Below are 115,343 nucleotides of genomic sequence, written 5' to 3'. Positions count from 1 at the left end.
ATGCAAGCAATAAACTAAATTGGCCATTTTATTAGACCACTTCAATGGATCGCTACCATATTGTTGTGTTAAATAGGGATAGATCTCATTTTCTTTTCCATCTAGAGCAATTCCAATGGCCGTTAGACTCCAAGGATCCTCCCCATCAAAACCATCAATGACTTTTTGTATTATACCCTCGATCTCTGCAAAGGAATAATCTCGCATGGTCAAAGCCACTTCCCTTCGCACAGCTGGACTCTTATCTCCAGCCAACCGACCCGCATAACGCAATACATTATCATTATTGGACCGCAAAGCCCTAAAAACAACCAAACGAATATCATCCGATTCTGAATTCAACAATCCCTCTACCTTTTTTATGCCCTTTTCACCCAATTGAACCATTAACCATATGGCTCGACCTACATGGTATGGATTATCACTATGATCAATAATTGATTCTACTTCCGGAATAACCTCTTCGCCCTGTTGAAGTAAAGCTAAAAATCCTTTATTTCGAACATTAATAGCCGGATTCAACAATGCTTGTATCTGACCCTTCGTCGTTTTAAAATTTAATTTTGGTGCTTTCAATATCTTATCCTTGGGACTTATCCTATAGATCCGTCCATATCCCAAACTATCGTGCATAGCGTGACCTCCTACAATAGGATCGTACCAATCCGCCACATACACCGCACCGTCAGTCCCGACAACTACATCACTGGGGCGAAACCATTTGGTAGAATCTATATCCATATTGTTCCATCGATATTCTTCTGTGGATTGATGGACTGAAGTGACAAACTCTATTTTATCCGACATCGAAAATCCACCGCCATCAGCCTTAGGTCGATATCCAAAAACCAAATTTCTACCGGCATCCGCACTTAAAAACATTCCCCGATAAGCTTCACCCAAATCATCGGATTCAATTAGAGCAACTCCAGTAGGAGCACCTGCTCCACTGTTGTCTCCAGCTGGCATAACACCGGGATCATCTTGATGCCAATGCGCTGAAAATATACTCTGATTGGGCCGTTGATCGGCTCGCCAATTGCGACTGCCATCTTCGCTAAAATAACCGGCATTTCCGCCTTCCATCAACCAAGAAGTACGACAGGCTGTGACTTGATCATCATTGTCATTTTGCCACATATTGCCGTAAGAATCAACAGTCAACTCATAGGCATTTCGAAAATTATGCGCCATGACCTTCAAATCTTTTCCGTCGGGAGATATCCTTAAAGCCAGTCCACCTGTCCAAATTCGGCCATCGTCACTGACCAAGCCAGGAGTATTGCTATTGTTGTACGGTGTTCCTCCATTGTAAATACTCCCTGAACGCAGGGTCCAACCAGCTTTATCTTTTACCATATGAGGTCCGGCATTCCCCGTATTAAAATACCATTGACCATCGGGGCCGACCACTACCGAATGCAGTGAATGGTCGTGATCATAACCTCCAAAACCAGTTAAAAACACTTCCTTTTCATCAGCCACATCATCACCATCATGGTCAGTATACACAATCATGGACGGTGCCGAAGACACGATTACTCGATGGCCAATAACTGCTATTCCAACAGGAGCTTGTAGATCTTTGTCTTGAACAAAAACCTTAGATTGATCGGCCTGACCATCTCCATCGCTATCTTCCAATATCACAATGCGATCGCCTGCATCGTGATGAAAAGGATTTTGTCCATCGTGTTTAAATGATCGATAATTCACGGCCTCAGATACATAAATCCTACCCTTTTCGTCTACATCCATTGCCGTAGGATTGTAAAACATAGGCGATTCAGCCCATAGATTTACCCTTAAATCCTCAGGTAGAAATAAATCTTCACTACCTATTGTCGAAGGCTCAATTGATTGACAACTATACAACACGAATATTATACCCAGTCCGCACCACGAAATCTGCAACTTCATAAACCAAATGTTTTTCGTAAAAAGGCATTGTTCTGGCGGTAACTGGGCAACATCTCAGTCCCTTTGGGTACAGCTCCTTCTATCTGAACCCAACCAGAATATCGAATATCCGCCATGGCCTCTGCGACCTTAACAAAGTCAACCCTACCCTGACCGAGCAAGGCTCCATTTTCCTTCATATGAATTTCACATATCTGAGCACCCAACCATCTGATTTCTTCATAAATATCATAGCCCATTTTTTCTGAATTTGCCACATCGTAATAGACCTTAAGGTTAGATGATCCTACGGCATCTATTATCTTCATATGTTCCGATGCACTCAACCACGATTCGATACCTAATGTAATACCTAGTTTCTCTGCTTCAGGCATTACGTTTTTTAAGCGCTGAATAACTTCTCGTTGACCTATATCATCGTTTTTGAGATCTCCTTTGCCAAAAAATGCCAATAAAATCACTTTACACTTCATATCCTTGGCCACCTGAATACTGTCTTCTACCCACTTAATGGTCTGCTGATCACTTTTATAGGGATATTTATTTAACTCCCCGATAGCCAGACTGGCGATCTTTACACCATATCGTTTAGCAGCCTGCTTATAAGCTTTTTGAATTTCGACCCGACGAAGATGCATATTGTTTTCTACCTTGCCCAGACTTACCTGAACCCCATCCAATCCAATCTCTTGCCCAACCGCCAATGATTTTACTTCGCTATGTTGACCGATAGACCAGTCACAAGCCCCAATTTTTATTTTATACGGATACTTTAAAACATTAGACCATATCTGACGCATGGGAAGACCAGCCATCCCACTTAATCCATACAGCACAGATCTACGTCCAATCAAGTGGTTCATAATAACATTGTTTATATTTCCTTTGAATATAAATTAATTATTGTAGAATATCTGTTAATATCGAAATATTTAATGGATTTTTACACGAAATAAATGTAATATTGTCGGTTATGTTTCGATATATTTATATCTATGTCCTCAAGATTAATTAGAAGATCGAGCCGGAGCCAGTAGCTCTCTACAAGGTCCGCCGCTGATGGGAATGACTGAAAGGCTAGGGTGGAGAAAAATAAATGAAATGTTCCCTATATTTTCAAATCCTTCTAACCCATCCTTAATCACCTATAAAATACTGGAAAAACTTAAATATGACTTCATTTGACTCGGCATTGGGTGAATGATCCGGTCGATTGGTCATAGCCACACGATCATCATAACCCAACAGCCGATTGACCGCAAGACTATGATTAAGAGGAATCCACTGCTGGACAGGATCTTCTGAACCACCAGAAACCAAGAACGGCCGAGGTGCCATCAAGGCATGTAGTTCTTGTAAATTGTAATTTTCTTTGCGCAATTGCGGATACAATCCATATGCTGGATTTTCTGCAGTTATTAAACCTCGCTTTCGCCAGGGCTTAGGATGATATCCCAAATACCAAGGTTCCCAATAATTGATACTCTCCCTATCGTCTTGAAAAACAATACCGGGATCAGACCATGCCGCACAAGCAAATTTATCAAATAAACAGGATGCGAACATCGACCACTTTCCTCCATAAGAATGCCCAACAATACCGATACGGTCTTTATCCACCTCTGGACGATTGGCCAAAACATAATATGCATTAGCTGCAGCATAAGCCAACATAGACAAAGGTTGAACCTTCGCATTTTCTATATCTGGATAATAGATTGAATATGTCTTCGCCTCCGTAGTTTCTTTGGTGCCCAATGAAAGTGTTACAAAACCACGTTTAGCCAATTGGTAGGCAAAATCTCTGTGAGGATTAACTCCCAGACCTATACTAGTCTCCGCTTCATAATACACCGTTATAACAGCGGGTTTAACTCCCCCACCTTTTGGAATTAAGAGATAACCCTGAGTTTTCTCTGTCGGTGTCCAATAAAATTCCACTCTGTGTTGCACAAAATTTTCAAGTTCTTCCGAATCTATGACCTTCATCTTTTGCTTCTTCATGAGGTCAGGCCATTCCCCCATCATAGACATCCATTGCGAACGAATTTCCTTTCGACGCTTTCTCCATTGTCCCTTGTTTTTTACTTCTTTTCCATCATAAAAAACTAAGGGCGACCTAAAATCCCCATATACGTCTTTGTACTTAGATGGAGGGGCAAAAAAAGTGTCAATCTCCGTCCAAATGGCATCATGTGTAAATGATGGTTTTTGTCCAAAAGCCATTGATGCTAAACCTATACAGAAAAAGAAAAATATTAAAAGGGCATTGATCGTCCATTTCATGTCCAGAAAATTAGAATTTTATTTAGATAAAAATAGAAAAAACCCTCAATCTATCCTACGGTATATTGCTATCTAATCTTATTGCGTTGTATATCCTCCGTCGATCACTAGGTTCTGCCCTGTTATCCCACAGGCTATGTCACTGGCCAAATACACCGCCATGGAGGCTACCTCAGATAAATCAATTAACCGTTTCTGCGGAACTAAGGGAAAAATCACTTCCTCCAATATTTTATCGGGACTACAACCTCTAGTCTTGGCCAAATCTTCAAATTGCCCCCGGACCAATTCGGTATCCACATAACCTGGACAAATGGCATTGGCTGTAATTCCCCACTCAGCTCCTTCCAAAGCCGTCACTTTGGTCAAACCTATGATACCGTGTTTGGCACTATTGTAAGCCGATTTTCCAGCAAACCCAATGATTCCATTGATAGATGATATATTGATGATACGTCCAAATCCATGCTGCTTCATAATGGGAAATACCAACTTGGTCAACACAAAAGGTGCAATCAACATCAATTCCATCATCTTCCTAAAAGTAGCCGTGGGAAAATCTTCCAACACAGACACATATTGCATACCAGCATTGTTTACCAATACATCTATTCGACCATGTTGATCGACTACGGATCGGATAACCGATTCCACCATAGATTCATCAGTAACATCACAAACCGCCGACTGAACCGACAAACCTCTATCACTCAATATATTATATGAATTTTCAACAGCCTTTTGATTAATATCTGACAATACAACGTGGTAGCCAGATAATGCAAAACTTTCAGCAATCCCGAGACCAATGCCCCTCGCTGCTCCAGTGACAAAAACTACTTTTTTAGACATGGCATTTATATATTAAATCCTTATTTAATTTATTCCAATCCAGTGGCATAATAAAAGGCAATAGTGACGAAAACAGCCAAAGTTTTGATCACCGTCAAGGCAAAAATATCCTTATATGAAGACTTATGACTCAGGCCAGTAACGGCCAACAAGGTGATGACAGCACCGTTATGAGGCAAGGTATCCATTCCGCCACTGGCCATAGATGCAATCCGGTGCAATACTTCAGGAGAAATGCCCGCCTCATGAGCCATGTCCAAATACTGCTCACTCATAGTGGCCAAGGCAATGCTCAACCCTCCAGAAGCCGAACCAGTAATCCCCGCCAAAGTAGTAGTAGTTACCGCTTCATTGATCAAGGGGTCTTTAAACATATGCGACAATTGCTGACTCAATATTTTAAATCCCGGTAATGCAGCAATCACTCCTCCAAAACCGTATTCAGAAGCCGTATTCAAAGTGGCCAATAAAGCGCCACTAATAGAAATATTGACACTAGAAAACAACTTCAATTTAATGCGTTCAAATGATGTTATGAGTACAATACAGATACCCAATATTAATCCACCAGATACAGCCCAGAGGCCAGCCACTTTTTCGATTTCCAAATTGGGAATGCCTTCTACGCCTATAGCCGAGAAATCAAAAAATTTGTCATAAAATAAAGGAATATAATTCCCCAATAATTTATTCGACAATGCCACCATAATTAAGGGCAATAAGGCGAGATAAATATGGGGCAAATGACTTTCTGATTCCAAGGCAATTTCATTTTTATGGCCAGTACCATAGCCCTCACCTTTCTCAAAAGCCTGACTGGCACGACGGTTCAAGTACATCATGCCCAAGACGAAAACCAATAACCCCCCAAACAATCCAAGAATGGGAGCCGCCCAAACATCGGTATTATAAAACGTGGTTGGGATGATATTCTGAATTTGAGGTGTTCCGGGAAATGAATCCATAGTGAATGTAAAAGCCCCTAAGGCAATAGCTCCTGGAATTAATCGCTTAGGAATATTCACCGTTCGAAATAAATCGGCTGCAAAAGGATACAATGCAAATACCACCACAAAAAGCGAGACTCCACCGTAGGTAAGTAAAGCCCCTACCAATACGATGGATAATATCGCCCTGTCTTTACCCAAAAGCGCAACTATACCCCGAGTTATGGATTTTGCAAAACCGGCTACTTCTATCAATTTCCCAAATATAGCTCCCAAAATAAATACCGGTAAATACAAGCGTACAAATCCAGCCAGTTTATCCATAAAAATCCCTGTAAAAAAGGTCGGCACCCATGTAGGGTTGTACAAGGCCACAGCGAGCATAGCCGCCAATGGTGCAAACAATATAACACTGCCGCCGCGATAGGCCATAAAAATAAGTAAAAACAGGGGTAGAACAATAATTAATATATCCATTGGAGATTCGGTCTATTGTGGTTATACGATCACTGATTGAATTGTTTTTCCTTCTTATTGACCAGATAATTCACCTTGCAAATAGGCGGTTACTGTTTTGCGAAGTTGTTTGTCTGCAGCACTTGTGTATGGTGAAACACTAACTTCGTAACCTCCCTTATGGTATTCTTCTTTCGTCAACAAATAGCCCAACCAACCATTGGTGTATCCATAATAAAAAGTGAATTCAAAAGGAGATTGAGACCGAATTGCATTAGACGATTCACAAAACAACTCTAGCGGAGCCGCCCAAATGGCGATCCTAGGATTTATTTTTAGAAAATAGACAGGCAATAAAACCTCTGGTTTTCCCGATTGTGGAGTTGAAGTGTAATCGGACAAGGCCTCTGTCCAACCCAATGTCTCTTTACGAGGAGTCCTAAGAATTTCCTTGCCAAATTGAAATTTAATATCGGTTTCAAAACCATTGATTCTATTTACGGCATCTAAAATTTTATCTCCGAGCAACACCTTAAATTCATTTAAATGTCCGGCGGAAGGACTGGGATACACGCTGTATATTGGAGCGATATTACCTGCAGCGCCATTAATAAACAATAAAGGAGCACCAGTTTTTTCCTCCACATATGTAGCTACTATACCGGGGGCATCACCGCTAATATCCAAATTATGCCCACTCATCACTGTACCGTGGATAGCATAATTGGCAATTGTTGCCATTAGGTTGCCAGAATGAGCATCGGTCAATTTTAAAACACCTATCCTGCGATCAACTGGGCCATCGGGATTCATACCCAATCTGACTACGCCCTTCTCATCAACAGCTCGACGGTTGATATTGGCATTGGAATGTCCCCAACCCACACCCAATCGAGCAGGTTTTAAACCCAATTTAGCTTCTACCACACCATCTAGAAGTTGTCGAGTGACAAAATTGGTATAAGCTGTATCAAATGAATGAGTATAGCGATCTCCTAAAAATAGCTCAGGTAGACCTGGTGGTCCCACCTCTGGAGCGGAATGTGTATGAGTAACCGACCAGTAAAATTGATCCGGGCTTATATCCATTTCATTAGCCACCAATGCCTTCACCCGATCATATTCTGCAGGAGAAACCAAACAAATGTCACTAGACACCAAAACAAAGGTGGTCTCACCATCGTCGAGGACTAGGATTTTATGATAAATTGAATCGTGCACCCCAGTAGACTTACGAGCACCATAACCCAATAGATGTTGAGAATTTTTCGGAGTAATGTTCTTTTTCACCACATGACCACTTAAAGACTGTCCCATTAAATGAGGTGGATTAAAAACGAATACTGCCATGATGGTTGCAAGTAAAACAATCAATGATTTTATTTGTACTTTCATAATAAAATGAAAATATTGCATTTTAATGATAATGCAAATCAAAAAAGACTTTAGTTTTAAATATTTAGAAATATTCGTCTACAATACCACATACATCCCCTTTTCACCCATTGCGTCTTTACCTATAAAAGTATTGGAAGGGACCATACTAAAACCCCATATTCAATTCTACTATCATCCTTTTTCTGGACCTGAACTTGCGTAGATCAATGACATATCTTCTCTTATTTTTCGACCTAAAAACATTCTTGCAAATTGACGTTCTTCCTCAAAACCATGGGCTAAAGCCCATTGAACAGCTTGTTGATTGGAAGCAGGTAGGTCTAAGATGAGGGCTTCTTCAGACAAAGTAGCCAATACTTTATTTAATAAATCTAAAGCATGAACATTATCTAAAGCAATACAAGGTCCCAATTGCCAAGCACTGTTGCCTGGTCGAGCAAGGACAAAACCATTGAGTTTAATTGGATTACCCACTTTATCAGCATAATTTCCAAAGACTTGCACACTGCTGTCCTCTATCCACTGGCGAATCAGAGATTGCCTGTCTGTATCCGTAGCTATTCTATCTAAGGTCATGATAGCTGGAATATTTAAAGCCGTGAGTTCAGTTAAGGAGGATGGAGATGCAACTGCATGTTCTCCGATAGACATTTGACGGCGATATCGCACAAGTCTATACTCTTCCACAAAACCGAATTTTTGATAAAGAGCGATCCCCATTCCAGTAGCATCGAGACGAATAGTGGAAACACCAATGAGATTTAATTGATCGAGAACATATTGAAACATTAATTTACCAATACCTTGTCCTCTACTATCTTTGTCCACCAAAACCATTGATATCCATGCCACAGATTGGAAAACAGTGGCTACGATGGTCGCTACGACCTTATGGTTAATTTCTACCACAAAACAAGTATTGGGATCCATGTCCATCATTCTCACCCAATCCGAACCTCGTTGATTCCAGCCTGCTTGAAAGACCAATCGCTGACCAGCAGCAACATCGTCGGCCGTCATTTTTCTTATGAAAATACCCCTATCTAGAGAAATATACTTTTCCAATTTATTGCTATCTATCCACCTATTGTTGATTGAATAATTCCACAGCCGCTGCCGACATAGCCGCAACTCCAGTTTTTATAGAAGGCTCTGGTAGAGGAGCAAAAAAGGGTGAATGCAAGGAAGGCAATTGCCCCATATCCATTTTTGCTGGATCTACCGTACCCAACCAAAACAAGCAAATGGGTACATGATGATCCTGCATTCCAAAGCGACTAAAATCTTCCCCCACAGTGTATTGAGGCATTTCTTCCACATTGCTTTCTCCGAAAGTATTTTGAAATACCGGCAACAATTTAGACACCAATTTTTCGTCGTTAATGGTAGCTGGAGTAATAGGTTCTCGAATCTCAATACGCGGTAATAAATCTTCCGTTAACCCAGCAGCCAATCCCAACTGTCGACACAAGATGTGGATACGGTCAATGATGAGATTGCGAACCTCAGGAGAATATGCTCTAACCGTCAATTCCATCTTGACTTCATCGGGGATGACATTGTGCACGCTTCCTCCGTGAATGGAACCTACTGTGACTACAGCCGGCTCAATGGGATTGACAGATCGACTGACGATGGTCTGAAATGCTTGAATCAATTGGCTACTCAATACAATAGGATCAACTGTAGTATGAGGTGCAGCACCATGGCCTCCTTTCCCCAATACGGTAACATCAATCATATCTACACTGGCCATCATAGGACCACTTCGATACCCCACTTTGCCCGCTTCTAAATAGGAGTTACAATGTAAAGCAAGGGCATAGTCTGGCTTGGGAAGTTTGTCATACAAACCATTTTTGAAAAACAAATCAGCTCCTAGACCAGATTCTTCAGCAGATTGAGCGACCATAATTAGGGTTCCCTTCCAGTCATCCTTATGTTGTGTCAAATAATTGGCCACGCCCTGGAATACCGTCATATGAATGTCGTGGCCGCATGCATGCATTACAGACACTTCTTGACCAGCAGCATTGATACCTTTGGCCTTACTGGCATAGGGCAGATTGGTTTGCTCCTCGATAGGCAGAGCATCCATATCGGCTCGTATGAGTACCACAGGTCCCGGCCCGTTTTTATAGACAGCGGCTAGATTATAGGCACCAAACCCATCATTGACTTCAAATCCTTTTTCCTTTAACAATTGCCCCATTAATTTAGAGGTTTTCATCTCCTGCATGGACAGTTCGGGATGCTGGTGTAAATCCTTATAGAGGGCCTCCCACTGTGGATACATCTGATTGATATAGTCGGTATTAACATTATAATTCTGACCAAATACGGACAGATTAAATGTCATTAATAGAAAAAAGGATAAATATTTTATCATAAGTTTGAATAGTTATCATTTAATTTAATTCCCACTTCGAAATCTATGCACTTCATCATGCATGGTAAAGAGGGTAGGGTTTTGGTGATCCATAATAACGATGGGACTGGAATAATCGCCCTCAATTATAGGGTTTTCTTCGTACTTAGTCCAGTGAATAAGATCGTCAGAGCGAGCAATATTAGAGGTCCAAATGATTGGAGTGCTAGACTTCCCTGTTAGCCAATCGTGATTTGAGGTAGCGTGGTAATAGAGGTAATAACTTCCCTTATAATGAATTACTTGATTGGCTGCCACTGCGGCTACATCGTAGGTCTCTGGTCCCAATGAGATAACTGGATCATCCTGTACATTGGTCCAATGAATAAGGTCTTTTGAAGTAGCCAACCAAATTCCCATATCTGTTTTCTCATAAAACAAATACCATTGATCCTTTTCGATCCATATAGTTGGTGTGCCATAGGGTGGAATTACTTTTTGTCCATCACTTTGTTCGATAATTAAATCTCCCTTTTCTTCCCAATTGATACCATCACTTGACGTCATTAAGTGCGCCAAATCATTTTCTCCTTCTGCGAACATATAAAAGGTATCCCCTTGGTGTTGGACAAAAACATCTTCTGTCCATTTTTCCTCAAATATTGGATTATCGGGATGTCGCTCCCATTTAATCCCATCGGTTGAGGTGGCATAGCCGAGTTTCATTTGTGGATCTATATCTTTATTGTAACCGGTATACCACATTTTATAGATGCCATCTTCCAATAGGATAAAACCTCTTTCTCGTATTTCTTTGTCCCATTCTTCGACTTGTCCAGTTCCGGTGAATACAGCTTCGGCTTCTAGTGGAGTCACATTCACCAATTCACTGGGGAATAATATCACCGGCACCTCTGTTTCTTTTTCCTTTTGCTGACAGCCCAATAAAAGAAATATAAATAGCCAGGGTATATTTTTCATATTATTCGGATTATATATTATATAAATTTTAAATATAGAATATATTAATCACGAAACAAAATAAAATAACAAATAGCCAGAAACGACTATACTATGAACTCTCTTAATGAGACTTAAAATGAACTTTACTTAAAAATAAAAAACGTCCTGTCTTTAAACCTTTGCCAAGCCAAAAACAGGACTAATTAAACTTATTGCCTGAAATAAAATTGAAGTAAAAAAATTGATCCTAAAATGTATAAGGATTGAAATAAAAACTGCTTTCTTGTTATTCTGTTATATTAATTCAATTATTCTCCAACATAGATATCATTTTCCTCGAAGTGAATACCTCGATCTCTAAAAACCAAAGTATCTTTTACTTCATGGATAAAATCACCCTCCTCATAGCTGTAGTCCAAATACATGGATTGCCAGGTAAGTAAGGACCACTGTTCTGAACTAGACGCTTTGTCAAAGTATTGGCCTGTACCGGAGATTTGAATTTGTGAATTTTTACCTGAACTCACCGTTACTGATCCCGATTTTCCAGTATCGTTATCAAATGTCAACTTCATTGAATAGTCGTCACTTGTAATAAATCCAGCTCCGTCTGTCTCCACCGCTGTCTTGGATACCGATTTCATTCTAATCAGGGCATCTTTCTCAACATGAAGATTTCTAAACACTTCTGTATCGACCACTTCACCCGTCACTTTGTCTTTTTTCACTACTTTTCCTCTATGTAAATAAGTACCTTCAAAAGCATTCACATATTTAATGCCAAACAAAACCCAATCCTTAGGTGCTTGTTTTACCTTCCAATCTGTAGACACTCTTCGATCTGGATGATCCAATGAACTATTCCCTTGAAGTATGGTATCTGCGGTGGTATTGGTGATTCTCAAAGGAATAACATATTGCCCAGTCAAAGCTAAAGTGTCATTAAAAAATGCCTCATTAAGACTAACTCGAATCAGGCCTTGAAAAGAACCATTGGGAATAGTGACCGAATTTTGAGGCTCAAGACTATAATAGGAAGATGGCAAAGCCTGTATTTCTTCGTCCGTATTGGTTCGATATACATTCTGTGCCAACTCTTCATCCACAACATAGTCTACCGTCCAATCATTATTGTTCTTATACAAACCACCGATGCTGACACCGATATCGAATTTACCTTCCTTGTCTAGTGAATTATCTACCCGGTCTTCCCCTAAGGATAAGGTTCGAAGAGGTGTTTGCAGCGGAAAATATACCGATTGATAATCATAATCTGGAAATTCAATAGGTTGATTTTCACAGCCCACCAGGGCTAATAATAAAAGTAAGAATATTTGATTTTTCATAATTTACCTCTTGTTTTTTAAATTACCATCCTTGATTTTGGACTAAATTACTAGCCTTGACAATTTCTTGATAAGGAATGGGGCCATAGATCATATAAGGTTGAAATCTTCTTTCCTCCACATCTCTATATTCATATATTTTATTACCATCAAGATCACTACTGATAAACACCCCTTTAACACTACCATCGATGGCATCATTATCCATCCATCTTCGGATATCCCAAAATCTAAATCCTTCAAAACAAAGGCTAATTCTTCGCTCATTGTGAATCAAATCACGAAAACCATCTTGATCGAGACCTGAAAGAAAACCATCATCGGATATGCCAGCCCGTTGTCTTAGTTCAGCAATTTTATCTTTGGCAGTAAAGCCTAGATTTAATGGGTCAGCATCAGGGCCCCATGCCTCATTGGCCGCCTCTGCATAATTCAACAACACTTCAGTCATTCTCACCAAGGTATATGAATGAGGCGCATTCGTAGGTCTGGTTGGATTCAAGTTTATGCTTTCATTCATGAATTTTTTAAGATAATACCCTGTTCTCGTCGAAAAATCAGTAGCATTAATTCCATCTAGATCTGAAGTCTGGTCTGTCACCACTTTATCTCCACTAAAAGTCGAACCATTGTACACGATATAATCATAAAATCTTTGGTCTCGATTAGTATATGGATTCGCAACATCATATCCACTTTCAGGATGATTAATCGGATAACCGTTGGCCATTGGAAAAGCATCTACTAAATTTTGACTGGGATTGGTCCGTCCATAACCAAATTGTGAAGGAGGAAAGTTATTTTGTTCCCATGTTCTAATCTGACGCAAAGATTGATTCCATAGAATTTCCTTATTACCCGTTTCCTTAAAGAAAGTATGGTTGTCATCATAAAGTTCGCCCAAATCCTTCAACAAAGTACCGGCTATTCTCGCTGCTTCTTCCCAAGTCACATTGCTACCTTCAGCAAAGGCTGGACTAGCTGCCAATAAAGCAGTCCTTGCCTTGATGGCTCTGGCAGCATTTCCATTCAATCGATTTTCAAAACGCGCTCCTGAAGTCTCATTAAAATAAGCATTCTCTTCAGGATAATCAGGACCTACAGGTTTATTTTCCCAATTTGCAGGCAAAGACTCAATAGCCATATCACAGTCATCAAAAATACTCGCCACACATTCTGCAATTGTATTTCTCGGCAAATTCCAATCATCAGAAGGATGTAAAGAAGAATTAATAATTGGGAAACCAAGCATTCTTCCATCGGCCGCTTTACCTCCATGATGCTGCAACAATTTCAACTTATACCAAGCACGCAGTCCGTATGCTTCTCCACGCAATCTCTTCTCTATTAATCCTGCTCTTATTGCATTGGTCGCTTCATCCAATCTTTGATCGAGAGCCCATTGTACCGAAGGACTTATTTCTAAAAATTTATTGATCCTATTGATAATGGCTACATTGGAAGTTTCCCACTCTGATACAGGATTAAAAGTGGATCCCCATTCGCCGATTGCCATTCGCCGATTGCCCGAATTGAGATTATTGGTGACTGCATCATCAGTAGCCACATCGGTCTCGAAATAATAATCATTGGGCAATTCTTGATAAGCGCTCAACAATAGCCCCTCCGCATAGGACATGTTTGAAATTAAATCTTCTTCCGATATAAAGTTTTCGTTATTGGGATCCAAATAGTTCTCACAAGAAGTGAAAAGCATAAGAAATACCATTAACTGTAGCAAAAATTGTATATTTTTCTTCATCATCTTAAAAGTTTATATTTAGGCCCGCAGTATATGATCGCATTTGTGGTCTTGATCCAATATTCAGTTGTGTCTTTTCTTTAAGTTCAGATATTGTAGCAATATTGCTACCCCGCAAATAAACCTGGCAGGTTTCTAGTGAAATAAAGTCTTTCAAAGTATAAGACAATTGGAGGGTATTCAATGAAAACCAATCATTCTTGTAAGTCCAAAAAGTTGAATTTCGATAATTATTGGCTGATGTTTGACTAGTCAACCTTGGATAGGTGGCGGAAGCAGCGGTTTCAGGAGTCCAGCGGCCCAATACTTCATCTGAATATTTTCGATCTCCATATACCCAATAATAACTATTGGTGAACGAACGATCTTGACCATACTGACCAGTACCCAATGCAAATAATTCTAACGATTTATACTTTAAATGAAAGTGCAATCCAAGTTGTAATCTTGCTCTAGAATTCCCAATAATCTTGCGATCGGCATCGGTAATCTGACCGTCATTGTTCAAATCTTCATATCGTATATCTCCCGGTTGTACTTTGCCAAAGGTTTGTACTGGTGCATTGTCAATTTCTGTTTGACTTTGAAACAAACCAGTCGCAACGTAACCAAAAATACCATCACTTTGTTTCCCGGCAATCTGTCTGTAAGACTCATTCTCAGGATAAGTCAATTCATTTACTTCCAATGCCTTAGGAATTGAATAAGAAACATTACTACCAAGACTCACATCAACCTTTCCGACCTTTCGATAATAGGTAAGATCAAACTCTAAACCTTGTGTTTGATAGCTTCCAAAATTTTCCAATGGAGGTGATTCAAAATAACTAGGCAAAATATTACTTCTACTTTGCAGGATGTCAAAATATTTATAGTAGAAATAAGAGATGTCTATACCAATTGAATTATTAAACATTTGAGTTTCAACACCCAAATTGAAGTTCATTTTTTTCTCATAATCCGCAAAAGGATTGCCAATATTAAGTATTCTTCCGTTGTTGTAATAGCTACCATGGCCATAATAATAATAACCATTATCGCTGTACCGATTGATACCATTATAGTAATCATTTACATTTTCCATGGTATTAACTACTGCCCAGTTCGCCCTTGCCTTAACGAAATCAAATACATCACTGTCTTTTAAGAACTTTTCTTCCGACATGATCCACGCCAAACCGATTCCTGGAGACATCGCCCATCGATTGGATTCCAACAACTTCCCAGAACCTTGATAAACTCCAGTCAACTCAGCCACATATTTATCTTTATATATATAATTAGCCCGCACACCAAAATGCAAATGTTTATTGACCTGAAATACATCTTCAGAATTATACTGATCACTGTACATCAAGGTAGTGACCATTAATTTATGATCCTTTCCATAGTTTCTATTGTAATCTAAAGTTCCATAGATCCCAGCTCGACGATAGAATCCAACATCTTTCATGGTAGGTGATTCTACTTTCACATCCGTTCCATACTTCGACCATGATAGAATTGAACCATCTTCACTATATATTGGTTGGTAAACAGCATAGGCATTATCGATTCCATTAACAAAAAGATTATACATATCGAAAGAGAAAAATACCGAAGCACTCAATCCTTTGAGTATACTGCCTAGATCGAATTTTAATTTCGTACTCAATTCAATCTGTCTATCGATACTACTTTGTCGACCATTTCGAGACAATTCCCCATATACATTGTAAGGGTATTCTCTTGATCCACCCAATAGATATTGTCCATCAATTAATTTAGCTGAACTCAAGAGAGACTCGTCTTCTAGTAAGTTACTCGGAATAAGTATGGGTGCTCTATTGGGACGAATTTCACTTCCCATAGACCAAAAATCCAAACTACTTCGACTATATCTAGGAGAGGATGAGATATTAAATATGGCCGAACTATTGAACATCAGTTGAATATGATCGGTAATATTGTAATTAATATTCCCCCTCATATTAAGACGATTGGACTGTTCATTAGCCCCTTCCCCCACTTTGATCAAACCAGACTCCTTACTCCAACCAACATTGAGATAATACTGGCCTGCCTGATTACCTCCACTGACTTCCCCCACTATATTGTGATGAAAGGTCAAATCGTTTAGATAGTCTGAATTAAATAGATCTTCATCCGGATATCGAGTAGGATCTATTCCTTGACGAGTTTTTTGAATTTCATCAGCCGTATATCGTATGTCCAATCCATCATTGATCAAAGCCTCATTGTACAATTCCATATAGTCTGCCGCCCCAAGGTATTTAGGCAGAGAGATTGGACTACTTATACCTTTTTCTGCTCTAAATCGAATAGATTTTTTAAACTTATCACCCTTTTTGGTATTGATTAAAACCAATCCATTGCCAGCTTCCGAGCCATACAACATACTAGATGCCAAATCTTTCACCACAGATACACTCTCAATTTGTTCTGGATTGTAATTCGCAGCAGACCGAGGTATCCCATCGACAATTACGGTTGGGGCACCAAATTGTCTAATATTGGATGATCCAAAAAGACCAGCAAATCTACCAGAAATTATACTCCTATAACTCCGCTGTCCATCATAAAGCAAAATATCGCTTACATGTGCTGTGTTTACTGCACCTGCTATTTGCCTTTTATTCATTTTGCCAAAAGGCATATCGATGACATCCTCTGAATTACCACGATATAAACTCGGACTCAATTGAACCGTATCTACAATATCTATAGAATCGGGAAATATCCATTGACTCTCATAGCCTTCAGCCTTTAATTTAAAGGCTGAATTATCGACCATACTGATATCAATGGCTCCATCTTCATTAGACCACAAAGTACTTCCTATATTTTCATTCAACACTGAGACATTGCTTATACCATGACCTTCATCATCAATTAATACGATGGTCTTTTGAGATTGTCCCATGGACACAGAGGAAATAAACAATCCATAAATGGTGAATAATACTATTATCTTTATTTGTAATTTATTCATAATTAATTTTTTTGAATCGCATTAAAAACCATTAATCCCAACCTGGATTTTGGTACATTCCTTCATACAGTAAGGTCAAATCTCGTGGAAGCGGTAGCCAATAATGTGTAGGATCATCAAACGTATTTACTCGAAATTCCGTTCTCACAAAAGATGATGGCGTCCATTCTTTGTCAAACTTCAGGTCTACTACGGTCTTATTTTCAGGTAAATGACCTATGTGCCAACGTCGAAGATCAAACCAATAATGACCTTCAAAACACAATTCTACATTGCGTTCATTCCGCAACAACTCCATAAAATTTTCATATTCTGATGGATTAGCTGTAACTGTAGGCATTCCCGCTCTCGTTCTAATAAGATTGACTGCATCCACTGCCGTCAAGTCCGCTCCAGGAGCACTCCCATCCGGACCATAGGCTGCGGTCACCGCTTCGGCATAATCCAAATACACCTCAGCCATTCTCATTCTAGGGGTTGCAAAAATGAAACTATTCCAATCTTTATCGATGTGGTTAATTCCCTTATCCCAATATTTTTTCACCAAATATGGTAGAGCTATAGTTCCTGTAACACTCTTATCGCTAGCCTCCCCATATACTTGATCGTAAAGATTTAACTTAGTCTGTGGATTAAAACCATGCTGGTCTCTGTCTACAAGGATATTCGCTCTAAATCGAGGATCTCTATCGTTCCATCTCCTTTCGTTATCCCGATCGTATTCTTCTTTATAACGAGTCCCATCAGCCATTTCAAATTTGTCAATAAATAACTGATTAACAGATTCTGTATTACCACCTCCTCCTAATCTTGGTGGCCCCCCATATATGTTACGAATAAACCCTACCCAAAGGTTTCCTCCTCTATCTCGGTTATCCGTTCGTTGTAATATTGTCTCCTTGGTCCACGGTTGCTTACGATTGTCATTTTTAAAAAAATTATCTGTATAATTTTCCCAAGGTACTAAGGCATGGGTATTGGTCACTTCATTTAATTTTAAAAACTCCCACCCTGTTTTAGCAGCTATTTCTGCATAAGTCTTATTATAACTATAATCATTCCCTGAAAATTTATTCATCAATGGACTTGCAGCATATAATGCATGTTTTTGCTTAAAAGCTAAAGCGGCAAACTTAGTTATTCGCCCGACATTCGATCCTGGACTCTCACTACCAATGTCAGTTTCATCCCAATCCGTAGGTAATAATTCGATGGCCTTGTCGTAATCTTCTAAAATCCGATCTGTACATTCATGATAGGTAATCCTAGGTAAATTAAGTTCATCGTCCGCTGCAAATACGGTGTCGACAAAGGGCATGCCTCCAAAAGCAGCTATAATTTCTCCGTGAAAAAAAGCTCTAAAAAAGTACAATTGCCCTTCAATTAAATCTCTTTCCTCATCGGTTGCATCTTGGAGCAAGTGCATGTTTTTCAGTCCAATATTGCATCGTCTAATTCCACGCCAACCGCCAGACCAAACACCAGAAGTGGTAGGATCACCAAAACTTATGGATGATCTATTATTGCGAAACAAAGAAACGGCACTTGCATTTACAATATTATCATATCGACCGTTGGAGGCATTCGTGGATGGAGAATAGCTAAGATACCCCCATGTATCAGGGCCTAAGTTCATACTAGATGAAGAATAAACCTTATGATAATCTAATATCTCTGCATAATTGGGATCCACAAAACCTTGAAAAGATTCATAGGTTGAGAAGATATCAGCTTCGTCAATTTCAGCTTCTGGTGTCTTATCGAGATATTCTTCGCAAGAAAAGAAAGCTATGACCATGACAAAATATATCAAGTAATTATATTGTATATTCATTTTATTATTTTTAAAAATCAAAACTAATTCCTAAATTAATCTGTCTACTTGTAGGGTATTGTCGTCTAATATTAACTTCTGTAGTGATTTGCGGAGCATCTAAATCTTCCCTCATATCAGAAATTAAGATTAGATTATTACCTCCCAAGGCGATCCGAATATTGGATAACCCAGCTTGTTTCAATATTTCAGATTTAAGGTTGTATGCCAATTCTACACGTTGCAATCTCAAATAAGCTCTCGACTGTTCAATATAGCCAGAGGTCCCACTACTATTGAATCGTAGGCCTGCTAAAGTTGCATTCTCCAAGTTGTTGAATTCTGGAGACCAAGCATCTTGTCTATTGTAAGGATATACATTGGACAAAAGATTAACAAAATTACCTCTATATGAATTTATCCCACCAGCTATATTATAGACACCATACCACTGCGTATAAAAAGACCAGTTCTTTAAATCCATTCCAAAAGAAGGAGAATAGGTGAATTGAGGTCGTGTAGGATAGCCATAAGGTACTTCGTCATTTGTATCAATGATCCCATCTGCATTGTAATCAATAAGTGCAAAATCGCCTGGAAGTGAATTAATAAGGCCTACTGTTTTCCAAGGAGTATTGTATATCTCATTCCATGTTTGCATTGGATTTTCATACTGATTAAGAGTCACCCTAGGTTGACCAATCTGATATCCTGCTTGTTTTTGATAATCTGGTTTAAGAAGAGGATCTCCTCGCTTGATGATTTTATCTTTAGCAAATGTCCAAAGGTGGTTAAACCACACATTGACGTTCTTGTTCCAACGTTTTTCGATGTGGAAATTAATCTCCCAACCCCAACTATCAACTTCACCAATATTTTGCGAAACCGCATCTTTACCAAAGTAGTCCGGCTGAGGAATCTCACTGCCCGTCATAAAGATATCGGTCCGATTTTCTTTAAATAACTCTACATCTACGGTTAACATATCATCAAAAAAACCAGTCTCGATTCCAATATTTTGTTTATATGCCGTCTCCCAATGGATATTTGGATTACCCGTTACCCCTTCATATCGGAATGGATAAGACTCTTGTATATATGGTGCTCCAAATTCCCACTGATCTTCGCGACCACTTCCATTTTTGGCAATCCAACTACTGACATATAACCAACGCTCGATACCGGCATCACTCCCAATTTTTCCATTTGAGTAACGCAGTTTTAGCTTGCTCACGACTGGAGTTAAAGGCTCGAAAAACTTCTCATTGGAAATCGTCCATCCCGCTCCGAATGACGGGAAGAAGCCGAATCTATATTTGGTGCCAAATTTTTCTGACCCATTATAAGCAACATTGACCTCTAGATTATATCTTCTATCGAATCCGTAGGTTGCTCTACCCACCCAATCTTCTCGGTAACTGGTAAACTCGGAACCATAGTTTTGTTCCTGTCTACTCACTAGGCCCAGTCCAGAAACTGAATGTTTCCCAAAATCTCGTTGATAATTAAGTGAAAACTCATAATATAATTTTCTAAAAGTTTGATTTGAAGTGGGGCGTTCTGTGCCGTATTTATTTTGCGGCAATACCCAATCTAATCCATGATTTCCTCCAGAAATTGGGAACTCCCATAAAGTATATTCATTTTCAAGCGCTTGCAATTCTGCTTCCGACATACTTGGTTGGATAGCATCAACAATTTCTCGCTGAATATATTTAGTTACATTACCATAACCTTGCACATTGGGACCATTGGTATCAAATCGGTTGTCAAAAGAAACTTTTGCGTTAGCAGATAAGCCTTCAGTTAATATATCCAATTTTTGATTTAAAATAAAATCCGTAGTTAGATTGGTTCGCTTGTTTTGTGTAAATCCAAAGGTATTAAACTCATAAAGACCATTAATAAATGGACTATAACCATCATTATTCGCCCAAGTACCATCAGAATATTGTGGTGGGAAAAGATCGGGTGGCATAGAGTACATGGCTAGCCATGCTGAGTGCTTACTCCCTCCCGAAGGTTTATTTTGAACAGCAAAGTACCCGGCCAAATTTGCGGAAAATTTAGTTGTAGAAGTAATATCAAAATCTAAATTACTTCGAAAGTTAAAGCGATCAAAAGCAAAACTCGGTTCATACCCTTGATTAAAATCACCAAGGTTTAGTAAGTCGCCTTCGTGTAAATATCCCAAAGATCCAAAATACTTAACACTCTTTGAACCACCACTAATGGTAACGTTCACGTTTTGATCAGAAGAAAAATCTTTAGTAAATTCTTCTACCCAATCAAAATCTGGAAGATACTCCGGGTAGGTTTGATCGCGATAATGCTCTAACCATGTTCCTGGCACCACATAGTTCCAAAGTGATTCCTTTAGAGGTACCTCATTCATAATGGCATAGTTTTTCATGGTATTTGCATAATAAGAATTCTCTCTATGCATAAATCGGGAGAGGTATTTAGCGTTGACATTGGCATCAAAACTCATCTTTGGAGCTCCTTCCTTACCTCTAATTGTCGTCACCAAAATAACTCCATTCGCTCCCTTTACCCCATAGACCGCAGTAGCTGAAGCATCTTTGAGTATCGACACACTTTCTATTTCATTGGGATTGAGTTGTTGAAAATTTCTTTCTACACCATCGACTAGGACCAAGGGGCCAGCATTGTTCCATGTATTCTGTCCACGAATATATAAATAAGCATTGTCGTCATCCGTGCCTTCAAAATCCACACCACCAGGACGACCAGTAGTTCGAACTACCGACAAACCAGGTAACTTTCCAGTAAGAGCCAATCCTAAGTCAGCACCTTGAAGAGACTGTTTAATCTCATCGCCGCTTACATCTGAAATAGCACCGACTACACTTGATTTCTTCTGAATACCATATCCCACCACCACTACTTCATCTAAAGTCTGAGAATCTTCTTGCATAACAACATTAATTTTGATTTGCCCTGACACTCTCATCTCTATGGTTTGATATCCGATGTAAGAAAACACCAACACATCATTTTCATCTACATCTTTTAAAGAGAATTCACCATTGAAATCAGTAGCCGTTCCCATTCCATTCTTACCCTTTACCAAGACATTGACACCGATAAGTGGTTGTCCTGTTGCATCAGTCACCACTCCTCTGATATCCTTAACGAGTCTTTTATCGGCCACATTTAGAGGAAAAAACGTTAACAAAGGCTTCACTGATTTCACCCTCCGATTCTCTACGATCTTATTTTGCTGTGTAATAATACCTTCAAGATGTTGAATCATTTTTTTCAATGATTCCATGCCTTCTTGATCATTTTTATATAAAATGACATATCGATCTTCCAATATGGTATGTTTGAGATTGGTTTGATCTAATGCCGAATAGAGCACTGCCTGTATATTCTCCTTATCGATGTCCGCCACCTCTATTTCTACCGATTCGATAATTCGACGGTCATAGGTAAACAATACATCGAATTGTCGCTCCCATTCCTGAATCATTTCCAGCAAAGGCCGCTTTTCTACATCACTACTCCAACCTATGCGAATTATATCCGATCCGGTAGCAGAAAGCTCCGAATGAAAGAGCATAGAACAACATAGCAATTGCAGTATGACAAGGGTAAATTTCCTGTACATATACATTATTTTAATTTGAAATAAAAAGTTTAACTTAAATCCTATTCGTTCTTTCGGACAACAATGGCATCTTCTTGTTCTATCAATTCAATCGACAAAGCCAATTCTAATGCCATGGTCATAACCTCCCAATTGGCATATGGCAAACCCACATTCATCGGTATATCGACTAGGGAAGAATCTTCAACAACAAATTCTTTACCATAGATCCTACTTAAATCCTTTAATATTAGTCCAAGAGACTGATTACTATATCGAAGCTCTCCCTTAGTCCAACTCGCGGCATATCCTCTTTCCACGCCTTCCTCCTTCGTTAGCAACTGATTTTCCTTCTTATAGATCACAAAATCACCTTTCTCCATAATTATATCCTCTTTCTCTGAGGTAGACTTCAAATTCAATTTAATCTTACCTTCATATAAATAAACTTCAGGACCAATGGAACCTTCCCTTACATTGAATGATGTACCCAACACTTCAATTTTAGTATTAGGGGAATTAACACGAAGAGGAAAATCTTCCATTCGTGCGATATCAAAATAAGCCTCCCCCGTCATTTCAATATTTCTCTCACCCTGTTTTTCCCAGTCTTTATTCCATTTAATAGTGGAATTGGCATTGAGCAACACTGTACTTCCATCAGACAAATGAACTTCCTTGGTCTGGGCATTATTGGTATGGTACTCTTCCCAAGAATCATCTTCCAAAGTAGATTGTATTCCGTAAAAACCCAATAACAACAAAATCCCAGCAGCAACCATCCACCAGTTTCGATGCTTCCTTAGCCTCCTATTTTTTAATTGCAGATGTGTTTCTTCTCCATCATTTTTCCAGGTCGCAGTCAATGAACCATCTATGAATTTATTTATCTCATTCAAGCTCATAGTATCTAACATTTCATCCAATTCTTCTTTGGACAAATCGTTGCTCATATATCGTTGATATAATTTTGTTATCCGATTTCTATTGTTTTGTTCTTTATTCATTCTAATGTTAAATAATTCTTCCGTTTAGGTTAACGACCAAAACTGATTGTTGTGCTTATATATTTGGCAAACGAAGTAAGGAACACAATGTCCCAATGAAAATTAATTTTTTTTAAAAATATTATATTATAACTTTGGATTACTTTACGTTTACTTAATACTATTATATAACATGGAGATTACATTCCTATGGAAAATATTGAATCCTTATTAAAAACTTACGAGAATAAACTATATGGTTATTTTCTAAAACATGTTAAAATACAGAGTGTTTGCAAGGATTTCACCCAGGATATCCTTATTAAAATATGGATAAAAAGAGAGAGTTTGGCCAAGGTTGAGAATATTGACAACTATATATTTACAATGGCCAGGAATCATATATTAGATCACTTGCGCAAGGCAAAAATAGATCACAATTATCGCCAACAACTCCATACTGAAATGTTTATCCAGCGACCTCAAGCCCTTAACAACATTATTGCAGCAGATCAAGAAAAATATATATCCAGAATCCTCAATGAATTGCCGCCAAGACAAAAGGAAATATTTGAGTTGAGTCGACTAAAGGGTCTTTCCCATGATGAAATTTCAGAAAAATTAAATATTTCCAATAAAACAGTTCGAAATCACCTATTCGAAGCCATGAAATATTTACGTCAAAAAGTAAATATGGATGCTATCCCATTCATAATATTCTTATTACATTGCCAACTATAGCTAGATCTTAAACACTATGCTACAGAACTATGTATTATTTAAGAATCCAACACAACAATACCACGATAGAATTTCACAATAATTGGTTGGGGGAAGAAGTAATTATTGTCAACGGCCATCAAGTTTCAAAAAAGTTTTCCATCCTCGGCTGCCAACATTATTTTTCCATTAGAGAAATGGATGAAGAGGCTCATTATATACTGACCACAAAAATATCCAACTCTATGTCAGTAGCCATTGATCTAGAACGCAATGGTCAAACTATACATGAAGATTTACCAGTCAAAATAGGTAGTAAACCCAAGTCAACCGTCAATAAATATAAGTTGGCCGGTTTGCAAAAACTTCAGCAATACGACATCGAAGAGGCCATTGATTTATTTAAAAAAGCCATTGATTTTCAACCAACGGATTCGGAAATTTATTTTCATTTGGCCTGTAGTTATTCCAATATTGAATCCACAAGAGAAGGATTTGAAGCGTTACAAAAAGCCGTAGAATTGGGATTCCCTCACCTAGAATCCATCCTCAGTCATGAAAAACTAGCATTTTTAAGGCTGCAAGAAGGGTTTGATTCATTTTTGGAAAGTGGGTATCGGGAGATTCCCAGTCATATATAATACGAATTAGATTAATACACAAAAAAAGCGTTGACCTCTTTTCTGAGATCAACGCTTCTACTACCCAATGCAATGAGTAAAATATCTAGACAATTAAGCTTATATTTTAGGTTCCCATCCTTTCTCATAGGTTCGAGACCATAATTTTTTAGCCTTTCTATTGTTTTTAATATGACCATTGGATGGATCACATACCAACATTGAATCCGTTCTATAAGCAATATTGGCCAAGTGACACAACAATACACTTTTTGCGCCCTCTTCGATTGGTGCTGCCAATTCAGCTTTTCCTCTAATCCCGTCAAAGAAGTTCATCACGTGCATAGTGGACATATCACCACCACCACCTAAGGCAGTACCTGCTTCATTGGATTTAGATTTGCTATCTCTGACCAATTTTCCTTTTCTATCGTACAATTTAAATCCACCTCTATCTACATATACCGTACCTTCGGTACCGTAAATTACTGTACCTCGACCACCACCATAAGTGTTATAGCCATCTCTACTTTTACCGTCCCACTGGATGGTTTTATTTCCTTGGAATTTAAATGTTGCATCCATAGTGTCGTACATTTCCCATCCATCGTCTAACCAATGATTCTTGGCAGCATCGACAATGACTTTGTTAGGAAAGTCCACTTGCAATGCCCATCGCGCCACATCTAATTCGTGAGTCGCATTATTCCCTGTCTCAGCAGTTCCATACTCCCAACCGTACCAATGCCAGTTGTAATCCCAAGTATTGTCGGTATACTCACGTCTCGGAGCTGGACCTTGGAACAATTCCCAATCCAAACCTTTGGGAACAGCTGCCTTGGTTTGATTAACTACTTTATCTCGTCCACTTGAGTAAAAGGCTTTAGCTCTGAAAGCTGTACCGATAACCCCATCATGGATATCTTTGATAATTTCAATACTCTCCAATGAAGATCGTTGCTGATTCCCCATTTGGATAATTTTGTTATATTTTTTCTGATACTCTACCAGTAATTCACCTTCTCTAGGATTGTGGCTACATGGTTTTTCAACATATACGTGTTTTCCATTCTCCACGGCCAACCAAGTACCTGGTGCATGCCAGTGGTCGGGGGTAGCATTGATAATAGCATCTACTTCGGGATCTTCAATCACTTTAAAAATACTGTTTTCCAAAGTGGGTTTGTAATCAATGTATTTTGAAAATTTTGCCGCAGCCTTTTCTCGCTGTGATTCCATTACATCGCATAAATACTTAAGACGAACATTGGATTTTTTATGCGCAATTGGTGCATAATAAGCTCCCAACCTTCTACCCAAACCTATAATACCAATATTTAATCGATCGTTTGCACCCAAGATTCTTTCGTAGCTCTTAGCAGAAACTCCGGGTACGGTTAACATAGATGCACCTGCAGTTGCCAATGCCGACTTTTTAATAAATGTTCTTCTTGAATTACTTTTACTTCCCATATTATATAACCTTTTTTAACAAAAATTTCTATTTCTCATCTTGGTATATAAAGGTCTTCTATTGCTACCGTAAAGGTTTGCATAAAATACCCATTCCATATTTTCGAATGACCAAAATAACTTCTTTTTTTCTTTAATCAAAAAATATTCCAATTTTACATTTATCACAACAAAGGTTATAAGAAATAAAAAAGTCCAAAATCAAAGCTTATCCCAAATAGAAAAACTAAGAATTTTGGACTTTATAATATTTAGACCAAACAATGATTTAAAAAACCATTAATCGTCTACGAATTATACCGTTTCAGGAACAACATATGGAGCCCGATACTTTCTTGTGAGCATCATATTGGCCTCATTGTTGTCAATAAATTTCTCAAACTCGCCATTGAAACGCAAAGATTCCCCTACTCTAAGAGAAATATTGGCAATTAAAGGCAATGCAGATGACATATGACCTACTGCGATATCGCAATTAAGATCAAATCTATTGCCCGATCGAACACCATCTATAAAGTTGGCAAAGTGACCGCCACTACTCGGTGCAGTTCTAAAGCTTGAATCTCCACCCACAGCAGCACTACCTTCAGCCATATCGGATCCTGCGAAAGGCTTTTCTTCTCTTTCTCTATATGCTTTCCAAGTACTACCATTGACTTCTAACCAACCTTCAGTACCGAAGAAAATGTTACCTATTTTGACTCCAGTATTGGCTTCACCACCTGTATATCTACCTCTGGTTTCGAATTCCAATATTTTGCCATCTTCATATTCGAATACCGACATTTGTGTATTAGGGGTTTCCTGTGAACACTCTTTCGGAGATACTCCGAATATTCCTCCCATAGATTGAACTTTTACAGGGTGAACTTTCTTACCCAATCCCCATCTCGCTACATCAAATTGGTGAGGTCCTTGATTACCAGTATCTCCATTTCCTGTATTCCAATGCCAGTGCCAGTTGTAATGACCTCGCTTTTCGTTATACGGACGGTATGTTGCTGGTCCTAGCCACATGTCGTAGTCCAATGATGCTGGTGGCGCACTATCTTCTGCAATTCCGAAGGAATCTCTGGGTTTGAAACATGTTCCTCTTGCCATAAATACTTCCCCAATTCCACCGTTGTGCAAGAATTCCATAGCCTGCATGACGTTACTGATGGATCTATTTTGGAAACCTACTTGAACTACTCTGTCGTATTTTCTAGCAGCCTCAATCATTTTTCTCCCTTCCCATACGTTGTGTGAACTCGGTTTTTCAACGTATACGTGCTTCCCTGCTTGACATGCCCAGATAGCTGATAATGCATGCCAGTGGTTGGGAGTAGCTATTCCTACTGCATCAATATCACCGTCGTCAAACACTTTTCTCATGTCTTTTTCAGTACCCGGTTTTTTACCGTTCTGATTGGCTGCAGCCTGCTTAATTCTATCCGCAAAGGTGTCTGAATCGACATCACAAAGAGTTTTTATCTCTACTCCACCTCCATACATACTGGAGAAGTTTTCAATTAAAGAACCTCCTCTACCTCGGATTCCAATAATTCCCATTACCACTCTTTCGTTGGCTCCTACTATATTGCGATAGGATTTCGCAGAAAAAGCGGGTACTCCCACCGCTAATCCGGCAGCTCCAGCAGCTGTTTTTTTAATAAAATTCCTTCTATTGCTCATTTATTTATTGATTAATTGTGAAAAATTGACATTTAATTATTTGCTATTCAATCGATTAACAGTATTCCAATCCAGAACCGCAAACGTTTTAAATTAAATAAGTAAAAATGTCGCATAGCCCGGGGAAGACTTTACCGAAGTTGTATAAAACGGAATATAAACTAAAAATACACAATTACATAAAATAAAACATAGATTAATGCTAAATTAAAACTGTCGGAGAATGGAATTTCAATATTCGACAACGATACAAAACCCAGAAAGCCAAATATTAACACAGAATACATTTAATTTGCAAAATATTTTCTATTTATCTAGATCAAATAACTAAAATTGAAGTATACTTTTTGGTTTACTAGTACATACCTCATCATGTGCAAGCGTTTTAAAAATAGATTTAAATAATTTGACTTGAGGACAGAAAAGCCTTTAAATTTTCTTAGTATAAATGACTAGAGTATTCATAGACCAATTAAAACATTCTTTGATTTCAGAGTAAATCTAAATGGATGGTTGCTAATGAAAGAAGGGTAAGACTAAGCCTACCCCTCTAATAAATTCCTTTTGTCCCACAGCAATTTTTAACAGCTGACAAATATTAATTTAGCTCCAACCTAAACCTCAAACTCCCCCTCTTACTTCTCTCCCCTAAGCTTCTTAAATATATATTCCATTTGCTTACCAGCAGCTTCTCTTCCACCCAAACCAAATGATAGGGCAATAGCCACGGCAATAGCACCCAAAGTCAGGCCAAAGGCCAAATTCACTATCTTGTCGGCAATGCCCATTTGATTTAAGGCAATTCCCAAAAATAAAACCAATATTGCGTACTTAGCAATATTCGCAATGACTTGACTTTCCTTTCCCTTAGACACCGATTTATAAGCCAAATTGCTGAAATAATTCCCCAATATCAAGATCACAATACCGAATAAGACACGACCAGATAGATGTAATAGATCGGACAAGATTTCATTTAATTCATAAAATCCCAATTTTTCTATACCGGTAATTAAACCAAAAAATACAATAAAGAAAAAAGCCAAGTTGGCCAGCAATTTCGATAGAGAATAATCACCAATTAGATCACCAATCTGTAACTTTTTAGCTATAACATCAACACCCAAACTCGTAAATAACTCATTGAGTAAACTCGCAATAAATTTTCCCCCAATAATAAATACGGCAATGATCACTGCTGCCGCCACAATACTGGGAATACTGGAAACAAAAATGCTCAGCATCGAAGTAGCTGGATCAGAGATAGCTTTGATATTAAGAACATCGATGGCCGCAATTAAAACAGGGATAAAAATCAATATAAAAACTACTTTTTTCAAAATATTGTTGAGATCTAAACTCATAGATTCTGATGTAATTCCCAGTCGATCAGAAATTGATTCAAAAGCCGACCCCCCAATTCCGACTAGTTCAGAAGCTATGGTAGCTATTATATAACCCACATATCCAATAACCAAGGCAGCAATTACATTGGGTACAAAACCAAAGAACTCACTGGCCATCTCCTTTAATGGATCCAATACCTGCCTAACCCCTAACATCTCCAAGACCACCAACAATACCACAACCATGATACTGTAATACACCAATTTGGCTAAGAATTTTTCTGGACTTACGGTCGACTTAGCCCGTTTAAATAGCCGATTGTCTAAATTTGTCCTTTTAAGCAAGCTTTGCGTCAGTCGACGCAATCCTGAAGCCACCAACCAACCAATGAACAAAACCAGTATAGCTCCTACAACTCCTGGCAAATAATTACTGATTGATTGAAGAAATGAAGAATAGTAATCGTTAAAATATTCCATCTTTATAGATTTATAGTTTTAAAAATACAAATTTGGTGTTAATCAATAAAAAAGCCTCTTATTGTTCTATTTGACGATAACACTTTCATTATGTCACATTTATAATTTACATGACTTCTGAATTTTAACCGATAATGACCATTATCTCTCCTTTCACAATGGACAGAATTAATCAATAAAAATTTTAATTGTGGAAAATGTAAGTATTACAAATAGCCAACCTCAAATCATGTAATACTTAGATTGGCAATTATATACTCCATATAAACCATTCAGAGGCTAACGGATAATAAATCACATTAGAAATACCATTGTCTTGTCTTATATTTCAATCAATATCCCTAATTTCATTCGCTAAAATAGTAGTCATTAAAACTTACCAACTCCATATCAATCATAATGTGTTTCATCACAACTCATTGGATTCAACCACATCCTACATCATCAAGCATTGGGCCTGCATTACAGGAGGGAATGGTGATCAACGATCAAAGTTATTGGATATAATATACAGAGACCTTCATGGAGCTAAGTTAGTTGACATCGAAAGCTATAACCGACAACTGGTGATTCAAAAAACCTTGTCAAAGAGCAAATATCTCAGTAATAGTCAATCCAATAATGGGTTTTTCCAACAGCGATTTCAAAGCGCATATTCGGATTCCGACGATGTAGTGGGCAAACATTTAAGCGAAATAAATACCTCATCCGGCTATCGCCATTTTAAACCTCTTATTCAAACCCTAGCATTGGATCAATTGTGGAATAAACCGCTATTTCATTTATCTTCTGGTGAATGGCAGCGTTTTGTGATTGGCTTACAGACCATAACTTTTCCCGATATTATTTTAGTGGACAACGGCTTTAAAGGATTGGATAGAAGTTGGCAAATTAAAATTATTGAACTATTCGAGTCCGACGCTATAGATACTCCTTTTCTAATGTTCACGTCAGACTCAGTAGAAGCTATAGATTCTGAAAATCACATTATCAACATTGCCCCTCTAACAAAAAGCAATCTCAGAAAGAATGAAGATTCTATAATTTCCGATGACTTATTCAAATTCCTAATAAATAATAATAACGGGAATAACGGAACTGAGCAAATTAGAATGGAGGGAATCAACATTCAATATGGCAATACAAAAATTCTCAAAGACCTAGATTGGAAAATAAATGCAGGTGAAAGATGGCAGATAAAAGGTAAAAACGGAGCCGGTAAAAGCACATTACTCAGCCTAATATATGGAGACGTGCCCCAAGCTTATAGAGAAGCTATTTATTTATTTGGTCATAAAAAGGGAAGTGGCCAATCGGTATGGGAGGTAAAATCTAAAATATCCTACTTCAGTTCTGATGAATTTCTGTATTACCGGCATAATGGCAATGGAAAGCAGGTCATCTTAAAACAATTAAAGACGCCATATATTACTACCGTTCTACCATCTGATCAAACCATTTACCAAGTATGTGAATATTTTAATATCCTAGATGCCTTGGATAAGCCTTTTAAAGCATTATCAAAGATAGAGAGAAAGCAATTACTTCTTATAGGAGCCTATCTGAAAAACGCAGAGATATTGATACTCGATGAACCCTACCATGATTTTGAAATGGAGAGGATCCAATTAAACAACAAATTTTTAGATGGCTTATTAAATCGAAGTCATAGAAGCCTACTCTTCGTCACCCATTTGGAAAGTCATTTACCCTCTGGTATCAATCGTGAATTCACTTTAGGCTAAATCCAGTATTCTAGACAGGTTTTGTAGATTTAGAAATAATTTTTTCAAGCTCTTCCAGTGATTTACCCTTGGTTTCTGGCATGACTCTAATTACAAAAATCAGCTGCAATACCATAGCCACCGTGAAAAAGGTGAATGCATAGGCACCTCCATTGTTCAATTCAGCGACTACGGGGAATACCCAAGTCAATAAAGCAGCCCAAAACCAATGCGTAAGACTTCCCAAAGCCTGACCTTGGGCACGAACCGAATTAGGAAAAATTTCAGATAAGAAAACCCAAATAACAGCACCTTGAGAAAAAGCAAAAAATGCAATAAAACCCATTAAATAAACAAGGGTAGCGTACCCTTCAAAATCCTGAAAATAAAAGGTCTTAGCTGTCATTCCAAGAAAAAAGATCATCCCTATTGACCCAATTTTCATTAAATATTTTCTCCCAAATCGATCAATGATACTCATGGCCAATAAAGTAAATACCATATTGGTCAGTCCAATGATAACTACTTGGAGTAGGGCCGTTTCCTTACCCATCCCTGTCATGGCAAATATTCTCGGGGCGTAATACATAATGGCATTAATACCAGAAAATTGATTAAATGTGGCTAAAAGGAAGGCCAAAAGGATGGGGAAATTAAATTTCCCTGAAAACAATCGCTCTTTTAAACCAGCTCTATCCTTGGCTAAAGAAGTTTCAATATCGGTCAATAAATGACCGGCATCATCTTCCATCAAACTCTCCAATACTACTTTAGCCTCTGCACTTCGATTCTTCTTGACCAACCAACGTGGACTTTTTGGTATGGTAAATAGCAATGCAAAAAATATTATGGCAGGAAGGGCTTCCACACCAAGCATCCATCGCCATGGTTGATTTTCGATTAGACCATTGATTAAATAATTGGACAAAAACGCCACTAAAATTCCGAATACTACATTGAATTGGAACATAGCCACCAACCTTCCTCTATACCGCGCTGGTGAAATCTCAGATATATACATAGGGCCAATGACAGAGGAAACCCCTACAGCCAATCCTCCTATAAATCTATAAAATAGAAAAAAATACCAAGAACCAGCCATCGCACTTCCAATGGCAGACACAAAGTAAAACAATGCCAGAATGATTAGAGATTTCCTCCTTCCAAAATAATCCCCTAACCGCCCGGAAACAACAGCACCTACGATGGTGCCAATGAGGGCAATGGAATTGGTAAAACCATGCCAAAAACCATCTAAGTCAAAGACTATCTTAATGTCTTGTTCGGCACCAGAAATAACTGCCGTGTCAAAACCAAATAACAATCCACCTAAGGCAGCTACCAATGACGAATAAAACAATTTTTTGGGCATAAGGCTTAATTATGATAAAATGTAAACAAAAAACCATCTCTTAACCAAACTCTCCTAAACAACTCAGTCTTTTACAATCTTCTAATCCAGATATTTCTATAACTAACGGGATTACTGTGATCTTGCAACAAAATAGGACCCGGTCCATGGGCTTCATATTTCGGTTGACCGATAAAGGCGGTACGGCCTTTTATTTCAGTATGATTTTGAACCAACACTCCGTTGTGCAATACGGTTACATAGGCTGGCGATTTCAACTCTCCATTTTCGTTAAACTTAGGTGCAGTATAAATCACATCGTAGCTATTCCAATTACCTGTAGGCTGAGTTGCATTGACCAAAGGAATGGCTTGTTTATATATACTAGCTGCCTGACCATTGGAATAAGTTCTATTATTGTATGAATCGAGTACTTGTAATTCGTACTTTCCCTGTAAAAAGATTCCGCTATTTCCTCTACCTTGACCTTCACCTTGAATAACTAATGGAGACCGCCATTCAATATGTAACTGAAAATCTTCAAAGACTTCCTTGGTTTGAATTTGTCCTGACTTAGGCACCACGGTAAAAATATCCCCACTTACATCCCAACCAGGGGCCTGACCATCACCATTGGTCCACTGATCCAAATTATTCTCAGAAAATAAAACAATGGCATCACTTGGCGCACTGGCATAACTATATCCAGGGCTGATGACTTTGGGTTCTGGCTCCCAAACCTCAGTATCTTCGGGCTTGTCTTGAGCAGATAAAATATTCGATAAAGTCATCAACAAAAGACTGGCTAATAAATAGGATTTTTTCATCTAAGTAAAAATTTTCAACAATATACAAGAATAAATAAAAAATAAAAGAATAGGTCTAAAAAAAAAGTGGAGGTTGGATATTACATCCAACCCCCAAAGCTAAACCCCAAAAGAAACAAAAAGATAAAAAATAGCTACTTAATGGTTCTAGCTAATATATCATTACTTACCGTCCAGTACTTCCTTGATCTTACCTTCGATTTCATCTGCAACCTCAGGATTATCAAGCATAAACTGCTTGGCGGCTTCTCTACCTTGAGCAATCTTAGTATCGCCGTAACTATACCATGAACCAGATTTGGTTACGATATTGTGTTCAACTCCTAAGTCTACGATCTCTCCTTCTTTGGAGATCCCTTGCCCGTAGAGAATATCAAACATGGCTACCCTAAAAGGTGGAGCCAATTTATTTTTAACAACTTTCACCTTAACGGTGTTACCGACTATTTCGGTATCCTTATTCTTAATCGGCGAACCACTTCTGCGAATATCCAATCGCATGGAAGCATAAAATTTCAGTGCATTTCCACCAGTGGTTGTCTCGGGATTACCAAACAATACGCCAATCTTTTCTCTCAACTGATTGATAAATATGCAGCAACAACCGGTTCTACCTATTGTCCCCGTCAATTTTCTAAGGGCTTGTGACATCAAACGAGCTTGGAGGCCCATTTTTGAATCACCCATTTCTCCTTCTATTTCTGCTCTAGGTGTCAATGCAGCTACTGAGTCAATCACTACAATATCAATAGCTCCTGATCGAATCAGGTTTTCAACTATTTCAAGAGCTTGCTCCCCGTTATCCGGTTGAGAGATTAACAAGTTCTCTGTATCTACTCCCAATGCCTGGGCATAATTGCGATCGAAAGCATGCTCTGCATCGATAAAAGCGGCAATCCCACCTTGTTTTTGACATTCGGCAATAGCGTGAATGGCCAATGTGGTTTTACCCGATGACTCCGGCCCATATATCTCTACTACTCTCCCGCGTGGAAATCCATTGACTCCCAACGCTATATCCAGACCCAACGATCCAGTAGAAATAGTTTGGGCTTCTACTACAGGCGCATCTCCCATTCTCATAATCGCCCCTTTACCATAGGTCTTATCTAGACGGTCCATGGTCATTTTGAGCGCCTTTAATTTCGCCTCTTTATTATCTGACATTTAGTTAGTTTTCCTTTGATGTTATTACCAAATATACAATAATAATTTATAGAATTTCAAATAAAAAAATCAATTTTCTGAATTAATTTTTTTTTATAAAATAGTCTTCACCCTAGTACTTGCACTATAATCTAAAATTCTAGCACGACTTCGAGCTGAAGGACGACGTTTTTCTATAGTTATTAATTGGTTGGCTTCCATCAATTCAACGTAGGAATCGTTCACTTCGGAATCGCGTTGAATCTCACCCATAATCTGAGCATTCTCCTCAGATTTGGTCTCATTGTAGATAAAGGAAATAAGTTTAAGTGTAAAATCTAGTTTCATAGGCCGATTTTCTAAAAGGTTTTTAATTATAAAAAAATTCTCTTCTAAAACTAATTTTAATTTACCAATATTGTTAAATCCTAAAATTTAACATATCCCAAAATATCATAATCCATACCCCTTCAAAACCCATGACTCATTACAATGTTTCATGTTATATCTCACAGTATATGGTCTGCTGGAATCCAAAGACATTTCTCAAAATTTTGAACTTTGTTATTTTTAATAACAATATTTTCCGCCTCTAATTTTTCTGCCATATAATTGGGAGAAGCAAAATGTAGCCGACCACTCAATACCCCAGCGGCATTGACCACTCGGTAAGCAGGTATATCTCCATCCCAATCTTTGAGTTGACTCAGTGCATAGCCCACCATCCTAGGAGAACCTAAGGCCAAAAAATCGGCAATATGACCATATGTCGACACCTTGCCCTTGGGTATCAATTGAACCACTTCATATACCTGTTCGTAATAAAATTTTGTTTTTATTGTCATACCTTTGTTTTCAACTATAAATACAATCCAATTAGTATGCAGGAAGATGCAATAAATTATTTAATCTACGGTGTAAAGAACCTTACTGATGCGCGATATTTCACAGCTATGGGTGTTGAATATCTGCACTTTGAACTAAATCCCAAATCAAATTTCGCAATTTCTGAAAAGGATTTTCATGAAATCATCGCTTGGGTTGAAGGTCCGAAAATTCTTTGCTCCTTTGATCATTTGTTCGACGAAGACCAAATTAAATCGCTTATTCAATCCCCACATATTCAAGGAATGGTAAGTCAGTTTCCAGATCTTTTAGATTTTTGTGCTTCTGTAACTCCCCTTGAAACATTTTTGCAAATTCAGGACACAAACAATATTTCACCGGTGGCCGATAAATATAAGACCATAGCCCCTAACAGTCATCCAGAACTCGACCATCCCTACATCCTCTGTGATACGGTAAATATTGCCATAAATCGACTTAAAGACAATGTTAAACATATCGGGTTAATTGCTGGTGACGAATCTGAAGTTGGCATTAAAGACTTTGAAGAATTCGATGATTTATTTTACCAAAATTTTGCGGAGTAAGGTATAATTCAATATCGCTCACAGTGTTAAACGTCATTACAAATTCAAAATATTAAGCTTTTTGCGCTTCAATAGCCTTAGCCATTTCGTGAAAAACCTCAATCGGAACTTGTTCAGCCCGCAAGTCTCCAATTTTAAGTTCTTCCATTAAGACCTTATAGTCAGGATTGAAGAAATTATTTCGCAATTTTTTGCGTCGATGAGCGAATGCTGCCCGAACAATTTTTTCCAAGGTGCGATAAGAGAAAGAAGGCAATTCCGCTTTACGATTAAATCTTACTACGGCAGACATAACATTGGGTGGTGGAGAAAAATCACCCGGTTTCACTTTAAAGATTATCGTGCAATCATAAAAACTCTGAGTCAAAATAGCCAATGAACCATAATCTTTGGTATTCATTTTTCCATTGATACGCTGAGCCATCTCATACTGAAACATTCCCAAGCCATGAGGGACTAAGTCATTCTGCGAGATCATTTTCACCACAATTTTAGATGAAATATTATAGGGGAAATTACCAATTAGAATAAAGGGCTGACCTTCGAAGACCTCTCGAAAATTCAGTTCCAATACATCATCGGCAATTAACTGGTCAATTCCCAATATGTCGTTGTCGTGTAAATATTCAACCATATCCCTATCCAATTCTACGGCTTTAAATTCTTTGCCGAGATTTTTGGCTGACATAGTCAAAACACCTTTACCAGGCCCCACTTCCAAAATATGATTGGTATCCACCCAACCATCGATCACAGCAATCATTTTATCGATTACATGTGTATTTTTCAAAAAGTGCTGTCCAAAAGATTTTTTTGCCCTCATCTATATATGTATTTCATCAATCGCTTTTATTAACTTTACCCACCATAAGATAATTTTATTAAAAATCAAGGTGTTTATATAAAATTCACTTGATTGTAAAATATTATCTTTATTCATTTGATAAATGTAAGACATATATATGTATAAGCCTAAAATCGGCCTCACTCTTGGAGATGTTAATGGTATAGGACCAGAAGTAATAATTAAAATGCTCGCAGATGAAAGGATACTCAATCAATGTATCCCCATCATATATGGTTCATCAAAAATCATATCATATCACAAAAATATTGTCAAACCAGACAGCTTTGAATACAACACCATTAGTTCTGCTGAACATTCGAAAGACCACGGCATCCAACTGATCAACTGTTGGAATGAAAATATAAATATAACCCTTGGCGAAGTCAATGAATCTGGGGGGAAATATGCCATTCTTGCTCTCGAACAAGCACTGACCGACTTAAAGAACAGTCAGATTGATGGAGTAGTTACCGCGCCAATTAATAAAAACTCCATGGCCAAAGCCAATTTTGGATTCCCCGGTCACACAGAATACATTACTAAGTTTTTTGACACCAAAGAATCCTTAATGTGCATGATCAAAGAGGATGTCAGAGTAGGATTGGTAACCAATCACATACCGGTGTCTGAAGTGGCTGGCCAGATATCAAAGGCGCTAATAAAGACGAAAATAAAGATTTTTGAGAATAGTTTAAAGAGTGATTTTGGCATTGAAAAACCGTTAATTGCCGTTCTTGGACTCAATCCTCATGCCAGTGATGGCGGGGTCATAGGTAGTGAAGATGATAATATAGTGCGTCCCGCAGTCTTGGAATTTAAGAAAAATGGAAGTTTTGTATTTGGGCCCTATGCCGCTGATGGTTTTTTTGGCAGTGGAGAATACAAAAAATTCGATGGTATATTGGCCATGTACCACGATCAAGGACTAATTCCTTTTAAATTACTGAGTTTTGGGGAAGGTATTAACTATACTGCAGGCCTGCCCATTGTACGGACTTCTCCAGACCACGGTACTGGTTTTGATATAGTGGGCAAAAATATAGCCAACCCCCAATCTATTCGCCAAGCCCTCTATAGTGCAGTGGATATTGTACGACAACGCAAAGACTATGCTGAATCTCATCAAAATCCGCTTCAAAAACAAAACGCTCACTTAGAAGGAGACGATAATTTTAATCCGGAAGAATTCGATCAATAAAAAAGTAGAACATTGAGTAAGAAAACGAAAGTTATATTATTGATTTTTGGGGTACTACTGTTAGATCAGGTGGTAAAATTTATCATCAAAACCAACATGTACTACCATCAGCAAATCCCAATATTGGGACAAGATTGGGCATTTATTCATTTTGTTGAAAACAATGGCATGGCATTTGGCCTAAGTCTTGGTGAAGAATATGGCAAATTGGCCCTCACTACATTTCGGATTATTACCGTCATAGTATTGGGGTTTTTCATCCGACAATTGATCGATAGAAAAGAACGGTTCGGACTTATTATCTCCCTATCCCTCATTTTTGCTGGAGCTATGGGAAATATTATTGACAGTATATTTTATGGAGTTATCTTCAACGAAAGTGGTTACATTCCTGCCGAAATCGCAACATTTATGCCAGCGGAAGGTGGATACTCCAAACTATTTCACGGCAAAGTAGTCGATATGTTTTACTTTCCCATGATTGAATGGAATTGGCCTGAATGGATGCCATTAATTGGCGGCAATGATTTTCAATTTTTCCGCCCTGTATTCAATATAGCCGATTCTAGTATTTGTATCGGCATGTTTATCCTGTTGATATTTTACCGAGATTTCTTTTCAGGGAATATCAAAGGTGATAAAAAAGAGGAAAAAGTATCTGTAGAAGCTCAAGCTGAATAAATATCAATTAAAGTTTCTAGATATAAATTTGGCTTACCTGCTCTACACAAACTTATACTGTGTTGTGATCCTACATTTTGCTTTGATATTTCTATATCTGCAGACCGAGGTCATAAAGTGAAATAAGCCGTTAGTGATTAACATAAGAAAGATTCATTAATCTCCTTCCTTATTGAATTAAATACAATATTAAAGATTCATGATATAATTAAATTCTTCATTTCATCTAAGCTATACATAACCCAATTTCAGTAAAAATTTAAAAATCTTTCATTTCAGTAATTTCCTCTGGAAATTCATTGGCAGAATGAGCTGCCTGTTGAGCTATCTTTACATTTAAGGGAATCATATCTTTAGGGTGGTAAGCATTACCGATCACACTTTCATTCATCAATTTTTCAAACCAAACGCAGGAAGCAATATATCTCCCCATATCATTTAGGTGATATCCATCCCTTGTAAAGTTATCCTTTAAATAAGAAGTTCTAGCATTTTGGATGGCTGTGCCAACGGGTATAATATCATAAACAGGAATAAGACCTGTGGCTTGACCATAGGCATCAACAATAGCACGGAACATCGTTTTTTGATCATAATTATACGCTGATACTTTCCCTTCCATAGATTTCTGAGCATAAGCCCAAATCCTATGCAGCAAGTACCGCGTATTTATATTTGGATTAATTTCTTTTACATTGTTGTACAACACCTTTAGTGGCTCTTCAAATGTTTCAAACATTCCTGAAAGGTTACTTACTTGCTGAAAACTAATATAATCCCAGGATTCATCTTTGATGGCAGTTGAAAGGGAAGTACCAGGTTTTATCGTTTTATTACCATTGGTATCAATTTTTCTGTAACTATAAGCTGTACTATCACTAACTACATTTTTGGCATGCCAAGACATTTCAGCTCCTCCGATATACATATTTCCTATAATTATTTTTTTCCCTGCGGCCTTAGCCAATCCATATAAATGAAATTCTAAAGCATCTTCCGAAAAACTGTTCCCAATTGCCAAAATTTTTAGAACTTCATCATCTTCTATCGAGACATGAATACTATCTATCAGAGAACTATCGATAGAAGCAAAGGTCAATATAGCCTTGCCGGGCTCTAATCCGAGAATCGTAGCTTCGTAAGTCGTTGAATCAACATCAATGCTCAAAGCCGAACTAGGATTTACCGACCAACTATAAGCCTTAGTTGAAATATCTACATTTTCAAAATCAGGTTTCACCCTAACTTTTGTATAAGTATAAGCCATTAATGTAGATGAAAGACTGACCTTGGTTTCCGAAATTTCGCTTAACAAAACCTCTCTATTGGCCTTATCAATGCCCTGGCCAGAAACAACATTAACTGTGACTTTTCCTTCGTCCTCGGTCGACAATAAACTTTTATCCACCAATTCAATTTCTAATACCGAGGTATCAGAAGAAGTCGATGCATGATTCTTAAGTGAATGAATCGCCTTATAAAAATGTGTTGTTAAAACAATTTGAGAATTTACAGCAATCGTTGTCTGGGGTAAACCTATGTTAATATTCCTTTCAACATCTGCACTTTGTGCCTTATCAAAACCAAACATTAAAAAAACTAACAAAAACAGAGTGAGTTTATCTAGTTTAAGTTGCACTTTATTTACTTTTTTCATTGAAAAGAATTTTATTTCAAATATTTACGAAAAGCATTAATCTTGATTTCAAACCAAATGAAAATACACAGGCAATTAAAAAGACTTCCGTACATTTTGGTTAGAAAAAGCCATGAACCGACCAAAAATAAGGGTTTTACCACTATTAATAAGGTTTGTAGACCATAAAACAGTGTTGGATAAAAGAGTATTTATAATATATAAACAGCTGATCGACCTATAGAACTGATACATAAGGCTTTTAGCAATAAAAAATGATTACTGATCTGAAGAGGTTTTGACCAATAACTGGGCAAACACACCCATTGAAGAGCGCAATACTTGTCATTAAATAGGATTTTTTCAAAAAATTGAATGAGATCTGGATAGGGTTGTCTGAAAAGATGTTCGTTTAATAATATATATTTTCTGCCATTGTCATATTGAGTTTGACCTTTTAAAATCATCAGTAAAGATTACATTTTTAGATTCCCACATTGGAATTTAATTTTTCCCATTTGATTTATAAGAATGATAATCATTCATCACAACCAAAATTTATTTTTCCTTTGCTCTAAATTTGAAATTTGACTTAATTCCACATACTACTAAAAGAATAAGTAAAACAAGCTGTAGCCCTATTAATATGTATAGCGTATTATTCCATTCATTATTGGCATTTTCCAATAATTTTGGACTTGATGCTGTGAGGACAGTACTTGCAAATATACGTTGAATAGTATCTGAAAATGGTCCAAGAAATGTGAGAATCAATATCATGGCCATATCTGAAATTAAAAAAATCACATTTGCAAACCTACTCTTAAAATTCAAATGAAACATTCTAATCAAATAAACCATAAAAAAAACTACAGTAGTCAGCAATATTATCAGGTGAATGGTTGCAACTACAAAATGGGATTCGTGCACCATTTTATCGACAGTAGCGCCAGATCGAAACCCTTCTCTTCCAAAAACAATGAGGTTTAATACCAGACCAAAGATAGCTGTCCCCAAAAACCAAAGTCCTTCCTTCTTTTTCATAATGAATCTCATTTCGATTTTTCAGAAAAAAACACATAAAGGCTTCAACAACAGTCTTTCTGGGAAAGCGTAGAAAAATTTACTACTTCTTTAAGATAGTGAAATTACTTGATTATCTTACTTATTTTAACGTCTAAATGTAGAAGAAACTATACTCTTGCTTTAATATTATTTTCTACCAATAAATCTAATTACTGAACCTTTTCCATTATGATATAGTCCCTCATTTAATTCAACCTCCTCTTCATCCAGTTTTATAATTTCATAGTCTTTAAAATCCGATTTTAATTCTTGGACAGAAAAAAGAGACTCAAGATCACTGGGGCCACCCACTTTATCATTTTTCTTCCGGTATTCAATGTGTTTTTTACCAAATGCTTCGAAAATAACCACTCCTCCTTTTTTCAAATATTTATCTAACAACTTATGGTAGCTAGATTTAATCTCAGGTGGAAAATGAGCATAAATAAGGGCAATAACATCAAATTGCTTTAATTGAAAATCCAATTCGGGCAATAATCCGACCCTATAATCGATCGTTACATCATTGGCATTGGCAAGCTCAATAGCCTTCTTTTTCCCTTCCTCACTAATATCGAAAGCATAAACTTCCCAACCGAGTTTTGCCGCATAAACTGCATTCCGACCTTCTCCTTCTGCAGCGAAAAGTATGGTTCCCACCTCTAATTGATCGATTTGTTGTTTAAGAAAACTATTGGGTTCTATTCCATAGGCATATTCCTTTTCACCATACCTTTTATTCCAGCGCTGTATCCAAGAATCTGTCATCGTTTTAGGGTTAAATTAGTTTAAAAATCACCTCCATATCATTACAATGTCTTCCCTTAGAACAACCACACCACCCCTAATTGTTCACCAAATAAATTACAATGATAAGCGGTAATCTTAAAAAAATACGTCATAACGTATTAGCCATAATAGCTTCCAAGATCAAATGATATGTAATCAAAGATAATCTACCCTAGATTTCGATAAAAATAAATATTCACCTGCTACAACATAAATAAAGGCAAGAAAACTCATTTTCTCGCCTCTCAATATTCCAATTAAAAATCAAACAGTGGAATAACAGTTCTCAATATCCATGAATTAAAATTATTTCAAAGGCTAGAACAAAGCCAAAAAATAAGCTAGCTCTCTCAAAAACTTTAGTTTTTATCGGTAAGACTTTGCACAGCCTTCATCAATATGGGAGGAGTCAACTCTTTAATCAGTGGCATAAGTTTGATTTTTCTCCTTTTTTTAAATGCGATTTCATCCTCTTCATTTCCACCTCTAGCTTTAAATAATGTACTGTGTTTTTCCAGACCTTTATTGACCTCATGGTCTGGTCTACCATTTGAATAATAGTATAATGCTAGTGATTTCCTACTTCTATCTTCAGGACAGTTCAGGGCATCAGGGTGACCGTGATAAGAAAAGTCAGTTGTGCTAAATATTGCTAAGGTATTAAATGTTGGTAAGATTTTCTTTTCGCATCTTGTCATGGACTTATTCCATAATTCAAAATACCCACCATACTCATCCTTCCAGTCTTTGTTCAGATACACTAAAACGTTAACCCTTCTGTCAAGATTAAGTTTCTGGTGTTTATTAAAGTCGGCATGAACTTTTAGTAAACCTCCCTTCTTTATTTCATGCTGTCCTCCCCCGATAAAATAAGGATCGCCAATAAGTGGTTCCTTAATTCCGGTTAAAATCTGAAGAAATTCTAAGAATGGTTCTGAATTCAAAAAGTGCATGAATCTTTTTGTTTCATCTCCAAAAAAACGTTCTCCTTTACCCGCCAATTTTATCTCTTTGGCATTTGCATATTTTTCAGATTCCTTTATCGAAGAAAGATCGGGGAACTCCTCTAAAATTGCATCTAAATACTTAGCGTTGAAGAAATTATCAAAAGAAATGCTAGGAAAAGGGGCAGCCTTTTTATACATTTCTGCATTTTGTTTAGCTACTTTAAGTAAATTTTGATTTTTTTCATTTAAATAGTGTATACCCATGATATTAATTATAAATAATTAGAAAATATCGTGGTCAATCTGGTTATACACAAGTAATAATAATCAAAATTATATAATACACAAACACTTATTAATAATATATTACCTATTTATCTTCAAGTAAACTCATATAATATATTACAACCTATCATTACAAAGACAAAAAACTCAAGTAACAAAAAGAAAATATCTATTCACTAATAATTTATTTTCCTTCTCAATGCCATCAAGCCCATTATCGGACCTATAGCCAAAACAGCATAAATGCCATTTGAATTCGTCCAGCCCAGCATTCCACTAACCAGTTGAATACTAATAATACTAATCGTAAAACCTAGACAATTGACAATGGTTAGGGCAGTTCCCTTAATTTCAGGTGTCGCATTTTGTGCTACCAATGTGGATAAAAGAGGGGAATCCGCGACTACGACTATTCCCCAAAAAACAAGGAATCCAATAAATAAATATTCATATTGAGTAGAAAGTATCCATGGCGAAATAAGACAACAGCCACAGGACAAAAATAAAGCTAGAAAGGCGGTTCGTTGGTTGCCAATTTTTTGAGCCAGATAACCGCTGAGAATACAAGCCAGACCCCCTATGGCGATAATAATGAAGGACAAAATGGGGACGTTCAACAAGGATTGAGGGTGTTCCGACATATATTTTCTAATTATAATGGGTACAAAGGCCCAAAAAACATACAACTCCCACATATGCCCAAAATACCCATATGCAAAAGACCTAAATTTTCGATTCTTAAACACCATAAAAAAAGCCAACACATCAGTAGTTTGGCTAGATTTTCTAAAAGGACCATTGGGCACTAAAATGACCATTAATAATCCGCCTATTACTGCCATTACAGAAGTAGCCACGACCACATATCTCCATGGATAAGCTTGGGTTATTTCTTTCAGTAAATGAGGAAATGCCGTTCCTACCACCAACGCACCTACCAAAAAACCCAATGCTTTTCCCAAGCCCTTTTCATAATAATCGGCCGCTATTTTCATACCTACTGGGTAGATTCCTGCGAGGAAAAAACCGGTAAAAAAACGAAGGATTAACAAACTGAGTAGTGTATTTCCTTCAACTATAATACCTAGATTGAAACAGGCTCCCAATAGGGCGCTAAACAAAAAAACTCGTGAAGGATAATATCGATCGGCAATAGATAATATAGCAAAAACCAAGGTCCCAACAATGAATCCCAACTGCACTGCCGAAGTTAAATGCCCTAAGGCATTTGATTGGAGACTGAACTCAATCGCAAGGTCATTGATCACACCATTACCAGCGAACCACAATGAAGTACAAAAGAACTGCGAAATGACAATTATAGGAAGTATATATCTGGGCAAATTCTATAAAGGTTTTTTTATAATAAAATGTTTTCAAAATCAAATATTCAAAAAATAATACTAAATAAACTCATCAATGATGATTATGATTGTAATGCCGATACATGAAGTTGCTCTTGGGCAAATCGATGGACTAAATATGACCGATCGAAGTGCAAAGCACCGAAGGTCGTAAATCGACCTTCGGAGAGGGAACCGGAGCCACTGTGCTCCGGATGGATGACTGAACGAAATACGAAGTATCCAATCGACTAAATGTCGATTGGGTGAAGGAACCGAAACCTCCGTGTTTCGGGTGGATGACTGAACGAAATACGAAGTATCCAATCGACTAAATGTCGATTGGGTGAAGGAACCGAAACCTCCGTGTTTCGGGTGGGTAAGCCACTGCGCTGCGACGAGAATGCATTTAAATTGACAAGTTTAAAATTTCATTTTACAATAAGATATAATAGCATTAAAGGAACTGACGCCAGTGGCTTCGGGAGGGTTCGCCACTGGCGTCGGCGTGATTGCAACGTAATTCGTCCTCCAATAATCTATGGTTTTGAACTGAATCACTGATGTATTCACATGGATTTGTCATGATTTTTGCAATTAGATATTGTGAAAACCATAGTAATATTATCTGTAGATTAAAAATAATTAATTTCAACTTGGCAAAAATCCCGCCAAATCAACATTGTTTATACTGTATGGAATCTCGTCATGCCGCAGTGGGCATGACTTCACTCGCCAGAGCCCGATTTACGGGCTTTCCCTGCCCACCCACGACACAGTGGTCATGGCTCCTTCATCAGTTGAACATTTAGTTCATCTGGTTGCTCTTTGAGCAACTTTATTCAGTCGTGCACTTTGCTCGTTCACCCACGGCTAGGATATATCATCCCTTCAGGATGACTGAACGAAATGCGAAGCATCAAAGGTCGTAAATTGACCTTTGGCGAAGATAACCGAACAAAATGCGCAGCATCATTGATCCTTAATGGATCAATGGTGAGGGAACCAAAACCTCCGTGTTTCGGGTGGATGACTGAACGAAATACGAAGTATCCAATCGACTAAATGTCGATTGGGTGAAGGAACCGAAACCTCCGTGTTTCGGGTGGGTAAGCCACTGCGCTGCGACGAGAATGCATTTAAATTGACAGGTTTAAAATTTCATTTTACAATAAAATATAATAGCATTAAAGGAACTGACGCCAGTGGCTTCGGGTGGGTAGGCCTCCCGGTCGATGCGTGATTGCAATGTAAATCGTCAGGATTATAGCCACTGGCTAGGCTTGGGATTAATATAATCTAGGATAGGAGACGCAAAATCTTGCGCCTCTACAAAAAGGCGTGACTACCCCGTGTTTCGTTAGATATTTTACCGCCGTGCCAAGCAGTGATTGCTCCGGAATATGACTGAATATAACCAACAATTACAAATGCATTTGATACGTATAGATCTCTAACCTCGATCACCGTTGATAAGTCTCTACGGTACTGCTACCGTCGGGATTTTCAAATTCATAGATATATTTTCCTTCATCATCCCAGGAATAATGAATGTGATAGTCTTCATTATTCAAACGATAGGTTAAAGAATAAGAAGATCCACTATGTGAAACAAAATCAGTGATGACTGCACCTTGGAGAGGGGTTTTGGCAGGTCTCAATTCTCTGGTCATTGCTTGAGGTATGACTTGATTCTCTGGTGCCGTCGAACGAGGATCTAATGCCACCTCTCCCCGCATTCCAGCTATAAAATAGGGATACTCTTGTATAGTATGATACTGATAGGAACTATCGGCATTAAACCGTCCAAGATATTGATCTAATTCCTCTGTTGTCTGACCATATACTGGAAATCCATCCACTGCATAAGCTATCGGATTACCTTCGCCAACTATGGATTGTAAGTGAGTAGGGGGTAAGTGATAATGATAATCATCTGCCCTTCCACAATGCCCTCCCCATTGGTCTAATTCTCCAATAGCATTGGCATCTTCTCCTCTATTGTTTAAGGGATTAAATATGGGAATCCCATTTACGGCAATGGCAATAGCACCTTTCAACAAATTAGTTTGGGTAGACAGAGGATTTTCAGCCAAAACGGGCTGAATAGGAATAGCCCAACTATTATTACCCGTATAATTTTGATCTATAGGAACTTGCTGTTGCCAATTCTCAATACCAACCATCATATTATGATTGGGCAAACCATTGGAAGATATATAAAACCAATCATCATCTGATTCTGTATGAAGTCCTTCAAATTTTTCAAACAAAGAGGCTAGAAAATTAACATCATTCGCTGGCAAGCTTTTTAAAAAAGAATTGGTATCCTTCATGACTTCTTCACTATTACAAGCTAATATGAGAACCATTCCAAGAAATCCATAGGCCAAGTGAAATTTTCTTTTCTTATATATATAAGTCATAAAAGCTAAGACAATCAGGATTCCACCTAAAAAATTAAACAGGATGACAGGATTGATTTGGACAAATACTGGAGTTTTCGTCGAAGAATTAATAGCTGACAATTGCAAGCTCCTAGCTTTAATCCACTCTACATCCTCTTGGGAAAATGAAGACACCTCATATGCTTTTAACTCGTGATTGGAATTCGACAAATACACCTTGTTGTTTTCATATTTTATAAAATCTCCCACCATGGCTTCATCATTTATTATCCACACCTTAGATGAATGACTGTGACCGCCTACATGAGCATGAAGTTGAATTTCAATAAAAAAAGAAATAGCAATTAGAATGAACATTCTGATTTTCATAACTTTAATTTAATTTTTTGAATGATTTTTTCTAATCTACCCTATATCTTACAATGACCTCATTGTCTAGAATAACATTACTAGACCATATAAATTCAGCATCATCTTGGCTATCGTCAAATACATCAGTAAAATTGGTGTAAGAGGGCTTATTATTTACACCGATAGTGGAGTTAGTATAGGTGGTAGCCATGGGCCAAGCAGAATCATCAAAATCTTCATTCATCCAATTCGCAGGAATATCCCAATGCAAACCATAAAACTTAGAACCATCGCTTACATCTGCAGTGCTGCAATTCGCAGTAATTCTGAGATTTCCCTCTTCCGAAGGACAAGACAAATCCTGAATTGGGGAGGTGTAGAAGGTTTGTGCTTTCCATTCACTGCCTGTTGTGGCCACCGTATTTCCACTATTATCTTTAAACACCGCCACCAATCCTCCATCCCCAGGATGGTAACTACTTCCCCCACTTACCTCTGAACCTAAGCCCAAATTTTCTTCCCAATCCACTAAAAGGAAGGCAATCGAAAAAGGTTTGGTCACCTTAAATTGTACAATGTGAGAATTAAAATCGGTAAAAGGGATGGCATCTTTACCCACCTTAACTCCGTTGACATAAAGCTCAAAATAGTTGTCTGCAAAAATATAACCCGTAACAACCTCGCCATCTGCATCGATTTCTACAATGTTATTTTCATCAAATGCCGACAGTGCTGATGAAGCTGATGTATATCGATCTCCATAGGGATTGTATAAATCTGGAGCAAAAGGAAAAGAATTATCTGTATAATTTACGTCAGCTGGAACCCTCCATTCCTTATTATCCGTGGATGTGATAACACCCAATTCGGCAATCCGCTGACCATTCTCAAATAAATTACTCGTGGTTTTACTTCCCAATCCTTGGGTAACTGATGCCGTGCCAGTATAGGGACTAGCATTGGCTATTGAATCATCCCCATCACTACCATTGGACACATATCCAGTTGGTTGATCACAGGCTGTTATACTTACATCCGGATTTCCCAAACCATCACCATCGACATCTTCGTAATAGGTGATTTCTTCACATTCCGAATTTTCATCTCTTTCACAGGATGAAAATGAAGCAGATAACACAATACACAATAAGGAAAATGACATTGAAACAAATAGGAACTTTATCATAGCATACTGTTTATTCTCTCAAGAGAAATAAATTAATACTATTTAGATTCCATTTAGTTTACAATCCTTCGCTTCAAATAGATTTATTTTAAATTTTACGAAATACCGACATCTTATGGAAATCGATTAACAATAACCTCCATTTGACGACAATCATCAATTCACTAGGAAAACCGAATTAGGATTCAGAAACTGCCCTCATTATTTAAAAACTATATTGAATTGAAGCTTTCATAAAGAAAGGCGTTCCCGGCGTAATATGTATTTCTGATACCGAGCTCGGTTCATCAAACAACCTCGAATCAGTTGCAAATTGCGTTTCATTCCATTCGACATTGAATAGATTTTGGATCTGAACTCCAAAATCAAAACTTTTCCACTTATATCCGGTGTTCAAATCGACAACAGTATAACCGAAGGCAGTGATAGAATTATCTTCCATAGCTGGTCGATCTTTTAAATACCGCAAATTGGCGCTACCGTAAAACCCAGATTTATGATTGAAATTGATACCTGTAACCAAGGTCAGATCAGGGGCTAGGGGGATGTAATTCTGACCTTCTTCTTCATCTATGGCTCTCGCATGAGTATAATTGACATCTAAGTTCCAATATAATGAAGACACTGGTTGGTATCGATAGCTAAGATCAATGCCTTGCCGTCTAGTCTTACCACTAGGTTCAACAATACCGGCATCGCCTACATACACAAACTCTTGCTCCAAAAACAAATACCAATAAGCCATATTCAACAACATTTTTGGCGTTATTTTCCACATATATCCCAAATCTAATCCATAAGCTGCAGGTAAAATATTAACTCCATCTTGAGCCACCACTACGCGAGTATCATTAGAATGAAAACCCTTTCCCGATTTCAGGTAGAATTGCAAATTATTGGATTGATTATATAAAATATTAAATTTCGGACTGACTATGGCTTTTGTATTGGCCTGCGTGGTATAACTGGTTTGCAGTTTATCGTGGTACATAAAATTAAAATGGTCAATTCGAAGTACTGGATTAAAAGACCATTTATCAATGTCAAATTTACCCCCAACATATGCGCCTACATTGGTTTCATTGATGTCCCCTAATTGAATCTGATTAAGAGTTTCTTTTCGATTTAGGGTATGTGACAATTCATTATTACTACTGACATCATTTCGCAGACTTATCCCCGCATGTAATACACCATCTATAAGGCCATTGGTAAATGATTTACTATACTCACTGTTGAAGCCAAATATTTTTCGATTTTCTACCTGTTTAATTTGGTCTCCATTTACAGGATCTTCCAAGAAAAAAGTGAAATTGGAATACAATTCAAAGTCGTATTGAGTATAGTATACCGAGTTCCTAATAGAAGAAGTCTTATCGATTATTTTATCGTAATTTAAAAGGATATTGGTTCTCCCCGTATTTCCACCTTCGGTATCATCGATGGCACCAAATCGTCCAATCAATCCACTTTCAATTGCCCTGCTGGGGATTTGACCAGAGGCATCCCAAGAACTGCTAAAATGTGATGCTGTAATTCCCAACCGATCACTATCACTAATTTGATTGGAGTATTTTCCAAATAAATTAATTCTATTAAAATTTTGACTGCTGTCGAAGGGGCCGTCGGTTGCAATATACTCAGAAGCAAAATAGGCATTTTGATGGTCATCGTTGATCAAGTTAAACATACCCAGCAAGCGTTGAGTGTTAAACTGACCTGCTTCCATTTTTATCGAACTCAGATCTAAGTCATTTTTAGTTTGAAAATCGACAAACCCTGCAGTCGCAAAATTTCCACGATCTTCGTAATAAGGACCTTTACCAAAATCAATTTTCTCAATGGTTTCCGGAATCACAAAATGCAAATCTGCATACCCTTGCCCATGTGCATGAGAGACCATATTTACGGGCAGACCATCTACGGTGATATTAATATCGGTTCCATGGTCAATATCAAACCCTCTTAAAAATATTTGCTCTGCTTTACCACCTCCAGCATGTTGTCCGATGATGAGGCCGGGAACCTTTCTTAAAATATCTTGTGAAGAATTTACCGGATTGATTTCTATATCAATATCAGAAATGAGGTGAAGGGCATTTACTTTATTGGAGATAACCACTTCATTTAGTGATATAGATTCACTAGACATTCTAATTTCCAATTGATTTTTAAATGATTCAACAACATGATTTTCCGACTCAAATCCGATATGACTGAACTGTAAAGTATCCCCTACATTCGTTCCACTCAATTGAAAAAATCCTTCATCATTCGTGTGGGTGTGTTGATTGTTCGAACGATTTAAAATATGAACCCCTATAATTGGACTTCCATAATCTTCAATCACTTTCCCTTTTATCATTTGACTATACAGGGCCGGGTTAATCCCAGTAAAAATTAAAACTAGTAACAAAAATCTCATATAATATCTGTATTTCAAAGTGAAAATCCACTTCTTGATTCAGAGCCCAAAACTATGAAATATTACGTACTGTTTATGCAACATTATTTCATTTGTGATTTTTATAACTTATGTTTATTAGCCACCTAATAATAGGAAACGAATTTTATAATGAATCGTCAATCTATCCTGTATTTTACAAAAACAATTCTCCTTACAATTGCAGTTAATAATACAAAATTCTATAATTTGAATGCCAATGGTTGGTTATTCATTATATTCTCAACAGACTGATTACCTATTTGACATAGGCTCCTTGTAAGCAATTAATAAAATTGTTATTCCCTGCTGCATCAACGTGATAATGATATCCTCTCACTTCGTCATAATGTCCCCGACAATCATCTAAATCCTCGGCTTCATTCCCTTCAGCATCTAAATGCGAATAGATCCCAAGACCATCCATGGCATATCCAATCAATGCAGCATGACCATCACTTTGTTCAATTGAAAAACTCACACCAGTGGCCGCATGATAGTGGTAGCCTTGGTGGACATTTATATGTCCTCCAGCGTTGTCAAAAGGAGCAAGAGTGTAAGCACTAAGAATATTGTCTACTGGTGCTGGCGCAGAAAATTCTATTCCATTCAAAGCCAAGCCTCGAGTAGAAGGGACGGCATTCATTTGACCTCCACGATCTTCTGGCCTACCTGGACCATCTGGTCTATTTCGACCGCCTTCGCCCTTTGGTGGCCGTTGACCTTCTGGTCCTCTAGGTCCTTTGCCTCCGTCTGGTCCACCTGGTCCTCCAGGTCCTGGTCCCCTAGAAAAATAGGAAGCATCAGTTTGCAATACTGGGGATACGGGAATGAGGAAAGTCTGGGAAACATTATGGATAAAAGAAGGCAAACATTCTACGCAAAAATTTTCATAGGCTTCACCTACGTTTGGATTCGCTGCATTGATACAATCTTCTTCTGTTTTAGTAATATATACATCGCCATTGGCATCGTACATCTGCCATGTTTCGTCATTGTAAAAGGTCGCTAAGTTTTTTATAAAATCACCATCCACATCATATACTTTCCCTTCTTCTAACCATATTCCTCCAGCACTGGCATCATCGGAGATGTTGTCCGGACACCAAGGCCCCATTTGATGATCTACCGGAATACTTTTGGTAATAATCTCATAGCAATCCGTTTCACTACCATCGGAAAGTGTACATGGCACTTTCTTTATTACAGTATTGGGATTAGCAGTGGTAAAGTACGTAGCATTAACATCTACTACTGTACCTGTTTCAGCTTTAGAACTATTCGAACTACCTCCTCGATGGCAGGAATTAAATAATCCAAGTCCAAAAACAATGAAAAATAGGTAGAAATAAGATGATCTCATTGAACAAAATTTTACGTTTATATTCCTTTAGACCAACTTATGCTAAAAATCCTGCGATACCACTGGCTTTTTTTTGATTAAATAGGGAAGTGAGAAAAACCATCCCTAGCTAAATACTACAAAATACCATCACATATCCATATAATTATTTTGAAAACATATTTTTTTCAACAGTCTACAAACAAAAAAAACCATATCTTCTCAACCCCATCTTACAGTGTAAGCGCGGAAAAGAAAATATGGTTTTTGAAGTTCCTATGCTATAGGATGATAAACATTAACTGTAGCGATTAATGTACCATCGTATACGCACGATCCACTTCTGCAAATGCACTGGTTGCCATTGCTGCATTTTCAACTCTTTCGTAGTTGATTGCATAATGAACATACTTACCATCTTTTTCGTTGACTACAATACCCGCATCTCTTAATATACGCAGGTGTTGAGAGGTGATCGACTGTTCAATGTCAAGAGCCCGATAAATTCGGTTGACATTGGTACTTCCCATACTGTCGATAAATTCTAAAATTCTAAGACGTAAAGGATGTGCGAGTGCATGCGCAATCGCCCACGCCTTACCAACCCGCTCAGGGTTTAGCGTAACCTTAGTAGTTTTCATGACCTTTTTGTTTTCGTTGTTTTGAATAAATAAACCTTAGTGTAACAAATATTACACTTTTTTATATATATTCCAAACAATAAGGAAAAAAAAATGCTGCATTAGGTGATACAGCATTTTAATGTTTAGGTTCTAGTCGGTCATAAATTCACAGAGTCCTCACGGTCTCAATATAATTATCAACCATATTTAATGATTGTTAATATAAAGTAGGGAGTTAAAGTATTCCCTATTCAGCCAATTCTTCTACGAGTCGGTTGATTTGTTTTAGTCTCTCTTTGTCTAGAGAGTAGTAAATATATTTACCTTGTCTTTCTGTGCTCACTACTCCAGCTCTTCTAAGAATGGCTAGGTGTTGTGATGCAACACTTTGTTCTAATCGCAACTTGATATAAATATCAGTTACAGTCATTTCACTGTTTTCTTCTAAAAGATTGATGATTCTTTGACGCAACTTGTGGTTAACCGCTCGCAGTACCAATACAGCTTTACGCAACTCAGCATAGTTGAGAAGAATATCTTTCTTTCCCATCTTCAGTGTAAATGTCTCTTTCTTATGCTTTCTCATTTTATATTGTTTTAGGCTTATCAAATGACATTTAATCTTAATACCAAAACTGTACCAAAAAAGAATGTGCCTATAAAATATTATTAGAATTTATTAACTAATCACTATCAACCACAAACACAAAATAAATATCAAATATGCGTAATCAATTGATTACTAAACAAAGTATCGCTTCTTAGAAGTAGTTATGTTAGGTTTTTTGATGTATAAAGGGCGGGTCTGAAAAAGATTAGAAATTTTATTTTCCCCATAAAATCTATTCACTAATGTCCTCATCATTTTCACATCTATCGACACATCTATGCTACACCACTGCTTTGGAACCTCGATATTGGACCACCATTTGAATACCCCATCACCTACAAAACAAACGGACTGGTCAAAAAATTCCACATAGGATTCACTATCCAATATTTTGGGCTCATACTCTGCCCACTCCATTTTAGATCCATCATAGATAGATGTATATACTTCCATACGGCCTGCATCCAGCATGGGGATAAAATAATCAGGAGAAGACTGTCCGTACATAGACAGGTCAGTTGATTGAGCATAATCGAGTAATATATCAAATCCCGTAAGTCCGATCAATGGAAGATCTAAGGCATAGCACAAGCCTTTAGCCGTTGCCAACCCTATGCGAAGTGAGGTATATGACCCCGGACCTAGATTGACGGCCACAGCCTTTAAATCCCTGTATGAGATCTGTCCTTCGGCCAATACCTCCTCAATCAACAAAACAATGTCACTGCCGTGTTGATTCTCTTTCATATTGCGACGGTAAGCCAAGACTTCTTCACCCGCCAATAGACATACCGCACAGTACTTGCCCGATGTCTCGATGCATAAAAAATAATTTGTCGTCATCCCTTTATTTGAATTTTATCAGCCTACATATAGTATATATATGGTAGACATTTAAAAAATTCACAAATATATTAGCCTAGTTTCCTTTGGCTAATATTTCATTATATCTTTTTTGATCTTTCATTACTTCTATAGCCTTGGTGATTTGGGGATCGTGACGCAATGCATAAAGTATCTTACCCTTTTGCAAGTAATAACGACTGGCAATTTCTTTCCCTATTTCTTGTTGAATGACCTGTTGGTGTTCTTCCAGTGAGCTTTCCTTCTCTTTAGCCAACTGATTGCTGATAGCTTTGATTTCTTTTTCAAACTTCTTGTAATCAGAGACATTATTTTTTAATTCATCCAAAGCACTCTGAGCTTTAGATTGATAGTTAAAACCCTTTGATTCAATAAATTTTAACCAATCTTGATAATCCTCATATTCAAATTCTTCGACATTGCCTATTTCTGGATGATGGAGATAGTACTCATTGGCATAATTAAAAATCAAATATTTTTGCCGCAAATGCTGTAGTATTTCGGGATTGATATCAGACGACAACTCCACATCTGGTTTTACTCCTCCCCCATCTAGAACGACCCGACCATTACTGGTTTTAAAGGTTGTCCTCAGTGAATCGGCAATTACTATGGGTTCTCCATCGGCATCGTATTCTACCGACTGTATACAACGACCACTGGGAATATAGTATTTAGATGTGGTCAATTTCATCCGATTGTTATAAGGCAAATTTTTGGTAATCTGCACTAAGCCCTTGCCATAAGTTCTTTCTCCCAGCAATACCGCTCTATCATAATCCTGTAATGACCCACTCACAATCTCTGATGCGGAAGCAGAGTTGCCATCTATTAACACGATGACAGGAAGTTCCTCGCTGACAGCATCCTTCATGGTTTTATAAGATTTTTGCTCTTCCAAGACCTTGCCTTTGGTGGAAGCTATCAATTGTCCTTTGGGCAAGAAAACATTGGAGACTTCTACCGCTTCTCTTAGATATCCACCACCATTACCTCGCAAATCAAAAATAAGTCCTTTCAGTCCTTTGTTATTATTTATTAATTCCAATAAAGCACCTCTTACATTGCTACCTGCCTGCTCTGTAAAAGTAGACAAGGCGATATACCCATATTCATCGTCTATCATCCCCGAATAGGGAACATTCTTAACATTGACTTCACCCTTTTTGACCGGAATAGACTGCACCTCGGAATCGCCATACCTTTTCACTCCAAGAACCACCTCTGCACCACCAGTCCCCAACAAAACATCCTTGACCTCCTCATTGGACTTATTCAACAGCGAAATCCCATCGATGGTCACAATTTGATCACCAGCTCTAAGACCTGCGGCCACAGCTGGTCCTCCTTCATAGGTTTCCAAAACCGTTACTGCATCCTCGATCTTAGCTATTCTCGCTCCAATACCATCGTATTTACCCTCGGTTTGGAATCGATAACTCTCTATTTCGGATTCAGAGTAAAACCGAGTATATGGATCCAATGACTTCATAATGGCATCCAGTCCCACATTCATAATGGTTGCTGGATCTAAATCGTCGACGTAATGATTATTTAAATTTTTATACACCTCAACGAAGATTTCCAAGTTCTTGGCAATTTCAAAAGTCTTATTATTGCCACTAGTCACTTGTAAAAAGGAAAACCATGGGAACAAACAGAAGGTCAATAAAAGTATATTTCTTAGCGCTTTCATATTCATTTAATTAAATTACGATACAATATAGAACGATTAAACCGCAGTCGCTGGTACTATGTTGTACCTATAAATAAAGACACCTCATCGAAAAATTGTTTTGGATTATCGGCATGTAACCAATGACCGGCATTAAAAATGGTTTTAATTTGAGCCTGAGGAAAGAGTTGAACAATACTTTCCCGATCTTCACTGCGAATATAATTGGAGTTTTCTCCCTTGAGAAACAAGGTTGGTTTATCAAATATACCTGAGGATTGAACGGGCATTAATACATTCTCATAGCTATCCTCCAATACCGACTTATTGAATTTCCACTCGAATCCATTCGAACTGCGTTTGATATTTTTAGATAGAAATAATACCACACCGATATCTTGAAGTTTTTCCATCAGCACGGTTTCTATTTCTTTGCGAGAAGTAATGGATGAAAAGTCTAGTGCATTCATCGCTTCAAATATATCATCGTGCCCGCGAGGAAAAGGTCGTGGACTCATATCGGCCACTATCAATTGAGCGACTAAATCAGGTCTTTGAAGGGCGGTTTCCATCACCACTTTCCCCCCCATAGAATGCCCCAACAAAGTAACATCGGACAATTGATGCTGATCAATAAAATCAACTATATCATTAGCCATTGCAGGATAATTATGATCTGCAGTATGAGGAGATTTTCCATGATTTCTCAAATCCACGAGAAAAACCCTATTATATTCTGCCCATTGTCTGCCCAAACTCGACCAATTGTCCAATGAACCAAACAATCCATGCAATACAATTAAGGGCTTACCCTCGCCCAATTCTTTAAAGTTTAATGATATGCTCATTTTATTATATTATTTTTAATGTTTGAACCCGTTTTATATTCTAACTGTTACACAACAACTATGGCATTTAAAATTGAATCAAATTATCAACCCAAAGGGGATCAACCAGAAGCTATTGAGCAGTTGACCAATGGAATTCAGACTGGTGAAAAATCACAAGTTTTACTCGGTGTTACCGGATCTGGTAAGACCTTTACCATAGCCAATGTAATAGAAAAGGTAAATAAGCCTACCCTTATCATCACACACAATAAGACATTAACAGCACAATTGTACGGTGAATTTCGGGATTTTTTTCCAGACAATGCGGTAGAATACTTCGTTTCTTACTACGACTATTACCAACCAGAAGCATATATCGCGGTATCTGACACCTTTATTGAAAAAGATTTATCGATCAATGAAGAAGTGGACAAGCTTCGTCTGCGAGCCACATCTTCTCTACTTTCTGGTCGAAATGACGTAATTATCGTCGCCTCGGTTTCCTGTATCTACGGTATGGGGAATCCCGAAGATTTCAAGACCGGCATTATAAGAATACACGAGGGACAGATATTGTCGAGAAATTTGTTTTTGCATTCACTGGTTTCCATCCTGTATTCCAGAACTGAAATCGATTTTAAACGGGCTACCTTCCGAGTTCGGGGAGATACGGTAGACATCAATCTACCTTATGTCGACTATGGATACCGCATTAATTTTTTTGGAGACGAGATAGAAGAGATAGAAAGGATAGAGACAGAAACGGGTAAGAGTATAGAAAGGTTGGAAAATGTAGCCATTTATCCTGCCAACTTATATGTAGCCCCCAAAGATAGAATCCACGGCATCATCCACAGCATAGAGGACGAGCTACAGGATCAGATAAAATATTTTGAAAGCGATGGTAGATATTTTGAAGCCAAGCGAATCCAAGAACGAGTAAATTTCGATTTAGAAATGTTGCGAGAATTGGGTTATTGTACTGGGGTAGAAAACTATTCGCGTTTTTTTGATGGTCGAAAGCCAGGAACCAGACCATTTTGCCTCTTAGATTATTTTCCCGACGACTTCCTCATTGTTATTGACGAGAGTCACGTCACCCTACCTCAAATTCGAGGTATGTGGGGTGGTGACCGAGCCAGAAAAATGAACTTGGTCAATTACGGCTTCCGATTGCCATCGGCCATGGACAACCGACCTTTGAACTTTGAAGAATTTGAAGAAATCACCAATCAAATCATTTATGTAAGTGCGACCCCAGCCGAATACGAATTAGAACAAACAGATGGATTGATTGTAGAGCAGGTAGTTCGCCCCACTGGATTATTGGATCCCCCCATTGAAGTGCGTCCAAGTCATAACCAAGTCGACGACTTATTGGGCGAAATTGATCTTCGCATTCAAAAGAATGAGCGGGTACTGATCACTACTCTTACCAAGAGGATGGCCGAAGAACTGTCTGAATACTTGCAGCGCATAGATATTAAATGTCAATATATACACTCAGAAGTAGACACCTTGGAACGGGTAGAAATCTTGCAACAGCTTAGGCTGGGAACTTTTGACGTCTTGATTGGGGTAAACCTATTGCGGGAAGGATTGGATTTACCAGAAGTATCTCTAGTAGCTATCATCGACGCAGACAAAGAGGGATTCTTGAGAAATGAAAGGTCACTGACCCAGACGGCTGGTCGTGCGGCCCGTAATCAAAACGGTTTGGTTATATTCTATGCAGATAAGGTAACTGATTCCATGCAACGAACCATAGATGAAACCAATCGACGTCGAGCCAAACAAATGGCCTATAATGAAAAACACGGTATAACTCCGACGACGGTATCCAAATCTAGAGATGAAATCCTCAATTCAAAATCCATCCTCGATATTCGAGGGAAGAAAAAATACTCTGAAGAGACCGATAAAATTCTTGCGGCAGATCCTGTTTTAGAATATATGGATAAGGATCAATTAGACAAAATGATAGCGCTCACAGAAGCGAAAATGAAAGCTGCTGCCGCCGATCTAGACTTTATTACAGCAGCACAATTGAGAGACGAAATGCTGGCCCTAAAGAAAAGAAGATAAGTCTGATCGTAAATTAAAGTATAATTATTCCAAATAAAACATTGCAATTTCAGAGATAAAAAAACTGAAAATCATCATGTAAATTAAAAAAATAGAATAATTTATTCGATTATTCCGAGCATACATTGCAACACAAAACATACAGCTAAAAAACAACAAAATCACCCTTTATTAATTCTCATCGGGCAAAAAACAATTAGTTGTATAATAACAAACAAAAACTTTAAAAACCACCAATTTTCGTCTATAAAATAATCAAATTTAAACTAGCGGTAGTTTTAATGTTTATTTTTTATTAATTTTAACTTTCTGATTGTCATCTTTTACCACAATCCTAGTCTACTAACGCTAGGGTATTTATTAGTGAAAAAATTCAAAAATTATGAAGAAACAAAAACTCTTATTTGTTTTGTTTACTGTCATGGTCAGTTGTATGACTGCCTTTGCACAGGAAATGAAAATTGAAGGTACTGTCACAGATGAAGATGGACTACCTCTCATTGCTGCCAATATATTGTTGGTAGAAACCGATCAAGGTGTAGTTACTGATTTTAACGGTAAGTACATCATTACCGCCGAATCCGGCCAAACTTTAAGATTTTCTTATGTTGGATATGCCAGTCAAGACATTGTCGTTGGTTCATCGAACACCATAGATGTCGTATTGTCGGAAGGAAATCAATTGGACGAAATAGTTGTCACTGCCTTGGGGATTTCACGGGAACGCAAAGCTTTGGGTTATGCCGTGGAAGATCTCAATTCTGAAGAAATTTCAAAAACCAATCAAGTCAATCTTGTGAATTCATTACAAGGTAGAATAGCTGGTCTTTATGTTAATAACTCAAGTGGTGCTCCAGGTGCTGGTGCCGATATCTTGATTCGGGGAATTTCTTCCCTTAATCCATCTCGATCCAATCGACCACTTTTTGTCATCGATGGTATTGAAGTAAGTGATGACATCGATGCCCCACCCATAATTCCAGGTGGTGCCGATTACGGTATCGGAAGTAATAGTAGAACCCAGGGTTCTTCCACCAATCGTATTGCCGATATAAATCCAGATGATATAGAGTCAATGAGTGTATTGAAAGGGGCAGCTGCAACTGCTCTATATGGAGTTCGAGCCGCCAATGGGGTAATCATTATCAAAACCAAGCAAGGTAGCTCTGCCAAACCTCAAATCAGTGCTCACTACACCCATGGATGGAGTGAAGTCAACAAAGTACCGGAAGTACAAACTTCTTTTATTGATGGAAATCGTTCCACTTCATTAAAAAGAACTTTTGAGTGGGACTCTTGGGGAGCAGGAGTAACTGATCAGACCACGACGAAGGTTAGCAATGTTTATGAAGATTTTTATCAAACCGGTCAATCGAGCAATGTTGGATTAAGTTTAGCCGCGGGTAGCGACAACTTTAAATACAGAGTATCGGGTAATTATTCCTCAGATCAAGGTATTATTCCCACCTCTTATTATGATAAAGCGACCATCAATTTGAGTTCAACCTATCAAGGTTCGGATAAATTTAAGATTAACACCAATATTATCTATACCAATGCCAAAGGCAATACACCACATGAAGGAAGAAAATCCATTATGAATGTATTGGCCTATATGTCGAATATATCTGATGCTACTTTTTATGAGACACCCTATACTTATGGCAACAATTTTGCTGCTGGTATCATTGACCACCCTCTTTTCCTTGCTGAAAACATAAGCAATGAGAGTTTGGTCAATCGTATCATAGGTGGTACACAAATGTCTTATCAACTATTGCCTTCTGTGTCACTAAACTATTCATTGGGGTTAGATCATTATGGAGACGCTCGTGAAAGAATAGTACATCCTGAGACCGATGAAGGTCAATCTGGGGTACTGGGAAGCCCTTATGGATTTTTGGTTGATAACAACATCTCTAAAACTTCATTGACTTCTAACCTATACCTTGCAGGTAATTTTTCTTTAAATCAAGACTTTAGCTTATCTGCTACCCTTGGTCACTATACCTATGGTTATAATGCAAAAAGAGTAACCTTGGTAGGTAAGCAATTTGAATTGGATAATTTTTTCAATTTAAACAACACCATCGATTTGGAGCAATCCAATTCAGACACCAAATACAGAAACATGGCTGTATTTGCTGATCTTACCTTGGACTACAAGAGATTTTTATATTTAACCGTAACTGGTCGTAACGACTGGTCATCGACTTTACCGGTAGATAATAGGTCATACTTTTTCCCTTCTACCAATCTATCATGGGTAGTATCGGACATGACTGACTTACCAGACATCATCTCTTTCCTTAAATTGAGAGGGTCATATGCTATGGTGGGTAAAGACGCCGATCCATATGAAGTTGGAAAATACTTCCAATTGGCCAGTGGATTTCCTTTTGGAGATGTTATTGGATATACCCAGCAATCCTCTTTTGGAGATGAGAACCTAAAACCTGAGTTTACAAAGACTACGGAATTTGGATTAGATCTGCGATTGATGAACAATCGATTGGGCTTTGATTTAAGTTATTATCAAAGTAAATTGGAAAACATGATCCTCAGTGTGCCTATTAGTAACGCCACCGGAGCATCAAGATTTTTGACCAATGCTGGTGATTTAGACAGCAAAGGTTTTGAGGCTTTGGTCACCGGTACCATATTTGAATCCAAAGATGGACTCAACTGGGATATTTCACTTAACTATTCCAAAACAGAGGGCAAGGTTAAATCCATTAATACCGGTAGTGAAGACAATGAAATCATCTTGGCCACCAATCGAAATGTTACCAATAAATACGTAGTTGGTGGACTTATTGGTGATTTATATGGACAACCGTTTGAACGTACAGAAGACGGAAGACTGATCGTAATGGAAGACGGTCTACCTCGACTAAATTCTGACACCAGTGTTTTGATGGGCAATGCATTACCCGACTTTATCTTGGGTATGACCAATAGCATTAGTTATAAGAATTTGGCATTATCCTTCCTTTGGGAATGGAAAAAAGGAGGTAAGGTTATCGATGTTTCGAGACCCTACAGTATTGATAATGGGCAGTTGACTGAAACTAATGGTAGATATGAAAGAGTGGTTTTCGACGCCGTTCAATTGACGGGAACCGATGGTTCTGGCAATCCTATTTACGAAGAAAATACTACCGCAGTTGAAATCGATCCGGCTGGTTTTTACCGAAACTCAAACATTTATAGATATGCTCCTGAAGCGCATTTACACGATGCTTCTTGGATTAGGTTGAGAAATGTCAATTTGACTTACACCCTTCCTAGCACTTTGTTTGGCAATAACCAGATAGAAAAAGCACAGATAAGTTTGGTTGGAAACAATCTTTTCTTAAACACCCCATACAGAGGATATGATCCAGAGCTCAACTATTATGGTTCGGGCAGTAACATTTACGGATTCACCGGTATGCGGACCCCAGCTACTAAATCTTATTATGTGAAATTCAATATCGTCTTTTAAAAATACTACGCAATGAATAAAATAATATTTAAATATATATCTATCAGCATACTCGGCATGTTAATGCTCAGTTCCTGTAACGATTTTTTTGATGTCAACACCGATCCGACAAAAATCGATGAATCATCTGTTACATTAAAAGTTCTTTTACCGACTATCATTACCTCGACGGCAGATGCTCAGTATTTTGCAGCCACTTCGGCCATGAATGCCACTCACCAATTGGACAATATCCAATCTGGTTATTACAAGGAATTTAGTTTGACTTCTGCTTGGACAGAACTTTATCTACGAGTATTCAATAATTTGGGAACCATGATCGACAATGCCGAGAGCCTAAATGCACCACATTATGTAGGAGTAGGTAAAGTTTTACAGGCACTCAATTTGGGATTATTGACTGATTGCTGGGAAAATGCACCATTTTCCAATGCACTTCAAGGTTCTGACAATATTTCTCCAGCTTACGATAGCCAAGAGGAATTGTATAATACCTTATTATCACTTTTAGACGAATCTATTACTTTTTTACAAAGTGCTGAGTCTGACTATTCTCCAGCTAATGATGATTTATTTTATGAAGGAGATTTGACTAAATGGGTTAAATTGGCCAATTCACTAAAGGCGAGATATCTATTACATCTTCAATCCAAAGGAGACAAATCCAGTGAGATTTTATCTGCCGTTAATGCGGGTTTTTCATCAAACGATGACGACTTGCAATTGATTTACAACGATGTAGTTGCCAATCCATGGTTCTTCAATATCGCTAAGAAGATTACTGAATCCATTTATACCAAAACTTATGGAAAGTATTTTATTGACATGATGAATGGAACCAATTACAATGTAGTAGATCCTCGACTACCTTTAATAGCTGAATTGACAGAAGGTGCGACTGAATACAAAGGCGTGGCATCGTATATCGATGATCAGGATTATACGGTATTGCCTACTCAGGACACATGGTATATGGATCCTTATGGACCATTGGTCATCATGAGCTATGCCGAATTAAAATTCATCGAAGCTGAGATTTTATTAAATAGCAATCCAACGCAGTCAAAAACTGCTTATCAAAATGGTATCACAGCCAATATGACCAAAATTGGTGTTGAAGCCGGCGACATAGCAGACTACTTAGCGAATCCAACCGTGGATGGTAGTATTGCATTAGATCTTATCATGAAGGAAAAATATATTGCATCTGTCTTCAATGTTGAAGCATGGAACGACATGAGAAGACATAATTACAGCAGTGCAGTTTACAAGAATTTTGTAGAACCCAATTTTGAAGAGAGAAGTCAACCCATCTTGCGGGCTGAGTACCCAGATTCAGAAGAGACCAGAAACAGTTCCAATGTAAACACTAACCGAAAAGATCCTATTGCCCCAATGTGGAAGGATTTATAATCAACTTAAAATATTATAAAAATGAAACACATCATATTATATCTATTTTTAATTACCACAGCGATATCTTGCTATGATGCCGAAGAATTTTGGTTGGACGAAAACATTAAGGAGGGTGGTACCTATTACCCAGTGATTCAAATTCTAACTGTCACTCCAAGTTCTGGCGATGTTTTCGAAAGTGGAAAAGAAATCAACATTGCGCTACAGTATTGGTCGCGAGATGAGGTAAAGGAAATTAAATATTATCAAACGATAGATGGGGTAGAAACCCTAATTGATACCAAGCCATACACTCCTTCCTTCGATCCAGTAAGTGAAGCAGAATTATACAACTACACGACAACGCTTCCATCGGTAGATTCGGGCACCAGTGTAGAATATCGAGTCAGTGTAACCACCGTTTTTGATTTATCCAGAGAGAGTTCAAAAACCGTCACGGTTAATTAACGAAGACCTTAAACGCCCCCGATTATTGATTTAACTCGGGGGTTTTTTTTTATACGTTATACGAATTACATTTTATAATGACGGAAAAGATTTCGAATGACTGAACGCAGTTGCCCTTTAGGGCAATCAAAGGTCGTAAATCGACCTTTGGTGAAGAAACCGAGGATACCATGCCGAGGCGAGATTACACTTCAATTCGGTAGCGAATTGCCACTTTGCTCGCGAAAGGCTAGGCAGGCATAGCTTTCGTACAGGCCCCAATCATTACGTCTCAATCCAAAATATTTTAGACGCAATGCCAACCCATCCGAAACACTGAGGTTTCGGCTCCTTCATCAAATGCCATCAATGGGCATTTGGTAGTCTTTCAGACTACTTCATTCAGTCGTGTCTCTACAATAAATCGAAAGATGACCGAGCAAAGTTGCTCCTTAGAGCAACCAAATGTCCTTAATGGACATTTGGCGAGGGAACCGAAGCCACTGGCTTCGGGTGGGTAGGCCTCCCGGCCGAGGCGTGATTGCAATGTAAATCGTCAGGATTTTAGCCACTGTACTGCGACGAGACTGCATTTAAATTAATAAGAATAAAATTTCATTTTACAATATAATAGCATTAAAGGAATTGACGCCAGTGGCTTCGGGTGGGAAAGCCTCCGTGTCGTGGGTGGGTGAGCTTAATAATTATAAATGTAATTCGTATTAATCGAAGTTAAGAGCCAGCCCTTAATTATGGCATAATTACTATTTTTTTCCAATCCACAACTTTGTGTCGATCTAGTATTTGAATGTAATACATACCGGGCAATTGATTATCCCAAGGCTGAATATCTTTAGAAGTCAGGGAATTTAATGATTGTTTGGCTACCCACTGACCATTATGGTTGAATATATTTACTATATATTCTTTCTTCTTGTCTATACCTAAAATCTTAAAATGTCCATTGCTGGGATTCGGATACAATGATAAATCTTGTTTTTCAATATTTGACAGCTGCACAGATTGAATTTTAGAGTAAGAAATCCGAAGTGACTGATCTGTAATTTTTAATCGATAATAGATTTTAGATGAAGGAAGAGGATAATGATTATAGTTATCTTGATACGCGTTCCCTGTAGAGGTATATAAATACTGCCAATGAATGCCGTCAATAGAGTACTCCAATTGGCATTCTCGAAAGCTAGAGCCTTCGTCAAATCTCCATTCTATGGCCACTGTCTTATCTCTATGGGCATTAGCTGTAAATTCTAATAGCGACAATGGAAGGGTAACCATAGATTGATTGGCTTCATTTTCAAACCAAGTAAATCCCTTAACCTTTATCCCACTAAGCCAAGGATAAGTTCCGTCTTCAAATTTTTCCACATATCCTTTAGTTAAACTGGGGTTATAACTATTTCCTTCTGTCCAGCTATAATATGGGTCAATGATGGCATCACTATGACTACCGGGATAAGTATTGAGATAGCTATTCATATTATTGGTATCGGTATTCCGAGATTTCAACAATAGCACTATAGAGTTTGGACTACCTGTAGAACTGGCCAACCATTGCAGGCGCTGAATGGTCCAGTTAAAGAAATTTCCACCAGAACTAGAGGGAGAGGATCTATAATAAGTGAGTAACACCTGATCTGCAGTACTAGCTATAGTTTTCATTTCCGATTCTGACGAGTTGGTTACTACCAATCCCGTACTTCCAGAACCACCAATATATACTTCACAAACCATATTGCCTCCAGAACTACTAGAAGTTGAAGTGGTGATTGATTTTATGGTATTAAGCTGGGAGATAAATGATGCATAACCTGGGCAGGATCCATTGGTTGATGGGTTATAGAATTCGCATTCATAGGTAATCATATCCAATCTCTGTGCTGGACTTACACTGGCACAATTGTTATAATTCTTGATTTTTGTTGCAGTTGCAGCAGATCCTACATTTCCACTAATGCGGGAGATTCCATATTCATTGTGGGCTTTTTCGATAAAGAGGCGAAGATTATTCATATCGGTAGTAAAGGATCCGCAATTAGCTGTTAAAATTTGGTACATATTGGTACAGATCAAATAATTGTAGCCATAGGTTTGTGCATAGGTCAACAATTCATTTTCGGCTAGGGTATTGCCCAGGACATTGGATTTAAATTTGGTTACCCAGAGGCCTTTATATTCTGTAGTATGAGATGGCAGGGATTGCGCTATTGCATGATTGGTAATTAAAAGAAGGCTAAATACGCAAACCAAATGACATATATATTTCATACTTCAATTTACAAAAAAAACGAATATTCAATTGTATTTTTTAAAAACAACAAAGGTAATGGGTCGATGATAACAGTGATTTCTCAGATTTAGTGAAGTGGATAATGCGTCTATGATTCTATTGTTATACGATTATAGGGATATGGGTTAAATTAAAGAATTGAATTAGGCGATGAAAATTAAAGTGATTAACATCACAATGGATTTTGCAAATAAAAGATCGATGATAATTTTAGGAAGGAAAATCAAGTAAGCTCATGGATAGATAAATTGAATGAAAAACTATAGGTAAAAAGGTATAGATAGGTAGTTAAAAATTCAATTTTTTCGCAGAGGATTGCGAAAGAGCGCTTTACACATTTATATCACAATATTTTTTTTCGTATTTTAAGGAATAAACATAAATATCATGGAAGCAATATCAAAAACCTTGTCATTATTTGACTTCCAGCAGCAATTTCCTAATGACGAAAGTTGTTTGAAGTACCTCTTTGACAAGAAATGGGAAAACGGTTATCAATGTCACCGTTGCAAACGCAAAAAGTACTGTCATGGTAGAAAGGAATACGATCGCAGGTGTACGGCCTGTGGCTATGTAGAATCGCCAACGGCCAACACCTTATTTCACAAAGTGAAGTTTAGCCTTCTAAAAGCTTTTTACATAGTGTATTTGGTCTCGACGAATAAACGAGGCATTGCCTCAACGGAACTAAGTCGCAAACTCGGATTAAGACAAAAAACATGTTGGCTATTTAAACAAAAAGTAATGCAATCTATGGGATCTAGAAAAAAATATATCATTTCTAGTGAAGTGGAAATAATGCCCTGTGAATTGGGCATTAACCACGTGATTGAAAATGGAGAAAAGGTAAAAAAGAAGAAACTAGCCGTCCTCGCTCATGAGAAAAAAGGCAGTGGACGTGGTAATACCTATGGACATCGTGTAAATAATTTGAGTGCCAATGAACTGGGAATTATATTTCGGGACCACCTTCATAAGGCAGCCCCAATCAGAACTACTGGCTGGACGGGGTTCGGACCACTCCAAAAGGAATTTCCGGCCATGGTAGCTTTACTGCCTAATCAGGGTAAGCGTCCTTTGGTCATGTCCTATCGAATCGGTTGTGGGCTTTTACATTGGCTCAGGGGAACTCATGGCCATGCTGAGCATTTACAATATTACATTGACGAATATTTCTTTAGATTAAACAGAAGTGACATGGAAGGCGATCTATTTTTTCATGTAATAGATCGAATGATAAACCACGAACCGAGGACGTATCGCGACATCGTGTCGTACAAGCCTAAAGCACTGTTTTCTGAAAATTCAAAAATTTTACCTAAATCAGCTTGATGGCATTGATGACATAAATCGCCAAAATCAAAGTCTTTTAAGCCTTAAAAATTGTATCCTCTGGATAACAATTCAAAAAAACTAACTGAAAAATGACTAGGTTAAGTTGTTTAATGCAAATATTCTTCCTTAGTCTATCACCTTATCACCGAGCATTCCATTCTTGCATCAATATTTTTCCAGATAGTTTTTCCAGATAGTTTTCCAGAACAAAATCACCCTCCAAATCAAATTAGATATGTTTTAAAACCCTCTCTAATCTTCCATTAACCACTCCATATTAAATCGAGCCATTCTACCACTTTTTTCACCCTCGTAAAACAAATAAACAAATCCTTCGCTAACCGTCCCCTCTCTACCAACAGTCATGGAAGAATAGGCAAATTTGCCTGCATCAATTAGCTTTTTATAGGGCCAAGTTTGCCCACCATCTGGACTTACCCATACATGACCATTATGCCTCCCCTTATCAGATATAATATTGCTGAATAAAAGAACATCTTCAGTCTCACTGGGCAAACGAGTCAATCCAGCCATTAATCCGTAATCCTGCCATTTATCTCCATCTGGCAATACATCGCTAACCGACAAATTTTTCCAGGTATGTCCACCATCATCACTCCAAGCTGTATGTCTCATTCTCGGGTTGCGACCATCTGTAGATTTATGTCTACGCGAATTGTAATAAATCATCCCATTCGACAACTCAACCAAGGTTGCTTCTCCAGTTCCATGCGCTGGAAAAGGCTCTGAAGTATGCCATGTTTTTCCGTTATCGTCACTATACATAGCATTGGTATAGTGGTCGTCCCAATATTGTCTATCATTTCCTTCACCATAATATCGACAAGGTTTAATGATTCTCCCCTTGTGTTTGCCAAACTGCAAAGTAATACCGGCCTCATTCATATGCATAGAAGGAATGTGCCCCAAACTATTGGCTTTAATATTTAGATCTTCCTGCTTCCAAGTCTTTCCGTCATCCACACTCACATACATCATCGCTTTTGCTGGCGGATGTTTTGCCTCTATAAATACGAAGATATGACCACTTTCTTCATCGACGATAGCGCCACCTCCATGTAATCCAGATGCAATATCGATTTCTGCCGACCAAGTTTGTCCACCGTCTTCACTTCTTCGAACACGAACATTTTCTCTACCCCAAATTGCCAATACCGTCCCTTTTTGTGTCACCACAACATTGGGAAATCTTTCATCGCTAAACAATTCTTTGATCTCGAAAAATTTTTGTCCATTAATAGCTTCACTTTCGGATGAAGATTGTCCCCAACCATAATAGACACAAGACAATAGCAAGGATAAAAAGTAGTATTTTAACATAGTAAATTATATTCTAAAAAATGATTTAAATATCTATTCCAATTATTGTTTAATTACTTTTTGACCGGGCTCAGCATATATTGCAGTAGATTGAGTTCTTTTACTATCGATTCAAACTCCTGAACTCGCTGTTGACTGAGATTCCCCGCTGGACTTCTCAATGGACCGCAATCCAATCCCACCATTCTCATCAAAGGTTTTCCCCCAATCACACCTCCTCCAAATGCAATCAGATATTCAATAAACTTTGCTGCCAAATATTGCAATGAACGAGCTGTCGAAATATCCCCATTATCAAAGGCTTCTATAATTTGAAGGTACAATGGTGCCATATAATTATAGGTACTACCTACACCTCCCTTAACACCTAAGGCCAATCCAGCCAACAAGGTTTCGTCTTGACCGTGAAGTATGGTCCATTTCCCTTCATGGGCATTGAGACAAAGATTCATTTCCAAAAAATTGGCATCGGTAAATTTAATCCCCTTTAAAGTTGACAATTCACTTTCTGCTTCTTGTAAAAATTCATGCATGGACAACTGAACCCCTGATACACTGGGTATATGATAATAGTAAAAATCGGTTTTTGGTGCGGCATTAGTTACTTCCCTACAATACTTTATTAAGTCAGACACATTGTTGGGCTTTAAAAACATAGGCCCCATAACACTAATTGCAGTAGCACCATTGCTTTCTGCATGTGCAGCCAACTGCTGATTATCTTTATAAGATGTAGCACCAGCATGACAAATGACCTTAAAATCCTCATCTTTGTGAGGCATCCATGCTTCCAACAATGCCTTCCTCTCTGATATGTCCATTAACATTCCTTCTCCCGTCGTCCCCCCGACGAAAACACCAGATACTCCTTGTGCTTTTAAATATTGTGCATAACTAGCTACTAGGTCTAAATTCAAATTTCCATTGTTGTCAAAAGGGGTATATGGGGCTGCAATGAGCCCAGTGATTTCTGTACGATTCATAGTATTATAATAATTTTATCGCAACCTATAGAGAGGTTACTTCAATTTTTCTTTTAGTGAAATATATAGATTTAAATGCCCTTTGATGGCCTGTGTATAACCTTGTCGATCTCCAGCTACCAATGTATCAAACAAATCTTGATGGGTAACCAATCGACCTTCTTTATTCAATTGATCATTAATAGGCCGAATTAATGCATCGTAATTGCTTCTTGCGTATTCAAATATAATGTGGATGATTTTTTGAAATTGACTGATAAATCGATTCCCCGCTATTTGATATATCCTCATGTGAAATTCCTTCTCCAGTTCAATAGGCCAATTATTATCTGAAAAACTACTGCCTTGTTCCACAATTCGATGTAATTCTTGAATATCTACATCGGTAATGCGATCAAAAATGAAATCGACAATGCCTACTTCTAAGGCTATCCTCATTTCCATAATACTGTGAATAGTCTCGTCACTGAATAAGTAAGGATTGGTGACTTTTTCAAGCCCTATAAATAAGGGAGGTTCTACGATAACTATACCCCGCTTGGTTCGTGATTGAATAATGCCCAACATACGCAATCTACTCATAGCCTCCCGGGTTACATTCCGACTTATACCCATGTCTTCAGACAACTGTGTTTCATTGGGCAATGTATCTCCCGGTTTTAAATGATTACTCCTGATATAGTTCAGTATCCTTTCCTCCACTTGATCTACTAAAGTCTTCGTTGCAAATAACGCCTTGCCCTTGCCAACGTCCAATCCCACTTTTTCATCTTTCATTTTCATGCCTATTTCATTAACATTTCAACATCTCAAATCCTCCTTATTTCTTTATATTTTCCTTTGCTGAATTCTAAATATTTTAAAGTATTTTTTATTTATAGTAATTGTCCTACAATATTACTATTTTTTTTTAATAATCTCTTTATCCAAATATTAATTCATCATCACCAACTATATCTAATTTAGAGTTTTATCTCCAGGATCTCGCCATATTAAACTCGCTACATAAGCAATCACAAAACAGGAAACAAATCCTGTTCCTGCATATAATAATACATGTAGGTCTGTATTTTGAGTTAAAAAATACTGAATTATTCCACTAGCAATCAAACCAATTACGGCTCCATTACCATTGGCCCTCTTGGTGACAATTCCCAATAAAAATAATCCACCTAAACCTCCGGCAAATAATCCAATATACAACTGGAATTGATCCCATAGTGATTGAATCTCCATCCTCGACATTAGTAAGGCAAATCCTGTACCTAAAATTCCAAATATTAAAGTGGAAATTCGTGCCATCTTTAATGCAGAAGTATTTGAACCCCAGGAAAATCGATGGTAAAAATCAGTCATAAAAGCGGTAGCCACCGAATTCATACTACTACTTAAACTCGACATGGCAGCCGAAAATATACCAGCTATCAACAAACCCGATATACCAGCAGGCAATTGCGATACGATATACCATGGAAAAATAGCGTCCTCATTGGATATCGCCGGATTTAAATCTGTAGGATTGGCTTTAAAATACAGGAACAACAAAGTGCCTATTGAAAAAAACAAGAGTGTTGCTGGAATTCCCAACAATGCAAATGTCCAGACACTTTTCTTGGCACCGGATTCTGTAGGTGTAGTCAAATACCGTTGAACCATAGTCTGATCACTACCACTAGTGATTAAATTGGCAAAAATACCTCCTAATAAAACCACATAAATTGTCGGTCTTTTAAGATCAAAAGCCGTATCTAATAAATTGAACTTATGATTTTCTATGCCCATTTGAATAGTCTCCATTGGGCCTTGATCCAATTGCAAATACAATACTACCACACAAAGCAGAGCTCCTCCCATTAACACAATGACTTGTAATACATCAGTCCAAATAACAGCTTCTATCCCTCCAAGCATGGTATAAACAATACTGATAACCCCCATAACTAAAATACATAGGTCAATGGAAATTCCCGTCACCAAATGAATGGCAATAGAGGGTAGAAATAAAACAATACCGACCCGACCCAATTGCAAAATCATAAATGAAATACTGCCCAACAATCGAGTCAATAAATTAAATCGACTTTCTAAAAATTCGTAGGCAGTCGTTATATTCAGTCTTCTATAATAAGGGATATATAGAGCTATCAACAAGGGTGCAGTAAGAAGGGGTGTCATCTGAAAAAAGAAGTATGACCAATCCGTCATATAAGTCTTAGCCGGAATTGCCATAAATGTAATGGCACTTAAGCTGGTTCCAAATAAACTTAACCCGGCTGCCCACCAAGGAATCCGTCCCCCACCTTTAAAATAATCATCGGTACTGTTTTGCCTTCTAGAATATTTAACTCCAATCCATATCATGGCCAGCAAATACAATATAACTACCATAATATTTAAAAACCCAAAATGGTATTCTTTTACTTCAGGAGATCCCACCCATATTTTAGGACTGCGGATTCCTGGTTTGATTTCTCCACTAGTTATAAGCCAATCATCACCCCTCGAAACAATCTGGGTAGTCACTGGCAATAATGAAGGGAAGGTATCCACCACTGTCCAAGTATTGGTAATGGTGTGAAATGATAGAATCCGATTTGAAAATCCATTGTGCGAGCGAAATAAATCGGCCAAATGCTTTTTATCTAATTCTCTTTGGATAGTGTCAATACTTTCACTGCTTATTTTTTTCTCCAAGGCAGCCCTTTCTAGTAATTGCTCACCATCGTCGCCTCCTAAAACAAAAATATGGCTTGATCCCACAGGTATAGCTGTTCCTGCCATAACACAAATGGATTCAGAATCAGAAAGAGCAATGTCTCCTATACTATACCAACGATCTTCGATAATATCATACCTATATCCGTCTTTTAAAAGTACAATTTCACCTTCAGAAGTAGTACTTCGTCCACTAAGCACATAAAAATTATCTCTTATACCGTCATTTTGGGACACAGATAATGCAAATCCTCGACTAGGTCCTGGACAGGGAGCTAAGTATGTCCAACTCCCATCAACCTCCCTACGCAACAATTGGTTTTTTCCCTTATTAATTCCGTGTACAAGGATTTGACCATTGCAAATATCCCCACTTACGGCTTCAAAATCATCAGGAAGGGAAGGATATTCTTCAATAGAAATACTCTGAGTCTCTGGATTATAAACCAACCCAATAACCTGACTGACAATTCCCTGCTCATTATTTCCTCCGATACAAAGTATACCGTTATCCCATGGTATACTTAATCCATAACCGGCAGCCACAGGTAATTTAACAGAATTTTCTATCCAAGTGACAGAATCATTTCCATGGTCAACCATTACATATACATCTGACCACCATTTTTTTTGCCCCCCTTCCCACGGTAGTCCATAGGGGAAATTAGCTCCGCCAGCAATTAACAAAGCTCCATTGGACATACCAGCAAATCCACCTGCTAAACCTGGTTGTTTCTCAGACTGCTGAATTAAAGCAGGATTATCGGGAATTTCAGTCAATTCAGACCAATGGATGTTAGATTGTGACCATCCAGACCCAATACATAAAATCCAAACCAATATTCCGATCCAGCTCCGTATAATAGTCTGTATCATCTAATCATTTTAATTATTTGGAATTGAATTTTTTCGTAAGCATTACTCTCCCCGCATTCATACAGCACGGCCAACGCTCCATTAGCCGTCATAGACATGGAGGAATAAGCTGCCGGTCCAGGATACAAAGTATATATACCTGGCCATGTCTTACCTTCATCCAAACTCCATCTCAAACTCATATTATGTCTTCCTTTAGAAGTAGCTGGGTTCAAAAAAGCCAATACACTTTTATTGAAATCATTAGGCCATTGTATACGCAAGATACTGGCTTGACATATGGGCTCCACTAATTCATCCACATCATAGGGTTTGGTCCAAGATCTTCCCCCGTCATAACTAATAGAATGTGTTCTTTTATTTTCACCAAAATAGGAGCGCATATTCATTAGCAGTGTTCCATTGCCATCGGCTAGTTCAACCATTTGACATTCATTGACTTTAGGCCGAATAACCCCACCTAATTGCCAAGACTGTCCATGATCATCGCTGTATATTACATGAGACCCATATTCATACGGACCACCTCTGACTTTGCCCTTTTCGTCATCATAACTATGATCACAAGGAATGATTAGTCTTCCCTTATTAGGTCCATGCTCAATTTGAATCCCATTCCCAGGACCAGTTGCGTACCAGCCCCACGAATCATCCTTGGTCGTCGATGTTATATTTCTAGGACTTGACCAAGTAAGACCATGGTCTTTACTGGACATCACCCAAACCGTTCTTGTTGATTCTGCCTTTTTATGAATAATATCTCCTTCGTGATCATGACCTAGGTTGTGGGTTAATAGTAGATGTATTTCTCCAGTGACTTTATCTACCACAGGACATGGGTTTCCACATGTATTCTGTCCATCATCCCAGATCACTTGTTGTCTTGTCCATGTCTGTCCATTATCTGATGAACGTTTAAGAACTATATCAATATTTCCCGCATCGCCTCGACCATCTTTCCTGCCTTCGCAAAAAGCTAAGATATCGCCGTTTTGAGCTGTAACCATTGCTGGTATTCTATAAGTGTCGTAGCCATCTTTCCCCGATTCAAAAAGAGAAAAACTGTGATCGATTTGAATGTCTTGACTGTTTACCAATAGTGGAAAAACAATTAGATATAAGAAAAGAGTAAGTTTCAATTTCATAATTAAAATTTTGTAAAAAATTCGGGTAATAAATTTTTGGCAACTGTTCTCAATCTCAATGCATCTTCATGATTGAATCCGATATAGGGCCACCTTAAACGAGTGGAAACTGGCCCCCAATCTCCAATAGATGCCAAGAGTTTATCAGCTGCTTGATTGGATCGATCTTGATCTGTCATTAAGGGCAAAATATAATTTTTTAAAAACAACTGGATTCGTCCTTCTATTTCCAATGCCGCATCTAAATTGACGAGCATCAATTCATACCATTGTTGTGCGGCAAAAGGGTTCAAGCAAGCTATATTGGAATAAGCTCCTTGCATGCCGTTCTTAATCCCGGTTGCCAAATAATGCCCGGGAACAAAAACCGACATATCATCTTTAAAAACTTTCATCTCCTCATACCATTGTTGGTCACCGCCTCCAGTCTTGCAACCGGCCAATTTTATATTATTCTGCAATAGAAAAATGTAATCATTGGGTAAAAGTACTTTTTTGGCGTGAGGAGGATTATACAATATTATATCAACAGGCTGTGCTTCTGCAATTATTTTCTGTAAAAATAGAACCATTTCTTCATCAGACACTCTAGACCAATCGGGTAAGACCACTTGAAAAGCCCTTGGCTTTAATTCCTTCATCCGCTGAATGCGTTCCAGCATCAGCTGCGGATTTGAGCAACTAATGCCAATCTGAAAAGGAATATTGGCCTGAATACAGGACTCGGCCAAAATAGACTGAATTTCATCGTATTCAGATTCTGTTTGATTGTAAAATTCACCAGCTGTACCATTGGAATATATTCCATTGGGTGAAGATTGAATTAAAATATCGACTTCCTCTTGGAGTGCCACCCAATCTAGGGATTGGTCTTTGTTTATCGGCAAAAGTAAAGTCGCCCAATTGCCTTTGATACTATTTGATGAAGTTGGTTGCATGGAAGTTTATTTTTTTTCTATTTCTTTGTTTTAATATTTGACATATCCATATACAATGAATAGGGTATATCGACCTTCTGTTCCTCAGTATTTGTGACATCTTGAAAAAATCGCTCCGCCACACTTTTGTCTATAAAAGGATCATTCGTTTTTTGCTGCCAATCTTTCAGTTTTCGAATCAATTTATTTAAGGTTTTTTTATACCTAATATCAACCGCTAAATTGTTCCACTCAAATGGATCGGCATGCAAATCATACAGCTCATATTCCGGTGGATGTTTCATCCGTCGATAGGCTTCTTGGATATATATTGGAGAAGATTGAATGGTTTCATCTATATCGTTAAAATGAAAATGATCGATGGTAAATTCATACCTAGGATTTTCTTTGTCATGAAGTAAATTGTGAATTAATTTATATTGACGATTTCTTACCGCACGTTGGGGATATGGATTGTGATTGGAATGAACATGGTATTCACTGAACAAAAATTTCCTTTTAAAAGAACCTTTCCCAGACAATATGGGCCACAAAGATTGACCGGGTAAATGTTTTGGCGTTTTCATTTCTGCCGTTTCTAAAAAAGTGGGAAATAAATCAAGACTACTTACCAGATCATTAGACACATGGTTGGTTCTCATTGCACCGGGAAATGAAATAATCATCGGAATCTTAAGTCCTCCTTCATAGCAGGTTCGCTTGCCGCGAAGAATATCACCACCGTGATCACCGATATATACTATCAAGGTATTGTTGTATTTTCCTGATGCTTTTAATTCTTCCAATAAATCACCGATTAAATGATCCAATCGCATTATAGAATTATAATAGCCAGCCGTTTCTTCTCTTAATTGAGCGTTGTCCAATCCCATATAGGGAAGAATCTCTACATCTTTTCCATTTAACGGTTCTGTAGGCAAACCTTCAATTTGGTCCATAAAAGGACGATGTGCGTCTGGATAATTAACTTGTAAAAAAAACGGTTTTTCACTACTCCTGAGAAACTGACCTGCAAGATCAGCATAGCGACTCAAATCCTTTCTTTTAAAATTTGCATCAGGAATTTCCCAGTAATCCAAATCAAATGCTTTCTCTGGATTAACGTGGAGCTTACCCAACATTCCCGTTCTATACCCCCCTTCTTTTAGCGTATTGATCATATTAGGCGCATCCTTGTCATACATATGATACTTCCATGTAGCTAGACCTACTTGTCCATTTTGATGGGGATATAAACCAGTTAGAAAAGCTGCTCTAGAAGGAGAACAGCCTGCTTGAGGAACATATGCATTCAGAAACAAGACACCATTTTTAGCCAATTCATCTAAATGAGGAGTTGGTACTGGAGCTCCATAACAACTTAATTCTGGCCCATTATCCTCAGATACAATAAACAAAATATTGGGAAGACTTTCATTCACAGATTGTGAATGAACTGGGATTAAAAACAAATTTAATAGGAATATTCCTATAACTAAGATTAGATTATCACCTTTCATTTTCTATTCTTTTGCTAAGACTTCCTTCAATTTTTTCGCTAATAAAGCAACCTCCTCCTTCTGATCTTCTGCTAAGTTTATTCCCTCCTCACTGTTCTCTGAATGAAGGTATAACTCAGTGGCTACAACCTCATTCGTATTTATACTTCGCCATTCTACATATCTATAATTATCTGTTCGCAGAGAATATCCCATCACTTCTCTAGCCGACAAATTAGACAAACCCTCATATGGCCGAATAAATTGACTGAGTGCAAAATCCTTTACCTGATAAAGATGATCTTCCATCATTGGTTTCAGGGATTGACCATCCAAATTATTGGGAATGGGAAGATTACAAAGATCTGCAAGGGTGGGATATAAATCGACTAACTCAACGAGGCCCTTTGTCATTCCAGGATATTGATTTCCAGGTGAAGATATTATCAAAGGAACTCGATTCGCTATTTCATAATTTGTCGCTTTACACCAAAGATCCTGCTCCCCAAGATGGTAACCATGATCAGACCACAAAACAACGATGGTATTCTTATCGAGATTCAATCGCTTCAATTCTGCTAAAATTTTTCCAACTTGAGTATCAATATAACTCACCGAAGCATAATACCCATGCCATAATTGCCTTACTTTTGAGGAATCTATCGATCCTGTATTGGGAATGTTAGTATACCCCCTTAACTCTTGAGAATTATGTAAAGCAATTTGCGGAGCGTTCACAGGAAAATGGGTTTCAGGAATTCGAAACTTTTTTGGATCATACAACTTCCAGTATTTTTCTGGAGCTGAAAAGGGCAAATGTGGTCTTCGAAAACCAACGGCCAGAAAAAAGGGCTGATCTTTTACTTCATTCAATATCTTCAAGGCAGCATTACTTACTTTTCCATCGATATACGCACTATCTTCTACCTGTGCACTTTCAAAAGCAGAACCCTTCTTTTTTTCTACGTAATTTTCTTCTAAAACATATTTATGACCTTTGCCATTTTTAGTCACACTCAACAGACTTTTTTCTGACCAAGATTGAGGATCTTGATGGCTTTCTGGATCGTGGTATATTTTACCTACCCCGCGAGCCTCATAACCATTATTTTTGAAATACTGAGGTAGTGTGACCACATTAGGAACTGTCTCCCTAAAATGTTTTTTTAGCCCCCATACTTTTAATTTATCTGGCCTCAACCCCGTCATTAAAGAAGATCTAGAGGGTGCGCATACAGCCTGTTGGCAATATGCTCGATTAAATAATACACTTTTATTTGCTAAGGCGTCTATATGAGGAGTTTTAGCATATTCATCTCCATAACAACCAAGTGTTGGTCTCAAATCATCTACTGCAATAAATAAAACATTGGTTCGATCATTTTTGACATTGACATATGGCGTATCCTGGTGTTTCCTTTGACCACTAATATTAGTAATATTAAGGAAAAACAAGCTTCCAACAAATACAAATAAGAAAATATTATAATAGTGTTTTTTCATATTTTATGTTATACTATCTATGTCATTACACCAGTTTATTTAATGATTTATCATTGTTATTTTTGAGTCTTCATAAGTCTATTGGGTTGATTCCACAATATTTTACTTACATATACGGTATTGTCGAATTCCGCTGTCACCTGATTTGGACTCAATCTTTCCGCTGCACTAACTACAGTGAGATCTTGGTTGACATTGGCTACACCAAAATTACCCAAGCGAGCTCCCCGATTGGGCATCAACTCTTTTTCAGTCTCTTTGTGAACACTCAAATTTTCTGGATCTACTTGCCCTATAAATAAGGGAGCTCGATGGCGCATTACATTATCATTATTTGCACCTCGGCGAGTATAAACCAAAAATAGTCCCTCACTATGGGTCACCCAATGTTGTTGTGTATTGTAGCTACCTAACACTGTACCATCGTTAAAAGTCCATTCTTTAATGGGTTGAAATTCTAAGCCGTCCTTACTCTTGGTTACATAAGCAGAACCGTTGGCTCTGAGGGTCAAGAAATACTCATCATTGTAATGGGCAATAGAACCTTCATAAAGTCCCCTTCCCGAAGGTATGGTTATTTCATCTCCGTGTTTAATATAAGTCAAATTTTCTCCATCAAATGAACAATATAAAACCGTGGTTATATTATCCTCTTTACCCTCTAACTCATCCCTAACATAATTCATCGGCAACAATATATCCCCATTCGCCATATCGTATCGTTGGATACAACCCAAAGTAGGATTTATTATTGGTGCTCCTGAATGATCAAACTCTGGCAATTCCAATATTTTCACATCGCCCCAACGGTCATTTTCTGGATTGTAAACCAAATAGCCTGCTCTTCGACCGATTTCGGGATCCTCCTCATTACTTGAATCATAAAGAAATAGTTTTCCCGTAGCCAACAATTTTTCCGATTTGGCATGCCAGCTAGGGAATACATCACTTAAAGCCTGTTCAATTCCTCCTTCTCCTGTAAACGATCGCTGTGCAATAAGCTTAGGGCTGTCCCAAGTTGAACCCAAATCCTCACTTGTAGAAGCATACAGGTTTCCATAATTATCTACACCTTGCCCCAATTTGGACATAGTCACTTTAAGAGTAGCTGGATTCCCTGCAATCATTCCAACATAGGCTTGGGTCCACATTGAATCTTCGGCATTATACCCCTTTTGAACGGTTTTAAGTTCCAACTCGAAATCCAACTTTTTCTGACCTCCTTCATGAACCCTATGACAAGCTGTTATACCTGCAAAAATTATAACCGACACTATTAGTTTGTTTACCATAATTCAAAATATCTCTTTATACCTTATTAAACCGATGATAGGAATGAATTTTTTAATCTTTAGATATTAATTCCCGGACTGTCTCCTTTGACGTGATCATCTCCCAAAGCCTTTTTAATTTGATCTATTTCTCGCTTTAAGCCATTGCTAAAAGCTATGATATCTGCACTGTGAAGAATTAAATTACCACCTTTATTCGCCCATTTAATTTCCTGTTCTAAACCACCTGAGTATATCATATGAATTCCCGCCCCAACATTCTGTTTTCTTGCTTTAGTAATAATCTCATCGACGGCTTCAATAAATCTGGGATGATCATATTGTTCTGGAATTCCTAAACTACAAGATAAATCATGGGGTCCAATAAGGACGGCATCTAACCCATCGACTGCTAATATTTCATCCAGTGCATCCATAGCTGGTCTGCTTTCAATATTGACTATCAATATTCTATCCTGATTTTGTTTGGTTAAGTATCCCGATAATTCATCTTCTATTCTACCTTCGTTTTTTAATAGATTCTGCAGTCGATCACCTTTCAAAGGTTTATTTTTCACTGCACCTACAAGTTGAATGACTTGTTCGGCAGTCTCTATGTAAGGGGCAATAATTCCAGTGGCATTGCCATCAATCATCATGGATGCCTCATATGGATCAGGAGATGGAATACGTACAATAGGAGCTATACCCACTGAATCATACAAGTGACACATCCAACTTACTTCCTTGCGGTTTAAGGGAAGGTGTTCAGTATCTATAAAAACAAAATCCAATCCAATGGATTGAACTGCTTTGACCCAAAATGGGGTATCGGCAGTTATTAAAGAGCCATATACTCTTTCTCCACTTTTTAATCTTTCTTTTAACTGACTGCCATTCATTTTTTACATTTTACTGTTTTTTATAACAATTACATCTCTCCATCAACAACTCACTTTGTTTATTTGCTTACCCCATTACTAATGAGAGAATTAAATCTTCACAATGTATCGAAAACCACTACATATTGTTGCAACAGTATGGCCAATTGTAAATCCTATGCCTTTCTTTACTAATTGATCAACATTATGCATGTAAACTTTCCCTTCATAACCGCCCAAATAACCAACCCAATCCTTCATATCATCGACAGAAATCATGACAATATTGGGTCGGCTAGAATTATCATTTGATTGAGCACTTAATTCAAGATTATTCAAAAAACTAAAAACACATAATATTATAGTCTTTAATTTTAGCATGATTTTGATATATTAAATTCCTTGTAAATCTAGAATCAAGCCCCTTGTTTTGAAATTTATTAAGGGTAGGAGATATAATGTATTTACATTCTTCTCATTGACTAAGTAAAAATTCAATTACTTGATGAATTCAAACTAAAACCTAGACTAATTCACCATTTTATATATTCTCTAAACTATGTTGAATTTTGATATAAATCCTAACATCTCTTCTAAAATAGAGAATTAATACATTGAATATAATCAATATATTAATTCTCTAATCAGATTATAGATTAGTATCCTGATGTCTGTTCTACTTTAGGATTAAGAGAAATTACCGCTTGGGAAACTGGCCAATACAAAGGAACATCTTTATCATTGAGATTGGGGACAAAATCATAAATGTCAATGGTATTATCCGCATGGAATCGACGTAAATCCCACCATCTTTTTTGTTCTAAAAATAGCTCACGTCCTCTTTCATCCAAAATTGCTCGATTAACAGATTGAATATCTAAATTCCCGCTATAATCACCAATATTAGCTCTATTTCGCACCTTATTTAAAGCTATAATCGCATTGTCAATGTCATTTTTAGCTACATAGGCTTCTGCTCTAAGTAACAATAAATCGGACCATCTATACAAAATGATATCATTGGTATATTGTCTTATTCCATCAATTAATTCACCTATAAATTTATTTTGAGAAAATGAAGATGTATCAGGTAAGTCGTTCTCATCATCACCATCTGCTTGTAACATAGGCACAAACGAAGCATCTTTTCTAGTATCATTTTCATTATCAAATAAATCTCTAATTTGCTTACTCGGTGAATAATTGTGACGTGCAAATGAAGGAGAAGAAGGAACCCAAGGGCTTAGTTCACTATTAAAATCTATATCTGTTCTAGGTGTAAGTGAATTCGCAAAATGATTGATATATTCATTTCTATCGTTATATAAGGCAAATATTATTTCACTATTATTCTTATTGGACACATCAAATACAGAAGCAAAATCATCTAAAAGTTCTACCCCTGCGCTTTCTACTGCAGCAATTGCTTCTAAAGCATCATCGATATCAGACTCTCCTCCATTTAATACTTTTGCAGACCACATTTTGATATCTGCTTGCAAAGCATAACTGGCTGGTTTGGATGCAAAATTTTTATTGTCAAAATCACTATTAGGGAAAAGCTGTATTGACAAATTCAAATCACTATTAATTTGCTCCATTACTTCAGAAATAGGCGAACGACCTACAACTTCTTGATCAATGGATTTTAGTGGAGTCGTAATCAATGGAACCTCTCCCCAAATTTTAACCATTTGAAAATAGTAAAAGGCTCTCAAAAAATATGCTTCTGCTTTGGTTTGATCTCTTAGGCTTTCTGTATTAAAATCTAATTGATCAACTTGGTCCAACAAATAATTGATATCGTAAAGAGCACTATAGTAACCTGTCCAGCTTGGACCATTACCGGCATTAAGGTTTTGGGCCCAAGCTTGAGATACTGTACCAATTTTACCAACTTCGAAAGCATCACTGCGATCTATGTGATAGGTTGTAGAGTTCATCGTGTTTTTTAACTGCCTATAGGATCCTATTAATAATGCCTTTGCTTCTTCGCCATTAGCAGGAAAATTACCGGCGACTATGGATGATTTAATATCCACATCCAAAACATTTTCACAACTGGTCATCAAGATTACCAGTATTAACAAACTATATATTTTAATATTTTTCATTTCTAAATTTTTTAGTCTTATAATCCAGTACTAATTCTTAATCGAAATTGAAATGGGCGCGGATAAATACCATCATCAACACCATCATAGTGCTCAGGAGTTAATCCACTATAAGAAGTTAAATAACCCAAATTGAAAAATTCTAGGGCTATTCTACTGAAACTTAAACCAACTTTATCATTCCAAGTCTGTGGTAGATTATAGGCAAGAGAAATCTCGCGGAATGCCAACCAATCCCCTTTCTCATAATACAATGTATTATCTGCTCCATTACTGGTTCCGAGACCGATACTGGAATTGGATGTACCTCCTAATATACGTATATGATTTCTAGGACCATTATCAAAATCTGATGCATTATCGTATCGTGGAATAGTAGCAATGTCCCCTTCATTTCTCCAGATTTCATCGCTCAAAACATCGGTCACCGTCATTACGTTATTCCTAGCATTGGCATTGGCTCTGGCTCTCCACCCATTACTGATCATATGGCCAGCTGCCCAATCTAAATTGAAACGAAGCGAGAAATTTTTATATCCAAAAGTATTCAACCAACCTCCTCGTTTATTTGGGTCGCGATAACCAACAAAAATAACATCACGCTGATCAATTATATTATCGCCATTTATGTCATTCCATATTGCGTCCCCTCCGTGTTTACGACCACCATATAGCGCGCGGTATCCACCTGACATCAGTAAATCTTCCGGAGCAGACTCTGCTTCAGCATCAGTACTATAAACACCTAAAAACTCAAAAGCGTAAAGTCCATAAGGGCGTTCTCCTTCGGCTAACCCACCTACTTGGATTTCATTACCATTTTCATCCCAAATTACACCTCCACCAATTCTATTTTTATCATTTTCATTCTCTGGCAATTCGATAATGGCTAAATTATTAAAGGCAACATTAAAATTCATATCCCATACAAATCCTCCTCTTTCTAATATTCTTCCCCCCAATTCAACCTCAACACCATTATTCTTTAATTTACCAAAATTACTTCGAATAGAACTAAATCCAGTTTGAGCAGGTAATGGTTGGTTTATGAGTCGATCAGAAGTTACTTTTGAATAGTAGTCCACTAAAAGATTGAACCTATTGTTCATAAATCCAAAATCTAAACCAATATCTGTTGTCGTTGTGGTTTCCCATTTTAGATTAAAATTAGGTAGTCGGCTAGTAGCAGCACCTCCAATCAAACCATACGAAGTTGATGAATACAAACCTCTAGTATCTGATATACTTAGATTATCATTTCCTGCTTGCCCCCAACTGGCTCTAATTTTGAATCTACTCATATTCTTAAATGACCAAAAATCTTCTTGATGGATATTCCATCCCAATGAAACTGCTGGAAAAAATCCCCACTGATTATTCGTAGCAAACCTTGAAGATCCATCATAACGAGCACTAATACCAAATAGATACTTTGATTGAAAGTCATAATTTAACCTTCCAAAATAACTCATCAGTTTACCTTCATCGATAGAAGATGAAACACGTTCTCTTTCCGTTTCTGAAGCATTGAGTGTCGAAATAAGATCAGTTGGAGCATTGGCACCTGAACCTGAGAAATACTCGTATTTATCATTTACATATTGGCTCCCTAATAAGGCATTTATATTATGAGATTTACCCAGCAATCTATCATAAGTTAGCAATAGGTCTCCCATGAATTGATTTGTGGTATTCATTTGACGACTCATATTTCTGCTAGTAATTTCAGTCGAGGCACGTTCAAATTGATCAAGTACATATTCCTTTCTGTATACTGATGAATTTGCTTTAATAGATAAACCTTGCAAAATTTCATAATCTAAACCAAACCGAAAACTCGTTCTAAAGTTTCTATACGAATCATCCTGATACCTTAATTCATGTTCAATATTTCTAGGCGAACTATTCGACTCACCTAAAGCTGGACTCCCGTCATCGTTCCAAATTCGATAAGTATGAGGCATCCTAGATGAACGATTTATTGTATTATTGGCACTTCTTGGTCTGGCTATATCATCAAATTGATAATTAAATCCTGATTCAATTTTTAAATTTTCACGAAGATTATATACTCCATTTGCCAATGCGGTAAACCTATCAGATGCCGTTCCCTGAACCGTACCATCCATTCCCAAATACCCTAAACTTAAATTATAGTATCCATTTTCACTTCCTCCTGATGCATTTAGATTTACATCATGAGAAGTCCCCATTTGGAATAAATGATCCTCATCATATTGGTTATCTTTAAATAAAATGGTTTTATTAGTAACAGGATCCATCATCGTTGAGTATCCTTGTTCATTAATTAAACGATCAACATATGTTTGACCTTCAACAGCTAATAGATCGTCTAAGAATACTGTACTTACTCTTTCAAAACCATATTCACCAACTCTAGATATCTCTTGTGTAGAATAACCAAACTTAGTATCGTGTAACCTCTCTCCTGGATTACCTAAATTGATACCTCTTGCTGCAGCTTCCCTTGATACTCTAATATAATCTTCAGCGCTGGTAAAAGGATAAAGATTATTTTGTTGATCAATTCCGTAACTATAATTGACCTTAATATTACTGCCCAAGCCACCTTTTCCGGTTTTTGTAGTCACCAATATAACACCATTAGCTGCTCTCGCTCCATAAATAGCTGTAGAGGCAGCATCTTTCAAGACTTGAATCGATTCAATATCATTGGGGTTAATACCGACTAAATCTTCTCTAAAGACTCCATCAATTACATATAGAGGTTCATTAGCAGCATCCCTTGAATTAGGAGTAGTTCCCCCTCTAATGAACACTTGTGCTCCATCTCCAGGTTGCCCCGATGTTACATTTACACTAAGACCGGCGGCTTTACCTTGTAAAGATTGAACTGGGTTGGCAGCTGTAGTGTTTTCCAATGCTGAACTACTAATCTTAGATACCGAAGAGGTCATAACTTCACGGGATTGAGTCCCATATCCCACTACCACTACTTCGTCCAATAATTCGGAAGACTGTATAAGTACGACCTCAATCACAGAATTTCCATTGACTTCCACTTCTTGTGTGTTGTAACCAATATAAGACACCTCCAAAACTGCTTGATTCGAAGAAACTGTCAATTGAAAATTTCCATCAAAATCTGATGTCGTACCATTATTACTTCCTTTTTCTAAAACGGTGGCACCGATTAAGGCGTTGCCCTCCACATCTAACAATTGACCAGAGACTTCAAAACTAGACTGAGCTTGAGCCTGACCGATCATAAAAAAAAGTCCAATGAAGGTTAATAGTAGTGGACTAGTAGAGGATTTTATCCTCATCCATAGCCGACTACTCGATGAAAAGTGTCGATTTTTTTTCATAATACCTATTCCTATTTGTATGTTTATAACTAATTGTAGGACAAATATAAATGAAAATTTCAATTACAATCAAATGTTTTGATAAAAAAATTTAAATAGACAGATTGTATCATCATTGAACATATATGGCAATCATTATATGGAAAACACAGCTGATAGTCTAAGCTTTTCAAAATGAACAGATTAAGCGCAAAATGTCCGATAACAAATGATAAACACGGATAGGCTATTTTAAATTTGCTACTATGATAAGAATAAGCAGTACTATATTGACAATGCTAGGAATGACATAATATTATGCGATATGAAAGAATTGGAAGGGTTGAGGTATTGTGCATCCGACATTATTGACAAAAAACAACTTCTACAAAATCACTGCAATTTTACAAAACCAACAATCCGATTAATCCCAAAAGCATTTTAAAGTGTCGGTTAAGATTTTGAATGACTGAGCGCAGTTGCCAGTTAGGGCAGCCAAAGGTCGTAAATCGCCCTTTGATGAAGATGACCGAATGATGGTAGAAACCTAATCCAATTTGTTTATTACCCATTTTATTACCTGTTCTTTATAGTATGAATTCAATAGGTTATAGGTAGATAATCAATTTAAAGTTTTCAGAAAGAAAAAGAACCGAGCACCATGGTATTACCATTGTGCTCGGTTCTGCAATGTTATTTTAAATACCAAAATATCCGATTGCATATTCCAGCATTACATTGATCGAAATAAAAAATCTATTGTCAATGTAATTAATATATAAGACTAATCGAATATTTAAATTAACCTTAGGCCATCGAACTGTTATTATGGTTTATATATCAGGTGAATCGGTTTTACCTATTTTATATATCTTTTTCAAAATTAGCAACTTCCTCAAATTCTGTAGACCCTTTCAATAATTTACCCAATCTCGGTTGTCTGTTGTTATATACTTCTACTGCATTGGCATCGGCATATCTCATAAAAAGAATTCTTCTATCTCTACTTTTTGAAAAATTGCCCCTAGATTGGTGTAAAGTCCAACAGTGGAAAAATATAGTTTCCCCAGCTTTCATAGGAATAGGAATAGCCTCACTTTCATCTACTTCTAAGTCAATAGTTACTGTTTGCTCTTTTCTATCCTTTTTAAATAGCTGACTTACGTCTATTTGACCTTGTTTATGACTCCCCGGAATGATTCTCAGACATCCATTTTCCTCATCAACATCTTCTAAAGCAGTTAGGGAACTTATAGTATTGTAAGGATCTAACTCACCATATCCATTATCTTGATGCCATGCAAAGGATTTGGTATTTCCCCTCATTTTAAAAGTGAGTTGAGATGTTGCAGCCTTGATATTGGGTCCAATTACCTGAGTCATTACATCTGGAATTGGTCCTTCGAAATAGAAGTCTCTTACTATCTTCGATTTTTTATGAATATCAACTAGTAACGCATTTTGCAACCAATTTTTTTCCTCATTGTAGTCTTCCTTTTCTTTTTTCCAAGCATCCATACACTCCGAAATCATTTTAGCAAGTCCAGTGTCTGTCAGTGTTTTTCCTAAATGTAAATAACCGTTTTCGTTGTAAAATTCAATTTGTTCGACAGTCAATCTTTTATCAATAAATAATTGATTTGCGTTCATGTTTTTTAATTATGGGTTTAAAAATAAAATTTCGTTTTATCTACATGCCACTATACTTAATCACATTATAAATGGCATTATATTCTATTCCATATAGTCAATAATAAAATATATGCACTCTTATCACAATGGCCTCATATTTGAATTCAAAATCACCATGCACATATATTTTTATAATTCATCAGGGTCTAGTTAACTGATTACGAAAACTCATCTCAGCCCTTTGTTTTAAGCCACTCAATATTTAAACGAATACAATTCAAAGCCTTGTTTTTACCTTTTTCGTATAACACCAATACTGATTTGTCGGGTAGTACTGCCATATCACTATACATTGCGTTCCCCTTATCTATGGTCTTGGCTATCGGCCAAGTTTCCCCATTATCTTCACTCAATCGAACCACTAGATTCTTTCTACCTTCTAAAGACTCATTTTTACTGTACAATAAGTAATCTTGTTGGTTATAATTCATTGCGATTACACTGCCATCGCATTGGTTGGATTTAGGAAAATTCTTGTCAATTCCTAATACATCCCATTGCATCCCATGGTCTTTGCTAATGGCTATGACTCTGTGATTATTTTTTTCTTTGGGATCATCGTTGGTATATCTTCCGTTTAAATAAACATCTCCATTACTGAGTTGGGCCATTCGAGATTCATTTAAATTGAATTCCTCTCCAAATGATGATCCATATTTCCATGATGTACCGTGATCATCACTATAAATTGTACAGACACCATATTTTCTTTCGTCAGCTAAAATCTTACCTTCGTGCAAGATGCCGAGTGCTTTTCTGTTCCATACTTGCAGCAGTAATCTACCGTTGGACAATTGAATGCCATGACCTGGTCCAGGCATATGGAAGGCACGCCCCATATAATCACATGGAAATCCATTTTCATCAACTATCCAATTCCCATCGTCACCCTGATTAGGTGTACCGTCTTTTTTGGAATTCAATACTTGAGTTACCTCAACACGATTAGACCATGTGAGACCATCATCTTCACTGTACTTGTAAAAAACTCGAGTGTAACGTTGGAGATTCTGCCCCTCAATATCTCCCTCACTTAAAGCATAAAAAAAAAATATTCTACCCGTTATTTTATCGACTAGAGGTGCAATATTAGTCCATACTTCTCGCTTTCCCTTTTCAGTAGTTAAGTAATGTTGATTTTGATTGTTGGCCCAAAAACTACCATCATTGACCTCAATGTATATGTTGTCTGACCAAGATTCACCTTGATCGATACTTCGTTTAAGAACTAAAGATTTTGGATCCGCATCCCCAAATTCATTTCTTTCCTCAGCAAAAGCGAGGGCAGTTCCTTGCGGAGTAACGACTATTCCAGGTATCCTGTATCCATCTACATCGTTTTCTCCAGCAGCCCAAACGGCAACACTTTTAAAAAGTGAAGAAGAGGAATTTTGGCAAGAATTCATTAGGAAAATTAAAATAATACATCCTATAATTTGACAATTTTTACTACTCATTTTTTTTTAAATTTAGGTATAATATCTATCCAGCAAATTGAAGATTTATTCAATAAATACTGTGCCCTCCCATCGGAAAAAAAGTCAATTGCCTATTCATTCAAATAAAGATTCTTTGTTTAATTCAACTTCAGATCCGATAAATTCTTGGATTTTAGGCAAAAATTCATGGCCTGACAAATTGATTACCTCCTTTTCCAAATCTACATACCATTGATCATCTTTTGATCCGTTGACTTCGAAACCCACTACAGTCATCAAATCTTTTGTAATTGTTTTGATCCCTTTACTATCGCGAATGACTGTTATTAATTTCCTGCCAGAATAGTTAAGGTCTGCTATGACTTGATCGTATAATTCTCTAATATAGATTGTCTCAAAATTCATAAAAACAAAAACTTTTGATACAAAAAAAGTAGTCCAATCATAGTATAAAGCAGCGATCTAGTGATAGAATATATCCTTAACTTAAAGCCGACTGAGTAATAAAAGTGTCGTTTTTTTATATTGTATATTTATACAAATTGTAGAACAAATATACAATTTTTATAAATACCACTATATAATTTTTGTATAATTTATTTACTAAAATATTCTTTAAATAACACGCAAAATTGCCTTATTAATAGTAAGCTTTTAACTATAAAAAATTGTCCAATAAAATAAATTCTAAAATCAAATTGAGGAACTATTCAATAATGTTTAAAGCCATTAATAATCCATCTTAAAATTAGATTTCAAACTATTGATATACAGCTGTCAACTCGGTAGGTTTTACTAGACTTATACCAAATTCATTTATAATTTTTTTAACTGAAACCTATTTCATATATCCTTTACTAAATCAATAAATTATATTTATTCATGTGCATATTTCCTTTTATTAAAAGATATAAACATATGCATCGACCTTATTTTAACAAAGATGAAGATCAATCCTTAAAAAGCATACCCTGCGTTTATCGTTTCCCAATTTTGTCATAACTTCGGATTCCATATAAACATATGCACTGTATTGTCAATAGTCAAACAAATATTAAGAGATGAATCCATTAGAAGTTTTTCAATCCCTTATCGGAAAAGAATTTTCCAATTCCCCATCACCATTTATGCGATGGCTGAAGCCTGTAGTGGTTTCAGCTGAAGTCGGCCACCTCGAGTTTAAATATGTAGTCAGACAAGAATGGCTCAATCCCATGGCTATATTACACGGTGGAATCACAGCCGGAATAATCGATGACATCATTGGTGCCACCCTTATATCATTCAATGAAATCAACTACTACACCACCATTAACAACACCATCGACTATTTTTCTATAGCTAGAGAAGGCGATATCATTATCGCAGAAACCGCCATCGTTAAAAAAGGAAACCAAATCGTCAATGTAGAATGTATAGTGTGGAATGAAGACAAAAGCCGAATGATAGCCAAAGGTCAATCCAACTTAATGAAGATCCATCCAAAAAAATAAAAATAGATCTATAAAATAATGATATTTCCATGTTTTATCCCAAAGTCCTTCGCATTTTCAAAAGGAAGGACTTAATAAAACACCATCATTACAATAAAATACCAAAATAACCATCAACACCAGCTGACTTCCACCATTTATCCAATATTCAAAACGATGCTGAGCCTTACAAATCCCGCACAAACAGCTGATTAACATTGCTTATTTGGAATCTATCTAAACAATAATTTTAATATCTTCACGACATAAATCCATTTTCAATAGAATTGGAGTTTATGTTGCCACCTATTTGCTAGAAATCATTGAACCTTATCATTCAATAAATCGAATCTATGAACATCATCAAATTAGTATTGCCCATTATCGGATGTTTTATCCTTTATCAAAGTTGTAATAATTCAAGTCAAACACAAGATATTCCCGTCGCTGAGGCCGATGTTTTTGCTGAAGCCAAAGAAATTTATGCTGCAGTATGTTCGGGATGTCATGGAATGGAGATCGGAGCATTTGCCGATCGAAAATCTTGGAAATTTGGTGACTCCAAAGATTCTATTGCCTATGTTATAAAAACGGGAATTGTTGAAGATGGAATGCCGTCTTTTGACTCTACCTATAGCGCAGATCAAATATCATTATTGGCCGATTACATAATCGATGCCAAAGACAATGTGGCCAAATACAGAGATGCCGCTCCTATAGAATCCGATACCTTTATGTCAGAGGAATTGACCTATAGAATAGATACTGTAGTCAGTGGATTGAACAGTCCATGGGGTATGGCCTTTCTACCCAATGGCGATCTATTGGTGACGGATAAATCTGGTGAATTGTACAGAGTCGATGCCGCTGGCAAAAAAACAGAGATCAAAGGTGTACCAGAGGTGAGATACAAAGGACAAGGTGGTCTTTTAGACGTTGAATTGCACCCTGACTTTGAGACTAATCAATGGGTGTATTTATCATATGCCATCACCAAAGAAGATGATGAATCCTTGGGTAGTACTGCTATTTCGCGTGGACAGTTGAAAGGCAATGCCTTGGTCAATGTAGAGCGAATTTTTGAAGCAGTTCCCTATTTCGAAACTGGTCATCACTACGGATCGAGAATCTCTTTTGGCAACGATGGAAAAATGTATTTTTCTGTGGGAGATAGAGGAAAAAGAGATGAAAATCCGCAAAGCCTAGAAAGAGACCAAGGAAAAATCCACCGTCTAAATGATGATGGTTCTATTCCTAGCGACAACCCTTTCGCCAACCAAGACAATGCCAAAGCTTCTATATATTCATATGGACATAGAAATCCTCAAGGTATGGCAGTGCATCCTGAAACTGGTGCAATCTGGACTACAGAACACGGCCCAAGAGGAGGTGATGAAATCAATATTTCACTGCCAGGTAAAAACTTTGGATGGCCTGTTATTTCATACGGTATCAACTACAACGGTACGATATTTACCAATATCAATACCAAAGAAGGAATGGAGCAACCCCTTCATTACTGGGTACCTTCCATCGCCCCTTGCGGTATGGACTTTGTCGTAGGAGATCGCTACCCGGGCTGGGAAAACAACTTATTAGTAGGAAGTTTAAAATATAAATATCTTGACAGAGTAGTTTTGGACGGGGACAAAATAGTTCACGAAGAACCCTTGATCAAAGGCCTAGGTAGAGTTCGAAGTGTAAAAATGAGTCCTGACAACTACATCTATGTAGGCTTAGAAAATCCAGGTTTTGTGGTTAAATTAATTCCCATTACAAAATAGGATATTCCAAATTCCGTAAAAGAATACTTCTGTCAATATATAATTGTAAACGAACACTTTATCTTGAAATAAATTGTAATTCGGTTTGGTTTTAACAATTAGAATCAAAAATTGAATCAGTAGTATTTGAATAAAACCTATATTTGTTTGGATTTTGTAAATCTTTAAAATCAGGAGTTATCGCTTTCAAGACTAGATCCAACGGAAAATTGTTATTAACTGGCGAGTATTTTGTACTTGAAGGAGCCTTGGCATTATCTGCTCCCCTAAAATGGGGTCAGACCATGAAGGTCACCGAAAGTTCAGGTTCGGATCTGCGATGGGTCACATTGGACCATGAGGGGAAAAAATGGTTTGAATGCATCTTAAACCTTATCGATTTTTCTATTGAAAAGACCAATGATGAAGAGAAAGCCAAATTTATCCAACAATTGGTAACCTCTTTAATACAGCTCAATTCCGATTTTTTATCCAAATGGAAAAAATACAAAGTGGACTGTGTTTTGGAATTCAATCCCGCTTGGGGATTTGGCTCCAGTTCTACCCTGATCACCAATCTAGCCACATGGGCAGAAGTATCCCCATTTGAACTCTTTTTTGAAACTCAAGTAGGATCGGGATTTGATATTGCTTCGGCCATGGCTGATGCCCCAATATTGTATCAAAAAGACGATGAATCCTTAACCTTTGAAGAAATTGATCTATCACAAGTAGTTATCGATCATTCTGTGGTCTTTTATCGAGGCAATAAAGTAAATAGTCACGGTGCGGTGGAAAAATGGAAGATGGGTAAAAAAGTAAAATCGGTTGATATCGATCAAATGAATTCCCTATCCAATGCCATTACCAATTGCAATTCTGTATCCACTTACCAAGATGCCGTAAAAGAACACGAACTATTGGTAAAAAAATATATAGATGTCGACTGTATTCAATCACAATTCAGTGACTATGAGGGAACAATGAAGTCCTTGGGAGCATGGGGTGGCGATTTTGGTTTGGCTGTTCATGAAGATGCCGACTACACATTACAATATCTAAAAACAAAGGGAATAGATACTGCGTTTAAACTAGGTGATATATTGTTGACCTAGCCGAGTAAGGATTTACGTCATTTAGATTAGAAATATTATTCTATATGTTCGATACGCCAAAGATCGATACCGATCAAAAAGCTCTAGAAATAAATTTAAACCAAAAGATATATGGCACTTTTGCAGAAATAGGTGCCGGCCAAGAAGTCGCTCGATTTTTCTTTAAGGTGGGCGCAGCTGCGGGAACCATTGTCAAAACCATGTCGGCCTACGATAAAATATTTTCGGATCGAATTTATGGTACCGAATCATCGGGACGATATGTCTGTGAATCTAGATTATACAAAATGCTAGATCACGAATACGAACTCCTGCTCGATCGTCTGCAATCCAAAATAGATCAAAAAACTTTCTTCGCCTTCGCAGACACTATTGAAGCCATTAATTACCAAAAAACCAATCGCGGCCACGGCTGGTTGGGACTTAGGTTTCAATTACATCCAGGTGGAGAATTGAACGAGCTCGTAGTCCATGCCAAGATGAATGATGGTGATGCCCAACTCCAAGCCTCGGCCATAGGAATTCTCGGTGTCAATATGTTATACGCCGCCTACTATCATTACAACGAACCGGAAAAATTCGTTTCATCGCTTCACGACCACCTTCAAGACAGGGTATCTGTCGACATGATTAGACTATCCGGTCCCGACTTTGACCATCAACCCGGTGGAGATTGGGACAATCGAGTTCTAACTTATTATTTGGTTAAGAATAAACTTACAGAAGTTGCCGTATTTGACCAAGAGGGTAAATCCATTCATCCCTCTGAATTTTTGTATAGAAAAGCATTAATGGTCGTCCGCGGTCACTTTCGACCTCCTACTTTAGTTACAGAAGATGTATTTGACAAAAGTTTCCAAATGTTTATTCGGGATCAAGCGGTTCACCCTTCAGCTTGTGAAATGGTGGCAGAATTGACCCTAGACAATTTAACAAAAAATGGAAGAATAGATATCGACGATTTTTTAGCGCGCTCCGAGATGATCAATGCCATGGGATATAAAACCATAGTTTCTGACTGTAACACCCATCAAACTCTAATCAATTATCTATCAGATTACAAAATCAATAAATTGGGGATAGTAATTGGGATTCGAGAATTGCGAAAACTCATTACCTCTATTTATGAAAAACATCAAGACGGCACACTATTGGTAGCTTTCGGTAAGCTATTTACCCACAATATCAAAGTATTTACCTATCCTGCCCTAGATGATGAACTCAACAATTTGATCACCTTGGACAATATGCAACTACCTGATGGCATTAAATTCTTGTACCGTTTTTTAATTGATCAACAATTATTGGTACAGGTAGAAAATTATAATAGAGAGATATTGAGTATTATACCTCATGGAGTATTTACAATGATAAAAAATGCCGAACCGGGTTGGGAAAGATATGTATCTCCTAAATTAGTAGACATCATAAAACAGAATCAATTGTTCTATTACAATGACGCAAAGCTTTAGAATACCATATGAAGATTAAATTTGGCATCCTCATCCTAAGTATGGCCTGTCTGTATAGCAGCAGCTGTGATTTTTCTAGTAATCAATCTATAAGTGCTGCCGAATCTATGGACTTGACCACGGCAACCAATCAAGATACCGTAAAATACAAAACAAATCTACGCCCCATCGATACCAGTATATCGTATATTATGGGACATTTTAATCCCGCATTAGATAGCAATTTTATAGAAATAGATATTTCCTATGCCGATAGAAAAGGTATGTGGATTAGAAAGGATACTTATGAGGCATTTCAAAAAATGTATGCTGCAGCCTTAAAGGAAGGGATAAAATTGCAGATCCGATCGGCCACCAGAAATTTTGAATATCAAAAGGGAATTTGGGAACGCAAATGGACAGGACAAACGCCTGTAAATAATGGAGAAAGACTAAATAAGTCAACCCCTGACCCCGTCCAACGGGCTCTCAAGATATTGCGCTATAGTTCCATGCCTGGTACGTCCAGACATCATTGGGGTACTGACATTGATTTTAATAGCTTTAACAATGATTACTTTGCCAGCGGAGAAGGAAAGAAACTTTACGATTGGCTCAATATTCATGGGCCTGAATACGGGTTTTTACAGCCTTATACGCCTTTTGACAATGAGAGGATCAATGGTTACCAAGAAGAAAAATGGCATTGGAGTTTTTATCCGGTATCCAAACCTTTAACCCAGGCTGCACTAAATACAATGACAGATAGTGACATCAGTGGATTTCTAGGTTCAGAAACTGCTGCGGAAATATCAGTAGTGCAAAAATACATCCTTGGCATTCACCCTAAACTATTAAAATAATATAATTTAAACTTAGAATAAACCACTAAACAATTTGCTACAACAAACATTATACATATAAATTCACATAAATGTCATATACGCTATCCAACATGATGCCTTTACAGACCAAGGCGCCAGATTTCACATTGCTCGATGTCACTGATGGACAAAAAAAATCACTGTCTGATTTGGCCTCAGATCGAGCAACCGTTATTATTTTTTTGTGTAATCATTGTCCCTATGTGATTCATTTGTTTCGCGATATCGTTGATACGGCTAATGCCTACATCGATCAAGGGGTTTCCTTTATAGCAATTTCTTCTAACGATGCAGAAAAATATCCAGATGATGGTCCAGACAATATGAATCTAATAGCGCGAGTTCTTCAGTTTCCATTTCCTTACCTCTATGATGAAGATCAGTCTGTAGCTAAAGCATACGATGCGGCCTGTACTCCAGACTTTTATATTTTCGATAAGGATCTCAAATTATCATATCGCGGTCAATACGACGATTCAAGACCTAAAAAGGATATTCCAGTTACTGGTAGAGATTTTAAACAAGCTTTAGACGCTATTTTGAATGGAGAAAAAGTCAATGAGAGACAGGTTCCTAGCGGTGGATGCAACATCAAGTGGAAAACTTAAACTTAAGTTAACATTGGACGTAGAAAGAGACCTTGGCTTTTTCGTAATTTTGCCATTCATAAAACGCTTGTATGTTAAATCCAGAAATTGTGATGTGGGTAGGTTTTATTTTAGCCTCTTACGCAGTAGTCGGAAATGATTCAATTCAAACTCTGGGTACCTTTATCAATTCAAATGGTAAAAAAAAGTGGTATGTTCTTTGGGCATTTGCCGGGATCATCCTAACTGGCACCCTGATTTATGGCTGGTACATTAACAATGGAGATGTTTCATATGCAAGATTATCGAAATACCCCATGCCTGAACCTATGGCATGGTACTATATTCTACCCCCATTAGTATTGATGTTTATTACAAGAGTCGGCATTCCGGTGAGTACTTCCTTTATGGTATTGACTTTCTTTAGCCCGAAAAACCTCAATGACATGATGTTCAAATCCTTGCTGGGTTACATTGTAGCATTTGCGGGAGCTTTTATTGTGTACTTAATTATCACAAATTGGGTAGAGAAAAAATTTCTTTCCAACGGCATTACCAATAAATCTAAAAAAACTTGGACCATCCTTCAATGGGTAGCCACAGGATTTCTTTGGTCTCAATGGCTCATTCAGGATTTTGCCAATATATACGCATATCTACCGCGTAAAATTAGCTTCAACGAACTGTTATTATCCCTCACAATTATACTTTCTATGTTGGCCTACATCTTCTACAGTAAAGGTGGAGCCATTCAAAAAATTGTCAAATCTAAAACCAATACCGCAGACATTCGATCAGCTACCATTGTTGATTTTATCTATGCCCTAGTATTACTCTACTTTAAGGAATTAAATAATTTACCGATGAGTACAACTTGGGTATTTATTGGATTATTGGCCGGTAGAGAATTGGCCATTAGAGTACGATTAAATAACCTATCGGGAGCGACATGGAAAAATGTAGGTGCAGATTTGGCTAAGGTTACCTTGGGATTAGTCGTATCGATTGCCTTAGTCTTTCTTATTCGATGGATGGCCGACGGTCAAATAAACTTGCCTTTAATTGGTTTGATTACTCGATAAATAAGATCTCAATTTCATATTGCTAATGCTGATATATACTAAAATATATTAAGGCATAGTTATTGTACTGCTGTTGTCATCATTATTAGTGACTAGGGAAACGATTTATCTATGAAACACTTATCCGCTTTACTATTTATATTTAGCCTTTTTTTGTTGGGAAGCTGTAACAATGAGAAAACTCAAGTAAATGCATTATCCGAACAGGCGAAGCTTAAATTAAAGGAGACTAAAATGGAAGAATCGGGACTGGAAGAACTCGAGGAATTTCATACCGAATACGCCAAAAAATGTGGTGGATACTTTTCCCTCGACGAAATCAGAATGAAGGATAAGTTATGTATCTTCAAAACCGATATGAATGACTACGGCATCATCATGTCTGAAGGCAAAGAGATTAAGTTAGATATCATCTACAACCGTCAAGTAGCCGCCTATCACCGTCTTTTAAAGTTTAAGGGGCATAATATCAGAATAGAATTGGAAATCAAAGAAGAACACAAGTTACCCGGTGGATGGATAGAATACAAAGGATCTATGAAGGTCGATGGGGGAGAATACCGAGATGTTATTCAACTCGTCGGGGTTGGGAAATGCTAGACCATTCGATTTTTTCTACACTATACCACTATTCTTTTAATATCAAATAAATTTATCACTCCATGGTGATCTTTCCTCTATCCAAATAATCTTGATAGGCTGTCTGAGTAATAGCCTTACCTAATTCTTCCAGTTCATCAGCTCTACGACCTTGTTTGGATATGGAACTATTGATATTGTAATCGAATAATACCGCATTTTTCTTGTCTAATATACCGAAGCCATTATTGTATATATATTGGGCATAGTGACGATCAGCTTCATGCAAAATATTCTGACTCCATACAAACTCACTAGTCTGACCACCAAGTAAATCCAATAAAGAATAACTCAAATCTATTTGTGAGCCGATATTTTCGACGATTCGTCCAGGATTTTTTACCGCTCCTCCAGTCCATATCATAGGAATATGGTATTTGGCCGGAGAATTGTAAGGGTCGGGATGTTTAGGCAATGGATTACCGTGGTCAGCAGTGATTATGACTAAGGTATTTTCCCACCAAGGTTGTTTTCTAGCTTCATCGAGAAAATCAGCTAAGGCTTGATCTGTGTAAGCCAAAGAACTGAGATACTTATTTTCTTTGGTATCCATGCCAAACTTTTGTGGACCGGGAAACTCATATGGCTCATGACTGGTCAAAGTCAATACAATATTGAAAAATGGTTTTGAGAATCGATATTCTCCCATATCTTTCAATACCCTATTAAATAAAATATGATCGTGAGCCCCCCACTTTGAATTCCAATTTTTTCTTTGAAATTGGTTCCCACCAATCACTTCTGAAATACCTGCTGACTTAAGGTAGGTATTCATGTTGCCAAAATTGGTATTGCCTCCATAATAAAACTTGGTGTCGTACCCCAAAGCATTCATTTCTAAGGGCAACATGGGCAAGGATTTAGACTTATTGGGCACCTTGATAATAGATTTTTGAGTCTGAGGATAATATCCACTCAACAAACTAATCAAACCTTTGTCAGTGCGATCTCCATTGGCATAAAAATTGGTAAATAGCAAACCTTCAGCAGCATATCGATTTAAATTTTCAGTCACCGTAGCTAATCCCCCTAATGGTCTTACAGCCTTTGCCGTCAATCCCTCCCATATAATCAACAATACATTGGGCTTGGTCAAATTCAACCATTCTCCTTTCTCCTCATTGGATAATGGAGCTCGCAAATCAGCAATATAAGATTGCCACTTTTCATTGGCCAACTGCATTTCCATATCATTAAATGGATTACTCGTATCATAGGTGCGGTCGATGAAAGAATGGGTAAAATTCCATGCAAAGTTTATCGCAGCATGATTGGCATACATATGATTTGAAAAATATACATTACTCTGATTTACAGGAATGGTCTGAAAACCACCTCTTATCGGTAGAATTAAAGCCACCCATAAGAATAAATATAAGGACAATTCTCCTAACTGCGGTTTTAAAACTGGTTTCATCATTTGGTATCCCAATCGATTAAACAGTTTTAATATTATCCATACTACGGCTAAATAGAATAAAATGGCCCAAACTAATTGAGTATAATTAATTGAGGCCAACATTTCCTTGGGTGTGTTTAGATAATTAATCGGTGTGGAATCGAGTCGGATTCCCCATGCCTCGTATAATCCCATATCCACGATCATCAATGCCGACAATATAATCACAAAAAAAGTGGTATATATTTTTATCCCTTTATTTATCCATGTTTTAAAAATATAAAACGAAACAATGTAAAATAGAAAGGGCAATACCGATAAATAAGCCGCAAAAGAAATATCCAAAATCAACCCATAAAAAAAACTACCTGCTATTGTTTGAAGATCTAATTGTATAGTCTGGGAAAGGTGAAACAACATAAAAAGTCCCCTTGCCAATACAAAATATAACAGCCACATTAAAATGTAGCTTAAAAACCCAAACAATTTTTGTTTAATCGACTCTATCATATAAACATAAAGAATTCTTTCCTAGGAAAATTATTTTATCATTAAATAACGAAGAACAACAATATTGGATTTCAACAGGTAATACATGACTATGTAAGATCTAAAACCGTAATTTATTAGATGAATTAAATATTCAAAACTAATGAATAAATGTAGGTGAATTTACACCAAATTAAAAACGCAATTTTAAATTTTAACCTAACAAAACAGTAAGCTAGCGGTTTATAAAAGTAATTTTAAAATAATATTACTGATTCTAACGGCAATTTATTACTTTCAAATTTTATTCTTCAAAAACACATACCTCGTTAATATTTATTATGAAAAAAGCTTTAATATACCTCAGAATTTTATCACTTTTTACGATAGCCATCCTTATTGTAAGTTGTGGACCAAAGAAAAGAGAAGGAAATCCCAAGGTATTGGTGTTTTCTAAAACTGAAGGATTTAGACATAGCAGTATTGAAGATGGAGCCAAAGCCTTAGTGAAATTGGGCAAAGAAAAAGGTTTTGAAGTAACCACATCGGAAGATGCTTCGCTATTTACCGATGAGTCATTAAAAGAATATTCTACCATTATCTTTTTGAATACAACTGGTGATATTTTAAATACCCATCAAGAAATTGCTTTTGAAAGATACATTCAAGCTGGCGGTGGATTTGTTGGTATACACGCCGCTACCGATACCGAATACGATTGGAAATGGTATGGCCAATTGGTAGGGGCCTATTTCAAAAGTCATCCAAAAATCCAAGAAGCCAAACTACTGGTTCATGAAGATCCAGCTTTCCCCGTCCTTAAATCACTCCCTGAACCGTGGAATCGCAAGGACGAATGGTATAATTTTGTCCAGACTCCAGATCATGTCAATGTCCTAGTGAGTATAGACGAATCCTCCTATGAAGGTGGCAGCAATGGCCATCATCCCATGGTATGGTACCACAATTATGACGGTGGTCGATCATTTTACATGGAGTTTGGTCATACTTCTTCGTCCTTTGAAGAAGTCGAATTTCTTGACCTCCTCTACGCTGGGATTTCCTATGCCATTGGTGAAAACACAGAATTGGACTATAGTATAGTGAAGTCTGACTATCCCCCAGATGAAGATAGATTTAGCAAAGTTATACTAGCTCGTGGTCTAGCAGAACCGACAGAAATAGCCATTCTCCCAAATAATAATATTTTGATTTCTGAAAGGACAGGTGGTATTCAATATTACGACCAATCCATGAAAGAATTGAAAAAATTGGTGGACATACCGGTATATTCTAAGACAGATACTCCCAATGTAAATGTGGAAACTGGACTAATGGGGATTCAAGTAGACCCCAATTACGATACCAATCATTGGATCTATGTATTTTATTCCCCGGTAGGTGTATCGGTAGATCGACTATCCAGATTTCAGTTTAAAGATGATAAATGGGACATGGATTCCGAGCAAGTTATTCTCGATGTAAAAACCGATCGAGATATCTGCTGCCACACAGGTGGATCAATAGCTTTTGACAAAGAAGGCAATCTTTATGTTTCGACCGGAGATAACACCACTCCATTTAACCAAAAAGATAAGGTAACTGGAGAGCGATATGCTATCAATCTTAATGGGTTTGCCCCTCTTGATGACAGACCTGGAAAAGAACAATACGATGGCAGGAGGGCTCCAGGAAATACCAACGACTTACGAGGAAAAATTATCCGGATAAAAGTAGAAGAAGATGGAAGTTATAGCATTCCTGAAGGCAATCTATTTGCACCGGACAATCCAAAGGCAAGACCGGAAATCTATGTAATGGGGAATAGAAATCCATACAGGATATCAGTGGATCAAAAAACAGGCTTCCTCTATTGGGGTGAGGTAGGACCAGATGCCAGAGCGGATAGCCTAGACACCAGAGGACCTCGAGGTCACGATGAAGTCAATCAAGCCAGAAAGGCAGGTAACTTTGGATGGCCATATTTTGTAGGAGATAACAAACCTTATTGGCAATATGATTTTAATATTGGTGAATCACAACTGCGTTTTGACCCAGAAAAACCAGTCAACAATTCAAGAAACAATACTGGTTTAACAGAATTACCCCCTGCACAACCAGCATTTATCTGGTATCCCTACAATACGTCCAAAGAATTTCCCATTTTGGGATCAGGTGGTCGAACCGCCATGGCCGGCCCAGTGTACTATCCAGAATTTTATCCCGCGGAGACGAGGATGGCAGATTATTACGATGGCAAGCTGTTTATCTACGAATGGATTAGGAATTGGATTAAGGTAGTCACCATGAATGAAGAAGGTGATATAATGCGGATAGAACCCTTTATGCCAAACACAAAATTTTTCAGTATCAACGATATAGAATTTGCACCAGATGGTCAAATGTATATGATAGAATACGGTAGTGGATGGTTTTCTAAAAATGCCAATTCCAGTCTGGTCCGCATAGAATACAATGGCGGCAATAGAGCTCCACAACCGACATTGGCCATAGATCGATCCGCCGGTCAAGTTCCACTCACCATAGAAATGAAAGCCGAGGGTTCATACGATCCCGATGGTGACAAAATAAGTTATACATGGAAGCACAATGGTCAGACCGTAGCGACCACTGAAGAACCTCAATATACATTGAAAATAGAGGATGCAGGTGAGCACAATATATATGTAGAAGTAAGTGATATACACGGTAGCCAGAATGCAAGTCAACACTACACCATTGTGGCCGGCAATACAAGACCAGAAGTAGCCATTGAAATTGAAGGAAATCAACAATATTATTTTGCCAATAAACCATTGCGCTATAGTGTTTCAGTAAACGATGCGGAAGATGGGTCAATGGACTCTGGCATAGAAATGGCCAATATCAGAGTGGACAAAGACTATGTTGAAAGTTTGGACAAGGCATCCACCACTCTGGGGCATCAAGAAAGTATAGACCCAGAACTAGAAGTATTGGGAATAATTTCTGGACTAGATTGTGCATCCTGCCACAAGAAAAATGAAAAATCAGTGGGTCCAGCTTATATGGAAATATCTAAAAAATATGTGGGTCAAGACAAAGCCAAAGAACACCTTGTGGACAAAGTAATCCAAGGAGGTAGTGGTGTATGGGGTGAAGTAGCTATGGCAGCTCACCCAGATCTTCCTTTAGATAAAGTTTCAAAGATTGTCGATTGGATATTAGGTCTTTCAGCTTCTAATTTATCAAAGCCCAGCTTACCAGTAAAGGGAAGTTTCCATCCATCTCGGGAATACAAATTTACAGAAGATGGGGTATTGGTTATATCGGCTTCATATAAAGACAAAGGAGGCGAGAATGCTGCTCCTCTGTCGGGAAACCAAACCATATATTTAGCCCGACCATTCTTGTCGGCCTACGATGCTTCTGAAATCAAAGGTGGCAAACAAGACGAAGTGGATGGTCACCAATTGGCCATCATCGAAGGCAAAAAAGCTAGTTTACACTTTAAAGACATAGATTTAACCGATATTAGAAAGGGAAAGATTTCTTTTGCGGCCATCAACGACAGTCCAGCAGGATGGCATTTTGAATTGCGAAAAGGCAGTGCGACTGGTGAAATATTGATGGAAAAAACCATTGGAGTAGGTGCCAAGAGTAAAAAACCCTTAGAAATCAGTCAAAATTTATCTAATACCTCCAACGAAAACGCCGTAAGTGATTTATGGATAAACATCACTGACAACAACGACAAAGCTGTTGGGTTGGCATTGATGGGTATTGAATGGATGCCTTAAACTTTAAAACTCAGTTTGAAAAAATATCAAAAAGGAGATGGTAGCCATAGTTGCCATCTCCTTTTTACTTTTAATACGAATTACATTTTAAAATAACGGAAAGAATTCTACCTATACCAAATGCGTTTATCACTATTGACCGGTTCATATTTTGAATCGCATTATTTTAAGAAAAAGCAGATGGAGATAATAAATTTTATTTAATATATCATTCTTAAAAACATTGAAATGCCCCAAATCCCAGTTTGAAAGTCAATGATCTAATGTCCCTTTTACTGCAAAGATAAGAGGATGTCGATATCTAATGATTCATTCTTGCTTATTGAACATATTATATCCTTTCAACATGTCACGTTAACAAAATATTAATCCAACAAATTATAAGTCATACACATATAAGGATTTAATACAAATAATCTTACCTTTGTTCACGATTTTTTTACCAATTAAAAAAAAGCTACATAATGAGCGGACAGAAAATAACGATTGAAAATAGAAAATTAAATGTTCCAAATAATCCTGTAATTCCCTTTATCGAAGGTGATGGTATAGGTGCCGACATCTGGGCAGCATCAGTAAGAGTATTTGATGCAGCAGTTGAGAAAGCATATGGTGGGGAGAAAAAAATTGAATGGAAGGAAGTATTGGCTGGACAAAAAGCCTTCGACCAAACAGGGGAATGGTTGCCACAAGCAACTCTAGATGCTATTGAGGAATATTTAGTAGCTATCAAAGGTCCATTGACTACACCTGTAGGTGGTGGAATTCGATCGTTAAATGTAGCTTTGCGACAAAAATTAGACCTTTACGCTTGTGTACGTCCGGTACGTTGGTTCCAAGGAGTTCCTTCTCCAGTAAAAGAACCCAACAATGTGGACATGACTATCTTCAGAGAAAACACTGAAGACATCTATGCAGGTATCGAATATTTGGCAGGAACACCTGAATTAGAAAAATTGAAAAACTTCTTGATCGACGAGATGGGAGTGACCAACATCAGATTCCCTAATTCATCTTCATTGGGTATTAAGCCTGTATCTGAAGAAGGTACTGCTAGAATCGTTCAAGCAGCGATAGACTATGCTTTAGATAACAAAAAAGCTTCCCTTACTTTGGTACACAAAGGAAATATCATGAAATTTACAGAAGGTAAATTTAAAGAGTGGGGTTATGAAGTAGCCAAAAAAGACTACGGTGCAACTGACTATGAGGGTGGACCATGGCAGATCATTAAAAAAGATGGTCAGGAATTGATCGTAAAAGATGTTATCGCTGATGCATTCTTACAACAAATCTTATTGAGACCAAAAGAATATGATGTAATAGCTACCTTAAACCTTAATGGTGACTATATTTCTGATGCTTTGGCAGCACAAGTAGGTGGTATAGGAATTGCTCCAGGTGCCAACATCAACTACCATACAGGTGCCTCAATATTTGAAGCTACTCACGGTACTGCTCCAAAATATGCTGGGTTAGACAAAGTAAATCCAAGTTCAGTAATCCTATCTGGAGAAATGATGTTCCGTTATATGGGATGGCCTGAAGTTGCTGATCTTATCATTAAAGGAGTTGAAGGAGCAATTAGCTCTAAAAGAGTAACTTACGATTTTGAAAGATTAATGGATGGTGCAACCTTATTGTCTTGTTCAGAATTTGGTTCAGAAATCATTGCCAACATGTAATTGTTGACTATAGATATATTTAAAAGCCGGGTCGTATTATTCGATCCGGCTTTTTTTATTTGATATGAAATACATTTTTAATTATCACATACCAACCAAGAGACTTACTCAATATATATCAGACTGAATACCATTATATTAAATAAAAAAATAGAGCTTTAAACTTATATTTTTTAAATACCTTGCAAATACCACTTTAAGAATATCACTCTCCAATGAAGAAAACTAAAAAAAACAAGGTCACATTACTAAATATAAGTAGCTTACTTATCATTATTTTACTTGTGATTATCGCTCTTAACGCCCATGAATTTTATTCTTGGGTAGAGATTGCATCGCTTTGGATTAGAGATATATTTGGACCGATATATTTATTTTTTGGTTTGTTCTGTGTAGGGATTTTAGTGGTATTGAGTATCTCAAAATACGGAGCTATTAAAATCGGAGGTATAGAAAAACCCGAATATTCCTTTGCCTCATGGATCGCCATGCTCTACAGTGCAGGCATGGGTTCTGGAATCTTATTAAGAGCGGTACAAGAACCGGTCTTTATGCAGCAAAACTTGGAGATAGGAGGGAATAAATCGCGCTCCATCATGGCTATGGAATTCACCTTTTATCAATGGGGGTTTACAGCATGGGCATTTTATACCATATTAGCTTTAATTGTGAGCTTTTACATATTTCGAATGAATAGACCAGTGAGGATAAGTTCTGTATGGACGACTGAAACCAAGCCCCTAAAAGTCATTCATGGAACAGACATTCTAGTACTCTTCACCACCATGTTTGGTTTAATTGCCGCACTTGGACTAGGTGTTACTCAAATCAATGGCGGACTAGCCCACTTATATCCCAACACCTCATGGGATCTTTCCACTACCATATATATTATGATAATTATTGCAGGCTTTGCCTTGTGGTCTTCGTGGAAGGGATTGCACAAGGGGATTAGACTATGGTCCAACCTAAACATGATGGTAACTACAGCCCTTACTCTCTGGCTTTTATTCCAATCCAACTTAGGCAATGTAGTTTCACTATTTTCCGAAAGTTTATGGGCCTATGTCACAGATTTCATACCCCTGAGTTTGGCTTTGCCACCGTATAATCCCGGGGAGGAATTTTTAAGTGATTGGACCTATTATTACTGGGCATTCTGGATAGCATGGGCACCGTTTATCGGTATCTTTATAGCGCGAATTTCCAAAGGTCGGTCCATAAGACAAATGGTTCTTGGAGTACTGATTATCCCTAGTTTTACCACCTTTATATGGTTTAGCATCATGGGGCAAAATGCTTTTTCGATTCTGGAAAATCCCCTTCAATCACCTGATCAATTCTCCAATGTATTCACATCGATTTTTGTATTTTTCAATCACTTTCCCGCCAGTGATTATATCAATATAGTAGTAATATCACTCCTGGCCGGATTTCTAATTACTTCTTTAGATTCTTCAATATACGTAATGGCCATGATTACAGATGAAGGAAAATATCGACCGTCCAAGCGTCATCGATTGGTCTGGGGAATATTGTTAGCCTGTATGGGAATGGCCCTATTATGGTTGGGCTATGTCAGAGAAGATATCAATGTCTTAATTGCCGTGCAAAAAATCTTAATCCTCACATCACTTCCTTTGGTTATCCTAATCATTATTATGGTAATACGATTACTTAAAGATTTTATTTCAATGAAATCAAAGTAATCTCATTGTGATTGGTATTCAGTTAAAATCAAGATATTAATTTAAAAAAATAGAGAAGAAAAGAAGTAATTGGCATTTTTTTTACAGGATTGACTTATTAATCTTGGTGGTTTCGTTTTAAATACCTAACTTCGGTAACGTTACCGAAACCAATACATCTATGAGTATAAAAAATAACCTTCTCCGACGAGACTTCTTGAAAAAATCTGCATTGGCCACTTCTGGACTAGCGGCTTTTCCATTTATCTCAAAAGCAGCCTCCTTCCAATCTAGTTATAACTCTTCTGCCTTAAAGGGAAAAAGAGTAGGAATCATTGGATTAGATACTTCTCATAGTATAGCTTTTGCCAAGGGAATGAATAAAGAGGATGCCAATCCTAAATTACTGGGGTATAAAGTAGTGGCAGCTTATCCACATGGTAGTAAAGACATTGTATCCAGTACAGAAAGAATTCCAGGATACATCGATCAAATGAAGGAAATAGGAGTAGAAATCGTAGATTCCATCGCTTCATTATTAGATAAAACAGATGTTATATTATTGGAAACCAATGATGGACGTCGACATTTAGAACAAGTGATTCCCGTCCTACAAGCAGGAAAAAGAGTGTTTATCGACAAGCCCATTGCGGCCTCACTAGAAGACACCTATAAGATTTTTGAAGCATCTGAAAAATACAATATCCCCGTATGGTCATCATCATCCTTGAGATATACTGGAGGAATGGACAAGTTGAAAAACGGAGAAATTGGCAAAGTGTTGGGAGCGACTACATTTAGTCCTGCCAAATACGAGGAAACTCATCCTGATTTGTATTGGTATGCCATTCACGGTGTAGAGACTTTGTTTACCGTTATGGGTACGGGATGTCAATCCGTGAGTAGAACACATACCGAAGGTCTCGATGTAGTCACTGGAATCTGGGAAGGAGGACGCATTGGAACTTTCACTGGATTGAGATCTCCTAAAGGTGGATATGGCGGTACTGCATTTGGTGAAAAAGGTCAATTAAACCTAGGACCCTATGGTGGTTATATGCCGCTTCTAGAAGAAGTCGCTAGCTATTTTGATACCGGAATAGTACCTGTAAGACCAGAGGAAACCATTGAAATATGTGCCTTTATGACAGCAGCAGATCTCAGTAAGAAGAAAAATGGAAAACATGTTTCCATGGAAAAAGTAATGAATAAAGCCCAATAAGATATGAATCGAATATATACCTTTTTTGTATTTACCATGGTATTGTTTGTAGGTTGTCAACAATCTGACTCTCAATCCACAGAAGAATCATCGGAATGGATAGATTTATTTAACGGTAAAAATTTTGATGGCTGGGAAAGTTTGGGAAGTGATACAATTTTAACCAATTATTGGAAAATCGATAACGGTATATTGAAGAAAATGGACAGAGGCGATGTACCCGCTCGAGAAGATGGCCAACCTTTTACTGGAGGTGACTTAATTACCGTTGAAACCTTTGACAATTTCGAACTGAGTTTTGAATGGCGAGCTTTTAAAGCCGGCAACAGTGGACTCAAATACAATGTATCTAAAGAAATATCTAAAGCCAATGGATCGTCGAGATCTGCTATCGGATTTGAATATCAACTACTTGATGACGGCGACGAAGAATATGCAGGTAAATTAAAGCCTTCACAATACACGGGCTGTCTTTACGATATGTTTGCCCCATCCAACACAGAACTTAAACCTTTGGGTGAATTTAATACCAGTAGAATCTTGGTTGATGGCAACCATGTAGAACACTGGTTAAATGGAGTACAGGTATTGACTTACGAATTGGGATCTGAAGCTCTAGAGGAAGCTTATAAGAAAAGTAAGTTCGCAAAAATTCCCAATTACCACCACAAGAGAAAAGGACATCTTGTGTTACAAGACCACACTACAGAAGCTTGGTTTAGAAATATTAAAATCAGAAAACTGTAGTACAATTATCTAGATAAAAATTTCCCTTTTTATAAACCGTCCCTAGTGTCTCTTACCAGACACTAGGGATTTTTTTATATTATACGTAATACATTTAAATTCCAAAAATTCCACACCCATTACTATATTGCAACACCTAAGGCAAACTTTCTTATATACTATACATAAGTGTTTTGTCATTATTATTATTTACACAACTAACAATTAGACCATACAAATTCTGACATAGTTTGACTAACTTAGACAAATTGAGTTTTTTATTTAAACTCTTTTTGAACGGAATTAGAAAATTAGACCAATATAAGAAACTATGGCACTGATTAAATTATGTGAATATTCAACTTTAAAGGTTAAAGAACCTCAACATTTTCAAATAAATGGATTGGATTTAGTCGCTATCAGATACGACGACACCATTTCAGTGTTATATGGCCGTTGCCTTCATCGCGGCGCTCTAATGGCAGATGGATATGTCGATGGTCACAACCTGATATGTGGTCTTCACGGTTGGGATTATCGAATAGACAGCGGGGTGAGTGAATACAATAATGCTGAAGTCTTGCATAAATTTTCAACTATCATCAAAGAAGATGAAGTATGGATAGAAGAAGACGAAATAAATGCCTACTTAACTGAACATCCACAGCCTTTTCAGCGAGATCAATATCTAGGTGATTATGCCGACACCCATCCAGAGAACACTGAACCATACTCTCTTTATATAAAAAGTTTGGCGCAAAATGGTTTAAAAAAATACGGTCATCACGGTCCATCAGAAGCCATGGGAGTGGATAGAAATTCGTTACCGAAATGGGAAGATATTCAATTCTTACCGGCGCAATTGGCTAAAAGACCATTACTAGATGACTCGGAGGTAAATACCCAAACAATAATTGGTCCAAATGCGTCAAAACCATTGATCCTAGATATACCCATATTTGTATCTGATATGAGTTTTGGAGCTCTATCTAGAGAAGCCAAAATAGCCTTATCCAAAGGGGCAGAAATGGCCGGCACCGGTATTTGTAGTGGAGAAGGAGGTATGCTCCCCGATGAACAAGCTAACAATAGTAAATATTTCTATGAATTGGCTTCCGGTCAATTTGGATTTTCATGGGATAAAGTAATCAAGGCACAAGCTTTTCATTTTAAAGGTGGACAAGGAGCTAAAACAGGAACGGGCGGCCATTTACCTGGCAACAAAGTAACTGCTGAGATAGCTGCGGTAAGAGGAATAAAAGCTGGTGAAAATGCTATTTCTCCTGCTGCATTCCCCAATCTTATAACGGTTGAAGACTTTAAAGATTTTGGCAATAGGGTGAGAGAAAAAACTGGGGGTATTCCCATCGGATTTAAAATAGCTGCAAGTCATATTGAGGCTGATATTGATTTTGCTATTGCTGCAGGTGCAGATTATATTATCCTAGATGGAAGAGGAGGAGGAACAGGATCTGCTCCAACTATATTGAGAAACAATATCAACGTACCCACCATTCCCGCATTGGCTAGAGCTCGGAAGCATCTAGATCAATTAGGACGACAAGATATTAGTTTAGTGATTACGGGAGGATTGAGAGTAGCAGAAGACTTTGCCAAGGCCATGATGTTGGGTGCAGATGCCATAGCCATTGCCAATTCAGCAATTCAAGCCATAGGTTGTCTTGGAATGCGAGCATGTAATTCTAATAATTGTCCTGTAGGAATAGCCACTCAAAAAGAAAATCTTCGAGCCAGACTTATTATCGATGAATCCGCTAAACAATTATGTAACTATTTAGAAGCTACAACCACTTTGATGAAGGTGATTTCAAGATCTTGCGGATATGATGATTTTAGAAAATTTTCTAAAAATGATTTATCTACTTTTAATCTTGACATACATCGACTAACTGGAATAGATTATGCAGGTATTGGGTTAAACGGATAATAAATGAATACTTGGATTCCAAAATACCAACCGAAGGAAGGAGAATATTTATCTCTAGAACACTTTAAAGAGATGGACTATTTTGCAGTTGAAAACTATGGACTACCAATTGAACTAATGATGGAAAATGCCGGACTGCATTTAGCTAGATTAGTAGCAAGTATTAGTCCTATAGATCACAAGATCCTTATTGGTGTTGGGAATGGCAACAATGGAGGTGGAGGCCTAGTTGCGGCGCGTAGATTGCAAGCATGGGGATACACTGTATATTTAGACTTGCCAATGGCCATCAACAAGCCATTACCGCTTAAGCAATTAGATCGAGCCATTAAATTTGGTGTAAAAGTAGGCCTACCTTCACAAATCCACCACTGGGTAGACAGCTACTTAGGATTTTCTCAACGCCGGCCATTACCAGAAAAAATATTAAAGGCCATTGAAAAAGCCAATAAAACCAAAGCTATTAAGACTTCATTAGATTTACCAGTAGGCATTACTAAGGAATTAGATCATCCTTACTTTAAAGCACATCATGTTATAAGTCTAGCGGCTCCCAAGCAAATCCTACAAAGCCTAGCTCATACCACAAAAATATATATAGCCGATCTAGGCATTCCAAAAGAAATTTATCAACAATTTCACACCGTATTTCCACCCTACCATGAAGCTCAGTTATTTGAACTAACAAGAAGTTCATTAGAATAAGTCATATATTTTTTACAAAATGTATAAAATGCTGAATTTGAAGAATCATGGCATTTCAATTATATTATCATATTCCAAAATTTTTGAAATCAGAAACACATATAATCATCTATGTATGAATAATATATAGAAGCAGAAACCTTCTAACCGTTAATAACGGCTATTAACCGTTGACCCTTAATATTGCCATAAATCATGAGCTTTTTTATTTTCATAGGTTCAATGTTTGATTGAATAATTTTATAGTCATTTTTTAATCAAATACCCTAAATTGAAGAAAAATCTTAAACTCTTACTTACTCAATCCTCTATTTATCAACACAATATATCAAGCGAAATCATTTAACCGTTAATAACGGTTATTAACCGTTGACCCTTAATTTTGCTATGAATCAGGAGCTTTTTGATTTTCATTGGATTAATGTTCGATTGAATAATATTATTGTCATTTTTTTAATCAAATACTCTAATTTGAAGAAAATTATTAAACTCTTACTTTCTCAATCCTCTATTTATCAACAAAATAGATCAGGAGAAATCAGTTAACCGTTAATAACGGTTATTAACCGTTGACCCTTAATTTTGCTATGAATCATGAGCTTTTTTATTTTCATAGGTTCAATGTTCGATTGAATAATTTTATAGACATTTTTTAATCAAATACCCTAAATTGAAGAAAAATCTTAAACTCTTACTTTCTCAATCCTCTATTTATCAACAAAATAGATCAGGCGAAATCAGTTAACCGTTAATAACGGTTATTAACCGTTGACCCTTAATTTTGCCATAAATCATGAGCTTTTTGATTTTCATTGGTCCAATATTCGATTGAATAAATTTATAGTCATTTTTTAATCAAATACTCTAATTTGAAGAAAATTATTAAACTCTTACTTTCTCAATCCTCTATTTATCAACACAATAGATCAGGCGAAATCAGTTAACCGTTAATAACGGTTATTAACCGTTGACCCTTAATTTTGCCATAAATCATGAGCTTTTTGATTTTCATTGGTTCAATATTCGATTGAATAATTTTATAGTCATTTTTTAATCAAATACCCTAAATTGAAGAAAATTATTAAACTCATTCATCCTCAAACCTCTATTTACCAATACAATACATCAGGCGAAATCAGTTAACCGTTAATAACGGTTATTAACCGTTGACCCTTAATATTGCCATAAATCATGAGCTTTTTTATTTTCATAGGTTCAATATTCGATTGAATAATTTTATAGACATTTTTTAATCAAATACCCTAAATTGAAGAAAATTATTAAACTCATTCATCCTCAAACCTCTATTTATCAACACAATAGATCAGGCGAAATCAGTTAACCGTTAATAACGGTTATTAACCGTTGATACATATTTCTGTTTTAAAAATATATTTTCAATTGTTTTATTTAGAAGGCGGTCCAAGAAATAGCGACTCCTGCCTTTCTTGACAATTATCCCCCTTCTTAAATAAAATCTTAAAACACTTCACAGACATAAACTACTATATATTAATAATTTATACAAACAAAAATACTCTAACCGTTAATAACGGTTAATAACCGTTGACTCTATATTCTACCTTGAGCTATGAAAATTATAAAATAGGAATCCGAAATTCCAATCAATCCTTTTATTCTTTCAAATGCCCTTCATTAACATTATTCCTCACCAAGATTTTGCATTTCAACCCAATATAAAACCTTGACAAATTCATTATAAATTATCTATTTTACACTTAAATGAAATATTTCTAGCAATAATGCCATTATTTTAAAATATAATTTGTACTTTAATGGTATGGAGAATCTCTGTAAAATATGCAAAGCACCTCTTCACGGTAGAATTGATAAAATTTTCTGTAGTATCCAATGCAAAAATCGCTATCATTTTAGCCTAAGGCGAGATACCAATAAAGCAGCAAAAATTTCGGACAAAATATTACACAGAAATCGATCCATCCTCCTTGAGTTAATGGGAAAAAATATAAGACAAAAGAAGGTAACACGAATATTGCTAGACCAAAAAAAATTCAATTATAACTATGTTACAGGCTATTATGTAAATAGTAGAAATAAAATTTACAACTACGTATACGATTTTAGCTGGATGATATTTTCAGACCGAGAAATACTCATCTTTCGAAAATCATCACCTAAATCCCATTTACCCTAACCAATGGCATCATCAATATATAATCGCCATAATCTCACTTATCATTAAAGAATTACCGTTCCAATAATTCAAGAATTACCAATATAGTTTAAACCACTACAATGTAATCCCACTTAAATCCAGCACATCTCCCATTTCAGCCTGTTTTTTTA

Annotated in this window: 83 protein-coding genes (2 of these 83 cut by a window edge); 26 read left to right on the top strand and 57 right to left on the bottom strand. The window is 37.3% G+C overall.

From position 1 onward, the window contains the following. The 15 genes from LVD51_RS01230 to LVD51_RS01160 all read right to left on the bottom strand — a co-directional run. Positions 1-1,920, bottom strand: the 5' portion of a protein-coding gene (locus LVD51_RS01230; RefSeq protein WP_236969350.1) for a PVC-type heme-binding CxxCH protein. It extends 927 nt beyond the left edge of the window; the window shows 1,920 of its 2,847 coding nt (coding positions 1-1,920); its start codon is at positions 1,918-1,920; its stop codon lies beyond the left edge, outside the window. Next, entirely contained in the window at positions 1,917-2,783 is an 867-nt protein-coding gene (locus LVD51_RS01225) for a sugar phosphate isomerase/epimerase family protein (protein WP_236969349.1), read from the bottom strand. Before LVD51_RS01225 ends, LVD51_RS01230 begins: the two co-directional genes overlap by 4 nt. 274 nt (positions 2,784-3,057) lie before the next feature. Next, positions 3,058-4,146: a prolyl oligopeptidase family serine peptidase gene (locus tag LVD51_RS01220; protein WP_394803139.1), complete on the bottom strand. Its 1,089-nt coding sequence runs from the start codon at positions 4,144-4,146 to the stop codon at positions 3,058-3,060. Between the two features lie 138 nt (positions 4,147-4,284). Continuing rightward, complete coding sequence (locus LVD51_RS01215; protein WP_236969347.1) at positions 4,285-5,058, bottom strand: 3-hydroxybutyrate dehydrogenase; 774 nt, start codon at positions 5,056-5,058, stop codon at positions 4,285-4,287. A 29-nt stretch (positions 5,059-5,087) separates the two neighbouring features. Next, entirely contained in the window at positions 5,088-6,482 is a 1,395-nt protein-coding gene (locus LVD51_RS01210) for a GntP family permease (RefSeq protein WP_236969346.1), read from the bottom strand. 54 nt (positions 6,483-6,536) lie between these two features. Beyond that, the gene (locus tag LVD51_RS01205; RefSeq protein WP_236969345.1) at positions 6,537-7,856 is read right to left on the bottom strand and encodes a neutral/alkaline non-lysosomal ceramidase N-terminal domain-containing protein; all 1,320 of its coding nucleotides are present in this window, start codon (positions 7,854-7,856) and stop codon (positions 6,537-6,539) included. Between the two features lie 174 nt (positions 7,857-8,030). Continuing rightward, positions 8,031-8,924: a GNAT family N-acetyltransferase gene (locus tag LVD51_RS01200; RefSeq protein ID WP_236969344.1), complete on the bottom strand. Its 894-nt coding sequence runs from the start codon at positions 8,922-8,924 to the stop codon at positions 8,031-8,033. Positions 8,925-8,943: 19 nt separating this feature from the next. Beyond that, positions 8,944-10,248, bottom strand: coding sequence for a M20 metallopeptidase family protein (locus LVD51_RS01195; protein WP_236969343.1), 1,305 nt, complete (start codon positions 10,246-10,248; stop codon positions 8,944-8,946). A 24-nt stretch (positions 10,249-10,272) separates the two neighbouring features. Then, positions 10,273-11,208: a glycoside hydrolase family protein gene (locus LVD51_RS01190; protein ID WP_236969342.1), complete on the bottom strand. Its 936-nt coding sequence runs from the start codon at positions 11,206-11,208 to the stop codon at positions 10,273-10,275. A 290-nt stretch (positions 11,209-11,498) separates the two neighbouring features. Then, positions 11,499-12,536, bottom strand: a complete 1,038-nt coding sequence (locus LVD51_RS01185; protein ID WP_236969341.1) for a BT_3987 domain-containing protein — start codon at positions 12,534-12,536, stop codon at positions 11,499-11,501. A gap of 22 nt (positions 12,537-12,558) precedes the next feature. Beyond that, positions 12,559-14,301, bottom strand: coding sequence for a RagB/SusD family nutrient uptake outer membrane protein (locus LVD51_RS01180; RefSeq protein ID WP_236969340.1), 1,743 nt, complete (start codon positions 14,299-14,301; stop codon positions 12,559-12,561). Position 14,302: 1 nt separating this feature from the next. After that, positions 14,303-17,290 carry a SusC/RagA family TonB-linked outer membrane protein gene (locus tag LVD51_RS01175; RefSeq protein ID WP_236969339.1) on the bottom strand — a complete coding sequence of 996 codons (2,988 nt, stop codon included), beginning with the start codon at positions 17,288-17,290 and terminating at the stop codon, positions 14,303-14,305. Positions 17,291-17,321: 31 nt separating this feature from the next. Beyond that, on the bottom strand, positions 17,322-19,124 hold the full coding sequence (locus LVD51_RS01170) for a RagB/SusD family nutrient uptake outer membrane protein (protein WP_236969338.1): 1,803 nt from the start codon (positions 19,122-19,124) through the stop codon (positions 17,322-17,324). Between the two features lie 10 nt (positions 19,125-19,134). Next, positions 19,135-22,737, bottom strand: a complete 3,603-nt coding sequence (locus LVD51_RS01165) for a SusC/RagA family TonB-linked outer membrane protein (RefSeq protein WP_236969337.1) — start codon at positions 22,735-22,737, stop codon at positions 19,135-19,137. Between the two features lie 41 nt (positions 22,738-22,778). After that, positions 22,779-23,723 (bottom strand): FecR family protein, encoded by a 945-nt coding sequence (locus LVD51_RS01160; protein ID WP_236969336.1) that lies wholly within the window; start codon positions 23,721-23,723, stop codon positions 22,779-22,781. Positions 23,724-23,912: 189 nt separating this feature from the next. Between LVD51_RS01160 and LVD51_RS01155 the strand changes: the two genes are divergently transcribed. Beyond that, positions 23,913-24,443 carry an RNA polymerase sigma-70 factor gene (locus tag LVD51_RS01155; protein ID WP_236969335.1) on the top strand — a complete coding sequence of 177 codons (531 nt, stop codon included), beginning with the start codon at positions 23,913-23,915 and terminating at the stop codon, positions 24,441-24,443. 29 nt (positions 24,444-24,472) lie between these two features. Then, positions 24,473-25,063, top strand: a complete 591-nt coding sequence (locus LVD51_RS01150) for a hypothetical protein (RefSeq protein ID WP_236969334.1) — start codon at positions 24,473-24,475, stop codon at positions 25,061-25,063. Positions 25,064-25,162: 99 nt separating this feature from the next. Here LVD51_RS01150 and LVD51_RS01145 read toward each other — a convergent pair whose 3' ends face one another. From LVD51_RS01145 to LVD51_RS01135, 3 genes are all read right to left on the bottom strand, one after another. Further along, positions 25,163-26,515, bottom strand: a complete 1,353-nt coding sequence (locus LVD51_RS01145; protein ID WP_236969333.1) for a Gfo/Idh/MocA family protein — start codon at positions 26,513-26,515, stop codon at positions 25,163-25,165. 294 nt (positions 26,516-26,809) lie between these two features. Next, entirely contained in the window at positions 26,810-28,189 is a 1,380-nt protein-coding gene (locus LVD51_RS01140; RefSeq protein WP_236969332.1) for a Gfo/Idh/MocA family protein, read from the bottom strand. A gap of 635 nt (positions 28,190-28,824) precedes the next feature. Further along, positions 28,825-30,015, bottom strand: a complete 1,191-nt coding sequence (locus LVD51_RS01135) for a mechanosensitive ion channel (RefSeq protein ID WP_236969331.1) — start codon at positions 30,013-30,015, stop codon at positions 28,825-28,827. 401 nt (positions 30,016-30,416) lie between these two features. Between LVD51_RS01135 and LVD51_RS20085 the strand changes: the two genes are divergently transcribed. Then, positions 30,417-31,760, top strand: coding sequence for an ATP-binding cassette domain-containing protein (locus LVD51_RS20085; protein WP_236969330.1), 1,344 nt, complete (start codon positions 30,417-30,419; stop codon positions 31,758-31,760). Positions 31,761-31,770: 10 nt separating this feature from the next. Here LVD51_RS20085 and LVD51_RS01125 read toward each other — a convergent pair whose 3' ends face one another. From LVD51_RS01125 to LVD51_RS01105, 5 genes are all read right to left on the bottom strand, one after another. Further along, entirely contained in the window at positions 31,771-33,111 is a 1,341-nt protein-coding gene (locus LVD51_RS01125) for a sugar porter family MFS transporter (RefSeq protein ID WP_236969329.1), read from the bottom strand. 71 nt (positions 33,112-33,182) lie between these two features. Continuing rightward, on the bottom strand, positions 33,183-33,917 hold the full coding sequence (locus tag LVD51_RS01120) for a 3-keto-disaccharide hydrolase (protein WP_236969328.1): 735 nt from the start codon (positions 33,915-33,917) through the stop codon (positions 33,183-33,185). A 162-nt stretch (positions 33,918-34,079) separates the two neighbouring features. After that, entirely contained in the window at positions 34,080-35,084 is a 1,005-nt protein-coding gene (gene recA, locus LVD51_RS01115; protein WP_236969327.1) for a recombinase RecA, read from the bottom strand. Positions 35,085-35,177: 93 nt separating this feature from the next. After that, positions 35,178-35,411, bottom strand: a complete 234-nt coding sequence (locus tag LVD51_RS01110; protein WP_236969326.1) for a hypothetical protein — start codon at positions 35,409-35,411, stop codon at positions 35,178-35,180. A gap of 161 nt (positions 35,412-35,572) precedes the next feature. Beyond that, the gene (locus tag LVD51_RS01105; RefSeq protein ID WP_236969325.1) at positions 35,573-35,908 is read right to left on the bottom strand and encodes an MGMT family protein; all 336 of its coding nucleotides are present in this window, start codon (positions 35,906-35,908) and stop codon (positions 35,573-35,575) included. Between the two features lie 36 nt (positions 35,909-35,944). On the opposite strand from LVD51_RS01105, the gene LVD51_RS01100 reads away from it, so the two are divergent. Continuing rightward, positions 35,945-36,496, top strand: a complete 552-nt coding sequence (locus tag LVD51_RS01100) for a hypothetical protein (protein WP_236969324.1) — start codon at positions 35,945-35,947, stop codon at positions 36,494-36,496. Between the two features lie 52 nt (positions 36,497-36,548). Here LVD51_RS01100 and rsmA read toward each other — a convergent pair whose 3' ends face one another. Further along, positions 36,549-37,319 (bottom strand): 16S rRNA (adenine(1518)-N(6)/adenine(1519)-N(6))-dimethyltransferase RsmA, encoded by a 771-nt coding sequence (gene rsmA, locus LVD51_RS01095; RefSeq protein WP_236969323.1) that lies wholly within the window; start codon positions 37,317-37,319, stop codon positions 36,549-36,551. 139 nt (positions 37,320-37,458) lie between these two features. Here rsmA and pdxA point away from each other — a divergent pair, with 139 nt between their 5' ends. Together pdxA and LVD51_RS01085 are read left to right on the top strand one after the other, a co-directional pair. Continuing rightward, entirely contained in the window at positions 37,459-38,541 is a 1,083-nt protein-coding gene (gene pdxA, locus LVD51_RS01090) for a 4-hydroxythreonine-4-phosphate dehydrogenase PdxA (RefSeq protein ID WP_236969322.1), read from the top strand. A gap of 12 nt (positions 38,542-38,553) precedes the next feature. Next, a complete protein-coding gene (locus LVD51_RS01085) occupies positions 38,554-39,222 on the top strand; it encodes a lipoprotein signal peptidase (RefSeq protein ID WP_236969321.1) in 669 nt (222 codons plus the stop codon). A 259-nt stretch (positions 39,223-39,481) separates the two neighbouring features. Here the strand turns inward: LVD51_RS01085 and LVD51_RS01080 are convergent, their stop codons facing one another. From LVD51_RS01080 to LVD51_RS01015, 14 genes are all read right to left on the bottom strand, one after another. Then, on the bottom strand, positions 39,482-40,879 hold the full coding sequence (locus LVD51_RS01080) for a DUF4886 domain-containing protein (RefSeq protein WP_236969320.1): 1,398 nt from the start codon (positions 40,877-40,879) through the stop codon (positions 39,482-39,484). 537 nt (positions 40,880-41,416) lie between these two features. Next, positions 41,417-41,902 (bottom strand): hypothetical protein, encoded by a 486-nt coding sequence (locus LVD51_RS01075; protein WP_236969319.1) that lies wholly within the window; start codon positions 41,900-41,902, stop codon positions 41,417-41,419. Between the two features lie 168 nt (positions 41,903-42,070). Beyond that, complete coding sequence (locus LVD51_RS01070) at positions 42,071-42,691, bottom strand: class I SAM-dependent methyltransferase (protein ID WP_236969318.1); 621 nt, start codon at positions 42,689-42,691, stop codon at positions 42,071-42,073. A 380-nt stretch (positions 42,692-43,071) separates the two neighbouring features. Then, complete coding sequence (locus tag LVD51_RS01065; RefSeq protein WP_236969317.1) at positions 43,072-43,923, bottom strand: 2OG-Fe(II) oxygenase; 852 nt, start codon at positions 43,921-43,923, stop codon at positions 43,072-43,074. Between the two features lie 197 nt (positions 43,924-44,120). Then, complete coding sequence (locus tag LVD51_RS01060) at positions 44,121-45,287, bottom strand: MFS transporter (protein ID WP_236969316.1); 1,167 nt, start codon at positions 45,285-45,287, stop codon at positions 44,121-44,123. A 1,463-nt stretch (positions 45,288-46,750) separates the two neighbouring features. Beyond that, positions 46,751-48,064 carry a YHYH protein gene (locus LVD51_RS01055; RefSeq protein WP_236969315.1) on the bottom strand — a complete coding sequence of 438 codons (1,314 nt, stop codon included), beginning with the start codon at positions 48,062-48,064 and terminating at the stop codon, positions 46,751-46,753. A 31-nt stretch (positions 48,065-48,095) separates the two neighbouring features. Then, positions 48,096-49,232 (bottom strand): hypothetical protein, encoded by a 1,137-nt coding sequence (locus LVD51_RS01050; RefSeq protein ID WP_236969314.1) that lies wholly within the window; start codon positions 49,230-49,232, stop codon positions 48,096-48,098. 205 nt (positions 49,233-49,437) lie between these two features. After that, complete coding sequence (locus LVD51_RS01045) at positions 49,438-51,657, bottom strand: TonB-dependent receptor (protein ID WP_236969313.1); 2,220 nt, start codon at positions 51,655-51,657, stop codon at positions 49,438-49,440. A 277-nt stretch (positions 51,658-51,934) separates the two neighbouring features. After that, complete coding sequence (locus LVD51_RS01040; protein ID WP_236969312.1) at positions 51,935-53,038, bottom strand: YHYH protein; 1,104 nt, start codon at positions 53,036-53,038, stop codon at positions 51,935-51,937. 290 nt (positions 53,039-53,328) lie between these two features. Continuing rightward, on the bottom strand, positions 53,329-53,658 hold the full coding sequence (locus LVD51_RS01035; RefSeq protein WP_236969311.1) for an ArsR/SmtB family transcription factor: 330 nt from the start codon (positions 53,656-53,658) through the stop codon (positions 53,329-53,331). 229 nt (positions 53,659-53,887) lie between these two features. Continuing rightward, positions 53,888-54,226, bottom strand: a complete 339-nt coding sequence (locus tag LVD51_RS01030) for an ArsR/SmtB family transcription factor (RefSeq protein WP_236969310.1) — start codon at positions 54,224-54,226, stop codon at positions 53,888-53,890. A gap of 156 nt (positions 54,227-54,382) precedes the next feature. Then, positions 54,383-55,093, bottom strand: a complete 711-nt coding sequence (gene tsaB / locus LVD51_RS01025; protein ID WP_236969309.1) for a tRNA (adenosine(37)-N6)-threonylcarbamoyltransferase complex dimerization subunit type 1 TsaB — start codon at positions 55,091-55,093, stop codon at positions 54,383-54,385. Positions 55,094-55,169: 76 nt separating this feature from the next. Next, a complete protein-coding gene (locus LVD51_RS01020) occupies positions 55,170-56,810 on the bottom strand; it encodes a S41 family peptidase (protein WP_236969308.1) in 1,641 nt (546 codons plus the stop codon). Between the two features lie 56 nt (positions 56,811-56,866). Continuing rightward, the gene (locus LVD51_RS01015) at positions 56,867-57,637 is read right to left on the bottom strand and encodes an alpha/beta fold hydrolase (RefSeq protein ID WP_236969307.1); all 771 of its coding nucleotides are present in this window, start codon (positions 57,635-57,637) and stop codon (positions 56,867-56,869) included. A gap of 60 nt (positions 57,638-57,697) precedes the next feature. Here LVD51_RS01015 and uvrB point away from each other — a divergent pair, with 60 nt between their 5' ends. From uvrB to LVD51_RS00995, 4 genes are all read left to right on the top strand, one after another. Continuing rightward, a complete protein-coding gene (gene uvrB, locus LVD51_RS01010; protein ID WP_236969306.1) occupies positions 57,698-59,704 on the top strand; it encodes an excinuclease ABC subunit UvrB in 2,007 nt (668 codons plus the stop codon). A gap of 382 nt (positions 59,705-60,086) precedes the next feature. After that, entirely contained in the window at positions 60,087-63,191 is a 3,105-nt protein-coding gene (locus LVD51_RS01005; protein ID WP_236969305.1) for a SusC/RagA family TonB-linked outer membrane protein, read from the top strand. Positions 63,192-63,203: 12 nt separating this feature from the next. Further along, complete coding sequence (locus tag LVD51_RS01000) at positions 63,204-64,604, top strand: SusD/RagB family nutrient-binding outer membrane lipoprotein (RefSeq protein ID WP_236969304.1); 1,401 nt, start codon at positions 63,204-63,206, stop codon at positions 64,602-64,604. Positions 64,605-64,625: 21 nt separating this feature from the next. Then, positions 64,626-65,054: a hypothetical protein gene (locus tag LVD51_RS00995; protein ID WP_236969303.1), complete on the top strand. Its 429-nt coding sequence runs from the start codon at positions 64,626-64,628 to the stop codon at positions 65,052-65,054. A gap of 729 nt (positions 65,055-65,783) precedes the next feature. Here LVD51_RS00995 and LVD51_RS00990 read toward each other — a convergent pair. Continuing rightward, complete coding sequence (locus tag LVD51_RS00990) at positions 65,784-67,319, bottom strand: T9SS type A sorting domain-containing protein (RefSeq protein WP_236969302.1); 1,536 nt, start codon at positions 67,317-67,319, stop codon at positions 65,784-65,786. Positions 67,320-67,728: 409 nt separating this feature from the next. Between LVD51_RS00990 and LVD51_RS00985 the strand changes: the two genes are divergently transcribed. Then, positions 67,729-68,673, top strand: a complete 945-nt coding sequence (locus LVD51_RS00985) for an IS1595 family transposase (RefSeq protein ID WP_236969301.1) — start codon at positions 67,729-67,731, stop codon at positions 68,671-68,673. 255 nt (positions 68,674-68,928) lie between these two features. Here the strand turns inward: LVD51_RS00985 and LVD51_RS00980 are convergent, their stop codons facing one another. From LVD51_RS00980 to LVD51_RS00905, 16 genes are all read right to left on the bottom strand, one after another. Beyond that, complete coding sequence (locus LVD51_RS00980; protein ID WP_236969300.1) at positions 68,929-70,017, bottom strand: sialidase family protein; 1,089 nt, start codon at positions 70,015-70,017, stop codon at positions 68,929-68,931. A gap of 53 nt (positions 70,018-70,070) precedes the next feature. Next, positions 70,071-71,000 carry a dihydrodipicolinate synthase family protein gene (locus tag LVD51_RS00975; protein ID WP_236969299.1) on the bottom strand — a complete coding sequence of 310 codons (930 nt, stop codon included), beginning with the start codon at positions 70,998-71,000 and terminating at the stop codon, positions 70,071-70,073. 36 nt (positions 71,001-71,036) lie between these two features. Further along, positions 71,037-71,777: a FadR/GntR family transcriptional regulator gene (locus tag LVD51_RS00970; RefSeq protein WP_236969298.1), complete on the bottom strand. Its 741-nt coding sequence runs from the start codon at positions 71,775-71,777 to the stop codon at positions 71,037-71,039. 180 nt (positions 71,778-71,957) lie between these two features. Next, positions 71,958-74,591, bottom strand: a complete 2,634-nt coding sequence (locus LVD51_RS00965) for a sodium:solute symporter family transporter (protein ID WP_236969297.1) — start codon at positions 74,589-74,591, stop codon at positions 71,958-71,960. Next, positions 74,588-75,736 (bottom strand): sialidase family protein, encoded by a 1,149-nt coding sequence (locus LVD51_RS00960; protein ID WP_236969296.1) that lies wholly within the window; start codon positions 75,734-75,736, stop codon positions 74,588-74,590. The genes LVD51_RS00965 and LVD51_RS00960 overlap by 4 nt, the downstream gene beginning before the upstream one ends. 2 nt (positions 75,737-75,738) lie before the next feature. Further along, complete coding sequence (locus LVD51_RS00955; protein ID WP_236969295.1) at positions 75,739-76,674, bottom strand: dihydrodipicolinate synthase family protein; 936 nt, start codon at positions 76,672-76,674, stop codon at positions 75,739-75,741. A gap of 17 nt (positions 76,675-76,691) precedes the next feature. Beyond that, a complete protein-coding gene (locus LVD51_RS00950; RefSeq protein WP_236969294.1) occupies positions 76,692-78,173 on the bottom strand; it encodes a sulfatase family protein in 1,482 nt (493 codons plus the stop codon). Between the two features lie 3 nt (positions 78,174-78,176). Then, positions 78,177-79,655 carry a sulfatase gene (locus tag LVD51_RS00945; protein WP_236969293.1) on the bottom strand — a complete coding sequence of 493 codons (1,479 nt, stop codon included), beginning with the start codon at positions 79,653-79,655 and terminating at the stop codon, positions 78,177-78,179. A gap of 56 nt (positions 79,656-79,711) precedes the next feature. Continuing rightward, the gene (locus LVD51_RS00940; protein WP_236969292.1) at positions 79,712-80,929 is read right to left on the bottom strand and encodes a sialidase family protein; all 1,218 of its coding nucleotides are present in this window, start codon (positions 80,927-80,929) and stop codon (positions 79,712-79,714) included. Between the two features lie 77 nt (positions 80,930-81,006). Continuing rightward, on the bottom strand, positions 81,007-81,828 hold the full coding sequence (locus tag LVD51_RS00935) for an HpcH/HpaI aldolase family protein (RefSeq protein ID WP_236969291.1): 822 nt from the start codon (positions 81,826-81,828) through the stop codon (positions 81,007-81,009). Between the two features lie 90 nt (positions 81,829-81,918). After that, positions 81,919-82,188: a hypothetical protein gene (locus LVD51_RS00930; protein WP_236969290.1), complete on the bottom strand. Its 270-nt coding sequence runs from the start codon at positions 82,186-82,188 to the stop codon at positions 81,919-81,921. Between the two features lie 275 nt (positions 82,189-82,463). Further along, positions 82,464-83,921, bottom strand: coding sequence for a RagB/SusD family nutrient uptake outer membrane protein (locus tag LVD51_RS00925; protein WP_236969289.1), 1,458 nt, complete (start codon positions 83,919-83,921; stop codon positions 82,464-82,466). Between the two features lie 17 nt (positions 83,922-83,938). Then, positions 83,939-87,271: a SusC/RagA family TonB-linked outer membrane protein gene (locus LVD51_RS00920; protein ID WP_236969288.1), complete on the bottom strand. Its 3,333-nt coding sequence runs from the start codon at positions 87,269-87,271 to the stop codon at positions 83,939-83,941. Positions 87,272-88,114: 843 nt separating this feature from the next. After that, on the bottom strand, positions 88,115-88,900 hold the full coding sequence (locus LVD51_RS00915; RefSeq protein WP_236969287.1) for a phytanoyl-CoA dioxygenase family protein: 786 nt from the start codon (positions 88,898-88,900) through the stop codon (positions 88,115-88,117). Between the two features lie 215 nt (positions 88,901-89,115). Continuing rightward, a complete protein-coding gene (locus tag LVD51_RS00910) occupies positions 89,116-90,348 on the bottom strand; it encodes a sialidase family protein (protein ID WP_236969286.1) in 1,233 nt (410 codons plus the stop codon). A gap of 147 nt (positions 90,349-90,495) precedes the next feature. Further along, entirely contained in the window at positions 90,496-90,786 is a 291-nt protein-coding gene (locus LVD51_RS00905) for a hypothetical protein (protein ID WP_236969285.1), read from the bottom strand. Between the two features lie 656 nt (positions 90,787-91,442). Between LVD51_RS00905 and LVD51_RS00900 the strand changes: the two genes are divergently transcribed. The 8 genes from LVD51_RS00900 (at position 91,443) to LVD51_RS00865 (ending at position 99,335) form a co-directional block, all read left to right on the top strand. Next, positions 91,443-91,874 carry a PaaI family thioesterase gene (locus LVD51_RS00900; protein ID WP_236969284.1) on the top strand — a complete coding sequence of 144 codons (432 nt, stop codon included), beginning with the start codon at positions 91,443-91,445 and terminating at the stop codon, positions 91,872-91,874. 332 nt (positions 91,875-92,206) lie between these two features. Then, complete coding sequence (locus LVD51_RS00895; RefSeq protein ID WP_236969283.1) at positions 92,207-93,637, top strand: PQQ-dependent sugar dehydrogenase; 1,431 nt, start codon at positions 92,207-92,209, stop codon at positions 93,635-93,637. A gap of 143 nt (positions 93,638-93,780) precedes the next feature. After that, entirely contained in the window at positions 93,781-94,731 is a 951-nt protein-coding gene (locus LVD51_RS00890; RefSeq protein WP_236969282.1) for a GYDIA family GHMP kinase, read from the top strand. 44 nt (positions 94,732-94,775) lie between these two features. After that, positions 94,776-96,203: a TonB-dependent receptor gene (locus LVD51_RS00885; RefSeq protein ID WP_236969281.1), complete on the top strand. Its 1,428-nt coding sequence runs from the start codon at positions 94,776-94,778 to the stop codon at positions 96,201-96,203. A gap of 8 nt (positions 96,204-96,211) precedes the next feature. Beyond that, the gene (locus LVD51_RS00880) at positions 96,212-97,045 is read left to right on the top strand and encodes a M15 family metallopeptidase (protein WP_236969280.1); all 834 of its coding nucleotides are present in this window, start codon (positions 96,212-96,214) and stop codon (positions 97,043-97,045) included. A gap of 71 nt (positions 97,046-97,116) precedes the next feature. Beyond that, on the top strand, positions 97,117-97,674 hold the full coding sequence (locus LVD51_RS00875; RefSeq protein ID WP_236969279.1) for a thioredoxin family protein: 558 nt from the start codon (positions 97,117-97,119) through the stop codon (positions 97,672-97,674). A gap of 71 nt (positions 97,675-97,745) precedes the next feature. Then, positions 97,746-98,735, top strand: coding sequence for a hypothetical protein (locus LVD51_RS00870; protein WP_236969278.1), 990 nt, complete (start codon positions 97,746-97,748; stop codon positions 98,733-98,735). Between the two features lie 111 nt (positions 98,736-98,846). Continuing rightward, positions 98,847-99,335, top strand: coding sequence for a hypothetical protein (locus LVD51_RS00865; protein WP_236969277.1), 489 nt, complete (start codon positions 98,847-98,849; stop codon positions 99,333-99,335). Positions 99,336-99,390: 55 nt separating this feature from the next. On the opposite strand, the gene LVD51_RS00860 is transcribed toward LVD51_RS00865, so the two are convergent. Continuing rightward, a complete protein-coding gene (locus tag LVD51_RS00860; RefSeq protein WP_236969276.1) occupies positions 99,391-101,232 on the bottom strand; it encodes an LTA synthase family protein in 1,842 nt (613 codons plus the stop codon). Between the two features lie 371 nt (positions 101,233-101,603). Between LVD51_RS00860 and LVD51_RS00855 the strand changes: the two genes are divergently transcribed. The 7 genes from LVD51_RS00855 (at position 101,604) to LVD51_RS00825 (ending at position 113,015) form a co-directional block, all read left to right on the top strand. Continuing rightward, a complete protein-coding gene (locus LVD51_RS00855) occupies positions 101,604-105,041 on the top strand; it encodes a ThuA domain-containing protein (RefSeq protein WP_236969275.1) in 3,438 nt (1,145 codons plus the stop codon). Positions 105,042-105,505: 464 nt separating this feature from the next. Beyond that, positions 105,506-106,726 (top strand): NADP-dependent isocitrate dehydrogenase, encoded by a 1,221-nt coding sequence (gene icd, locus LVD51_RS00850; RefSeq protein WP_236969274.1) that lies wholly within the window; start codon positions 105,506-105,508, stop codon positions 106,724-106,726. A gap of 215 nt (positions 106,727-106,941) precedes the next feature. Continuing rightward, on the top strand, positions 106,942-108,435 hold the full coding sequence (locus tag LVD51_RS00845; RefSeq protein WP_236969273.1) for a BCCT family transporter: 1,494 nt from the start codon (positions 106,942-106,944) through the stop codon (positions 108,433-108,435). A 160-nt stretch (positions 108,436-108,595) separates the two neighbouring features. After that, positions 108,596-109,636: a Gfo/Idh/MocA family protein gene (locus LVD51_RS00840; RefSeq protein ID WP_236969272.1), complete on the top strand. Its 1,041-nt coding sequence runs from the start codon at positions 108,596-108,598 to the stop codon at positions 109,634-109,636. A 3-nt stretch (positions 109,637-109,639) separates the two neighbouring features. Then, positions 109,640-110,383 carry a 3-keto-disaccharide hydrolase gene (locus LVD51_RS00835; RefSeq protein WP_236969271.1) on the top strand — a complete coding sequence of 248 codons (744 nt, stop codon included), beginning with the start codon at positions 109,640-109,642 and terminating at the stop codon, positions 110,381-110,383. Between the two features lie 310 nt (positions 110,384-110,693). Next, complete coding sequence (locus tag LVD51_RS00830) at positions 110,694-112,310, top strand: glutamate synthase-related protein (RefSeq protein WP_236969270.1); 1,617 nt, start codon at positions 110,694-110,696, stop codon at positions 112,308-112,310. Positions 112,311-112,313: 3 nt separating this feature from the next. After that, positions 112,314-113,015, top strand: coding sequence for an NAD(P)H-hydrate epimerase (locus LVD51_RS00825; protein WP_236969269.1), 702 nt, complete (start codon positions 112,314-112,316; stop codon positions 113,013-113,015). A 2,272-nt stretch (positions 113,016-115,287) separates the two neighbouring features. Here the strand turns inward: LVD51_RS00825 and LVD51_RS00820 are convergent. Further along, positions 115,288-115,343: the 3' end of a sulfatase-like hydrolase/transferase gene (locus LVD51_RS00820; RefSeq protein WP_236969268.1), read on the bottom strand. The gene runs 1,459 nt beyond the window's last position; 56 of the gene's 1,515 nt are visible here — the last part of the coding sequence; its start codon lies beyond the right edge, outside the window; it ends in the stop codon at positions 115,288-115,290.

Source organism: Membranihabitans marinus (assembly GCF_021729155.1).
In the GTDB taxonomy this organism is placed as follows: domain Bacteria; phylum Bacteroidota; class Bacteroidia; order Chitinophagales; family Saprospiraceae; genus Membranihabitans; species Membranihabitans marinus.
The sequence above is the reverse complement of the archived record's forward strand: the minus strand, read 5'-3'. Positions and strand labels throughout refer to the sequence as shown.

Coding starts and splice junctions, on each gene's coding strand:
- LVD51_RS01165 (WP_236969337.1), bottom strand. CDS start 22,737: ATGTACAGGAAATTTACCCTTGTCATACTGCAATTGCTATGTTGTTCT.
- LVD51_RS01190 (WP_236969342.1), bottom strand. CDS start 11,208: ATGAAAAATATACCCTGGCTATTTATATTTCTTTTATTGGGCTGTCAG.
- LVD51_RS01150 (WP_236969334.1), top strand. CDS start 24,473: ATGTATTATTTAAGAATCCAACACAACAATACCACGATAGAATTTCAC.
- LVD51_RS00915 (WP_236969287.1), bottom strand. CDS start 88,900: ATGAACGCAAATCAATTATTTATTGATAAAAGATTGACTGTCGAACAA.
- LVD51_RS00930 (WP_236969290.1), bottom strand. CDS start 82,188: ATGCTAAAATTAAAGACTATAATATTATGTGTTTTTAGTTTTTTGAAT.
- LVD51_RS01225 (WP_236969349.1), bottom strand. CDS start 2,783: ATGAACCACTTGATTGGACGTAGATCTGTGCTGTATGGATTAAGTGGG.
- LVD51_RS01080 (WP_236969320.1), bottom strand. CDS start 40,879: ATGAAAAAAGTAAATAAAGTGCAACTTAAACTAGATAAACTCACTCTG.
- LVD51_RS00985 (WP_236969301.1), top strand. CDS start 67,729: ATGGAAGCAATATCAAAAACCTTGTCATTATTTGACTTCCAGCAGCAA.
- LVD51_RS00965 (WP_236969297.1), bottom strand. CDS start 74,591: ATGATACAGACTATTATACGGAGCTGGATCGGAATATTGGTTTGGATT.
- LVD51_RS00960 (WP_236969296.1), bottom strand. CDS start 75,736: ATGAAATTGAAACTTACTCTTTTCTTATATCTAATTGTTTTTCCACTA.
- uvrB (WP_236969306.1), top strand. CDS start 57,698: ATGGCATTTAAAATTGAATCAAATTATCAACCCAAAGGGGATCAACCA.
- LVD51_RS01110 (WP_236969326.1), bottom strand. CDS start 35,411: ATGAAACTAGATTTTACACTTAAACTTATTTCCTTTATCTACAATGAG.
- LVD51_RS01100 (WP_236969324.1), top strand. CDS start 35,945: ATGCAGGAAGATGCAATAAATTATTTAATCTACGGTGTAAAGAACCTT.
- LVD51_RS01215 (WP_236969347.1), bottom strand. CDS start 5,058: ATGTCTAAAAAAGTAGTTTTTGTCACTGGAGCAGCGAGGGGCATTGGT.
- LVD51_RS01035 (WP_236969311.1), bottom strand. CDS start 53,658: ATGAAAACTACTAAGGTTACGCTAAACCCTGAGCGGGTTGGTAAGGCG.
- LVD51_RS00865 (WP_236969277.1), top strand. CDS start 98,847: ATGAAACACTTATCCGCTTTACTATTTATATTTAGCCTTTTTTTGTTG.
- LVD51_RS00895 (WP_236969283.1), top strand. CDS start 92,207: ATGAACATCATCAAATTAGTATTGCCCATTATCGGATGTTTTATCCTT.
- icd (WP_236969274.1), top strand. CDS start 105,506: ATGAGCGGACAGAAAATAACGATTGAAAATAGAAAATTAAATGTTCCA.
- LVD51_RS01205 (WP_236969345.1), bottom strand. CDS start 7,856: ATGAAAGTACAAATAAAATCATTGATTGTTTTACTTGCAACCATCATG.
- LVD51_RS00935 (WP_236969291.1), bottom strand. CDS start 81,828: ATGAATGGCAGTCAGTTAAAAGAAAGATTAAAAAGTGGAGAAAGAGTA.
- LVD51_RS00925 (WP_236969289.1), bottom strand. CDS start 83,921: ATGAAAAATATTAAAATATATAGTTTGTTAATACTGGTAATCTTGATG.
- LVD51_RS00970 (WP_236969298.1), bottom strand. CDS start 71,777: ATGAAAGATGAAAAAGTGGGATTGGACGTTGGCAAGGGCAAGGCGTTA.
- LVD51_RS01065 (WP_236969317.1), bottom strand. CDS start 43,923: ATGGGTATACACTATTTAAATGAAAAAAATCAAAATTTACTTAAAGTA.
- LVD51_RS01220 (WP_394803139.1), bottom strand. CDS start 4,146: ATGGCTTTTGGACAAAAACCATCATTTACACATGATGCCATTTGGACG.
- LVD51_RS00830 (WP_236969270.1), top strand. CDS start 110,694: ATGGCACTGATTAAATTATGTGAATATTCAACTTTAAAGGTTAAAGAA.
- LVD51_RS01160 (WP_236969336.1), bottom strand. CDS start 23,723: ATGAATAAAGAACAAAACAATAGAAATCGGATAACAAAATTATATCAA.
- LVD51_RS00950 (WP_236969294.1), bottom strand. CDS start 78,173: ATGAAAGGTGATAATCTAATCTTAGTTATAGGAATATTCCTATTAAAT.
- LVD51_RS01185 (WP_236969341.1), bottom strand. CDS start 12,536: ATGAAAAATCAAATATTCTTACTTTTATTATTAGCCCTGGTGGGCTGT.
- LVD51_RS00910 (WP_236969286.1), bottom strand. CDS start 90,348: ATGAATTCTTGCCAAAATTCCTCTTCTTCACTTTTTAAAAGTGTTGCC.
- LVD51_RS01045 (WP_236969313.1), bottom strand. CDS start 51,657: ATGAGATTTTTGTTACTAGTTTTAATTTTTACTGGGATTAACCCGGCC.
- LVD51_RS00975 (WP_236969299.1), bottom strand. CDS start 71,000: ATGAATCGTACAGAAATCACTGGGCTCATTGCAGCCCCATATACCCCT.
- LVD51_RS01005 (WP_236969305.1), top strand. CDS start 60,087: ATGAAGAAACAAAAACTCTTATTTGTTTTGTTTACTGTCATGGTCAGT.
- LVD51_RS00900 (WP_236969284.1), top strand. CDS start 91,443: ATGAATCCATTAGAAGTTTTTCAATCCCTTATCGGAAAAGAATTTTCC.
- LVD51_RS01155 (WP_236969335.1), top strand. CDS start 23,913: ATGGAAAATATTGAATCCTTATTAAAAACTTACGAGAATAAACTATAT.
- LVD51_RS01020 (WP_236969308.1), bottom strand. CDS start 56,810: ATGAAAGCGCTAAGAAATATACTTTTATTGACCTTCTGTTTGTTCCCA.
- LVD51_RS01180 (WP_236969340.1), bottom strand. CDS start 14,301: ATGATGAAGAAAAATATACAATTTTTGCTACAGTTAATGGTATTTCTT.
- pdxA (WP_236969322.1), top strand. CDS start 37,459: ATGTATAAGCCTAAAATCGGCCTCACTCTTGGAGATGTTAATGGTATA.
- LVD51_RS01105 (WP_236969325.1), bottom strand. CDS start 35,908: ATGACAATAAAAACAAAATTTTATTACGAACAGGTATATGAAGTGGTT.
- LVD51_RS01195 (WP_236969343.1), bottom strand. CDS start 10,248: ATGATAAAATATTTATCCTTTTTTCTATTAATGACATTTAATCTGTCC.
- LVD51_RS01210 (WP_236969346.1), bottom strand. CDS start 6,482: ATGGATATATTAATTATTGTTCTACCCCTGTTTTTACTTATTTTTATG.
- LVD51_RS00905 (WP_236969285.1), bottom strand. CDS start 90,786: ATGAATTTTGAGACAATCTATATTAGAGAATTATACGATCAAGTCATA.
- LVD51_RS01050 (WP_236969314.1), bottom strand. CDS start 49,232: ATGATAAAGTTCCTATTTGTTTCAATGTCATTTTCCTTATTGTGTATT.
- LVD51_RS01170 (WP_236969338.1), bottom strand. CDS start 19,124: ATGAATATACAATATAATTACTTGATATATTTTGTCATGGTCATAGCT.
- LVD51_RS00835 (WP_236969271.1), top strand. CDS start 109,640: ATGAATCGAATATATACCTTTTTTGTATTTACCATGGTATTGTTTGTA.
- tsaB (WP_236969309.1), bottom strand. CDS start 55,093: ATGACGACAAATTATTTTTTATGCATCGAGACATCGGGCAAGTACTGT.
- LVD51_RS01145 (WP_236969333.1), bottom strand. CDS start 26,515: ATGGGAAGTAAAAGTAATTCAAGAAGAACATTTATTAAAAAGTCGGCA.
- LVD51_RS01070 (WP_236969318.1), bottom strand. CDS start 42,691: ATGACAGATTCTTGGATACAGCGCTGGAATAAAAGGTATGGTGAAAAG.
- LVD51_RS00945 (WP_236969293.1), bottom strand. CDS start 79,655: ATGAAAAAACACTATTATAATATTTTCTTATTTGTATTTGTTGGAAGC.
- LVD51_RS00980 (WP_236969300.1), bottom strand. CDS start 70,017: ATGTTAAAATACTACTTTTTATCCTTGCTATTGTCTTGTGTCTATTAT.
- LVD51_RS01175 (WP_236969339.1), bottom strand. CDS start 17,290: ATGAATAAATTACAAATAAAGATAATAGTATTATTCACCATTTATGGA.
- LVD51_RS00990 (WP_236969302.1), bottom strand. CDS start 67,319: ATGAAATATATATGTCATTTGGTTTGCGTATTTAGCCTTCTTTTAATT.
- LVD51_RS01125 (WP_236969329.1), bottom strand. CDS start 33,111: ATGCCCAAAAAATTGTTTTATTCGTCATTGGTAGCTGCCTTAGGTGGA.
- LVD51_RS00825 (WP_236969269.1), top strand. CDS start 112,314: ATGAATACTTGGATTCCAAAATACCAACCGAAGGAAGGAGAATATTTA.
- LVD51_RS01120 (WP_236969328.1), bottom strand. CDS start 33,917: ATGAAAAAATCCTATTTATTAGCCAGTCTTTTGTTGATGACTTTATCG.
- LVD51_RS00845 (WP_236969273.1), top strand. CDS start 106,942: ATGAAGAAAACTAAAAAAAACAAGGTCACATTACTAAATATAAGTAGC.
- LVD51_RS00880 (WP_236969280.1), top strand. CDS start 96,212: ATGAAGATTAAATTTGGCATCCTCATCCTAAGTATGGCCTGTCTGTAT.
- LVD51_RS01030 (WP_236969310.1), bottom strand. CDS start 54,226: ATGAGAAAGCATAAGAAAGAGACATTTACACTGAAGATGGGAAAGAAA.
- LVD51_RS00955 (WP_236969295.1), bottom strand. CDS start 76,674: ATGCAACCAACTTCATCAAATAGTATCAAAGGCAATTGGGCGACTTTA.
- LVD51_RS00995 (WP_236969303.1), top strand. CDS start 64,626: ATGAAACACATCATATTATATCTATTTTTAATTACCACAGCGATATCT.
- LVD51_RS00920 (WP_236969288.1), bottom strand. CDS start 87,271: ATGAAAAAAAATCGACACTTTTCATCGAGTAGTCGGCTATGGATGAGG.
- LVD51_RS01140 (WP_236969332.1), bottom strand. CDS start 28,189: ATGAGCAATAGAAGGAATTTTATTAAAAAAACAGCTGCTGGAGCTGCC.
- rsmA (WP_236969323.1), bottom strand. CDS start 37,319: ATGAGGGCAAAAAAATCTTTTGGACAGCACTTTTTGAAAAATACACAT.
- LVD51_RS01055 (WP_236969315.1), bottom strand. CDS start 48,064: ATGAAAATCAGAATGTTCATTCTAATTGCTATTTCTTTTTTTATTGAA.
- LVD51_RS01000 (WP_236969304.1), top strand. CDS start 63,204: ATGAATAAAATAATATTTAAATATATATCTATCAGCATACTCGGCATG.
- LVD51_RS00885 (WP_236969281.1), top strand. CDS start 94,776: ATGTTCGATACGCCAAAGATCGATACCGATCAAAAAGCTCTAGAAATA.
- LVD51_RS00840 (WP_236969272.1), top strand. CDS start 108,596: ATGAGTATAAAAAATAACCTTCTCCGACGAGACTTCTTGAAAAAATCT.
- LVD51_RS00855 (WP_236969275.1), top strand. CDS start 101,604: ATGAAAAAAGCTTTAATATACCTCAGAATTTTATCACTTTTTACGATA.
- LVD51_RS00860 (WP_236969276.1), bottom strand. CDS start 101,232: ATGTGGCTGTTATATTTTGTATTGGCAAGGGGACTTTTTATGTTGTTT.
- LVD51_RS01135 (WP_236969331.1), bottom strand. CDS start 30,015: ATGGAATATTTTAACGATTACTATTCTTCATTTCTTCAATCAATCAGT.
- recA (WP_236969327.1), bottom strand. CDS start 35,084: ATGTCAGATAATAAAGAGGCGAAATTAAAGGCGCTCAAAATGACCATG.
- LVD51_RS00870 (WP_236969278.1), top strand. CDS start 97,746: ATGTTAAATCCAGAAATTGTGATGTGGGTAGGTTTTATTTTAGCCTCT.
- LVD51_RS00875 (WP_236969279.1), top strand. CDS start 97,117: ATGTCATATACGCTATCCAACATGATGCCTTTACAGACCAAGGCGCCA.
- LVD51_RS01015 (WP_236969307.1), bottom strand. CDS start 57,637: ATGAGCATATCATTAAACTTTAAAGAATTGGGCGAGGGTAAGCCCTTA.
- LVD51_RS01040 (WP_236969312.1), bottom strand. CDS start 53,038: ATGAGATCATCTTATTTCTACCTATTTTTCATTGTTTTTGGACTTGGA.
- LVD51_RS01075 (WP_236969319.1), bottom strand. CDS start 41,902: ATGAAAAAGAAGGAAGGACTTTGGTTTTTGGGGACAGCTATCTTTGGT.